Source organism: Vibrio sp. Vb0937 (assembly GCF_033338855.1).
Genome location: NZ_JAWOTK010000011.1, coordinates 1 through 97,867 on the forward strand (window position 1 = coordinate 1; position 97,867 = coordinate 97,867).

General features: G+C 45.3%; 99 protein-coding genes. 58 read left to right on the forward strand and 41 right to left on the reverse strand.

Annotated elements, in window-relative coordinates:
- Positions 1-41 precede the first annotated feature (41 nt).
- Entirely contained in the window at positions 42-2,072 is a 2,031-nt protein-coding gene (locus R7P67_RS14850) for a S8 family serine peptidase (protein WP_053307150.1), read from the forward strand.
- A 9-nt stretch (positions 2,073-2,081) separates the two neighbouring features.
- Positions 2,082-2,444 (forward strand): ATPase, encoded by a 363-nt coding sequence (locus tag R7P67_RS14855; protein WP_011999176.1) that lies wholly within the window; start codon positions 2,082-2,084, stop codon positions 2,442-2,444.
- A 201-nt stretch (positions 2,445-2,645) separates the two neighbouring features.
- On the opposite strand, the gene R7P67_RS14860 is transcribed toward R7P67_RS14855, so the two are convergent.
- From R7P67_RS14860 to R7P67_RS14870, 3 genes are read right to left on the reverse strand one after another with little or no spacing between them, the layout of a single operon-like run.
- Positions 2,646-3,902, reverse strand: a complete 1,257-nt coding sequence (locus tag R7P67_RS14860; protein WP_005384349.1) for a PTS ascorbate transporter subunit IIC — start codon at positions 3,900-3,902, stop codon at positions 2,646-2,648.
- Between the two features lie 9 nt (positions 3,903-3,911).
- Positions 3,912-4,199: a PTS sugar transporter subunit IIB gene (locus R7P67_RS14865; protein WP_005374080.1), complete on the reverse strand. Its 288-nt coding sequence runs from the start codon at positions 4,197-4,199 to the stop codon at positions 3,912-3,914.
- A gap of 58 nt (positions 4,200-4,257) precedes the next feature.
- Positions 4,258-4,701: a PTS sugar transporter subunit IIA gene (locus R7P67_RS14870; protein WP_005374077.1), complete on the reverse strand. Its 444-nt coding sequence runs from the start codon at positions 4,699-4,701 to the stop codon at positions 4,258-4,260.
- A gap of 248 nt (positions 4,702-4,949) precedes the next feature.
- On the opposite strand from R7P67_RS14870, the gene R7P67_RS14875 reads away from it, so the two are divergent.
- The gene (locus R7P67_RS14875; RefSeq protein WP_005384358.1) at positions 4,950-5,978 is read left to right on the forward strand and encodes a LacI family DNA-binding transcriptional regulator; all 1,029 of its coding nucleotides are present in this window, start codon (positions 4,950-4,952) and stop codon (positions 5,976-5,978) included.
- 86 nt (positions 5,979-6,064) lie between these two features.
- On the opposite strand, the gene phnX is transcribed toward R7P67_RS14875, so the two are convergent.
- From phnX to phnW, 3 genes are all read right to left on the reverse strand, one after another.
- Complete coding sequence (gene phnX / locus R7P67_RS14880) at positions 6,065-6,880, reverse strand: phosphonoacetaldehyde hydrolase (RefSeq protein WP_005384359.1); 816 nt, start codon at positions 6,878-6,880, stop codon at positions 6,065-6,067.
- Positions 6,881-6,969: 89 nt separating this feature from the next.
- Positions 6,970-8,349, reverse strand: a complete 1,380-nt coding sequence (locus R7P67_RS14885; protein ID WP_262652621.1) for an aspartate aminotransferase family protein — start codon at positions 8,347-8,349, stop codon at positions 6,970-6,972.
- Between the two features lie 26 nt (positions 8,350-8,375).
- Positions 8,376-9,479: a 2-aminoethylphosphonate--pyruvate transaminase gene (gene phnW / locus R7P67_RS14890; RefSeq protein WP_262652622.1), complete on the reverse strand. Its 1,104-nt coding sequence runs from the start codon at positions 9,477-9,479 to the stop codon at positions 8,376-8,378.
- 266 nt (positions 9,480-9,745) lie between these two features.
- Here phnW and R7P67_RS14895 point away from each other — a divergent pair, with 266 nt between their 5' ends.
- The 5 genes from R7P67_RS14895 (at position 9,746) to R7P67_RS14915 (ending at position 15,542) form a co-directional block, all read left to right on the forward strand.
- Complete coding sequence (locus R7P67_RS14895) at positions 9,746-10,756, forward strand: putative 2-aminoethylphosphonate ABC transporter substrate-binding protein (protein ID WP_114323473.1); 1,011 nt, start codon at positions 9,746-9,748, stop codon at positions 10,754-10,756.
- Positions 10,757-11,016: 260 nt separating this feature from the next.
- Positions 11,017-12,123, forward strand: coding sequence for a putative 2-aminoethylphosphonate ABC transporter ATP-binding protein (locus tag R7P67_RS14900; RefSeq protein ID WP_258660772.1), 1,107 nt, complete (start codon positions 11,017-11,019; stop codon positions 12,121-12,123).
- 8 nt (positions 12,124-12,131) lie between these two features.
- Positions 12,132-13,856: a putative 2-aminoethylphosphonate ABC transporter permease subunit gene (locus R7P67_RS14905; protein ID WP_258660775.1), complete on the forward strand. Its 1,725-nt coding sequence runs from the start codon at positions 12,132-12,134 to the stop codon at positions 13,854-13,856.
- 9 nt (positions 13,857-13,865) lie between these two features.
- Positions 13,866-14,570: a phosphonate utilization transcriptional regulator PhnR gene (phnR, locus tag R7P67_RS14910; RefSeq protein WP_005442366.1), complete on the forward strand. Its 705-nt coding sequence runs from the start codon at positions 13,866-13,868 to the stop codon at positions 14,568-14,570.
- Positions 14,571-14,636: 66 nt separating this feature from the next.
- Positions 14,637-15,542 carry an EamA family transporter gene (locus tag R7P67_RS14915; protein WP_262583525.1) on the forward strand — a complete coding sequence of 302 codons (906 nt, stop codon included), beginning with the start codon at positions 14,637-14,639 and terminating at the stop codon, positions 15,540-15,542.
- A gap of 68 nt (positions 15,543-15,610) precedes the next feature.
- Here R7P67_RS14915 and R7P67_RS14920 read toward each other — a convergent pair whose 3' ends face one another.
- Complete coding sequence (locus tag R7P67_RS14920; protein WP_005374044.1) at positions 15,611-16,162, reverse strand: outer membrane beta-barrel protein; 552 nt, start codon at positions 16,160-16,162, stop codon at positions 15,611-15,613.
- Positions 16,163-16,174: 12 nt separating this feature from the next.
- Positions 16,175-17,101 carry a VirK/YbjX family protein gene (locus R7P67_RS14925; RefSeq protein ID WP_005384371.1) on the reverse strand — a complete coding sequence of 309 codons (927 nt, stop codon included), beginning with the start codon at positions 17,099-17,101 and terminating at the stop codon, positions 16,175-16,177.
- 412 nt (positions 17,102-17,513) lie between these two features.
- Between R7P67_RS14925 and R7P67_RS14930 the strand changes: the two genes are divergently transcribed.
- From R7P67_RS14930 to R7P67_RS14950, 5 genes are all read left to right on the forward strand, one after another.
- Positions 17,514-17,873 carry a DUF3316 domain-containing protein gene (locus R7P67_RS14930; RefSeq protein ID WP_005374041.1) on the forward strand — a complete coding sequence of 120 codons (360 nt, stop codon included), beginning with the start codon at positions 17,514-17,516 and terminating at the stop codon, positions 17,871-17,873.
- 219 nt (positions 17,874-18,092) lie between these two features.
- Positions 18,093-19,493, forward strand: a complete 1,401-nt coding sequence (locus R7P67_RS14935) for an FAD-dependent oxidoreductase (protein ID WP_017819759.1) — start codon at positions 18,093-18,095, stop codon at positions 19,491-19,493.
- A gap of 113 nt (positions 19,494-19,606) precedes the next feature.
- Complete coding sequence (locus R7P67_RS14940; protein ID WP_262652625.1) at positions 19,607-20,731, forward strand: M14-type cytosolic carboxypeptidase; 1,125 nt, start codon at positions 19,607-19,609, stop codon at positions 20,729-20,731.
- A 455-nt stretch (positions 20,732-21,186) separates the two neighbouring features.
- Entirely contained in the window at positions 21,187-22,167 is a 981-nt protein-coding gene (locus tag R7P67_RS14945) for an OmpA family protein (RefSeq protein WP_262652626.1), read from the forward strand.
- Positions 22,168-22,367: 200 nt separating this feature from the next.
- The gene (locus tag R7P67_RS14950) at positions 22,368-23,237 is read left to right on the forward strand and encodes a LysR substrate-binding domain-containing protein (RefSeq protein WP_262634395.1); all 870 of its coding nucleotides are present in this window, start codon (positions 22,368-22,370) and stop codon (positions 23,235-23,237) included.
- A gap of 68 nt (positions 23,238-23,305) precedes the next feature.
- On the opposite strand, the gene R7P67_RS14955 is transcribed toward R7P67_RS14950, so the two are convergent.
- Positions 23,306-24,181 carry a LysR family transcriptional regulator gene (locus tag R7P67_RS14955; RefSeq protein ID WP_262652627.1) on the reverse strand — a complete coding sequence of 292 codons (876 nt, stop codon included), beginning with the start codon at positions 24,179-24,181 and terminating at the stop codon, positions 23,306-23,308.
- A 248-nt stretch (positions 24,182-24,429) separates the two neighbouring features.
- On the opposite strand from R7P67_RS14955, the gene R7P67_RS14960 reads away from it, so the two are divergent.
- Entirely contained in the window at positions 24,430-24,666 is a 237-nt protein-coding gene (locus tag R7P67_RS14960; RefSeq protein ID WP_005374030.1) for a hypothetical protein, read from the forward strand.
- A 121-nt stretch (positions 24,667-24,787) separates the two neighbouring features.
- On the opposite strand, the gene R7P67_RS14965 is transcribed toward R7P67_RS14960, so the two are convergent.
- Positions 24,788-26,158: an L-serine ammonia-lyase gene (locus tag R7P67_RS14965; protein WP_005374028.1), complete on the reverse strand. Its 1,371-nt coding sequence runs from the start codon at positions 26,156-26,158 to the stop codon at positions 24,788-24,790.
- Positions 26,159-26,289: 131 nt separating this feature from the next.
- Here R7P67_RS14965 and R7P67_RS14970 point away from each other — a divergent pair, with 131 nt between their 5' ends.
- Positions 26,290-27,132, forward strand: a complete 843-nt coding sequence (locus tag R7P67_RS14970; RefSeq protein WP_054579234.1) for a YdcF family protein — start codon at positions 26,290-26,292, stop codon at positions 27,130-27,132.
- Here the strand turns inward: R7P67_RS14970 and R7P67_RS14975 are convergent.
- Complete coding sequence (locus R7P67_RS14975) at positions 27,122-27,778, reverse strand: hypothetical protein (RefSeq protein WP_005374025.1); 657 nt, start codon at positions 27,776-27,778, stop codon at positions 27,122-27,124. The genes R7P67_RS14970 and R7P67_RS14975 overlap by 11 nt on opposite strands.
- 249 nt (positions 27,779-28,027) lie before the next feature.
- A complete protein-coding gene (locus R7P67_RS14980; protein ID WP_005374023.1) occupies positions 28,028-28,294 on the reverse strand; it encodes a DUF333 domain-containing protein in 267 nt (88 codons plus the stop codon).
- A 277-nt stretch (positions 28,295-28,571) separates the two neighbouring features.
- Between R7P67_RS14980 and R7P67_RS14985 the strand changes: the two genes are divergently transcribed.
- Complete coding sequence (locus tag R7P67_RS14985; protein WP_054576174.1) at positions 28,572-29,090, forward strand: NUDIX hydrolase; 519 nt, start codon at positions 28,572-28,574, stop codon at positions 29,088-29,090.
- 435 nt (positions 29,091-29,525) lie between these two features.
- Here R7P67_RS14985 and R7P67_RS14990 read toward each other — a convergent pair whose 3' ends face one another.
- From R7P67_RS14990 to flgA, 4 genes are all read right to left on the reverse strand, one after another.
- Complete coding sequence (locus R7P67_RS14990) at positions 29,526-30,272, reverse strand: lytic transglycosylase domain-containing protein (protein ID WP_054576173.1); 747 nt, start codon at positions 30,270-30,272, stop codon at positions 29,526-29,528.
- Positions 30,253-30,690 (reverse strand): flagellar export chaperone FlgN, encoded by a 438-nt coding sequence (flgN, locus tag R7P67_RS14995; protein ID WP_005374018.1) that lies wholly within the window; start codon positions 30,688-30,690, stop codon positions 30,253-30,255. Before flgN ends, R7P67_RS14990 begins: the two co-directional genes overlap by 20 nt.
- A gap of 20 nt (positions 30,691-30,710) precedes the next feature.
- Positions 30,711-30,992 carry a flagellar biosynthesis anti-sigma factor FlgM gene (gene flgM, locus R7P67_RS15000; RefSeq protein WP_005374016.1) on the reverse strand — a complete coding sequence of 94 codons (282 nt, stop codon included), beginning with the start codon at positions 30,990-30,992 and terminating at the stop codon, positions 30,711-30,713.
- 136 nt (positions 30,993-31,128) lie between these two features.
- Complete coding sequence (gene flgA / locus R7P67_RS15005) at positions 31,129-31,926, reverse strand: flagellar basal body P-ring formation chaperone FlgA (RefSeq protein ID WP_064376169.1); 798 nt, start codon at positions 31,924-31,926, stop codon at positions 31,129-31,131.
- Positions 31,927-32,003: 77 nt separating this feature from the next.
- On the opposite strand from flgA, the gene flgB reads away from it, so the two are divergent.
- Genes flgB through R7P67_RS15065 form a run of 12 tightly spaced genes read left to right on the forward strand, consistent with a single transcriptional unit; the run spans position 32,004 to position 41,994 of the window.
- The gene (gene flgB, locus R7P67_RS15010; RefSeq protein WP_064376170.1) at positions 32,004-32,366 is read left to right on the forward strand and encodes a flagellar basal body rod protein FlgB; all 363 of its coding nucleotides are present in this window, start codon (positions 32,004-32,006) and stop codon (positions 32,364-32,366) included.
- Positions 32,367-32,368: 2 nt separating this feature from the next.
- The gene (flgC, locus tag R7P67_RS15015) at positions 32,369-32,803 is read left to right on the forward strand and encodes a flagellar basal body rod protein FlgC (protein WP_005374012.1); all 435 of its coding nucleotides are present in this window, start codon (positions 32,369-32,371) and stop codon (positions 32,801-32,803) included.
- Positions 32,803-33,486 carry a flagellar hook assembly protein FlgD gene (flgD, locus tag R7P67_RS15020; protein WP_005384410.1) on the forward strand — a complete coding sequence of 228 codons (684 nt, stop codon included), beginning with the start codon at positions 32,803-32,805 and terminating at the stop codon, positions 33,484-33,486. Before flgC ends, flgD begins: the two co-directional genes overlap by 1 nt.
- 27 nt (positions 33,487-33,513) lie before the next feature.
- Positions 33,514-34,710, forward strand: coding sequence for a flagellar hook protein FlgE (flgE, locus tag R7P67_RS15025; protein ID WP_017635110.1), 1,197 nt, complete (start codon positions 33,514-33,516; stop codon positions 34,708-34,710).
- Positions 34,711-34,722: 12 nt separating this feature from the next.
- Positions 34,723-35,454 carry a flagellar basal-body rod protein FlgF gene (gene flgF, locus R7P67_RS15030; protein ID WP_005374009.1) on the forward strand — a complete coding sequence of 244 codons (732 nt, stop codon included), beginning with the start codon at positions 34,723-34,725 and terminating at the stop codon, positions 35,452-35,454.
- A 24-nt stretch (positions 35,455-35,478) separates the two neighbouring features.
- Positions 35,479-36,264: a flagellar basal-body rod protein FlgG gene (gene flgG / locus R7P67_RS15035; RefSeq protein ID WP_005374008.1), complete on the forward strand. Its 786-nt coding sequence runs from the start codon at positions 35,479-35,481 to the stop codon at positions 36,262-36,264.
- A gap of 32 nt (positions 36,265-36,296) precedes the next feature.
- Complete coding sequence (gene flgH / locus R7P67_RS15040) at positions 36,297-36,968, forward strand: flagellar basal body L-ring protein FlgH (protein WP_017635111.1); 672 nt, start codon at positions 36,297-36,299, stop codon at positions 36,966-36,968.
- Positions 36,953-38,089: a flagellar basal body P-ring protein FlgI gene (locus R7P67_RS15045; protein WP_086026720.1), complete on the forward strand. Its 1,137-nt coding sequence runs from the start codon at positions 36,953-36,955 to the stop codon at positions 38,087-38,089. The genes flgH and R7P67_RS15045 overlap by 16 nt, the downstream gene beginning before the upstream one ends.
- A 10-nt stretch (positions 38,090-38,099) precedes the next feature.
- Entirely contained in the window at positions 38,100-38,648 is a 549-nt protein-coding gene (locus tag R7P67_RS15050; protein WP_005384422.1) for a rod-binding protein, read from the forward strand.
- Positions 38,649-40,022 (forward strand): flagellar hook-associated protein FlgK, encoded by a 1,374-nt coding sequence (gene flgK, locus R7P67_RS15055; protein WP_005374000.1) that lies wholly within the window; start codon positions 38,649-38,651, stop codon positions 40,020-40,022.
- Positions 40,023-40,035: 13 nt separating this feature from the next.
- The gene (flgL, locus tag R7P67_RS15060) at positions 40,036-40,935 is read left to right on the forward strand and encodes a flagellar hook-associated protein FlgL (RefSeq protein ID WP_005373998.1); all 900 of its coding nucleotides are present in this window, start codon (positions 40,036-40,038) and stop codon (positions 40,933-40,935) included.
- 18 nt (positions 40,936-40,953) lie between these two features.
- On the forward strand, positions 40,954-41,994 hold the full coding sequence (locus tag R7P67_RS15065; RefSeq protein ID WP_005373996.1) for a flagellin: 1,041 nt from the start codon (positions 40,954-40,956) through the stop codon (positions 41,992-41,994).
- A gap of 88 nt (positions 41,995-42,082) precedes the next feature.
- Here the strand turns inward: R7P67_RS15065 and R7P67_RS15070 are convergent, their stop codons facing one another.
- Positions 42,083-44,746 (reverse strand): DUF2339 domain-containing protein, encoded by a 2,664-nt coding sequence (locus tag R7P67_RS15070; protein ID WP_411912810.1) that lies wholly within the window; start codon positions 44,744-44,746, stop codon positions 42,083-42,085.
- A gap of 440 nt (positions 44,747-45,186) precedes the next feature.
- On the opposite strand from R7P67_RS15070, the gene R7P67_RS15075 reads away from it, so the two are divergent.
- The 4 genes from R7P67_RS15075 to R7P67_RS15090 all read left to right on the forward strand — a co-directional run bounded on the left by R7P67_RS15075 (position 45,187) and on the right by R7P67_RS15090 (position 49,352).
- Positions 45,187-46,986: a cation:proton antiporter gene (locus R7P67_RS15075; RefSeq protein WP_033906291.1), complete on the forward strand. Its 1,800-nt coding sequence runs from the start codon at positions 45,187-45,189 to the stop codon at positions 46,984-46,986.
- 238 nt (positions 46,987-47,224) lie between these two features.
- Positions 47,225-48,244, forward strand: coding sequence for a type 2 isopentenyl-diphosphate Delta-isomerase (fni, locus tag R7P67_RS15080; protein WP_262652631.1), 1,020 nt, complete (start codon positions 47,225-47,227; stop codon positions 48,242-48,244).
- A gap of 194 nt (positions 48,245-48,438) precedes the next feature.
- Positions 48,439-48,702: a DUF3012 domain-containing protein gene (locus R7P67_RS15085; RefSeq protein ID WP_005373992.1), complete on the forward strand. Its 264-nt coding sequence runs from the start codon at positions 48,439-48,441 to the stop codon at positions 48,700-48,702.
- Between the two features lie 251 nt (positions 48,703-48,953).
- Positions 48,954-49,352, forward strand: a complete 399-nt coding sequence (locus R7P67_RS15090) for a GFA family protein (RefSeq protein WP_005373991.1) — start codon at positions 48,954-48,956, stop codon at positions 49,350-49,352.
- Positions 49,353-49,448: 96 nt separating this feature from the next.
- Here the strand turns inward: R7P67_RS15090 and R7P67_RS15095 are convergent, their stop codons facing one another.
- Positions 49,449-49,799 carry a rhodanese-like domain-containing protein gene (locus R7P67_RS15095; protein ID WP_025768015.1) on the reverse strand — a complete coding sequence of 117 codons (351 nt, stop codon included), beginning with the start codon at positions 49,797-49,799 and terminating at the stop codon, positions 49,449-49,451.
- 267 nt (positions 49,800-50,066) lie between these two features.
- Between R7P67_RS15095 and R7P67_RS15100 the strand changes: the two genes are divergently transcribed.
- From R7P67_RS15100 to R7P67_RS15110, 3 genes are all read left to right on the forward strand, one after another.
- Positions 50,067-50,357 carry a co-chaperone GroES gene (locus R7P67_RS15100; RefSeq protein WP_005373989.1) on the forward strand — a complete coding sequence of 97 codons (291 nt, stop codon included), beginning with the start codon at positions 50,067-50,069 and terminating at the stop codon, positions 50,355-50,357.
- A gap of 33 nt (positions 50,358-50,390) precedes the next feature.
- Positions 50,391-51,989 carry a chaperonin GroEL gene (gene groL / locus R7P67_RS15105; RefSeq protein ID WP_318086017.1) on the forward strand — a complete coding sequence of 533 codons (1,599 nt, stop codon included), beginning with the start codon at positions 50,391-50,393 and terminating at the stop codon, positions 51,987-51,989.
- A gap of 105 nt (positions 51,990-52,094) precedes the next feature.
- Positions 52,095-52,304, forward strand: a complete 210-nt coding sequence (locus R7P67_RS15110) for a hypothetical protein (RefSeq protein WP_005373984.1) — start codon at positions 52,095-52,097, stop codon at positions 52,302-52,304.
- Positions 52,305-52,435: 131 nt separating this feature from the next.
- On the opposite strand, the gene R7P67_RS15115 is transcribed toward R7P67_RS15110, so the two are convergent.
- Positions 52,436-53,047 (reverse strand): LysE family translocator, encoded by a 612-nt coding sequence (locus tag R7P67_RS15115; protein ID WP_262592060.1) that lies wholly within the window; start codon positions 53,045-53,047, stop codon positions 52,436-52,438.
- A gap of 109 nt (positions 53,048-53,156) precedes the next feature.
- On the opposite strand from R7P67_RS15115, the gene R7P67_RS15120 reads away from it, so the two are divergent.
- Positions 53,157-54,047 (forward strand): LysR family transcriptional regulator, encoded by an 891-nt coding sequence (locus tag R7P67_RS15120; protein WP_054728666.1) that lies wholly within the window; start codon positions 53,157-53,159, stop codon positions 54,045-54,047.
- Between the two features lie 59 nt (positions 54,048-54,106).
- Positions 54,107-54,478, forward strand: coding sequence for a VOC family protein (locus R7P67_RS15125; RefSeq protein WP_318086018.1), 372 nt, complete (start codon positions 54,107-54,109; stop codon positions 54,476-54,478).
- A gap of 98 nt (positions 54,479-54,576) precedes the next feature.
- Here the strand turns inward: R7P67_RS15125 and R7P67_RS15130 are convergent, their stop codons facing one another.
- Positions 54,577-54,798 (reverse strand): hypothetical protein, encoded by a 222-nt coding sequence (locus R7P67_RS15130; protein ID WP_017635120.1) that lies wholly within the window; start codon positions 54,796-54,798, stop codon positions 54,577-54,579.
- A 122-nt stretch (positions 54,799-54,920) separates the two neighbouring features.
- Here R7P67_RS15130 and R7P67_RS15135 point away from each other — a divergent pair, with 122 nt between their 5' ends.
- A complete protein-coding gene (locus R7P67_RS15135) occupies positions 54,921-55,448 on the forward strand; it encodes a TetR/AcrR family transcriptional regulator (RefSeq protein ID WP_262652632.1) in 528 nt (175 codons plus the stop codon).
- A 44-nt stretch (positions 55,449-55,492) separates the two neighbouring features.
- Here the strand turns inward: R7P67_RS15135 and R7P67_RS15140 are convergent, their stop codons facing one another.
- The gene (locus R7P67_RS15140) at positions 55,493-56,443 is read right to left on the reverse strand and encodes a helix-turn-helix domain-containing protein (protein WP_005373973.1); all 951 of its coding nucleotides are present in this window, start codon (positions 56,441-56,443) and stop codon (positions 55,493-55,495) included.
- A gap of 184 nt (positions 56,444-56,627) precedes the next feature.
- Here R7P67_RS15140 and R7P67_RS15145 point away from each other — a divergent pair, with 184 nt between their 5' ends.
- The 4 genes from R7P67_RS15145 (at position 56,628) to R7P67_RS15160 (ending at position 61,575) form a co-directional block, all read left to right on the forward strand.
- The gene (locus tag R7P67_RS15145) at positions 56,628-58,040 is read left to right on the forward strand and encodes an ethanolamine ammonia-lyase subunit EutB (protein WP_213889591.1); all 1,413 of its coding nucleotides are present in this window, start codon (positions 56,628-56,630) and stop codon (positions 58,038-58,040) included.
- Positions 58,033-58,917, forward strand: a complete 885-nt coding sequence (gene eutC, locus R7P67_RS15150) for an ethanolamine ammonia-lyase subunit EutC (protein WP_017635123.1) — start codon at positions 58,033-58,035, stop codon at positions 58,915-58,917. The genes R7P67_RS15145 and eutC overlap by 8 nt, the downstream gene beginning before the upstream one ends.
- Before the next feature lie 11 nt (positions 58,918-58,928).
- On the forward strand, positions 58,929-60,332 hold the full coding sequence (eat, locus tag R7P67_RS15155; RefSeq protein ID WP_171342651.1) for an ethanolamine permease: 1,404 nt from the start codon (positions 58,929-58,931) through the stop codon (positions 60,330-60,332).
- Between the two features lie 187 nt (positions 60,333-60,519).
- Positions 60,520-61,575 (forward strand): NAD(P)H-dependent flavin oxidoreductase, encoded by a 1,056-nt coding sequence (locus tag R7P67_RS15160; protein ID WP_017635125.1) that lies wholly within the window; start codon positions 60,520-60,522, stop codon positions 61,573-61,575.
- Positions 61,576-61,613: 38 nt separating this feature from the next.
- Here R7P67_RS15160 and R7P67_RS15165 read toward each other — a convergent pair whose 3' ends face one another.
- Entirely contained in the window at positions 61,614-62,093 is a 480-nt protein-coding gene (locus R7P67_RS15165; protein WP_005388723.1) for a peptide-methionine (S)-S-oxide reductase, read from the reverse strand.
- 217 nt (positions 62,094-62,310) lie between these two features.
- On the opposite strand from R7P67_RS15165, the gene R7P67_RS15170 reads away from it, so the two are divergent.
- Positions 62,311-63,051: a DNA-binding transcriptional regulator YciT gene (locus R7P67_RS15170; RefSeq protein ID WP_262652636.1), complete on the forward strand. Its 741-nt coding sequence runs from the start codon at positions 62,311-62,313 to the stop codon at positions 63,049-63,051.
- Here the strand turns inward: R7P67_RS15170 and R7P67_RS15175 are convergent, their stop codons facing one another.
- The 4 genes from R7P67_RS15175 to R7P67_RS15190 form a co-directional block, all read right to left on the reverse strand.
- Positions 63,052-63,945: a DMT family transporter gene (locus tag R7P67_RS15175; RefSeq protein WP_222712025.1), complete on the reverse strand. Its 894-nt coding sequence runs from the start codon at positions 63,943-63,945 to the stop codon at positions 63,052-63,054.
- A gap of 154 nt (positions 63,946-64,099) precedes the next feature.
- Positions 64,100-64,456 (reverse strand): VOC family protein, encoded by a 357-nt coding sequence (locus R7P67_RS15180; protein WP_042523322.1) that lies wholly within the window; start codon positions 64,454-64,456, stop codon positions 64,100-64,102.
- Between the two features lie 29 nt (positions 64,457-64,485).
- Positions 64,486-65,139 carry an isochorismatase family protein gene (locus tag R7P67_RS15185; protein WP_262652637.1) on the reverse strand — a complete coding sequence of 218 codons (654 nt, stop codon included), beginning with the start codon at positions 65,137-65,139 and terminating at the stop codon, positions 64,486-64,488.
- A 32-nt stretch (positions 65,140-65,171) separates the two neighbouring features.
- The gene (locus tag R7P67_RS15190) at positions 65,172-65,897 is read right to left on the reverse strand and encodes an NUDIX domain-containing protein (protein WP_005373953.1); all 726 of its coding nucleotides are present in this window, start codon (positions 65,895-65,897) and stop codon (positions 65,172-65,174) included.
- Positions 65,898-66,195: 298 nt separating this feature from the next.
- Here R7P67_RS15190 and pncB point away from each other — a divergent pair, with 298 nt between their 5' ends.
- From pncB to R7P67_RS15210, 4 genes are all read left to right on the forward strand, one after another.
- Positions 66,196-67,506, forward strand: coding sequence for a nicotinate phosphoribosyltransferase (gene pncB, locus R7P67_RS15195; RefSeq protein ID WP_047102848.1), 1,311 nt, complete (start codon positions 66,196-66,198; stop codon positions 67,504-67,506).
- A gap of 320 nt (positions 67,507-67,826) precedes the next feature.
- On the forward strand, positions 67,827-68,186 hold the full coding sequence (locus R7P67_RS15200) for a hypothetical protein (protein ID WP_017819785.1): 360 nt from the start codon (positions 67,827-67,829) through the stop codon (positions 68,184-68,186).
- Between the two features lie 214 nt (positions 68,187-68,400).
- Positions 68,401-68,919 carry a glycine zipper 2TM domain-containing protein gene (locus tag R7P67_RS15205; RefSeq protein ID WP_262652638.1) on the forward strand — a complete coding sequence of 173 codons (519 nt, stop codon included), beginning with the start codon at positions 68,401-68,403 and terminating at the stop codon, positions 68,917-68,919.
- A gap of 170 nt (positions 68,920-69,089) precedes the next feature.
- Entirely contained in the window at positions 69,090-69,869 is a 780-nt protein-coding gene (locus tag R7P67_RS15210; RefSeq protein ID WP_262652639.1) for a class I SAM-dependent methyltransferase, read from the forward strand.
- 63 nt (positions 69,870-69,932) lie between these two features.
- Here the strand turns inward: R7P67_RS15210 and R7P67_RS15215 are convergent, their stop codons facing one another.
- Entirely contained in the window at positions 69,933-70,814 is an 882-nt protein-coding gene (locus R7P67_RS15215) for a DMT family transporter (protein ID WP_005373940.1), read from the reverse strand.
- A gap of 93 nt (positions 70,815-70,907) precedes the next feature.
- On the opposite strand from R7P67_RS15215, the gene R7P67_RS15220 reads away from it, so the two are divergent.
- The 3 genes from R7P67_RS15220 (at position 70,908) to R7P67_RS15230 (ending at position 74,415) form a co-directional block, all read left to right on the forward strand.
- Positions 70,908-71,792, forward strand: a complete 885-nt coding sequence (locus R7P67_RS15220; RefSeq protein ID WP_005392662.1) for a LysR family transcriptional regulator — start codon at positions 70,908-70,910, stop codon at positions 71,790-71,792.
- Positions 71,793-71,972: 180 nt separating this feature from the next.
- Entirely contained in the window at positions 71,973-72,587 is a 615-nt protein-coding gene (locus R7P67_RS15225) for an outer membrane beta-barrel protein (protein WP_005373936.1), read from the forward strand.
- A gap of 160 nt (positions 72,588-72,747) precedes the next feature.
- Positions 72,748-74,415, forward strand: a complete 1,668-nt coding sequence (locus tag R7P67_RS15230) for an ABC transporter substrate-binding protein (RefSeq protein WP_130546440.1) — start codon at positions 72,748-72,750, stop codon at positions 74,413-74,415.
- A gap of 75 nt (positions 74,416-74,490) precedes the next feature.
- Here the strand turns inward: R7P67_RS15230 and ompV are convergent, their stop codons facing one another.
- The 4 genes from ompV to R7P67_RS15250 form a co-directional block, all read right to left on the reverse strand.
- A complete protein-coding gene (gene ompV / locus R7P67_RS15235) occupies positions 74,491-75,267 on the reverse strand; it encodes an outer membrane protein OmpV (RefSeq protein WP_017635134.1) in 777 nt (258 codons plus the stop codon).
- A gap of 221 nt (positions 75,268-75,488) precedes the next feature.
- Positions 75,489-76,022, reverse strand: a complete 534-nt coding sequence (locus R7P67_RS15240) for a copper resistance protein NlpE (RefSeq protein WP_005373930.1) — start codon at positions 76,020-76,022, stop codon at positions 75,489-75,491.
- Positions 76,023-76,282: 260 nt separating this feature from the next.
- Positions 76,283-77,512, reverse strand: coding sequence for a glycine betaine/L-proline ABC transporter ATP-binding protein (locus tag R7P67_RS15245; RefSeq protein WP_154204190.1), 1,230 nt, complete (start codon positions 77,510-77,512; stop codon positions 76,283-76,285).
- The gene (locus tag R7P67_RS15250) at positions 77,505-78,404 is read right to left on the reverse strand and encodes an ABC transporter permease (RefSeq protein ID WP_005373926.1); all 900 of its coding nucleotides are present in this window, start codon (positions 78,402-78,404) and stop codon (positions 77,505-77,507) included. The genes R7P67_RS15245 and R7P67_RS15250 overlap by 8 nt, the downstream gene beginning before the upstream one ends.
- 500 nt (positions 78,405-78,904) lie before the next feature.
- On the opposite strand from R7P67_RS15250, the gene R7P67_RS15255 reads away from it, so the two are divergent.
- Genes R7P67_RS15255 through nqrM form a run of 3 tightly spaced genes read left to right on the forward strand, consistent with a single transcriptional unit; the run spans position 78,905 to position 79,909 of the window.
- A complete protein-coding gene (locus R7P67_RS15255; protein ID WP_005373924.1) occupies positions 78,905-79,195 on the forward strand; it encodes a DUF134 domain-containing protein in 291 nt (96 codons plus the stop codon).
- The gene (locus R7P67_RS15260; protein WP_137282820.1) at positions 79,192-79,698 is read left to right on the forward strand and encodes a NifB/NifX family molybdenum-iron cluster-binding protein; all 507 of its coding nucleotides are present in this window, start codon (positions 79,192-79,194) and stop codon (positions 79,696-79,698) included. Before R7P67_RS15255 ends, R7P67_RS15260 begins: the two co-directional genes overlap by 4 nt.
- Position 79,699: 1 nt before the next feature.
- Positions 79,700-79,909 carry a (Na+)-NQR maturation NqrM gene (gene nqrM / locus R7P67_RS15265; RefSeq protein WP_017635136.1) on the forward strand — a complete coding sequence of 70 codons (210 nt, stop codon included), beginning with the start codon at positions 79,700-79,702 and terminating at the stop codon, positions 79,907-79,909.
- Here the strand turns inward: nqrM and R7P67_RS15270 are convergent.
- Positions 79,887-80,699, reverse strand: coding sequence for an aminoglycoside phosphotransferase family protein (locus R7P67_RS15270; protein WP_195723030.1), 813 nt, complete (start codon positions 80,697-80,699; stop codon positions 79,887-79,889). The two genes, nqrM and R7P67_RS15270, sit on opposite strands and share 23 nt — an antisense overlap.
- A gap of 187 nt (positions 80,700-80,886) precedes the next feature.
- On the opposite strand from R7P67_RS15270, the gene R7P67_RS15275 reads away from it, so the two are divergent.
- A complete protein-coding gene (locus tag R7P67_RS15275) occupies positions 80,887-81,081 on the forward strand; it encodes a hypothetical protein (protein ID WP_005373920.1) in 195 nt (64 codons plus the stop codon).
- Positions 81,082-81,156: 75 nt separating this feature from the next.
- Here the strand turns inward: R7P67_RS15275 and fusA are convergent, their stop codons facing one another.
- From fusA to R7P67_RS15300, 5 genes are all read right to left on the reverse strand, one after another.
- The gene (gene fusA, locus R7P67_RS15280) at positions 81,157-83,181 is read right to left on the reverse strand and encodes an elongation factor G (RefSeq protein ID WP_203507846.1); all 2,025 of its coding nucleotides are present in this window, start codon (positions 83,179-83,181) and stop codon (positions 81,157-81,159) included.
- A 293-nt stretch (positions 83,182-83,474) separates the two neighbouring features.
- The gene (dgcA, locus tag R7P67_RS15285) at positions 83,475-84,467 is read right to left on the reverse strand and encodes an N-acetyl-D-Glu racemase DgcA (protein WP_262652642.1); all 993 of its coding nucleotides are present in this window, start codon (positions 84,465-84,467) and stop codon (positions 83,475-83,477) included.
- Between the two features lie 50 nt (positions 84,468-84,517).
- Complete coding sequence (gene dgcN, locus R7P67_RS15290) at positions 84,518-85,522, reverse strand: N-acetyltransferase DgcN (RefSeq protein ID WP_262652771.1); 1,005 nt, start codon at positions 85,520-85,522, stop codon at positions 84,518-84,520.
- 101 nt (positions 85,523-85,623) lie between these two features.
- Positions 85,624-86,505: a LysR family transcriptional regulator gene (locus tag R7P67_RS15295; protein ID WP_318086019.1), complete on the reverse strand. Its 882-nt coding sequence runs from the start codon at positions 86,503-86,505 to the stop codon at positions 85,624-85,626.
- Positions 86,506-86,659: 154 nt separating this feature from the next.
- The gene (locus R7P67_RS15300; RefSeq protein WP_262652645.1) at positions 86,660-87,868 is read right to left on the reverse strand and encodes an MFS transporter; all 1,209 of its coding nucleotides are present in this window, start codon (positions 87,866-87,868) and stop codon (positions 86,660-86,662) included.
- Positions 87,869-88,069: 201 nt separating this feature from the next.
- On the opposite strand from R7P67_RS15300, the gene soxR reads away from it, so the two are divergent.
- Positions 88,070-88,504 (forward strand): redox-sensitive transcriptional activator SoxR, encoded by a 435-nt coding sequence (gene soxR / locus R7P67_RS15305; RefSeq protein WP_005373898.1) that lies wholly within the window; start codon positions 88,070-88,072, stop codon positions 88,502-88,504.
- A gap of 9 nt (positions 88,505-88,513) precedes the next feature.
- On the opposite strand, the gene R7P67_RS15310 is transcribed toward soxR, so the two are convergent.
- Together R7P67_RS15310 and R7P67_RS15315 are read right to left on the reverse strand one after the other, a co-directional pair.
- Positions 88,514-88,909, reverse strand: coding sequence for a DUF2391 family protein (locus R7P67_RS15310; RefSeq protein WP_005373896.1), 396 nt, complete (start codon positions 88,907-88,909; stop codon positions 88,514-88,516).
- A 13-nt stretch (positions 88,910-88,922) separates the two neighbouring features.
- Entirely contained in the window at positions 88,923-89,768 is an 846-nt protein-coding gene (locus R7P67_RS15315; protein WP_005373890.1) for a tetratricopeptide repeat protein, read from the reverse strand.
- Between the two features lie 200 nt (positions 89,769-89,968).
- On the opposite strand from R7P67_RS15315, the gene R7P67_RS15320 reads away from it, so the two are divergent.
- Positions 89,969-90,439, forward strand: coding sequence for an ASCH domain-containing protein (locus R7P67_RS15320; RefSeq protein ID WP_005373887.1), 471 nt, complete (start codon positions 89,969-89,971; stop codon positions 90,437-90,439).
- Between the two features lie 54 nt (positions 90,440-90,493).
- On the opposite strand, the gene R7P67_RS15325 is transcribed toward R7P67_RS15320, so the two are convergent.
- Together R7P67_RS15325 and R7P67_RS15330 are read right to left on the reverse strand one after the other, a co-directional pair.
- Positions 90,494-91,081 (reverse strand): class I SAM-dependent methyltransferase, encoded by a 588-nt coding sequence (locus R7P67_RS15325; RefSeq protein ID WP_213961018.1) that lies wholly within the window; start codon positions 91,079-91,081, stop codon positions 90,494-90,496.
- 90 nt (positions 91,082-91,171) lie between these two features.
- Entirely contained in the window at positions 91,172-92,689 is a 1,518-nt protein-coding gene (locus R7P67_RS15330) for a phospholipase D family protein (protein ID WP_047102775.1), read from the reverse strand.
- 518 nt (positions 92,690-93,207) lie between these two features.
- Between R7P67_RS15330 and R7P67_RS15335 the strand changes: the two genes are divergently transcribed.
- The gene (locus R7P67_RS15335; RefSeq protein WP_025767993.1) at positions 93,208-94,365 is read left to right on the forward strand and encodes an efflux RND transporter periplasmic adaptor subunit; all 1,158 of its coding nucleotides are present in this window, start codon (positions 93,208-93,210) and stop codon (positions 94,363-94,365) included.
- Between the two features lie 13 nt (positions 94,366-94,378).
- Positions 94,379-97,537 carry an efflux RND transporter permease subunit gene (locus tag R7P67_RS15340; protein WP_158155752.1) on the forward strand — a complete coding sequence of 1,053 codons (3,159 nt, stop codon included), beginning with the start codon at positions 94,379-94,381 and terminating at the stop codon, positions 97,535-97,537.
- Positions 97,538-97,867 lie beyond the last annotated feature (330 nt).

Sequence of the window (97,867 nt, forward strand, 5' to 3'; positions counted from 1 at the left end):
ATATAGTGAATAAAAATTAGCTCAAATAAGGAATAGGGCAAATGCACTACACAACAAGTAAAAAACAAGGCTTATTTTCGTTGTCTGCCGTAGCAATAGCACTGACCACTTCGATGTCAGCGTTTGCGGCTCCACCAATGGGATTTGATGAATCTAAGTTACCGACGAAGTACATCGTCAAATTCAAAGAAGATGCAGTCAGCCGTTCTTCAATGGGTGGTAACTCATTCTGGGGGCCACGAATCGCGCAGGAGTCTGTTCTAGAACAGGTGAAGGCACGTAAGGTGGAAAAACTGGGTAATCGCGCCATTTACAGCGTTGAATTGGATGGCGATGACTTAGAGCCGCTTCGCAACCGTAGTGATGTGGAATACGTGGAAGTCGATCCACCTCGCTATTTGCTCAGCGAAACGACTCCATGGGGATATGAAGCGGTTAATGCTCAACTGTTAGCTGACTTCAATGCGGGTAATCGCACTGTATGTATTATCGATTCAGGGTACGACATTTCGCACAACGACCTAAGCGGAAACCGCGTTGCTGGTACTAACGATAGTGGTACGGGATCATGGAGTGATCCGGGTAACAACAATGCCCACGGTACTCACGTCGCGGGTACGATTGCTGCGATTGCCAACACCGAAGGTGTAAAGGGTGTGATGCCAAACCAGAATGTGAATTTGCACATCGTGAAAGTATTTAACGAATCGGGTTGGGGTTACTCATCTGGGCTTGTTAAAGCAATCCAAACCTGTGCCGATAATGGTGCTAACGTTGTGAACATGAGCCTTGGTGGTAGTCAATCAAGCCGAACTGAGCAAAATGCACTGCAAAATATTTACGATCAAGGCGTTCTATTGATCGCCGCAGCGGGTAATGATGGCAATACAGCGCACAGCTATCCAGCTTCTTATGACTCAGTGATGTCTGTTGCGGCTGTTGATAATCAAAATGATCATGCAGCGTTCTCACAATCTACTAATCAAGTTGAGATCTCAGGCCCGGGTGTGGCGATCTTATCAACGGTTACGGTAGGTGAAGGTAAACTTTCTGATATTACCTTGAATGGTGTCAGTCAGTTTGATCGTGGGATTGTTCCTCACAATCGTTTGATCAATAACGGTTCTTCGTATGTTCCGGATCCAATCGCGGGTTCAGTAACTGCAACGCTAGATAGCTGTGATGTATCTGGCGGTAACGTTAACTGTGGTGATATGTCGGGCAAAATTTGTTTGACTGAGCGTATCGGCAACCAGTCTTCAGGAAACTACCCTGAAGTAGATGCGGTTCAGGCTTGTTACAATGCGGGTGCGCGAGCTGCAATCGTATACAGCAACTCTGAACTACCTGGTTTACAAAACCCTTTCTTGGTAGACACAAACAACGCTTATCGTATGGTTTCGGTAACGGTTGATCGTGCATTTGGTCAAGAGCTATTGGGGTATGTTGGTCAGGAAATTACTGTTGCAACAACCTCTGGTGAAGATTACGAGTACTACAATGGTACATCAATGGCGACACCGCACGTAACGGGCGTAGCTGGCTTGGTGTGGAGTTACCACCCAACCTGTACAGCAGCGCAAGTACGTAATGCCCTAGTGAAAACTGCAACAGATATTGATGTTGCTGGTCGAGACAACCGTACTGGCCACGGCCTAGTTAATGCTGAAGCGGCGAAGCTGTTCTTGGACGCTGGCTGTAATGGACCTGATGGTGGTAGCTCTTCGGACTCTAGCTTCTCAAATACCAGCCCTGTTGCGATTCCAGATAATAAATCTTCTGGCGCAATCAGTGCAGTAGAAGTCGATCGCTCTGGTGATTCAGGCACAGTAAGTATTGACGTTGATATTAGCCACACTTACATCGGTGATCTACGAGTGACTTTAACGTCACCGACTGGTGGAGAAGTTGTACTTCACAATAATACTGGCGGCAGCGCTAACGATATAAAAAACACGTTCCAAGCGGATTTTTCTGGTTTTGAATCGCAAGGCACATGGGAACTAAAAGCGGTGGACAGTGCCAGAAGAGACACAGGCACCATCAACAGTTGGACTCTGACCTTTCAATAAGGAGTGACTATGAAGAAGTTGACCTTACTTTCTTTGTCTGTGGTAGGCGCTACCGCACTATTGGCAATCGGACTGAGCTCAAGCAGCTTGGCAAACAATCAAGGATTTCCTCTCGTGGATGAACGCCAAGATCAAGCCGAGCAGCAACCTGCACGCTACTTTGTTAAGTATCATGAAGGAAAAGAGAGCGAGGTGAGAGCGCTTCTTCGTCAGCACAACATTGAAGTGGTCGACGCTCTGGTGAAACAACACGTGTTGGTTGTGGTGGGTGAACAGGCGGAAGTCGATAAGCTCGCGGATCACGATGCGGTCGAATACACTGAGCAAGAGCCGACAAGAAAGCTGCTATCTAACGGAACTACGCTTCAATAAGCCAAACTTCCTTGAGATAGTGCCAAAAAGAAAAACGCCCCTCACGTGAGGGGCGTTTGTTTTCTTTCTACGATTACTTTCTATAACTGGTTTCTTCTAAAGTCAGTCATTTGCTATGACTATAGATTTTCTAGGATTGATGCCGATGAGCCTATTCCCGCATCAATCAAGTCAGTTATCAGCTAGTCATATTCAGGCTACTTAGCGAACAATCAGACCCAGTAAGATACCAACAGCGCCGAAGTCTGCGTCACTAAAGGTTGTGTTAGCAAAGCCTAGGTCACCAAGCACTGGCATTAGGAATACTGGTAGGAAGGTAATCAGTAGACCTTGTGCAAAAGCACCCAAGATTGCACCGCGACGACCACCTGTAGCGTTACCAAATACACCTGCCGCTGCACCTACAAAGAAGTGTGGAACGACACCAGGGATAATCACAGTAAGCCCCATCACGTAAAGTAGGAACATGCCCAGAAGACCCGCCGCAAAGCTCGATAGGAAGCCAACCAATACTGCGTTTGGTGCGTATGGGAATACAACCGGACAATCAAGCGCAGGTTTCGCGTTTGGTACTAGTTTGTCTGAGATGCCTTTAAACGCCGGAACGATTTCTGCGATAACCATACGTACACCTTGAAGGATAACGTACACACCACCAGCGAATGTGATGGATTGCATCAGCGCGAACATGAACCAGTGCTTACCACCGCTAACTTCGCGTACAAAGTCACCGCCAGCAAAGATACACGTCACCATAAAGATGATGCCCATAGTGAACGAGATTGCTACAGGCGTATCACGTAGGAACAACAAGCTCTTAGGTACGTTCATCTCTTCAGTAGAGTGTTCTTTGTTACCGAACTTGCTGCCAATAAAGCCCGCTAGTACGTAAGAAAGGGTAGAGAAGTGACCAATCGCAACGTCGTCAGAACCTGTTACTTGCTTCATGTACTTGTGAGCAATCGCAGGGAAGAACACCATCACAGAGCCCACAACCAGAGAGCCAAGTGCGATCAGTGGAACACCTTTCATGCCGCTAGAAGCAAGGATCGCCGCTACCATCATCGACATAAATAGCGTGTGGTGACCTGTTAGGAAGATGAATTTCCATGGCGTGAAGCGAGCGATCAAGATGTTCACTAACATACCGAAGAACATGATCATCGCCATCTCTTTACCAAACGCTTCTTGCGCGATAGAGACGATAGCTTCGTTGTTTGGAACCACGCCAGTGATGCCGAACGCGTGTTGGAAAATCGTCGCAAAGTCACCCAGAGAAGTTACAACCAGACCCGCACCCGCACCAAGCACGATGAAACCAAGAATGGTTTTTACCGTGCCTTTAATGCACTCGGTGACCGGTTTTTTCTGGGCAATTAAGCCGATTAGGGCGATAAGACCTACCAGAACCGCCGGCTCTGATAGGACATCGTTCATTAAGAAACTGAAAAATTCCATAACGCCACCTTATAGAGCGCCAAGCTCTTGAAGTGCTACAGATAGACGCTCTTTCATTGCCACTTTGTCGACCATGTTATCAAGCGCAACGATACGTGGTTCAACACCAAGTGCATTCAACTGTTCAACGATGTCGTTAGTACCGATGAAGATGTCACAATCCGTACCTTTTGCAGAACCTAGATCGATATGATCCACTTCTGCGTTTACATTCAATTCTTTCACGATGCCTTTGATGCTCATTTCCATCATTAGGCTAGTACCAAGACCGTGACCGCAAACAACCATAATTTTCATAATTCAGACCTTTTCTTTTTATAGGGGTGTATGCCCATTTCGAAGGGCACATCAGGAGTTAGTATTTTTCGATGACCGCGAGAACATCTTGTGTGTTTTGAGCGGTGCAGATGGCTTCTACATGCTCTTCATTCATAAACAACTCAGCTAGTTTAGAAATCGCATCCACGTGCGAGTTACTGTCTGTCGCGGCTAGCGTAACCAGCATTTTCACTGGATCGTTACCTTCAGAATCGAAGTTCACGCCGCTTTGAATCACTGTGATTGCAAGAGACAAACGGTTAACGCCATCTTCAGGGCGAGCGTGTGGCATTGCCATACCAGGACCTACCACGTAGTAAGGACCGAGCTCTTCGTGTGAGCGGTAAATAGCGTCCACGTAGCTTGGCTCAATCGCGCCATTTTCAATCAGTACTTCACAGGATTTGCTCACCGCATCTTTCCAGTCAGTAGCATCAGAATGGATGCGAATCACATCAGAGGTAATCAGTTCACGTAGCATTGGATCTTTCCGGTTTGTTGTTTTGTTGATGGGTACTTTATCGATCAATTTGTCAGAAAAACCTGAGAATGATCACAAATGGTAGCGCTATCTGATAGCGCTATCATAAATTGTGATAGCGCTACCATTTTTATCAGTCATCCGAGTTTCATATGCTTGTGATCGAGTTCTAATGCGCTAATATCAAAACCACTAAAACGCTGTGGTAAGATGTCGCGGCAGAAAATAGAGAACACTAAATAAGAACAATGAGCGAACCTCGCAAACGAAGAAGTACTGGCAATGTCACCTTGGCGGACGTCGCTAAAAAAGCCGGCGTAGGCACCATGACGGTGTCGAGAGCATTACGAACGCCCGAGCTAGTATCTGACAAGCTGAGAGAAAAGATTCAACAAGTGGTTGATGAGCTCGGCTATATCCCGAATAAAGCGGCAGGGGCTTTGGCGTCTGCTGAAAGTTACTCCATCGCTCTTATCATTCCTTCCCTGTTTGAAAAAGCGTGCGCGCTTTTCTTACCGAGCTTTCAACAAGCGTTGAACAAGGCGGGTTATCAATTGCTGCTTGGTTACAGCGACTACTCGGTAGAGCAAGAAGAGAAACTGCTTTCGACATTTTTTGAGAGCCGTCCAGCCGGAGTGGTGTTGTTTGGTAATGAACACAGCCAACGTACTAATCAGCTTTTGGAAGCCTCGAACACGCCAGTATTGGAAATTGCTGAGTTAAGCTCGAAAGCCAGTTACCTCAATATCGGCGTTGACCATTTTGAGGTGGGTAAAGCCTGTACCAAGCATGTGATTGAACAAGGCTTCAAGAACGTGGGCTTCATTGGTGCGCGTGGCGATCACTCCACTTTGCAACGTAAGCTACACGGCTGGCAAAGCGCGATGATTGAGAACTACCTTGCACCGGACCATTTCTTAACCACCCACGAAGCGCCATCTTCACAATTAGGTGCGGAAGGGTTGGCAAAGTTATTGCTGCGCGATTCAAGTTTGAATGCTCTGGTATGTAGCCATGAAGAGATTGCGATTGGCGCGTTGTTTGAGTGTCACCGCCGAGTGCTGAAAGTCCCGACCGACATTGCGATTATCTGTTTGGAAGGCTCTTCCATGGGTGAGCACGCCTACCCAAGTTTGACCTGCGCGGAATTCGATTACGAACGTATGGGGACGAAAGCCGCAGACAAGTTACTGCAAGCCATTAAAGGTGAGCCTGTAGAGCATGCAACGGACATGGGCTTTAAGCTAAAACGCCGAGCTAGTACTGCGATCAACTAACCTCATTTGGTTAGAAACTAATACGTGATACAAAAAACCTCTCGATGCTGAGAGGTTTTTTTATGCGTGAGAATAGTGACTGTCGACTAAGGACGCTCACCTGCTGCTAGGCGACGTTCGATATCTGCAACCACTTCTGGGAAGTCAGCAATGGTGTCGATAAGGTAGTGCGGCGAGCTCTTGATCAATTTTGCACGCGCTTTTTCACGAGCGGCATCAAGCGTTGCTTCGTCCGCGGCTTGGTATTCTTCAAACGTTAGACCCGCTTCGTTACCAGAAAGCAGCAAACCAACGGTCCACATACCGGCGTTGTGACCTTCATCGATGCCCGGTGCTGCGTCATCCACTTTGATGCACGCATTAACGTCAGTTACATTCAGCTCAATCACATTCTTCAGTGCCATAAATGGTGCCGGGCGACCACCTTGAGGCAGGTCATCCGTTGCTACCACGTAATCCGGTTTGTAGCCGTAATCCGCTGCAACAGGAATCAGCACATCCATCACTTCGCGAGGGTAACCAGAACAAGAACCGATCTTGATGCCTTTGTCTTTCAGACCGTTCACAACTTCAATCACATTAAGGATTGGGTCTGCATGGTCTGCCACTTTTGCTTTTTGCAGAGGCATGAATGCTGCGTAGATAGCGTCGATGTCTTCGCTGGTCATTGAGCGACCAAACTTCTCATTCCAACGCTTATCAACCGCAGGGATGCGACCCACAGCTTGGATGTGATCCCACTTACCAAGTCCCATTGGTTCGCGCGCTTCTTCAAGGTCGATTTCAAAATCAAAGCCTTGTTTGAATGCTTCCACAAAGATGCTGGTTGGCGCAAAAGAGCCGAAATCGACGATAGTGCCAGCCCAGTCAAAGATCACTGCTTGAATTGGTGAGTTGCTCATGTTCAATCCTTTTTCTTGCTTGCCAGAGCGCTTGCCCACTCGTTGGAACCGCGCTCTGAATAAATTGATTTTGTTGAGGTCTATTGACCCTAAAAGTAGTTAAAGTCTTTACACACTTTGGCGATGGCTTCTTCGAAGATCGCCAACGCTTCTGTTAGTTGTTCGCGGGTGATGATCAGCGGTGGGCTGAGTTGAATCACATTGCCTTGCGATACCTTGAAGCTCACACCATTGTTGAGGCATTGGTACAACACAGCTTCCGCTTCGTCATACGCGCGTGCCTTGCTTTCGTGGTCAGTGACCAACTCAATACCCCACAACATGCCAATGCCACGAACATCACCAATCACAGGGTACTTGGCTTTCATCTCTAGCAGCTTTTCACGCATGAACTGGCTGTCGGCTTTGGCTTTATCTAGCAAGCCGTCTTGCTCAATGGCTTCCATGGTTGCCAGTGCCGCAGCACAACCGATAGGGCTTTTCTCATGAGTGTAGTGACCCATGGAGATTTGCTCGGCGGTGTTGTATTTGTCTTTGGTTACCATGGCTGCGATAGGCACTAAGCCACCACCCAAACCTTTACCGATGCAGAGCATATCTGGCTCGATGTCGTAGGCTTGGTAGGTAAACCATTCGCCGCTGCGACCCATTCCGTTAGGGATGTCGTCGATGATCAGCATGACATTGTGTTTGTCACAGATTTCACGGATGCGTTTCCAGTAGGCTTTACTTGGCACTTGAACATCCGTGTTGCGAACTGCTTCTGCGATAAACGCGCCCACGCCGCCTTCTTTCTCAATCACGTATTCGAGGTAATCGGCGTAATGCACATCGCTGCCGTCCGCGACCGGGAAAGCACCACGATAAGACACCGCTGGTGGAATGCGTTCAACGCCTGCCATTAATGGTCCCATGCCTTGGCGGAAACACGCTTCGCCGCCCACAGAGATGGCATCCAACGATGCGCCGTGGAAAGAATCCCACAGAGACACCACCTTGTAGTTGCCCGTGATGTGGCGCGCTAGTTTAAGTGCCATGCCAACTGCAGATGTGCCACCCGGAGCAAACAGCACGCGGTTCAATTCGCCGCCACAGATTTGGGTGAGTTTTTCGGCACATTCAATCGCGGTCTCGTTGGTAAAACGGCGTGGTGAAAACGGAAGTTTGGCAATTTGCTCTTGCACGCGTTTAATCACATGCGGATGACCGTAGCCCAGTTGATGGACGTTATTGCCATGGAAATCCATGTACTTTTTGTCGGTAGCATCTTGGATGTAGATGCCTTCTGCTGCTTCCAAGGTATCTAAGCAAGGCGTTGACATGGCTTGATGAAGAAAGACCTCCGAATCACGCTTCAGTAATGCTTGCGTGCGTTCGTCATCCATCGATGCATTCCAAGCTTGGCGCGCAGGTGTCGTGTTGACATCGCCTTCGCTGCGAAAATGGGTCGGTTTGATATTCTGAGTCATAACGCTCTCTCAATCAGAAGGTTGCTTTACGCAACTTGCCAATACATTGCTTTTTCAATCGCACCGATTAAGCGCTCGATATCTGCTGGGTAAACTTCGCCAATGTTGCCGATGCGGAAGCAATCTGCGTTCGATACCTTACCCGGATAGATCACGAAGCCCTGCTCTTTCAAACGTGTGTAGAACGCTTTGAACTGGTAATCACTGTGCGTCGGAGAGTAGAAAGAAGTGATGATTGGCGAATGAAGGTCATCACTAAGTAGTGGTTCGAAACCCAGAGAACGCATTCCTGCAACCAGTGTTTTCTGGTTAGTTTGGTAACGGTGATGACGCGCTTCAATGCCGCCCTCTTGTTCCAGTTCTAACAAGGCTTGGTAGAAAGCGCGCACCGTGTGCGTTGGAGACGTGAAACGCCATTTGCCGTGGTTCACTTCCATGCACTGCCATTGGTCGTACAGATCAAGGCTCAAAGAACGTGCCTGACCTTGGCACTTTTCTAGCTCAGTTTGTTTCGCAATCACAAAGCCAAAGCCCGGTACGCCTTGAATACATTTGTTTGCAGAGCTGATCATAAAATCGATGCCAAGCTCTGCGATATCGATAGGAATGCCACCAAAACTCGACATGGCATCGAGAATCACCACTTTACCGTGTGCTTTTGCCGCAGAAGCAAATGCCTCAATTGGGTTAAGCATGCCAGTGGTTGTCTCACAGTGAACAATTGCCACGTGTGTGATAGCAGGATCCGATGCCAATGCAGTTTCCACCTCGTTCAAGTGTGGCTGTGATGTTTCGCCTGGGGAAACTACATGGCATGGAATATTTAGGTAATCAGCGATCTGAGCGATACGCGCACCGTAAGCACCGTTGTCGACAACCAACAATTTTCCATCTTTGCCAATGGCGCTGCCAATCGTCGCTTCTACTGATGTGGTGCCGCTACCTTGCATTAGTACGCTGGTGTAGCCGTCTTGCTCCGTCGCCAGTTTTACAAGCTTAGTGCGGATCACTTCTACAATGTCTTTGTTGTATTCATCATCCCAAGTACACCAGTCTTTTAGCATGGCTTCACGTACTGTTTCAGAAGTAGATAGAGGACCTGGAGTCAGTAGTAGGTATTCGTTTTTCATCTCGATTTCCATCAGAATAGGCTAATTGGTCTACACCAAATTTCAAGTTCACTCTAGCGAGGAAGAAAAGGGCAGTAAATAGGCGAGTCTCCAATTTCATAAAACTTTAATATCCAGAAAATGGCGGATCAATTGAACGATTATTCATCGATAATTTTCGTAAAACTGCCATTTAATGGTCATGATTTCGTCACAAAGGCTCAGTAGGGTGTATATCGTCAACTGGTACAGACCAAATTAAAACTTAGCCAAATTAACTGGAGAAAATGATGAAAAACCGTTTGATGAAAGGATCGCTGGCTGCACTTGTCTCTCTGCTAGCTACGAATGCAATGGCAGCACAGGAAGTCACGGTTTACACCGCTTTCGAAACTGACATTCTTGCGAAATACAAGTCTGCGTTTGAGAAAGATAACCCAGATATCAAGATTAAGTGGGTTCGCGATTCAACCGGTATCATGACGGCGAAATTGCTGGCAGAAAAGAACAACCCTCAAGCGGAAGTGGTTTGGGGTCTTGCTGGCTCGTCAATGGCACTGCTTAAAGATGAAGGTCTTCTTAAGCCTTACACACCAAAAGGTTTGGAAGAGCTGCACGCGAATCTAAACGACCCTCAATCAAACCAAGCTTGGTTCGGTAACGATGCGTTCTTTAACGCAGTTTGTTTCAACGAAGCGGTAGCGAAACAACTTAACCTACCGAAACCAACGTCTTGGGAAGACCTAACAAAGCCGGTTTACAAAGGTCACATTGCAATGCCTAACCCAGCTTCTTCAGGCACTGGCTACATGCAGGTTTCTGCTTGGCTACAAAACATGGGTGAAGATCAGGCATGGAACTACATGCGTGACCTAGACAAGAACATTGCACACTACACGCACTCGGGTTCTAAGCCATGTGTTCAAGCGGGTATGGGTGAAGTGGCTATCGGTATCTCGATGGCGAGCCGCGGCGCGAAGCTGAAAACACAAGGTGCACCACTAGCGGTTATCACACCAAAAGGCATCGGCTGGGAATCAGAAGCGGTTGGTCTAGTAAAAGAATCGGATGCAGCGAAACGTGTTGTGGACTGGTCAATCTCTAAAGAGGCAAACGAGCTTTACGTAGAAATGTACCCAGTGGTTGCACATAAAGACGTGAAAGCGACCGTATCTAACTTCCCTAACGTTCAAGAGAACATGGCGAAGATGGACTTCGCGCAAATGGGCAGCAAGCGTGCAGAGATCCTAGCGGCATGGTCTGAGAAGTTCGACGCGAAATCAGAGCCAAAGTCTTAATGGAATTTGCTTTGAGTTGAATGTTGAAATCCACCTCGGTTGAGGTGGATTTTTTGTTTTCTCTTTTATTTCAGAGTTTGTTGAAAGTAGATTCCTAGTCTCACCTAGGTTCGCTGGAATGACGGACTTAAGAAAGTTGGGAATCTCTAATTACCACTCTCATCTCCCTTCATCTATTTGTCATCTTCTGGCTATAAATTTGTCATTGGAACGTAACACTCCAAAACTAAAGTTGGTATATACCATTTGGAGCGTGTGTTATGTCAACTAACCAACATTACCTAAATATTGAAAATGTAGTGAAGCAATTCGGACAGTTCACTGCATTAAAGAAAATCTCGCTAGCGATTGAAAAGGGCGAGTTCGTTTGTTTTCTTGGTCCTTCTGGCTGCGGTAAAACCACTTTATTACGTGCCATTGCAGGTTTAGACTTGCCAACGTCTGGTGCGATTTTTCAAAACGGTCAAGAGACAACATTCTTGCCACCAGAGAAGCGCGATTTCGGCATCGTATTCCAATCTTACGCGCTGTTTCCGAACCTAACTGTGCAAGAGAACATTGCGGTGGGTTTGAAGAACCAAGGCATGTCGACCAAAGAAGCGTTAGAGAAAGTAGATTACTGGCTAGAAACCATTGGTCTTCCAACCTCTGGCGAGAAATTCCCTAACCAGCTTTCTGGTGGTCAACAGCAGCGTGTTGCTTTGGCTCGTGCATTGGCGTTGTCTCCGGGTCTACTGCTGCTTGATGAGCCGCTGTCAGCGCTGGATGCAAAAGTACGTGTTCACTTACGTGACGAGATTTGTAAGCTGCAACGCAAGCTGGGCATCACCACCATCATGGTTACGCACGATCAGGACGAAGCGTTGTCGATGGCGGATCGTATCGTGGTAATGAACCATGGTGTGATTGAGCAAGTTGGCACACCTCAAGAGATCTACCAACAACCAGCAACGCGCTTTGTTGCGGAGTTTGTCGGCAGCATGAACTTTATTGAAACCTCAGTTGCAACGGACTCCCAAGTGCGCATTGCTGAAACCTTGATGCCAGCGCCAAGCTTGACCAATCGTAAGATTCAACGTGGTGACCGCTTTGACCTTGCGGTGCGTCCTGAAAGCATCAAGTTCGTTGAAAACTACAACAACTCTTTACCTGTGCGAGTTACGGCTACCGAGTTTTTGGGGGCGTTTTTCCGCATTGATTGCGTATTGCAAAACGACAGCTCAACGAAAACCATCGTAGTGGATGTGCCTGTGGAAAAGGTTCAAAAACTCAATATCAAGGCGGGCGATGTACGTTACATCCAGTTTGCTGAAGAAGGGCTGCATGGTTACGCCGTGCCCTCGGTTGATAAAGCGCTAGCAGCGTAGGTGTAAACATGGATGCGAAGACAATGACGATGAATAGCCTGACCACACAAGACAAAGCAAAATCCCTACTCGGACGTGTCAGCCGCGATAACCTAGTGTTGTTTGGTTTGCTCGCTGGTTTGTCGACCATGATGGTGCTGTTCATTTTAATGCCGCTTTGGGCAATGTTGACCAAGAGTGTGCAAAATGCCAATGGCGAATTTGTCGGATTGGCAAACTTTGCGACGTACTTTTCCTCTTCAAGCTTGTGGGTGTCGGTGGGAAACACCTTCACTTTGGGCGTGATTGTGACCTCAGTAGTGGGTGTGCTTGCGTTTGGCTATGCCTACGCGCTGACGCGTTCATGCATGCCGTTTAAAGGTTTGTTCCAAATCCTAGGTACTGCGCCGATTCTCGCGCCTTCGTTGTTGCCGGCGATCAGTTTGATCTTCCTTTTCGGTAATCAAGGCATTGCTAAAGAGATGCTGTTAGGAAACTCGATTTACGGCGTGATTGGTATCTCGATGGGTTTGATTTTCTGGACCTTCCCTCATGCATTGATGATTTTGACCACTTCGCTGCGCACTTCAGATGCCCGCTTGTATGAAGCAGCCCGCGCACTCAAAACCTCACCCATCAAAACCTTCTTTATGGTGACGTTACCTGCGGCGAAATACGGTTTGATCAGTACGCTTATTGTCGTCTTTACGCTGGTTATCACGGACTTTGGTGTGCCGAAAGTGATTGGGGGCAGCTACAACGTTTTGGCGACTGACATCTTCAAACAAGTTGTGGGACAGCAAAACTTTGCCATGGGTGCGGTGACAAGCATTATGCTTCTATTCCCTGCGGTAATGGCGTTCGGCGCAGACCGCTGGGTTCAGAAAAAGCAAAAAAGCTTATTTGACACTCGCTCGGTGCCTTATCAGCCAGAACCTAACAAAGCGCGCGACAGCATCTGTTTGGTTTACTGCAGCATCATTTCTATTGCAGTGCTGGCTGTGCTTGGCATGGCGGTGTATGGCTCGTTAGTTACATTCTGGCCTTGGAACAAAGCGCTGACGCTAAATAACTACAACTTTGCCGAAATGAGCACTTACGGTTGGAGCCCATTCTTCAACTCGCTAACGCTGGCAGGTTGGACAGCGGTTATTGGTACAGCCATCATCTTTGTCGGTGCTTACTGCATTGAGAAAGGGCGTGCGTTTGGTCCAATTCGTCAGGTAATGCAAATGCTTAGCGTGGTGCCAATGGCAGTTCCGGGTATGGTGCTTGGCTTGGGCTACATCTTTTACTTCAACGATGCGAACAATCCTCTGAACGTGCTTTATGGCACCATGGCATTCTTGGTGATTAACACGGTAGTGCATTACTACACAGTGGGGCACATGACAGCCCTGACAGCGCTAAAGCAGTTGCCATCGGAGATTGAAGCCACGGCGGCATCGGTGAAGCTCCCTCAATACAAGTTGTTCTTTAAAGTGACATTACCTGTGTGTTTACCTGCGATTTTGGACATTGCGACTTACTTGTTTGTTAATGCATTGACCACCACTTCTGCGGTAGTATTCCTTTACTCAACCTATACGATTCCGGCTTCGGTCTCGATTCTGAACATGGACGATGCAGGTCAAACTGGCGCTGCAGCAGCGATGGCTGTGATGATCATGATGGCTGCCGCAATTGCGAAGATTGTTCAGATGACTTTGGGTAAATTGTTAGAAAATCGCACACAAGCTTGGCGCAAAAGATAAGGACACTTCGTGCAATACGTAAAAATTAAAGATTCGATTGTTGAACAGATTGAAGCGGGCATGCTATCGCCGCGTCAAAAACTGCCAGCAGAGCGTAAGTTGGCGGAGTCGTTCGATACTACACGCGTCACTTTGCGTGAAGCGTTATCACTGCTGGAAGCAGAAGGTCGAATCTATCGCGAAGATCGCCGAGGTTGGTTTATCTCACCTGAGCCATTGCGTTACGACCCAACCCAAACGCTGAACTTCCCGAACATGGCGAAAGCGCAAAATCGTGTGCCAAAAACGGAGTTGGTCGCAGCAAAAGGGACGTTGGCAAACAAACAAGCCGCGCGCTTGCTGGACTTGCAGCCTTTCTCGGATGTGTATCGAGTTGACCGTGTGCGATACCTTGAAGACAGGCCTGTGGTATTCGTAACAAACTACATTCGCCCAGAGCTGTTTCCGAACCTGTTGGACTACGATTTATCAAATTCACTGACGGACATTTATCGCGATCATTATGGCGTTACATATCAAAAGATTCGCTACCGCATTTCAACCAGCACTTTGTTGGGTGAAATGGCTCAAGCACTGCGCGCGACAGCCGGCACGCCAGCGATGGTGGTGGAGCGCATCAACTACAACCAACACGGTGAGTTGATTGATTGCGATATCGAGTATTGGCGACACGATGCCATCAGCATTGAATCTCTGGCGGAACTCAATCGCTAAGTGGATTTTCTCATCATCTAAGGCTCCATCTCGGGGCCTTTATTTTATTCAAACAGGAACATTGAAATGGATTTGTTGGCGATTGGCCTCGTCGTTTTTTCTGCTGTTCTCCATGCGGGTTGGAATATCCTTGGTAAAAGCAACTCAGGCTCTGGACTCGCGTTTACTATGGCGGCCAGCTTTTCTGCATGTTTCATTCTTACCCCTTATTTGATTTGGTATTTGGCAACCATTGGCTGGACATCATTACCGAGTGAGTTTTGGGGATTGCTGTTCATTAGCGGCATTTCACAAATGGTTTATTTGGTCGGTTTGATTGTCGCTTATAAGCACGCGGACGTGGGGGTGGTTTATCCAATTGCTCGGGCACTGCCAGTGATGATGGTCGGCGCAATCAGTGTGGCATTGGGGCATGAATTATCCAGTCAGCAGTGGCTTGGATTCTTGCTGATTACCCTTGGTTGTATGCTGGTACCACTGACGAACTTTCGTCAAATGACATTGGGCTCTTATTTGAACGTTGGTGTGTTCTGGGCATTGATTGCCGCAATAGGCACAACGGGTTACTCGGTGGTCGATAAAGAAGCGCTGAGTTTACTCACAGGGCAAGCGTCAGAGATCTTGAATGATCAGTACAGTGCGATCTTTTACTTAGGCGTGCAGTTTTGGGCAATTGGTATTCCTGCTCTTGTTTGGTGCTTGGTTACAGGCAAGCCAGATGAGATTAAGACTGCGTGGCAGATCCGCAAAACAGCCAGCATGGCGGGGGTAATGATGGCATCCACCTACGGTTTGGTACTGTTTGCGATGACCATGACAGACAACGTGAGCTTGGTCGTAGCACTAAGGCAAATCAGCATTGTGTTTGGATTGTTTATGGGGATTTGGTTTCTGTCTGAGAAATGGTATCTCACCCGAGGGCTTGGCGTTACTTCTATCGTGGCTGGGATCATTCTCGCGCTTGCGTATTGACCTATATTCACGAAAAAAGGCAGCGAATGAGCCTCTCGCTGCCTTTTGTATTAACTTGTAAGCCTTGTTTAAAAACGCAGTTGCGCACCAAACATCACGCCGCTAGAGTCAAAATCGCTGTTTTTTGAGTATACATATTCTGCATTCAAACCAAAGTGTTTATAGCTCCAGCCGATACCGCCAGCCGCTTCACCTCCGACACTTGAGTGTTCGATGTTCTTGCTCTGACCGTTCACTTTATAAGTGTATTCGAGAGTGTAGAGAGTGACACCTGCCTTGCCGTACAGTTCGAAACCTGAACCCAGGGGATAGCTAGCATAGCCACTCAAGCGAGGTCCGGAGAAGCTCGTATCGGTGACTTCTGAAATCGGGCTCACGAGTATCGAGCCGATACCATCAAACGCGCCTTTATAACCTGCTTCGATACCAAAGTTATGTGTTGGCATGTAGCGGTAATATATTTCCCCTAAGAACATGTCGCCTGATTCTTTGCTTGTCGGAGCATCGTAGTTCACATCGCCATAGCCAATGTTTGTACCTATGATGTGCTCACTGGTTTCTGCATTGGCTGACAAAGAAAAAGCCGACAACACTAAAGCAGTAATGAATGAATAACGCATGAACGCTTCTCCTTAGCTTTTAGCTTGCTCGCCTTTTAATATTTGTTCGAAAGTGATCTTGGTGTTGTCTAGCCATTCATAACGGCGACGATACATCGAACGCTTAGAGCGCGACATGCCTTCGATATCTCGACGGGGTGCATTTACATCAATTGAGTAAAAATGACGATTGTATTCGGTGCCGCCTAATTCTTGCCAGAGTGCATCGTAATCTGTTTTGATTCGCCCTTTGCTGTAGCGCTTAGCTGCGTAAGTATGGGACTGCGTTTTCACTGCTAGAATCGTGTTCACTTCCCAAATTTGTGCGAGCAAAGTGAGCAAGCTCACCATCAAGCTTTTTGGTCTCTGTCCGTAAAGCTTACGAGTTAGCTTTTTAATTTTCGCGTTGTTTTCTTCACTGCTTCGCGGTCCTTGTAAGCCGCCAATCATAATGCTGCGTCCAGATTCGATGTGACCTAGCGTAAAAGAGAGCGTGTAGAAGTTGCCATCTTCAGCGCTGTGCAGCACTAGGCTCATGTCGCCTTCTTTTTGATAACGTGCTTCGTATACTAATCTCACCGAGTACAGTATTTCGTCAATTTCAAAAGAGGCTAATGTTAGGCCTTTCGAGTCTGTGTAGATTTCTTCGATTGTTTGTTTAGAAAACAGTTCTGAAATAGTTTTATAGTGATCAACTACCAAGTTAGAACGATCGAACGCTGAGTTGTTTTTGATGATATACGGACGAAACGGTTTCTCTAAAAACCGATGCGTACGTGTACAAAGCAACTCTAACAATGACGATTCAATATTGTCTGAAAGGTGCTTAAATGCACGTTTGTAATAAAGCGCACGTAAGATGAACTTAGCTCTGTAGGTCCAAATTGGCTTGTAGACATCAGCATAATCATCTGAGTAAATCGATTTGCTATGGTAAAAAATGGATTTGTTCGCGGTCATTTTCACTCCAGATTAACTTGTGCTCAATAGCGACAATTAAGAACCGACGGACGAGCAGCGAAGAACCCGAAAAGGAGGAATGCAAAGCACGACTGAAAAGAGGTGGTTTTTGCTGTGTCCGACGTTTGTGTAAGGTTTTGAACACTGTTCTTTTGCTGGAATTCTAAGAGAAAATTGACCTTAGGTATTGTATGGTTTGGTAAGGAAGTGTCAGGTTGAAACCCATTGTTCAAAAGAAAGAAAATGCGAATGTCGGCTGAATATGACGTTGAGTTGCTAAGTTAATGTGAAATAAGTTGAACGAAAATTGAACATTATTTGAAATTGTTTTGACGTGTTTTAGGTCTTTATACGTACCTTATAAGTATCGAGCCAATTTTGGCCCGATGTAAAGGTAAGTAAGGAGAGGTTTATGAAACGCTTAACAACTTTAGCAAGTACGATTGCTCTGATTGCTGCACCTTCTATGGCTCTTGCTAGTGGTTATCAGTGGACAAACGATACCGAAACTATCCATGGCGACGTAATGGATAGCAAACAAGCGGCTTATGAAATGGGCCGAGACATGATCCAAAGCTACCAAAATAAATCATCTGGACAACTCCGTGATGAGTTTACGAGCCTTACAACGTATGTTGATCGCCAATCGTTTTCTATCACTGACTCAAAAGTCATGGTAAATGAGTTCTTGCAAAGTGACGGGCAAGTTGTTTACCAGCCTATTCTCAATGTTCAATACGAGTACCGCATGCGTGATACCGGTAAATACTAACCAGTAAGACGGACTTGAATTGTTTACCACTAATATTTTTTGCTGTTTGTTTTGGGGAGCCACGAGCTCCCCATTTTGTTTTTGTCGAAAGCGAAAATTTTCACACTCTCAGTGCAACATTTTCTATCGCTCAGCGTTAGATTTTCTTGCTCGTTGATTGTCATCATCGTTTGTAAAGTGTTTGCGGAAATGGATGTAACGCACTAACGAGGATACCCGATGACACATCATTCATATTGGTTCAAGCAGGCAATTGAAGCTGAGCAACCAGAAACGCCACAACCGTTACAGCAGAACATTAATACTGACGTTGCGATTGTTGGTGGCGGATACACCGGACTTTGGACCGCGATTATGATTAAGCAGCAATCTCCGGCAAAACAGGTGGTTGTTATCGAAAAGGGCTTATGTGGCAGTGGTGCATCGGGCGCAAACGGCGGTTGTATGCTGACTTGGTCTACCAAGTTCCCGACATTGAAACGGTTATTCGGTGAAGAACATGCTGCTTGGTTAGTAAAAGAGTCGGAACAAGCAGTGCTAGAGATTGACGACTTTTGTCAGCAGCACAACATCGATGCGCAATTATCGTTAAAAGGGGTTTATTACACTGCAACCAATCCGGCTCAAACTGGGGGAATGCAGCCAGTTGTGGACGAGTTAAAGCGATTAGAAGTGAACAGTTGGCGTCGTTGCTCGGTGGAGGAACTGCGTGCCAATGCGGGATCGCCGCGCAATATAGAAGGCTTTCACTCTCCAGTTGCAGCCAGCGTTCAACCTGCTTTATTGGCGAGAGGATTAAGACGCGTCGCAATGGAGTTGGGTGTTGAAATCTATGAGAATACGCCGATGACGCGTTTAGATTATGGAAAACCTGCCACTGTCTGTACACCTAAAGGAAATGTTCAAGCGCAGCAGGTGGTGTTGGCATTGAACGCATGGATGGTGGAGCAGTTTAAACAGTTTAAAAACAGTATCGTGGTGGTCTCTTCCGACATGGTGATCACCAAGCCGCTTGGTGACGCACTACCTCAATCTGGTTGGCAGGTAGGTTCTAGTGTGTTGGATTCTCGTATTTTTGTGCACTATTACCGAGATACGCCAGATGGCCGTTTGATGTTGGGGAAAGGCGGCAATCAGTTTTCTTTCAATAACCAAGTTGACGTAATGTTTAACAAGCCAACACGCTACCAAGGTCTACTGCGTAAGTCGTTCGATAAGTTGTTTCCTCGTTTGAGAGGCGAGGAGTTTGCTTATTCATGGACGGGGGGCTCTGATCGTTCTGCTACTGGTTTCCCTTTTTTCGGCGAGCTAGATAAACAGAGCAATATCTTTTACGGATTTGGTTATTCAGGCAATGGTGTAGCGCAGACTCGCATGGGCGGAAAGATCCTATCTTCATTGATATTGGGAATCGATAACGAGTGGACGAACAGTGGTTTAGCCAAAGGACCGTTGGGGTGTTTCCCACCAGAACCGCTTCGCTGGACCGGGGCTATGATAGTGCGCAACGCGGTACGTCGAAAAGAGGAAGCAGAAGATAACGAGAAAACGCCGTTTATCTGGGATAAGCGGCTAGCAAAACTTGCAGGACCAGCAGGCAAAGCGGATAAGCTTGACTAAACTGAAGACTTTAGCCACAAACGAGACAGTTTGCAGTGAAAGTCATTGGGGCGCGATGAAGCCTTGTGTTAGCCTCTGTCTTTCAAGCTCAGATTTAAAAGGTGAGTCATAAAATGAAAGTATTCAGCAACTTCGATAGCGGCAGCATTCACGTAGTGAAAGCGGACGACAAAAACGACATCCAACTCAAAATTCCTAACGACAATATGTCGGAATTCTACCAGTGGTTCCACTTCCGTCTTGAGACAGAAGCTGAGCAATCGCACACCATCAAATTGCTTGATTTGGCTAAATCGGCTTATCCAGAAGGATGGCAAGGTTACGATGTGGTTGCGTCTTACGATCGTGAAGAATGGTTCCGAGTACCGGCAGAGTTCGATGGCGACACGCTGACTTTCACTGTAATCCCTGAGCGCAGCTCAATTAACTTCGCGTACTTTGCGCCATACACGTACGATCGTCATTTAGACTTGTTACACATGGCACAAAGCGCGCACCACTGCCAACTTGAAACACTAGGCCACACATTAGACGGCAACGACATGAGCTTGCTTACTTTCGGTGAGCCAGAAGAAGGTAAAAAGAAAATCTGGATGATTGCACGTCAGCACCCAGGTGAGACAATGGCGGAATGGTTCATGGAAGGTATGATCCAACGTCTGTTAGATGAAAACGACACGGTTGCGCGTGCATTGCTTGAAAAAGCGGTGCTTTACGTCGTACCAAACATGAACCCAGACGGTGGTATTCGCGGTCACTTGCGTACCAACGCAGTAGGCGTAAACCTAAATCGTGAATGGCAAACGCCATCAATGGAAAAGAGCCCAGAAGTCTACCTTGTGCGTCAGCGCATGCTGGAAACGGGTGTTGACATGTTTTTAGATATTCATGGCGATGAAGCGATTCCGTATAACTTCGTCGCTGGCTCAGAAGGTATTCCTTCTTACGATGAAAATCTTGCCGCTTTAGAGACATCATTTAAGCAAGCGTTACTGACTATTACGCCAGAGTTCCAAGATGAGATTGGTTACGATAAAGATGAGCCTGGTAAAGCGAATTTGACGGTCGGTTCAAATTGGGTTGCAGAGCAGTTCAAATGCTTGTCTTACACAATCGAAATGCCATTTAAAGATAACAACAATCACCCAGATCCACTTTACGGTTGGTCTCCTGAGCGTAGTGTCTTGTTTGGACAAGATGTATTAGCTGCAACGTTAACCGTAGCGGATAAAATTTAGCGCGACGAGTTAACGCTTTTTCATTATTTCGAAAACAGCTCATTTTAAATGAGCTGTTTTTTTGTGCTCTCCATATCCACGCTCCCCTGTAAAAATTTGTTGCCATTCACAAGCTTAAATGATGATTCTTAAATTTGAGAAAGTGGCTTTTTATGGTGATTTGCGTCACAGAAAGTTGGCTTCTTTGTGATATTCTCCGCAACGAATTGACTATGGCTAAACCAACGCAACGAACTTTATTTTTCGGTTGGGTATGCGGATGAAGCTCATGAATAGATGGTCTTGAGGTTACCTTTTTCCGTTTTACGTCATTGGCGTTTGAATATCATTTTTGATTCTTTCCTACGCTATTTAGCTATTTCTATTCGAAGAAAAGAGAAAGTTACGGCTTCATATTTTACGGCAGTATGCTGCCGCGGTGTGTTGCTTTGTGTACAAGAAAAAGGAAAAGAATAATGAAAAAAATCGCTATAGCAGTGGCTACTGTACTTGCTGGTGGTGTGATCTCAAACGTTGCACTTGCTGACACTTACATGGGCGGTAAAGTAGGTTACAACTCTCTAAACGATGCGTGTTACCTAAACGAACCTTGTGACGACGACAGTTTTGCAGCATCTATGCACTTAGGCTACAGCTTCAACAAGTACGTTGCAGCAGAGTATGGTGTTGATTACCTTGGTGACTTCACTGCAAACTTCAAAAAGCCTGGCCTAAACACCGTTGATGGTGATCTTTGGGCGTTGACGCTTGCTCCTAAATTTAACCTACCGCTAACGGATTCTTGGAATCTATTCGCGAAAGTTGGTGCTGCATACATGATAGCTGGTGACGAGAAAGATTTCGTACCAACTGGCTCTCTGGGTGCTGAATACCAAATCAACTACAACTGGAGCCTACGTGCTGAATACCAACGCTACCAAGATATGTCTGATGATGTAATTGAAGACATGGATTCAGATTTCTTCGGTATCGGTTTCAACTACAAGTTTGGCTCTGAGCCTGTCGTTCAAGAAAAAGCCGTTGAAGAGGTGGTAGAAGCACGTCCTGCAACACGCATTGTAGATCACGTTTACCCTGCTCAAACAACAGCGACAGTACAATTCGACTTAGAAAGTGCAGAAGTGAAAGACGCGTCGAACCTTTCTGGTACCGTTGATTTGATGAATACTTACCCACAAGCTCAAGTTGAGATCACGGGTTACAGCGATACGACAGGTTCTGCTGCTTACAACAAGCAACTCACAGAAAAACGTGCGAAAGCCGTTGCTGACGAGTTCCAAGCAAAAGGTATTGCGGCTGAGCGTATGACAGTGAAAGGCATGGGTGAAGCTAACCCAGTGGCAAGCAACGAGACACGTCAAGGTCGTCAAATGAACCGTCGTGTTGAAGTGGTTGTTCCTGCGTTTGAATACCAAACAACTGAAAAAGCAGAATAATTCCTGCTTAAGATAAAGTTCCAAAAGCCAGCGTGTATCACGCTGGCTTTTTTGATCCCGCTTAACTAACTAAGTAGTTGTGTAGAAACATAGTTATATCGGGACGCTTTGACATGTGCTCAACATACGTAAACTCAGCACCTTCATCAATTTGTCATCACCAGTTCATAGCATGACAGCCAAGTGTTTGGGAGAATGATATGCAAAGTTTACCGCCGCTCAATTTGCTCCGAGCTTTTGAAGCCACGGCGCGACTACAGAGTTTTACAAAAGCCGCAGAGGAGCTAAATGTGACTCGTGCGGCCGTCAGCCAACAGGTGAAATCGCTAGAGTCACAGCTCAATGCGACGTTATTCGAGCGTAAGGGCACTCACCTTACGCTGACCTGCTCCGCACAAGAATACTGGCCTGTGGTTAATCATGTGCTTCAAACATTATCGACCACGACGCAGCATTTATTTACTCGTCCCAAGAATACGCAAGTTAACTTACATGTCGCTCACAGCTTTTGCTCTCAGTGGTTAATGCCAAGATTGGCTGATTTTCAGCGACAATTCCCAGACATTTCCTTTAAAGTCTCGACAACTGCTAATACAGTTCCAAACGCCAGTGCGATTGCGGATATCGAAATTATTAACGGAGATGGAGATTGGCAAGAGCAAGAAGCCATACGATTAACCCAAGAAAACTGGATAGTTGTCGCAAGCCCGGGCTTTATGCATTTAAACCCGATAAATGACCTCTTGCAGTTAGCTAAAGTGCCTAAAATCTGTACTAGCGGTTATCATGAATCTTGGCAAGACTGGCTTGCGCACCAAGGTTATCAAGGGAAGGTGAGCAAAGTCGTCGCCGAGTTTGAGCATTCATTGCTTGCTATTCATGCTGCGATTAATCAACTTGGCGTGTTGCTGGTAAGAGACTTTCTTGTTGAGGATGAGCTGCAACAGGGCGTATTAGTCCAGGTTGGAAATTGGCATATGCCAAGTTCTGGTGCACATTATATGATGGTTCGAGCATCCGAAAAATCACACGTAAACACCTTTGCTCAATGGTTAATACAGAGTCTTTAATGTTCGTTCAGCGAGTGAGTAGAGCGCATGTGTGGTTTGGCTCTTATTAGCAATGGCAAGTCATCAGTCTAGGACTGAGCGACATGCTTAATGACATCTAATAACCACTGATTTACCGGAGCTTGCTGTTGAGAGCGACGGCAGCTCATCACGTAGCGAACATCAAGCTCTAGCCCAGCAGGAAGCGCGATACTTCGGCAACCCTTAGGAACATGTCCACTCATCGTTATGCCAAAATGATTCGTTTGCAGAAGCACTTTTTGAATCATCGCTGGATGCTCAATTTCCACTTTAGGTGTGGTTCTAAAACCCATATGTTTGAGCCTTTCCAACACAGGGTATCGGTAGTCGTTCCATCCCGGCGTTTTAAAAAGTATAAAAGGGTATTCTTCTAGTTCTTGGGAGTTTTGAGCGGGATGATCTTCTCGAACAAAAAATACCGCTTTTCCTCGCCCTAGTTCGGTCTGAACAATTGACTGTGGCAGATCTTCATCAAAGTAATGAATCGCAATGGCGTTTTCACCGTTAATTAATCGTTTTTTTGCTTCTCTACCCCAGCGCAAACATGAGAATTTTGCGTTTGGGGCGTGCTTTAGTAACTCCAAGTAAAACTTGTCACCGAAGTACTCCCAAAACAATGTGTTGGCATAAATAGTGATTGAGCCGTCAAAATGAGCTGGTGAAAAATGCTGTGGTTTGATGGAATTAATGCTGTTGAGTATTTGCTCAAAATGCGTAATGTTCGCTTCCACAAAAGCTGTTGGTTCAAAGCCATTTTTAGTCTGAACGAATAGCGGATCATTGAGCTGAGTTTTCATCTTAGTCAGATTTTTGCTGATTGCTCCTGACGTTTTACCGAGTGATTCTGCGACTAACCGGACGTTACGTAGCTCATACATCCGTTTTAATACCAAAATATTTTGAATATCCAGATTAACGCTCATACATTCTCTCGCTTGGCTTTTGTCGACAAATCATATCGCTGAATTTCTTAAGAAAAGACAACGCTCGGTCAATTTAAGTCGCTGCCTTATCCCTGATTTATTGAAGGTAACGATAAGTTATTCTTGGTTACATCAGTTTATTAGCATGGATTTCCATTTGGTAAATAATGGCTTTCCTCGTATGAGCGCGTTTCTGTTGTTACAGTTTTTCCACCGAAAGAAAGTAAGAACGATAATAGAGGTGATGTATGAAAAAACTAATCGCACTTGTTTTGATGGTTTGCTCAACAAACGTAGCATTTGCTGGCGATGGGTCATACACGGGCACGATTGATATGACGATGGCAACGAAAAATCAGGTTGACGTAGAGCGTGCAGATTCTCAATTGACGCTGAAGGGTCGCAATGAAATGGCCTATGGCGGTGTAACAATCCATTCGGATGCTGCAACTCAAAAAATTGAACTTCGTGGTCGACGTGATTAATCGAATAGTTTCTTGTTAAGAAAATGCCGCGAAGAACGCGGCATTTCTATATGTAATATCATCAGATCATAATTACCAGATAAGCGTATGGTGAGAAGCTAAGCGCAATGACCACTTGCCATTATTCGCATGGCGGTGCCATATGAATGACAGCTAAGCCCCCCAAAGAGGTTTCACGGTATTTTTTATTCATATCTTTACCAGTCTGATACATGGTTTCGATAACTTTATCTAACGAAATTAAGCATTTACTTGTGCGCTTTAATGCCATACGCGATGCATTAATCGCTTTCATTGCTCCCATGGCATTTCTTTCAATACAAGGTACTTGAACCAAGCCGCCAATCGGGTCACAAGTCATACCCAATGAATGCTCCATCGCAATTTCCGCAGCAATACAAATCTGCTCGTTACTGCCCCCTCTTAGCGCTGTTAAGCCAGCGGCAGCCATGGATGAAGAAACCCCAACTTCTCCCTGACACCCCACTTCTGCACCAGAAATTGACGCGTTAGTTTTATATAAGATGCCGATAGCGCCGGCGACTGCGAGAAAGTCTTTTAGCTGTTTAACATCGAGCTCTTTGATGAAGCGATGGTAGTACATCAATACCGCCGGAATCACCCCTGCTGCACCATTCGTTGGAGAAGTGACGACTTGCCCTCCTGCTGCATTTTCTTCACTAACCGCAAAGGCAAAGAGATTGATCCAATCCATGATCTCCATCGGATCGTTTTCAACTGCAGCGTTGGCTTCGAGCTTTTTCAAAAGGTTTGGTGCTCGACGAGTGACATTTAGACCACCTTCCAAAATCCCTTCCGTATCGAAGCCACGTTGCATGCAGAGCGACATCACTTTCCAAATTTGCTCTGCTCTTTGGTTAATTTCTTCGTCTGAGCGAAATGCGAGTTCGTTTTGGAGGATCATGCCTCCCAAGCTGAAACCGTTCGTCTCGGCTTTTTCCAGCATCTCATCTGCGGATGTAAACGGAAATGGTACTGCGACCTCATTTTGTTGCGTGCCGTTCTCTAGTTCGTCGGCGGTGGCGATGAATCCGCCCCCAATGGAGTAATAAATTTCAAACGCTACTTGATCTCCAGCTGCGTCTAATGCCGTAATCGTCATACCATTTTCATGCAGGGGAAGGTTGTCGCTATGAAAGACGATGTCATGGTCGTAGCTAAACTCAATCTGGTGTGTACCGGCGAGCATGAGCGTATTATTGTCTATGGTATTTTGTAGCGCACTTTTGGCACTGCTCATTTTGATGGTATCAGGTTTATTTCCCATCAAACCAAGGACCGTGGCTCGGTCTGTATGGTGCCCTCGACCTGTCAGTGACAATGAGCCATAAAGGTCCACTTGCACCCGATGCACTTTCGCCATAGAGTCGCTAACTAGCTGAGTGAAATGGAATCCGGCAAGCATAGGACCATTAGTGTGGGAGCTGGATGGCCCGACACCAATTTTAAATATATCGAAAATCGACAGCATAATTGACTTCCTTTAGCAGTGAACCTTTATAAAGGTCTCTAGAACAGTGTTGTTAACTAGATGTTAAAGCTTGTGGGTCGGGAGTGAAAGAAGATTTTTGTAACACTGCCAACTAAGCGCGAGATTTTAAAATGAAGTTAGACAACATCGTCATCGTTTTAGGTAAACGCCTCGTCAATAACAGGTTGACCTCTGAGGGCATAACCAGAGTCGAAGCTTTGTCTTGTAGGACTGCATCACTACCGATAGAGCGAACGGTGATTGTTTTTTGTGGCGGAGTAACGCAAGGACAAAGTGTTTCTGAAGCAGAGGCGATGTACGCGTATTTTAGAACCCTAAACGCAGACTCTGTGAATCCGTTCCCTGAACGTCATATACTCTTAGAAACGGAGTCGTTGAACACGTTTCAAAACATGCGTTATGTTTCCCAAGTTTTGTGCAAAAGTGGGTTGTTCGAGTTATGGTTGGGGCATCCGGTTGAGGTTATCTTGCTGTCTAATGACTACCACCTCGAACGAATCATTGATATCCAGAATTTGATGGATGAGCAAGGCTTATTACGAGTACTTAAATCCGATTGCGAATCCATGGGGGTGACCCTCAATATTCCACTGGATATCAGCAAACATATTAGCGTGCCTTACCCACATAAAGGGCTTATGGCGGACACATTCTTGCTACTCGATGAACTCACAACCTACCGAGTTTATTTAGAAGGGGTCAAGCATGGCGTATTTTTCCGAGATTTATCAATTGTCCGAAAAAAGCCACTTATGATCGCAAGAGATACTATTCACAAATTGCTCTCTTTACCGCTCGATAAAGAGGCTTTGCAACATATTGAAGAAATGAAAAAGGCCGTCGAAATGACGGCCTTGGATGAATCTGTAGGTGCTGCGGAAAAGGCATTAAGTATCTTCCATCCGATACTGACGGCATTGAACCGTCGCTTTGACCCAGAGTCTATTCATTAAGCTCGCGTTTTGTGCGGACGGCGCTTAATGCGATCAAACAGTAGCAAAGCAGTTCTATACCTTCTTCTGAGATATTTTTAACATCACGGATGTAATTTTCGTCCATCACTTGTTGCCAAAAACTACCCATACCATACAAACGAGAGAAGACTAATAATAGCATTACAGCACCAACTAATAGCTTCATATGTGGCACCGTTAAAATGGTCGCCATTTCGTTCATGGTACCTTTACCACCTTGGTAAGCTTTGGCGCAAGCCAGTGCGGTGACAGCAAGTGCTGGGAAAACCCAAGAGCCATGATGAATCATGTCTGTCCAATAGTCCGTTTCGCGAATAATCAGTACTGCAAAAAATCCTGCAATCAAAATAGCCGCATGCTTTAGCTGAGGCTGTTGTTTCGATAAGCTGAAAAACGACCATGATGCAATAGCAAGCATCACAAGCTGGAGCGTTTCTGTAACGGAAAGCTCGCCAAGGCTTGATCCCAACACGACATAATCAAGACGAAGACTAAGGTTAACGAGAATACTTATAGCGACAATCATCAAGGCGTTTAAACTCGATTTATAAATAATGCGCTTTGATTTTTCAGTAACAACGTTGCTTGGGGCTGACTCGGCTTCTTTTACTATTTGTGTTTTCATCTTGCTCACCTGTCCCAGAAAATGTGGAAGAAATGTGAATTAGTGTGATCTGTGTTTGGAATTTTATTGTCCAAGTGGAAAGTTATGTCAGGGGAATGTCAAGAATAGAACACTGTTCGATATAGGGTCGATGTGCGGTAAAGTCAGAGATATGTAAAAACAACGTAAGAACACTTTGATAAATCAAATAAAAAAGGAGCCCAAAGGCTCCTAAGTGATAGAGGGAAGGTGACGTATCGATAAAAATAATTAGTAGTTGTCACCCTCATTTTCTTTGTGATTCTCGCGATAGTATTCCCATTGCTCGACGCGTTCATTGTCCGACAGCACACAGTAAGTGACACGTTCGCCGTTTTCCGACACGGTATCCAGCTCACCACCTTGCTGAACACAGTATACGGCTGCGGGATTTGCAACGGAGGTATACTCAGTTGATCGGGTCGCTCCCTCGTAAGTTGAACAACCAGCCAGTACCAATGTTGCAGCCATAGCCATCATTAAATTTGTCTTTTTCATTCTTTATCTCCGCATGGGGTGGGCGAGTATTGTATTGATTATAGGCAACTTTAAGAGATTATTGTCTTATCGATGTTAAAAGTAAGAGGGACGTATAAGAATTTAGATATTCTCATTTATTGCTGATTAGCACGTCACACTTCTGTTCTTGGCGTATTGTTGTGAAGGTCATATCAATCACTTCCTGACAAGCGCTCGAACGTACCTGGCCTACAACAATGATTTAAAGTGTGAAATTCGGTAATATGCGCACAAAACATTGACCGTGGTATTTTCGATGAGACATTTAAAATCGACCGTTCATCCAGACATAGAGCATTTGGATGACAAAATTGTTTTTCAGCGCAATGCAGCGCGAGCCATTGTACTTGATGGTGAAGATGTGCTGTTGCTCTATACAGAACGTTACCATGACTACACGCTACCAGGCGGTGGTATTGATGATGGTGAAGATGTCATTGCTGGATTAGTCCGTGAATTAGAGGAAGAAACGGGCGCCCAAAATATACATGGTATTAAGCCTTTCGGAATCTTTGAGGAGTTTCGTCCGTGGTACAAGGATGACGCTGACGTGATGCACATGGTGTCGTATTGTTATACATGTAAAATCGAACGTGAGCTAGGCGAAACGGCGTATGAAGATTACGAAGTTAAAAATGGAATGCACCCGGTATGGATGAACATACACGAAGCAATTGCACACAATGAAAAAACGATGGCAGAAAGCCCGAAAAAAGGCATGAGCATTGAGCGCGAAACGTTTTTACTTCAGTTGATTTCTAAAGAATTACTATAAACAGTTAGTTTGCATCATTACGACTTAGCTTCTGTTGGCTCTATTGTGGGCAAAGATTTTAGAGCAATAAAAAAGTCCGGACTCCCCCCCGGAACCCGGACTTATTCCAGACGCGCAAGCGAAGCGTCATCTTGATATGTTAGATTTGTTTCGAACTATGAAAACAATAGCTGTTTTACATTTAGTGTGTAAATAATTATTAGGTCTGACCATTGGTTTTCATGTTTTTTTGCAAACGCAATGTGACGCATATCTACCCAATTGCCAAGCGCAATTGGGGCGCTTTTTAGTAAACCACTACTCTTTCTTATCTTTGAGATACCTTACCTCAACTTTTTTGCACACGTTTGCATAGAGATCACGAGTTTTCAAATTCGCCGAACAGGATCTTGTAATTTTACGTTTCTCTGACATTGAGCTCTGTCGTAGCTTTTATCACAAATTAACTAGCGGAGGCAGTCGGCTAAAGTCGACCAGCGGTTGTGAAATCATAGGAGCGTCTGGAGCAAACAAGAGTAAAGGTTGAAATGATGAGGATTGTAACTGACCGATATCTATCAACTTTTCCAATGCATAGAAGCGGCTGACGTATTGACGAGTCTCGTTAGGCAGCGTGAGTTGTTGGAAATCTCGACTTCCTGCTCGCTGAATAGCACGTGCAACACGTCCTTCTCCGGCATTGTATGCAGCTAAAGTGAGAGCCATATTTTGATCGAATTTGTTGTATAAAAACGCCAGGTACTTGAGCGCGGCCGTTGTGCTGGCTTCTGTGTCAAAGCGATCGTCTTGTTTTGTATTTATCGTTAATCCGAATCGTTTCGCTGTGGTTGGTATCAATTGCCAAAGTCCGGCGGCGTTAGCGTGAGAAACGGCTTTGGGGTTGTAAGAAGATTCTAACATTGGCACTAAGGCTAGGCTATTTGGTAATGAGTGGTTTTGAAGCTGTTTGAAAATGTGGTTAATTACCGGTTTGGATGAATCGAGACGCTTGGCAATTTGTGGCTTGTATGGTGCTAATACTTGATACTGCGTTTGAATATCGACAGCATTTGGTTTTGCCTGGCATGTGATTGGAAGGTAGGACAGAAAGGCAATAAAAATAAAAAGGCCTACAGTACTCAGCCGAGATGGCGACTGAATCTGTAGGCAAGACGAACATCGTTTAGAACGATTTATCTTCATAAGTGTGTTGCACAGGTTGTTTGAGTTGACTGACCAACTCATGGAACGCCGCAGAGCTGTGGCCATTGCTCTGATTGTATTGTTGGCACTGACTTACCAACGTTTCCAATAGCGCCCATTGTTTTCTAGCTTGCATACCTATTTGGGCAGGCAAAGCATTGAAAATTCGTTTTACGCTGGCGTCATTACACGCTAACCCCAGCGCTCGCATACACTGGCTTCTGTCATTGGCGGAGCGGCTGAGTTTATTGAGTATCGGCATTTGTTTCTGAACATTGTCGTTCAGTGCCTCTCCATCAAACTTTAAGTACAATACCTTTTGCTGCTGAAGCAAAGGAAGCAGTTGTTGATAAAGCTTAATATCCTCAGATATAGAGCGAACAAATTGTTGAATTCGCTGCGATACTGCGCTTGCCATGATGTCTTCCTAGCGTTTTATTACTCGTGACCTGTATGGAACTGCATGATTGCCTTGGATAGCACTTTTGTATCTAGGCTAAGTTCACCACGCGCTAATGCGTTGCGTACTTGTTCTACTTTTTCCATATCAACATCAGGTAGTGATGCCATTTCAGCTTGAGCGCGATCTATCGCTACGGTATTCGCTTGAAATGCAGGCTCGTGTACTTTGCTCTGTTCGACGACGTCGACAGGCTGTTTGCTTGCTTGCTGTAATTTTGTTTGTGGGACATGACCGCCCGCGACTTTGTCGATTTTCATGCTGTGGTCCTCATCATCATGTTCTAAATTAAGTAGGCGGTTAGAATGTGATAAACATTAAATATTTTTTTTGTACTCGAAGTTCAGTGTTACTGACGAGAGCCAAAATTAAAAAATGTTACCCCGAGTCAAAAAATCAAAATTGAGTATGAACCTGGTTTAATCCAGTTACGACTGCTCTTATGACCTTGCCCGAACTTGGGTTTTCCACGTCAATTTGTTGCCCTTTCGCTCCATCTTCTAAGGCGACTCCTTTTGTGCTGGCACTAAATCCATTTTTGCTCGCAATGACTATGACTTCATTGCCTTTCTCGATTAGAGGTGGGGCCGACAAATTGGATGGATTAACCACTTGTCCAGCCCGCAAACGACGAGAGGTTTCTAAGCCTACTGCTTGCTCGGGGCGAGTATAAAAATCGTCTTGGCGAGAGATGGTTCGGGTTTCAAGCTTTATGTGTTTAGCCGTTACGACTTCATTTCGGCCAACCGTGGTTGTCGCGACCAAAACAGGCAGAGTCAGCGAAGACTTTATCGTAACGTTAATTCGCCATGGTGATGCGATATTGTCGCAGCTGACTGAGCGCTTGAGGTTACCGACTGGCAACGTGTTGTTGTCACGACCTGTGATAACTAAAGGCGATTCACATTCTGGCAAGTGATTGGCTGAACCGGGCACCCATATGTCGAAGTCTAGTTTGTACTCCCCCCACTGATTGGAGAGCGCTACGCGATCCACCTCTTGTTCGAAATCCGTTGCTACAACGGACCTTATCTCTTCAACGCTTAGGGTTTTGTCATTGGTGTTGGCGAATGCTTGTTCTGATGTCAAAGCGAGTAACGTCAGCATTATTGTTGAGGAAGTGGACACTTTCCTCTTGTTTTTAATGCTTTCCGAGAGCCGGAAGTTTGGCTTCCATCCTTGTTTGTAAGTCATTGATATATATAGCTATTTTTTATGGCACGTATCTTGTTTGTATGTTGGCGTATTCGAGCCAACTGTAAGGAAGATGCATGGCGATCACATTTGAAAATGCTTTAGGAGTACATCCAGAGGCACTTAATTTTCGCGTTCAGCGTACCAAAGTCCTCGCCAGTAACCTAGCAAATGTTGACACCCCTGGGTATTTGGCGAAAGACCTAAGTTTCACCACCGTAATGAACCAAGTAACGGCAGGTGGTGTGAACAAACCGGTGCCAAAGCTCCAGGTTCAGGCCCAATACTCGGTGCCTTACCAGAATAGCAAAAATGGCAACACCGTAGAGCTTGGTGTTGAACAAGCAAAATTCACGCAAAACAACATGGACTTTCAAACTAGCCTGACGTTTCTCAACATGAAATTTAATGGCTTAGCGAAAGCGATTGAGGGACGTTAATTATGTCATTCACTGATATTTACTCGATCACTGGTTCCGCGATGACAGCACAAACTGTGCGTCTTAATACGGTAGCCAGTAACTTAGCAAACGCAGATGCAGTATCTGCAAATCCAGAAGATGCTTATAAAGCGCTTAAGCCAGTATTTGCGACTGTGTACCAAAAAACGCAAATGACAACAGAAAATGGAGCTTATCCCAATGCAGAAGTTCGCATTGTTGACGTTGTTAAAAATGCTGGAGATGCAGAGAAGCGTTTTGAGCCGAACAACCCACTGGCTAATGATGAAGGCTATGTGTTTTACCCAGATATTGATGTAGTTGCTGAAATGGCAGACATGATGTCCGCAACACGCAGCTTCGAAACGAATGTTGAAGTATTAGCCAATGTAAAAAGTATGCAGCAAGGTCTGCTTAGATTAGGGCAGGGTAGCTAATGAGTATTGCACAATACACCCCTTTATCGTCTGACGCTCCAGTAAATACAAAAGCAAAAGACAGCAACGGTATCTCACCAAACCCTAAAGACATGAACAGTGCTTCTTCATTGGAGAATGAGTTTATTTCTTTGATGGTGGCTCAAATTCAAAACCAAGACCCACTTAATCCCCTTGATGGTACGGAATACGTTGGTCAATTGGCTCAGTTCTCGCAGGTACAAAGTACCGAGAATATGTCTAAGACAATGCAACAGAGCATGGTGTTACTGGACAACATGCAAGTGCTGTCAACAGCGGGCCTTGTTGGGCAAACGGTTTACGTCAACGCGGATGAATTTCAGCTTGGTGAAGACGTACAAAACGGAAAAATCGAACTCGCTCATAGCTCAAACCAAGTCACGTTAGTTGTTAAAGATGAATTTGGTCAATCAACTAAAGTGCCACTAGGTGCTCACGGCAAAGGTGACGTCGACTTTTCAATTAATCCTGAAGAACTTGGTCTTAAACCAGGCAAATACTCAGTGGCCGTAGAAGTGCAAGAAGGGCAAGCAAGTCCAAATGTGCTGATGGCAGGCACTGTTGAGCAAGTGCGCATTCCTAATACCGGTGGCGCAGCATTAGTCAATGTCCATGGCGTTGGCAACGTTCCTTTCTATCAAATCACTCAGTTTGGTGCTTAACCAAATACGGAAATCAGAGGTCTATTTATGAGTTTTAACATCGCACTAAGTGGTCTGGACGCGACCAACACAGAGCTAAACACAATCAGTCACAACATTGCTAACGCATCAACGTATGGTTTTAAAGGTGGCCGTACAGAATTCTCCGCTGTATATAACGGCATGCAACCTGGTGGTGTGGAAGTCGCGTCAATTTCACAGAACTTCGACAAAGACGGCAGTATCACAGGAACTGGCCGTGCGATGGACCTAGCTATTAATGGCGGTGGCTTTTTTGTTACTAAAGATAATATGGGCCAAATGTTGTACACACGTTCAGGTGTGTTCTCAACGGATAAGAACAACTTTGTTACGGCTAACAGCGGTGCAAAGCTTCAAGGTTACAGTGTCGATAGCAACAACAACCTGATGACAGGTTCTGTGGGTAATATTCAGGTATCGACTTCCTCACTGAATGCTAAAGCAACAGACAGCTTAGATTTTGTTGCGAACTTCGACGCAAGCGCGTCTGTTATTGATAAAGCCGTAACGCCATTCAATCCAAAAGATCCAAGCTCATTTAACTCGTCTTACACAACAAAAGTCTACGACTCATTGGGTAACTCGCACACGGTAACTCAGTACTTTACTAAGACTGCTTCTAACTCGTGGGAAGTGAACGTTCAAGTAGATGGCGGTACGACGCCAGTAGCAACTGTGCCTGTAACGTTTGGTAAAGATGGCTCGCTTTCAACACCGACTGCACCGTTTAATGTTTCATTCCCTGCTGCAGGCGCGAACGCGATGAGTGTAGACATTAACCTGAAAGGCAGCACGCAATTTGGTGCAGCTTTTGGCGTAAGTACTAATAGTCCTAACGGTTACACATCAGGTGAGCTTGCAGGTGTACGCGTTGAAGGTAACGGCATGGTTTACGCGACTTACACTAACGGCCAATCACAGCTACAAGGTCAGGTTGTTCTTGCTGATTTTGCAAACACACAAGGCTTAGCGAAAGTGAGTGGAACATCATGGACTCAAAGCTTTAGCTCAGGTGCTCCAATTATGGGTGTTCCGGGGTCAGGTACGATGGGTGACCTAACTCCGGGTGCATTAGAAGGTTCTAACGTTGACTTAACCAGCGAGCTTGTTGCTCTAATGACTGCACAACGCAACTACCAAGCAAACGCAAAGACAATTTCTACCAGCGACAAGCTTACTCAAGCTTTGTTTAACGCGGTGTAATGGGAGTTTTGCATGGATAGTTTGTTATTTACGGCAACGTCGGGTGCCAGCCGAGTTCTTAAAGCGCAGCACGTTCGTTCAAACAACTTATCAAATGCTGATACTGCAGGTTTTCGAGCGGATATGGAGCGTGTGCGTAGTGTAGAGATGCAAGGCCCAGGTTTTGATGGTCGCACTATGGTTGTGACCAACTCTGCCTCAACACGTTTCGACGCTGGCGATATTGTGAAAACAGGACGTCCGTTGGACGTTGCGGTTATGGGGGAGGGGTATCTCTCTGTAGAAACCCCAGCGGGTAACGAAGCTTACACCCGTGCAGGCAATATTCAGGTCGATACTTTTGGCGCTCTAACAATCAATGGGTTCCCTGTCCTCGGTGACAATGGTCCTTTGGTTGTGCCGGATTATCAAAAGATTGAAATCAGCGAGCGTGGTCAAGTCTCAGTGATCCCACCAGGTGGCGGTGCAGAAATTGTGGCAGGCACTTTGAAGTTGGTTAAACCGGAAATTAATCAACTGCAAAAAGAGAGCGATAGCTTGCTGCACAGCGTAGATGGCGTGCCATTCGCGGCAGATGAAACCGTGCAACTCTCTCCTGAGCACATTGAGGGCAGTAACGTATCTGCTATTGATGAATTGGTTAGTGTGATGTCGCTGACGCGCAACTTTGAAATGCAAGTTCGCATGATGAAAACGGCGGAAACTTTAGCAAAAGCTGGTAACAAATTAATGGCGGCGAGCTAAGTCTCGCCCCGCAAGGAGTAAAAAATGCATTCAGCATTATGGGTAAGTAAAACAGGCATGGCAGCGCAAGACACGAAGATGACTGCCATTTCTAACAACCTAGCAAACGTAAACACGGTTGGCTTTAAGCGTGACCGAGTTGTATTTGAAGATCTTTTCTACAGCATTCAGCGTCAACCAGGCGCTCAAGTAGACCAAGTTAACGAACTACCAAGTGGTATTCAGCTAGGTAGCGGTGTTCGCGTTGTTGGCACACAAAAAGTATTCACTCAAGGTAATACCCAAAACACAACGCAAGAGTTGGATCTTGCTGTAATGGGTCAGGGTTTCTTTCAAATAGAAAACTCGGACGGACAGATCATGTATACACGTAATGGTCAGTTTCATAGAAACTCAGAAGGCTTAATGGTGAACAGTCAGGGCCTGCCTTTAGAGCCTCAAATCCAGATCCCAGACAATGCGGTCTCTTTCTCTGTAGGTGTTGATGGCACCGTGACTACAACAACAGCAGACGATCCAACACCTCAGCAGCTTGGTCAAATTACACTTGCAAAATTCATCAATCCAGCAGGCTTAGAGGCCATGGGTGGCAACTTATTCCGTGAAACGGAAGCCAGTGGTCCAGCTGATGAGCTGATTGCAGGAGCTGATGGTGCCGGCATTATCAAGCAAGGTGCACTGGAAGGGTCAAACGTACAAGTAGTAGAAGAGATGGTCGACATGATCACCACTCAACGTGCGTATGAGATGAATGCGAAAGTGGTCTCTGCTGCAGATGACATGCTGAAGTTTGTTTCGCAATCAATGTAAGTATGAAATTGGTGATGATGAAGGAAAAAGCAATGAAATGGCTTTCTAAGAGTTGGGCAGTAGCCGCCGTGTTGCTGGTGGGATGTGCTGGCCGTCAGGAATTTATTCCGCCTGAGCCGAATGCTGAGGAATATGCACCACCAACGCTCGATTACACGCTGCCGGAAACCCAATCTGGTAGCCTTTATCGTCACCAATACACGATGACCCTGTTTCAGGATCGTCGTGCTTACCGAGTTGGCGATGTATTAACGGTTCAACTATCAGAAGAAACCTCATCGAGTAAAAATGCGGGTACTAAGTTCGGTAAAAGTTCAGCAATTAACTTTGTGGCGCCGACCATAGGCACGAAAACTATCGATGAGTTAGGGGTTAGCGTGGATGGCAAACGTAACTTCGATGGCAGTGCATCAAGTTCACAAGGCAACAAGCTTCAAGGTGCCATTACGGTAACGGTACACGAAGTATTACCTAATGGCGTATTGCGTATCAGCGGTGAAAAATGGCTTCGTCTTAATCAAGGCGACGAGTTTATTCGCCTAACCGGTATCGTCCGTGTGGATGATATTAACCGCAGTAACCAAGTTTCTTCTCAACGAATTGCTGATGCAAGAATTACCTACGCAGGTCGCGGAGCCCTAGCTGACAGCAACGCAGCCGGGTGGCTAACTCAGTTCTTCAACAGCCCATGGGTACCTTTCTAATGAAGACAATGCAATCTTTCTTTATGTCTCTCCTATTGGTGTTGACCTTGGGACTACCAGGCACTTCACGTGCTGAAGCGGAAATTCCGATCATGGACTTGGTCGATGTTCGCGGCATTCGAGAAAACCAACTGGTTGGTTATGGTTTGGTGGTTGGCTTAGCCGGCCAAGGTGACCGAAACCAAGTGAAATTTACCTCTCAATCTATTACCAACATGCTACGTCAGTTTGGGGTTCAAATTGATGACAGTATGAACCCTAAGTTACGAAATGTGGCTTCTGTGAGTGTGACAGCGTCCGTTGATCCAATGGCAGGCCCAGGACAAACGTTGGATGTGGTTGTGTCTTCAATCGGTGATGCAAAGAGCCTTCGCGGTGGTACGTTATTGCTAACGCCTTTACGTGGTATTGATGGCGAAGTGTACGCGATTGCGCAAGGCAACGTGGTTGTGGGGGGCTTATCTGCAGAGGGGCGAAGTGGCTCCAAAGTAGAAGTGAACACACCAACGGCGGGTCGCGTTCCGAATGGTGCGACTTTAGAGAGAGAAATCAAAACCGATTTCAACCAACGTGATGAAATCACCCTAAACCTGCGCAAGCCTAGCTTCACTACAGCAAAAAATATTGCGCGTGAAATTAACAACACTTTTGGACCTAACGTTGCAGTTGCGATCAATAAAGCGCGCATTGATATGCGTGCACCAAAAGATACACAGCAGCGTGTCGTCATGATGTCGATGCTTGAAGAAATGAGCGTTGTTGAAGGCCGTAAACCTGCTCGTATTGTCTTTAACTCTCGCACTGGCACCGTGGTGATCGGTAAGAGTGTCAAAGTGAGTGAAGCAGCAGTAAGTCACGGTAACTTAACCGTGCGAATTTCTGAATCACAACAAGTTAGTCAGCCTAATGCGTTTGCAAATGGCGATACGAAAGTCGTTAACCAAACGGATCTTGATGTGAATGAAGATCTCGCTCAGATGGTGATTTGGCCTCCAGGCACGGAACTTAACACCATAGTTAATGCGGTAAATAGTTTAGGTGCCACGCCTACAGACTTGATGTCTATCCTGCAAGCTTTGAGTGAAGCGGGTGCATTGAACGCTGAATTGGTCGTGATATAAGGAGTTAAGGATGAAGCTAGACAGTACCAATGAACAAACTCAGTTAAATTCGATGCTTTATCACGACAACAGTGCATTGGCTAACATCAAGCATAGTCGTGATCAAGAAGGCGCACTTGAAGTCGTCGCAGGTCAATTTGAGGCAATGTTCCTACAAATGGTGTTACGCCAAATGCGTAGCAGTAGTGACGCTCTTGCTGATAAAGACAGCCCGTTTGCCAGTCAGCAACAAGGGGTGTTCCGTGATATGTATGACGGTCAGCTGGCGATGGAACTAGCAAAGAAACAGAGCTCAGGCATTGCCAATATGCTCATCCAGCAGCTGAGCCCGTCTATGCGTGAGGTTGCTTTCGATGCTGCGCGCAACATCTCATCCGCTAACGATGGTAAAGGTTCGAATTCTGAATCTATCTCACAAGTAGATTCTAAAGAGGTGGAGAAGAATTCAAGCCTATTTAATACCGCTTCTCAAGCCGTCGCCTCTGTTAAACAGGTATTCGGTGAGGCCGGTATGACTACCGCGTTTTCTCAGCCGTTGATCAGAAAAATGGAGCTGTAAATGAACCTAGTTAATATTGCCCTTTCAGGTTTAGGCGCGAACCGTGTGGCCCTAGACGTAACCGCGCAAAACGTGGCAAACGTGAATACCGTGGGTTACAGTCGTCAACAAGCGTTGATGGCGTCTGTCGATGATGGTAAAGCCAATCGCTTAAGTCCAGGTTTAGGGGTAGAAGTCACTAGCATTCGCCGCGTTACTGATCAATTTCTGATTAAGCAAACGTGGTCGACTAACAGTATGGCGGCATACGCATCTGGATACACCAGTAACATGAGTCAGCTGGAGAATACGCTTGGTGCCGATGGTTTCAGTATATCGGCTGGCTTGGACTCGCTAAACGCTGCGCTTAACGATGCGACCGTTAAGCCGGAATCCATACCTTACCGCCAGCAGATCATTAACGAATCTGAAGCTTTGGCCCGCCGTTTTAATACGCTTACCGAATCTTTATACAATCAACATAAAGACATGAGCGACCAACGTAATGCAGCGCTTAACCACGCGAATAGCCTTATGGAAAATATCGCGAAGGTGAACAAGCAACTGGTAGAGATGCAAGGTACAGGTGGTAACCCATCACAGTTAATGGATGAACGAGATAGGTTAATCGGTGAGTTATCTCAAACCATTGAAATCAAAACAACACAGCAGCATGACGGCAGTGTTCAGGTCACACTAACCTCTGGTCAACCGCTTGTGATGGGTACGGACCATGGCAAACTGGAAGCCATTCCTGACCCGAGTGATCCTTACTTGGCGGACTTACACGTCACGTTCTCGAATCAAAGTTTTGCGATTGGTGACTCGCTTGGTGGCAAATTAGGTGCGATTAATGACTATCAAACCGAAGTGTTGAAACCAAACCAATTGGCTCTGAATGACATGGCGAAAGCTCTCGCGGATGAATACAACGCCGTGCTTGCGACTGGCAAAGACTTAAATGGCAACCCAGGTAAACCTTTGTTCAGCTATGACCCAGCAAACCCTGCAGCCAGTTTGGATATTACCAAGCTAACTCCAGATGAGCTTGCGTTCTCAAGTGATGGAACACCTGGTAACGCAGATGCGTTGCAATCATTGATCGAGTTAAGCAACAAGCCAGTGGCGGTATCAGGTTACGGCTCAGTAAGCTTGAACGATGCCTTTAGTTCAATGGTGGGTCAAACCGCAATTAAAGCACGCCAAGCTAATGCTGATTATCAAGCGAAGTTAGCCATGAACAAGCAAGCGCACGCAGCTCGCGATAATGTTAGTTCCGTAAACAGCGATGAAGAAGCGGCTAACCTAATGATGTTTGCTAATGCGCACAATGCCAACATGAAAGTGATCAGCACAGCAAATCAACTGCTCGATTCTATTCTGCAGTTATTCTAAGAGGAAAGTTTAGATGCGAATTAGTGACAATCAATTTAGTCAAATGATGTTGCACAGCTTGCAGAGCAATAGCGCGGGATTAGGCGAAGCTCTGCAACAGATGTCTACTGGCAAGCGCTTGACCAAGCTGTCTGACGATCCAATGGCTTCGATCAAGTTGCTTAACTTAGACCGAGAAACCAGTGCGATTGCTCAGTACAAAAACAACATTGAAAACGTAAAAACGACGCTATCGAGTCAAGAAACCCATTTAGATTCGATCAAAGAAAGCTTAAAAAGCATGCGAGACATCGCGCTTTGGGGGGCGAACGGCTCTCTTACTGACGAAAGTCGTGGCGGTATGATTACAGAGCTTAAGAGTTACCGTGACTCTATTGAGTCGTCTTTTAACGCGCAGGATGAAGAAGGGCACTACCTTTTCTCTGGTACTAAAACGGATACTGCGGCTGTAAGTAAAGCGAGCGGCAGCTACGTAATTGAAGGTAATAGTGACAAGCGCGTAGTAACAATTGCTAAAGGTGTCACGATGGATTCCAATATGACTGCAAAAGAAATATTGGACCTTGGGGGAGGCCATAACGTGCTTAACCAAATTGATGCGCTGATCAAAGAGTTTGAGAGCCCTACCGCCAACTTCAGAGCTGAAGTTGAGGCGAGTATCAGCGCTATCGACGATACTTTTTCAAACGTACTAGGGACCATGACTGAGATTGGTGGTCGACACAACAACTTAGATCTTGTTGGTGGCGCGCACAGTGAAAACAAGCTGTTCGTTGACAAAGTATCTGGAGACCTCTCTGCTCTGGACTATGGTGAAGCGTCGGTACGATTGAGTAATTACATGGCCGCTTTGCAAGCAACGCAAGCAAGCTATGTGAAGATCGATGGTTTGTCGCTGTTTGACCGTTTATAAGGTTAGGAAGTTCTTTTTATGGTAATGAGTACAGTAGAGGTTAGACCCCATAGCATACGCTTAGGTGGACAAGAACAAGCCTCTATCATGCCGACCCGTTCTGCAGACTCAAGTACGGCAATTAAACCGCGCCCGGCGCAAATTCAGGCTGACACTGCGTCAGCCTACTCTGTATCTGGTATTCAGCTTACGCAGGGTCAGCAGCAAGCCACGGCGGTTCAGATCGCGTCCAAATCGCTGCAGGTGATTGGCAAAGAGCTCACGCAAATTAAACGTGGTTTGACGCAAGCTATTAATCAAGGCGTACAAAATGTTCCTGGTTTGCAGGATACATTGGTTCGTTCTAAAGCCACCATCCAAAAAGTCGTTGAGCAAGCACGTTTCGATGGCCAGAAAGTCCTAAATAACGAACTGCACTTAAAACTGGATAAAGCGGATATTCGTCGCTTTTCTATTCCAGGTTTGAATGTTCATCGCTTAAGCGACAAGGCCGAGCAAATCCGTTTGGATTTTCCTCAAGGTCAAGCGGTGATGATTCAGTTTGATGGACAATCAGACGGTGAGCGAACGGTCAAAATGCTGGATCGCAGCTTGATTGCGTTAGGAATGCGAGCCTCATTAGCCGATGATGGCAGCATTTTGTTTGAAGCCAGAGACAACGCTTATCAACAAATGCAGCAAAAGGTGATGGTAACGGGGGAAGGGCACCGCTTCCCTGCGGGACAGCCTAACGTTTTGAACTTAAAGTCTGAGCCAGATGGTATTGCGGAGCTCGGGTTTGATCTAGGCTCACGCGACGGCATCAAGCAGACGATTGCCAAAGTAAATCAGCATCTGAAACAAGTTCAAACGAGCTTGCAGGAAGCGAAAGCTTTTCATGGTGAACTGAATACTCAAATGCGTTCTATCCAAACCAAAACCGCACAGCTTTCAGTCAATGAGGTGAATGCAAAACTGGATGGATTCATGCAAAAGTCTGGCGAGTTTACTTCAACTTTTCAGGCATTGAATGCGCAAGCAAACGTGCGTCGTCATACTGTGGTCGCTTTACTGAAGTAACGAACACTCCAATGATTCCCGGCTTTACACTGTTATCGTCCCCCAATAACGAAAACAGCGCACTGTCGGGAATCTCTCTTTGACTCGTCTAGGGCTCGAGTGCTTTTGCCACCGAACGATTCAATTTCTGGAATAGCCATCCAAGTGCTATCAAAGACGCACCTAAGCCTAAGAAGCTTATCGCTCGCCAGAACCCATCCAGAGAGCTCACATCCCATAAGAATACTTTCAGTGCGACACAGGCAAGGACCACTAGACCGACACGCTGCATCATCAGCCCCTGTTGGGTCACGCCGCGCCAAGTAAGCAATCCACCTACGAGCAAGCCAGCCACTGAATAACTGAACAACTCTGCCATGCTGGTTGGCTGATACAGCATCATCGATGTGGTTTGCCAGAATTGACGGATAGACATCCCCAACCAAATGGCTGCAAGTAAAAAGCCTAGACTAGCAATCGCAAATCGATGAACTTGCAACGTATTCCAGCGCTTAAACGTTGCGATAAGCAGGATGCAAGCTGGTAACAGCCAGCCGATACTCAGCATGTTAAAGATGGGAAGTGCTTGTGCCGAGACGTTATCAGTCACCAACGGCGATTCTGCCGTATTAAGCAAAATAATCAATATAGCGAACGCGCACCAAAGCAAGTAACTATAGATTTCGTAGATACGGCTTAAGCGTTGCGCAAATTGGCTGCGGTAGCTGTATACCAAACCCATAACTAATGCTTGATTGGCAAAGACTGCCGCACTTGTGAAGTCGATGTGCCCCAAGTAACCATATTGCCCCGTTAACCAGTAGTTAGTTTGGGTGAACAATGCCATTAAGAATACATGTAAAAACGCCCCTTCAAACCAGTTGGTCAGTTCTCGGTCCACTTGTTTTAGTGTTGAACGAGCATAAGACAAGATGAAGAGAGAAGGCATATAACTCACCAGAACCCAAGCCCAATGCCCAGCTTCTACCGGTTGCCATTCGGGGATGAAAGGTAGCAGCGTGAGTCGGATAACCAGTATTCCCATTGTCACTTTAATCGCCCAACTCGCAGGTCGAAATAACCCGACTTGAGCCTGTAAGGCCATTATCGCAACTTGTATTGAGATTGCTGTTGTTAACCAAGTATCGCTCAACCAAACAAAAGCAATACCTATGATTAAAGCATGCATAACGGCAGAGCATTCTAATGCCAACGAACGTGCACGCTGACCAAGCACAACGTAGTAAGTGGCTATCAATGCGCAGAATGCAGCCCAATACCACAGGTAGCCCTGCATAAATTCGTCAATATAAAACAACGTAATTAAGCTCATCGCGGGAGCCAGTACCAGCAGAAGCAGCCCACTGAGTTGCGAACGGTCACTAAGTGATTGGTAATATGTTCGATAGCAGATCAGCGCAATACTCACCGCCAATGCGAATAGGATGCTAGCTTCTCGCTCTAACATATACAGCGCATCAAAAGCGATAGTAAGAACAATCAGCGCGGTTGCCGAGACGAGAATGGATGGCAAAAATACACGTAATGACCAGCCTGTACGAAGTGCTGGTAGCCAGATGATCGCAACAAGCAGCGTATAACAGTACGCCATTTGTAGAGTGTTCAGCTCCGGCATTCTGGTGACGGCAGAAAAGGTCAATAAAGCAGTTGCGAGAGCGGTAGCGGTCGGCGAGTTTGTCCACTTGCTTTGATAGTGACGAAAGCGAGGATTGAGCATCCAACCCATTCTCGGAACCGCGAAAATGAGATACAAAGTGATGGAGAGAGAAATCGCGAGCCACGAGAACAACAGTTCTGTTGGTACACTCTCAATTAACAGCAACATCCAAATGACATGTGGAATCGCGATACTTGGCGTAATCCATGCCCTACGCACTTTTTGCATCAATAAGGTCGCCGCGAACGAAATTGCGCAGATGTATCCGGCTAACAAAAAGTAGTTGGGTTCACTACCTCCAATCCACAGTGGTGCTGTGTAGCCACCAATTAAGCCAAGCACGGCCATTAACGGCCCTTGTCGCAATGATAATGCTAAACTGAAAAATGCGGCTGAAGCCAAAATGATCAACGAGATACTCGGCGTTAGCATTTGATAAACCACAAAGGCAAAAATGACGGTGCAGTAAATACCCGTTAATCCCGTACCGGTAACAGCAGCAGGAACATACGTAAAGCCTTGGGCTCGTGCTGCCCGCTGCGGATTCTGTTGTTCTTTACGGTGAAACCACTCGCCAACAAGCACCATAAGTAATGAGATCACAAAGGCAAAGGACACTCGCATAAATGGCGAAAACTGGATGTGGCTACCAATCACCTGTACGAGATAACCTCCACCGATCAGCATGGCCAATGCGCCTACCCAAACCAACCAATTTTCTTGAATGTTGCTAAGCAGGCTCTGAACTTTACTCTGAAGGAATGACTCATTTTCTTGACTAAAAACATCCAGTTGCACTTCTCTTGTCTGGGTGTACCCTTGATTCGCAGCGCTCTGGTCCAAGTCTAGGTTGGTAGCTGGATCATGTTCCCCAGAGGATGAGACATCTTTCTGTGGTGATTCTATGTGAGGTGACGTCGCTACAGATGGTGTGTCTTTCTCGATGCTGAATTGTTGGTGCGCTTGTTGGTTTGAGCCCTCATGGACACTGGCTCGTAGTGATGTGACTTCCTCACGAAGTTTGGCTAGTTCTTTTTCTAAAAGTGCAGCTCGGTTGGCGGCTTTCACTCCGATGAGGATGGCGAGACACGCCATGAACAGTGCTAGTATTACGTACAATCCATTTCTCCTTGCGTACGTCGCGTGACACACGATTCTTAACTTTGAGCACTTACGCTAAAGCTTAGTTCATGCTCTATGCCTTAGCCTCATATAGTGCTAGGTTCCGCGCTTTCTTTAGAAATCATTCTACATAATGAAACTCAATGCGTAATGATGAATTCGACAAAGTCGCACACTTGTGTGCCACTTTAAAACCTGATGAACAAAAATGAGTCGTTAAGTCATTGGGGGTCAACTATATTCATAGTTCTGATGCGATCGCCAAATGACTTCAAACATGTGCGTTTCGTAGCGATGTCATCGAAGGTCAGTCGTTTGATTTGCACGTTCGGTTGTTTCTATTTGACCGTAAGGCTGAATGTATTCGGGTATAGCGCATTCACGCGAAAAAAGACAAAAACAGGTAATTATTGATGCAAGTGGGTAATGAAGCGCTGGTGCTGTCAGCGGTTGGGGTTATTGGTTTAGGTTGCCAATGGTTAGCTTGGCGATTGCGTTTGCCAGCGATTTTATTTTTGTTGTTGGCAGGGCTGATCGTCGGGCCATTTATGCAGTGGTTAAATCCTGATGAGATATTAGGTAATTTGCTCTTTCCGTTGGTTTCTTTAGCGGTGGCAGTGATTTTATTTGAAGGCAGTTTGACCTTAAATTTTAAAGAAATTCGTGGCGTGAGTGGTTCGGTATGGAGCATTGTTTCCATCGGGGCGATCATTTCGTGGGCAGCGACCAGTATCGCAACACACTATTTCCTCGGCTTTACTTGGGAGCTTGCCATGTTGTTCGGCAGCTTAACCGTAGTAACAGGGCCGACGGTCATCGTGCCACTTCTACGAACCGTAAGACCTAACAGTACGCTTGCTAACATTTTGCGATGGGAAGGGATTTTGATTGACCCGCTCGGTGCGCTTTTTGTTGTGATGGTTTACGAGTTTATCGTATCTCACAGTGCGATAAATAGCGTCGAAGTGTTTGGGACGATCATTGCTGTCGGTGTCATGCTAGGTGCGGCCTCAGGCTATGCAGTTGCGACGATCATGCGTCGTTCTTGGCTACCGGAATATTTGCAGCCATTTGCGGTTTTGATGGTGGTTCTAGGTGTATTTTCGGTCTCTAACCACATTGAGTCTGAAGCTGGGTTACTAACCGTCACCGTAATGGGTATGTGGCTCGCAAACGCTAAAGACATCAATATTCAGCAAATTCTGCATTTTAAAGAGCATTTAACCATTTTACTGATCACCGGATTGTTCATCTTCCTTGCGGCTCGAATCAGTCTGGATGATTTTGCTGCGCTAGGTAGCGGTGCGTTATTGTTGTTTGTATTTATGCAGTTAGTGTCGCGTCCGTTATCGATTTTTCTTTCAACCTTCCGCAGCAACTTGCGTCTCAAAGATAAGCTGTTTTTGTCTTGGGTTGCACCGCGCGGTATTGTTGCTGCTTCGATTTCGTCTCTTTTCGCGATCAAATTGACTGGATACGGCATTGATGAAGCGATTTTACTGGTCCCTATGACCTTCATGGTGATTATAGGAACGGTCGTGTTACAAAGTGCGACGGCACGTCCTGTAGCGCTGACGTTGGGCATCGCAGAGCCAGCACCACGCGGCTTCTTGTTGATTGGTGCTAACCGAGTAGCAAGAGAAATAGGGCAGGCGTTGTCGCGTTATGACCGTCGCGTATTAATGACTGACTCAAACTGGGAGTACATCAGTCAGGTTCGTATGTTGGGACTGGATTACTATTACGGCAACCCTATTTCTAGTCACGCGGACGACAACTTGAACTTGATAGGAATAGGTCAAGTGGTTGCATTAACGCCCGATCAGCATTTCAACATTATGGCTTGCATGCAATTCGTCGACGAGTTCGGGGAAGATAAAGTTCACTGCTTACAAAAAGTGAAAACCAACAGCAATGGCAGCGAGAAGCACTCCGTGGCTCAGGAGTACCATGGTAAATTGCTGATGGGCGGCAATGTAAGCTATACCCAGCTAGCCAGTATGTTAAGTCGTGGTGCAGAGGTTAAACACACGAAATTGAGCGATAACTTCACGTATCAAGATTATTTAGCGCATCACAAAGGTAGTTCAGTTGTACCGCTGTTCCATGTAGAAGAAAAAGGAAAAATTCAATTCTGTGATGATCCCGAACAGTTTGAACCAACGACGACAAGCACTGTTGTGTCGCTAATTCTGTCGGACAGCGTAAAGTAAACTACAGAGCAATGTGATCCATTTGCATCATGGGTATCGTACGCTGATTATCTCAATTTGAAGAGAAACTTGCCGGCTTGTTTAAAACGGAAAGCGAGTTTCTTTTCTTATAATGTCAGGGGCAGTCGAGACTCATTACTCGTTTCGGAAAAGTAATCCGGCAAATTCACAAAATTCGCATTGACGTTACTGATAAGGATCGCAATACTGCGCGACTGTTTTACTTTAGGGTGACATTATGGCTCCGCAAACTAACCGAAAAGATTTACACCTAGATGCTGTTTTACATCATGATATGAGCATGAAGCATAAAACGGCGGGTTTTGAGTCTGTCGAGTTTGAACACTGTGCGCTGCCAGAATGTGACTTTCACGCGATCGATTTATCGACAGAGTTTCTTGGTCATCAATTAGCGCTACCATTTTTGATTAGCTCGATGACTGGCGGAGCAAAAGACGCAGAAACGATCAATTGTCGTTTGGCTGAAGCCGCAAGTGAATTAGGTATTGCCATGGGCGTCGGCTCGCAACGGATTAGCTTAGAAGAAAGTCAGCATTCGGGCTTGGGTAAAACCATTCGTGAGTTGGCGAAAGAAGTACCGTTGTATTCCAATCTTGGAGCCGCTCAATTGCTCGATAAAGGTAAACTCGATAATGCGCAACGTGCGGTTGAGGCGATTCAAGCAGATGCCTTGTTTGTGCACGTTAATCCAATGCAGGAAGCGTTTCAGAAAAATGGCGACCACAATTGGGTTGGTGTTTTCCAGGCAATTGAGATGCTTAAATCTCGCGTGAAGGTTCCTATCATTATCAAAGAAGTCGGTTTTGGTATTAGCGGACACGTTGCGCAGCGATTAATTGATGCTGGTGTGGATGCAATTGACGTTGCGGGCGCGGGTGGTACAAGCTGGAGTGCGGTTGAAGGGTATTGCCAAGATAATCCGAGAATGCAGCGTGCAGCCGAGCTTTTCCGCGATTGGGGTGTCCCTACAGCAACATGTTTGGCTCAAATCCGCGCACTGCATCCTACATTACCCTTGATCGCCTCGGGAGGTGTTCATAACGGACTTGAAGCGGCGAAAGCCATTCATTTGGGGGCTAATCTCATTGGGCAAGCTGGTGCGGTATTAAAAGCTGCGACGATCAGCACGCAGTCTGTCGTCGATCACTTTGAACAAATGGCATTAGAGCTGCGTTTAACGTGCTTTGGTACTGGCTCTTTTAAGGTTGGTGAGCTAACAAAAGCGCGCTGCCTATAGCTTTTAGAATGGCGCGCTTTACACAGAGTCGCTCAATAATTTTTCGATGTCTTAACACGTAGACTGATAATTTCGTTATAGTTGATACAAAAGTCACTTCAGCTAGTGACGCCTTTATTCAGACACTTGAATGGGCACGTGTTGAAGAGATTGAGTTTAATTTTACTATTGTTTGCAACTGGAACCTTAAATTTATGAAAAAACTAGTCATGCTGATGTTGGCGGCTTCTGCTTTGACCGCTTGTAGTGATGAAGTGGGCACTGAAGGCTGGTGTAACGACATGCGCGATAAGCCAAAAACAGAATGGACAGCAGACAACGCGGTAGACTTTGCAAAGCATTGTGTTCTGCAAGATGGTGTCGGCAGCGAGCAATGGTGTGAAAACCTGAAAGATAAGCCGAAAGGTGACTGGACTGCAAACGAAGCGACCAGCTTTACTAAACACTGCATTTTTTAAGCACAGCGGAAAGCGCCTTTTCAGAGGCGACATTCTGTGAGGTAAACACCAAGCGTTATTGCTTGGTGTTTTTGTATCTAAAATAGCTCTATTTTTCACGTGTCAGCGCACTTCCCTCTGAATGGAAAGTTTTACATTTTCGTTTCATTTTTGAAAACCTGTATTGCCTGTCTTTAATTTTTCGTATTGCAATGGCATGGTGTCGAGATAGCCATCTAATTCAATTAGATTCATAACAAAAAGGAATTCAAATGGAAGTACTAAAAGGCTCATGTCTGTGCGGCAAGGTAAAGTTGGAAGTGGCAGATGAATTTAAGTACATGGGAAATTGCCATTGCTCTGAATGCCGCAAGTTCACAGGTTCTGACTATTCATCTGCCGGTGGTATTGCGTTGGATAAACTGCTTATTATCCAAGGGAAAGAAGATATTCAAACTTATCAGAAAAGCGAAAATACCATGCTATGCTTTTGTCGCCACTGCGGATCGAGCCTGTATTCGAAAAAGAACAATGGGATCGTCAATATTCGCCTTGGTATCTTGGATGACACACCTTCTCACAAGCCTGATTTCCATATTTTTGTCGCATCGAAAGCGCCATGGATCGAGATATCGGATAACCTGACTCAATTTGATGCAGGGCCCAGATAGTAGAGTTGTTGTAGATAAGTATTTAGAAACAGAGCGCGTTACAATACGCTTGCGACGCGCTCTGTGCTTTTACTTTGTATATTAGAACGGAGACGACTATTTGGCGTCTTGTAGTTCTTCAAAGCCACCTGCATTGTGCAGATTCGTAAAGCCTTGCGATTGTAAGTATTGATACGCTTTGCCAGAGCGGTTACCACTGCGACAGTACAACACGATAGCTTGATCTTTATCGACGTCTTGAAAATGTTTATCAAGTTCAGATAAAGGGAAGTTGACGGCATTATCCAAATGCCCTTCAGAAAACTCTTGCGGCGTGCGCACATCGACAATCATCGCGCCCTCGTCAATCAATTGCCAACCTTGTTCAGCGCGTTCAGAAGCTGACACGTTGGGTGAGAGGAAGCCAACGCATAACGTTGCAAGAAATAGAGATACGGCCTTTTTCATTGTTTGATTATCCTTTTTAAGAGTACGTAACCACTCTAGATTTGATTGAGCACATTTTCCATCATAAAGAGATGCTAAGTGGTTGTGAATGCGATAATTCGATAGAAAATTTTATTTAATTTAATAAAAAATTTTTATCAAATTCACCTCTTGAACTCTCATTTTTCGACCTTATTATTTTCATCGAAAGCGAGCTGTCGACTCGCAAATCCATCTTGATGTTTATTTTGTCTTTTATTTTTGGTTCCAAGTAGGAGGCACTTAAAAATGAAAATTCGTCCTTTAAATGACAAGCTAATTGTTGAAAGACAAGAGGTGGAAAATAAATCTGAAGGGGGAATCGTTTTAACTTCTCAGTCGGTGAAAAAATCAAACCGCGGGAAAGTCATTGCTGTTGGTTTAGGTAAACGTCTTGAAAATGGCGAACGCGCTGCGATGGAAGTCAAAGTGGGCGACCAAATCATTTTCAATGACGGTTACGGCGTGAAAACCGAGAAAATTGACGGCGCAGAATACTTAATTCTGTCCGAATCTGATGTGTTAGCAATCGTTGAGTAATTATTTTTGTAGTAGTTTTTTGAGGAGATAACCATGGCTGCAAAAGACGTATTATTTGCTAATGACGCACGTCAAAAAATGCTGAAAGGTGTGAACTTACTGGCGGACGCAGTAAAAGTGACACTAGGCCCGAAAGGCCGCAACGTTGTGCTTGATAAATCTTACGGCGCGCCAACCATCACCAAAGATGGCGTGTCTGTAGCGAAAGAAATCGAACTGAAAGATAAGTTCGAAAACATGGGCGCACAAATGGTGAAACAAGTGGCGTCCAAAGCGAATGATGAAGCGGGGGACGGTACAACGACGGCTACCGTACTGGCGCAATCTTTCATCAATGAAGGTCTTAAAGCGGTAGCCTCTGGCATGAACCCAATGGACCTAAAACGTGGTATCGACAAAGCCACTGAAGCGGCGGTTGAGAAACTACGTGAAATGTCTAAGCCATGCAGCGACAAAGAATCCATCATCCAAGTGGGTAGCATTTCTGCAAACAGCGATCGCGCGATCGGTGAAATCATTGCAGAAGCGATGGAAAAAGTGGGTCGCAATGGCGTGATTACGGTGGAAGAAGGCCAAGGTCTAGACAACGAATTGTCTGTGGTTGAAGGTATGCAATTTGACCGCGGTTACTTGTCGCCATACTTCATCACTAACCAAGAAAATGGCAGCGTCGAGCTAGACAACCCATACATCTTATTGGTGGACAAAAAAGTCAGCAGCATCCGCGAGCTATTGCTTGTACTAGAAGAAGTAGCGAAATCTTCTCGCTCGCTATTGATCATTGCTGAAGACATCGAAGGTGAAGCGTTAGCGACATTGGTTGTGAACAACATGCGCGGTATCGTGCGTGCGACCGCGGTGAAAGCGCCTGGCTTTGGTGACAACCGTAAAGCGATGATGGAAGACATTGCGGTACTAACTGCTGGTACGGTCATCTCTGAAGAAATCGGCCTAGAGCTCGAAAAAGCAACGTTAGAGCAACTAGGTAGTGCGAAGAAAGTGACCATTACCAAAGACACAACAACCATTGTGGGTGGCGCAGCAGAAGCAAGCGCGATTGCTGATCGTGTGGCTTCGATTGAAAAACAAATCGAAACAACCACTTCTCAATACGACAAAGATAAGCTTCAACAACGTGTTGCGAAGCTATCTGGCGGCGTAGCGGTGATCAAGATCGGCGCTGCAACCGAAGTTGAGATGAAAGAGAAGAAAGACCGCGTGGACGATGCGCTACACGCTACTCGCGCAGCGGTTGAAGAAGGTATTGTTGCTGGTGGTGGTGTTGCCCTAACTAAGATCGCGAAAGAATTGGCGGATCTAAAAGGCGACAATGATGACCAAAACGTGGGTATCCGAGTTGCGCTACGTGCAATGGAAGAGCCTCTTCGTCAAATCGCAACTAACGCAGGTGACGAAGCTTCTGTTGTGGCGAACGCTGTCAAAGCTGGTGACTCCGATTACGGTTACAACGCTGCAACAGGTGAATACGGCAACATGATCGAAATGGGCATCTTGGACCCTGCGAAAGTAACACGTTCAGCGCTTCAATTCGCAGCGTCTGTTGCTGGCTTGATGATCACCACTGAAGCGATGATCACCAACCACGTTGAAGACAAAGAACTTGATATCTAACGTCATCAATCGTTAGTGATTAAGTAAGCGTTAAAACAACAATAACATTGCAAAACCTAAGCGGGCTCGCTTGAGCCCGCTAATCAGTCATTTGAGGTAAGTGTTATGACCCGTTTACCTGCGTTTTCTTTCTCAATATCTGAGCCGGGCGGTAATGAAGCTTCGTCAACGTGGCCGACTGCTATTCACTTCCCCCTCGTTCCAGCTGGGCCAGAGTTTTCGATCGAAAATGCTCTGCCTAAACGTCCGACAGTGACGATATTCACTATCGATCTGTCTCAGTTATTTAAAGGGGACGCTCGGGTCATCCATTAACTGTATCGAAACAGCCAGCGCACGTTGGCTGTTTTTTTCTAATTTAAAGTATTGATAGTGTAGATTTTTATTTGATTACTGCCACTTGTTCAATGATCAATTTGAATTGGGGTAATCGGACCGCAAGCGTACTACACCTTTAAGCCCAGCATCGCGCCGAAAATGATCAATCCCGCCCCACATGCTTGATTGAGTCGATGCTTAATCTTCAACAAGAAAGCTTGTAGCTGGGATGACGTGAATAAAACAGCAACGATAGAAAACCAAATACCATGCAGCGCAATCATATAAATCCCGTAGAACAAGGCGATGTGTTGCTGACTAGAGTCGGGAGAAATCACTTGGCTAAAAATACTCAGAAAAAACAGCATCGTCTTGGGATTGAGTAAATTACACAGAAACCCCTGCATGAAAAATCGCCACATTGAATACTCGCTCTGTTGAACGGTTTCTGAGTTTGATGCAGGTTGCGAGGAGAATATTCCTTTAATCCCAAGGTAGACAAGATAAGCGGCCCCAAGATAGCGCACGAGATTAAACAACCATTCATTTTGTGAAATTAAGTAACTGATCCCCAGCATGGAGTAAGCGATGTGGATGCTGATCGCCATGCTGATACCAATCGCACTGTATGCGCCTGCTTTTCGTCCTTGATTTAAGCTATTTCTTAATACCAAAACAAAGTCTGCGCCAGGGCTTATAACAATAAGCACACCTAATAACGCAAGAGTTACAAATTCCATATCGATTTCCTGTTTGAATGATGAAGTCTGGGATGTAGCGGAATTGTAGGCGTCTTTATTACTGACTATAATCGAAAAATATTCCCATATTGGTGAGAAAAACTCACAGATGCGTCACCTGAAATCTTTTTATGTCTTCCACGTTGCGGCGAGTTCTTCAAGCTACACTGAAGCGGCTGACAAACTGAACATTACCCACGGAGCCGTGAGTAAGCAGATCAAGCAACTTGAGCAATATCTGTCTCAACCTTTGTTCTTCAAAGAGGGCAGGAAAGTCGTGTTGACGGCAGAAGGCGAATTACTCAAGACATACACAGAAACGGCATTCCAAACGCTAGAAACAGGCGTGAATACGCTTATGCAAGAGAAGCATCAGCATCTTGAAGTGTCTTGTGAACCGACATTAACCATGCGCTGGTTGATGCCAAGGTTGGCCGCGTTTAATGATGAACACCGTGCTGATGTTCGTTTGTCGACGGCTGGTGGCCCGGTAACATTAGGATCAACTGGGCTTTCGATGGCGGTTCGTCGAGACGATTTTGCGCAGCATCACGATTACGACAAAACCATTCTTGTGGAAGAGTGGGTGGGGCCGGTATTTTCTCCTGAGTATTGGCAATCCATTAAAGACAATTTGAAAGCAGCTCGATTGTTGAATAGCCAAACCAGACCGAATGCTTGGGCGGATTGGCAGCAATCAACACGTTGTGAAACTTTCAACGGCAACACTCAGCAATCATTCGCGCATTTTTATTTTTGCATACAAGCAGCGGTGGATGGCTTAGGCGTCGCAATGGGATCGTATCCTTTTGTCATGGACGATATTAAGCGTGGTAATTTGGTCGCACCATTTGGGTTTTCTCCATCAAGTTGCAATTACGTTTTATTGAGTCAAGATAAAAAGCGTACAGAACTCGAACATAAATTTATCACGTGGTTACAAACGCAAATGGCAGAGTGTGTGCCACTGTCATCACAGCAGATTACGCAAGGCGAATAGAAGGCATAGAGCGAGATTACGTCAGTCAGTTTTATGGAAAAAGGCTTAGGAAATTGGAAATGGAAAACCTCAATATTGTTGAAATCAAATCATTTGTTCCGGCGAAAGATTACGCGCTATCAAAACGCTTTTATGAGGCGATTGGCTTTGAAATGGCATCGGACTTCGGTGATGTAGCATACTTCTCTCAAGGTAGCTGCGCGTTTCTTTTACAGAATTTTTATGAGCCAGAACACGGCAATAACCTCATGATGCATTTGCTCGTAGAAGACGCAGAAAGCTGGCATCAGCACTTATCCAAAGTGGGTCATGAAGAATTTGGTTCGCGTTTGACTGAGCTGGTCGAGCAACCTTGGGGCATGCGCGAATGTTGTTTGTTTGACCCTAGTGGCGTTTTATGGCGAACTGGTCAGAACATGAATACTGACTAACGCCAGTCTTATTTTCACCACATCTACGCGCAGGCATTGAGATCTCGATATCTGCGCGTTTTCTTTTTTACTTAGCCTTGCCAACGTTTGTAGCGCACTCACGCCTTTTTCGAGGTGGTGTGCGATGGGCTAACGCCAAAAAACTCCTCAAGCAGCATGGCTTTGAGTTCTGCTCTGACTTCTGCGCCACCGATTAACGCCAAAAGTGCGAGTCCTCCTGGAATAAGGATGACCATTAATATCGGTCTTAAAATATACGAAAAGCAGAAGATGGTCGGGAAGAAAATCAATCCTTGGCCTAGTTTGTTTAATACGTACATGAGCGATTCCTTTTGTTTTTACATAAAATGAGCATGCTCATTTTTATAAATGAGCGCGCTCAATTTGTCAATCTCAACCACGCAAGGTATGATCCTTTCAGGCTCATTAAGCAGACACATCAATGACGAAGCGACAACAAACCAGAGATAAAATTCTAAAAGCCGCATGGGCATCTTTTGCTCAAAATGGCTATGACATGACGACCACAAGGCAGATAGCGAGAGAAGCAGGAGTAGCCGATGGCACAGTGTTTAGCCATTTCCCGACTAAACTGTCGATTTTGCGCGAAGGGATGCTGGCGCAACTGCAACAGATCAGCCAAGAAACGCTAATCAGTGTGGAAGGTAAAACCGATATCGACATTGGTTTGGCGCTGACGGAGAAATACTATCGCTACTATTTTGCGAACGTTGAGCTGAGCCGAGCTTTGTTGAAAGAAGTGATTTGGGATTTGGATTATTATCAGTCGTTTAACCAAGCTTTGTTTCAATCTGTAAACGGAAGCTCCGTCCTTGAGGGAAAAATACCGCTGATTTTTGACTGCTATTTTATGACGTTAATCTCGCACTTGAGCCGTGCAGAACCGGATGTTGAAGCGGCACTTGAAGAGCTTCATGCTAAGTTTCAGCAAATCATTGCGACTGCATAACATGGCCCCAACGCAGGATCTGAAAGAATATACTGCCTGTCATTTTATTTGCTGGGCTCCCATTTTCTCGTTTCAGTTGGCGTCTCACCAAATAGCCGCTTGTAGCTTTGACTGAACTGCCCGAGATGGAAAAAACCAAAGTCAAAAGCGATTTCTGCAATTGTTCGATTATCTTCAGGGCTTTGTAGCACTCTACGTACTTGATTCAGGCGCATTCGATGTATGAACTGCTTTGGGGAAGTATTACAGCAATGTTCAAAGGTGTACTGTAGTGTGCGACGACTGACGTGTACTGCGTCACACAGTTCACTGACGGTTATCGGTGTACGGTAGTCTAGATCCTGTAGCTGTTGTTTTATACGGTGCATCACGTGTTGACGATGAGAGATTGATATCGGATGGCTCGTGTGCAGTGAACTGAGTGAGAACAACTCCAGCACAATATCTTTTAAGATTGCTTGATGTGTGGTTTCAGACCATCTTGGCTCGGCGGAACCAAGTAACGTGCCTAAGTAGTATTTAAGTTGTTGAATGTGTTTTTCCGTCAAACCCGTTAAGTGTAATGTGTTGTTTTGGATACTCCCAAGCTCAAGTTGATTTTCTATGATGTGAACGAAGTTTTTGTCGAGCACTATTCCATAGATAGAAAACTGCTCCGGTGTCATTAACTCAAAATCAGCGCCACCTTGCCTAAGCAAAAGTTGGCTTGAATTAAACTGACTGTGATTTAGGTGTAGCGGCTTATTTTCCGCACTCAAACCCAACCAAATACCTCCCTCTTCAACCCTGCATTGCTGTCTTAGCGAGCGGTTACTGTCTTCACGAAACACATGGAAATTGGGAAATCGTCGTTCTCGAATTTGACCTAAAAATCGACCATCGCTGAGTTGGTCATATTCCTGTTGCCAGTTTATCAGACTCGCAGCTTGTTGGTTTGCATCCTTAGTGTGATGGATGCACAGCATTGGTGCAGTTTGGGGCATTTGGTTACTCATCCTTGTGATGCTCATTCCTTTTTTGTGAGTCATGTTGGAGCAGTGTTTACATAACTCATTGTTTATTATTGGTTTATAAATGTTGCCAGTTTTTGATAACGCTACGGAACACATTTGGCAATACTTTCTTAAAGCTTATTGATAGTTCAGCAAAAAGCGAACCAAATAGTGAAGAGGAAGAGCAATGACGGCAACTTATCGTCGGCAACAAGGAAGTAAAGTCTATACCTTTAAGTCATTAGCTGACTTGATGGCGAAAGCGACACCGGAACGCTCAGGCGATGCGTTAGCCGGGGTTTGTGCTCAGTCAGCGGCAGAACGTGTAGTCGCACAAATGGCGCTGTCTGAGTTACCACTTAAAACGTTTCTTAACGAGGCGGTTATTCCATACGAAAGCGACGATATCACTCGCCTAATTATCGATACGCATGACCTTGCAGCCTTTAAGCCGATTGAGCACTTGACGGTCGGAGATTTTCGAAATTGGCTGCTGAGTGAAGAAGCCGATGGTGAAACGTTGGCTAAAATTCGTCAAGGTTTAACACCAGAAATGGTGGCCGCAGTCAGTAAGATTATGCGCAACCAGGATTTGATTCTCGTTGCTAAAAAATGCCAAGTTGTCACGGCTTTTCGGAATACGATAGGTTTGCCGAGTCGCCTGTCTACTCGCTTACAGCCGAATCATCCCACTGATTCTCTCAACGGTATCGCAGCGACCATTTTTGATGGTCTGATGTACGGAAATGGCGATGCGGTTATCGGTATCAATCCGGCAACAGATAATGTACCTCAAGCTATTAAGTTAATGAACTTAATGGATGAGGTGATTCAACACTATCAAATACCGACTCAGTCTTGTGTGTTAACTCATGTCACGAACACGATCGAAGCCATTGAAATGGGTGCACCAGTCGATCTCGTTTTTCAGTCGATAGGCGGCACGCAAGGGACGAATGATACCTTCGGAATCGACTTGTCGATTTTGAAAGAGGCCCATGAAGCCGCGTTGTCTTTGAATCGAGGCAGTGTAGGAAACAATGTGATGTATTTTGAGACCGGACAAGGTACAGCGCTGTCTGCGAATGCATTTCATGGGGTCGATCAACAGACTTGTGAAGCCCGCGCTTATGCTGTCGCGAAACAGTTCGATCCTTTGTTGGTTAATACTGTCGTTGGGTTTATTGGCCCTGAGTATCTGTTTGATGGCAAGCAAATTATTCGTGCTGGGCTTGAAGATCATTTCTGTGGGAAGTTGCTTGGTTTACCTATGGGTTGCGATATCTGTTACACCAATCATGCCTATGCCGATCAGAATGACATGGATAACTTGCTGACACTATTAGGTGTGGCCGAGTGCTCGTTCATCATGGGTATTCCAGGGTCTGATGACATCATGCTCAATTATCAAACTACCTCATTTCACGATGCCCTTTACGCAAGAAAAGTACTCGGTTTGAAGCCAGCACCAGAGTTCGAACAATGGTTAATGGAGATGCAGATTTTCGAGAGCGTGCAAGACGTTCGGTTAAGTGAGCAAATCTCTCGCTCGTTTTCGGGAGCAATTAACCAACTGAATAAGGGGTATTCTCATGGGTAAAGTAATCACCATTGCTCAGTCCCCACAAGATGAGTCTGAAGTTGTCACATACAACCCGTGGGGCAAGTTACGTGACTTCACCTCTGCTCGGATCGCTCTGGGTCGTAGCGGGAACAGTGTACCAACCAACGAGTTACTCTCATTTCAGCTGGATCATGCCCAAGCTATGGATGCAGTGCATTGCAGTTTGAATATTGAGTCTCTCGTTGCTGGTTTGTCGGACTCTTACTCGATTCTTGAAAATACCTTAGAGCCTCCAGTGGTAGTGAGCAGCCGAGTAAGTGATCGGCTTATGTACCTGCAAAGGCCCGATTTAGGAAGGCAACTCGATGAATCTTCTTGGCAAACGCTCAACTTGATAGCAAATGAGCATAACACTGACATTGATCTTGCGATTGTTATTGCTGATGGACTTTCTTCCGTCGCAATTCAAAACCATGCCGTGCCTGTTGTTACTCGATTGATTTCTCTTTTAAGCGCTGATGATGAACATCAATGGAAATTCGCACCTATCACAATCGTAAAGCAAGGAAGAGTAGCGGTAGGGGATGATGTTGGTGAATGTTTTAACGCCAAGGCCGTGCTGGTTTTAATTGGAGAGAGACCCGGTCTAACTTCTCCGGATAGCATGGGTATGTATCTCACTTGGGGGGCTAAACGAGGCTCTAAAGATTCCCAAAGAAACTGCATTTCCAATGTGCGTCCCCAGGGGCTCAACTATGACGATGCCTGTGAACGCGCATTTTACTTGCTCAAGGAGGCTCGAAAATTACAACTGTCAGGAGTGAATCTGAAAGATCGCTCCGATATCAATGAGCCAAGTGGCGCAAGCGTTGAAGATAAACACAGCGACAACTTTTTAATTTCATCAAAGTAGAAGGATTTACTATGTCTAAACATCAGGAGTACTTGGCCAAAAGGCAGCTAAAAAGAGGCACCGCAGGTTGGATTTTACTTGCTGGCTTAGGTGTCTCGTATGTTATATCTGGTGACTTTGCCGGTTGGAACTTTGGCATCGCTCAAGCAGGATGGGGAGGCTTTCTTATTGCTGCTATCGCGATGGCAGTAATGTATTTCACGCTAGTATTGTCTTTAGCTGAAATGTCTGCGGCTATTCCTGCTGCGGGTGGTGGTTACAGCTTCGCAAGACAGGCGATGGGGCCGACAGGTGGCTTTTTCACTGGCTTATCAGTTTTGATTGAATATGCGCTCGCGCCTGCTGCGATAGTGATTTTTATTGGCTCAGCAGTTAATGAATTGGTTGGTATCGATGGTCCTGTTGTTTACGCACTTTTCTACGCCGTCTTTATCGCTATTCATATGGCAGGGGTTGGCGAAGCTCTCAAAGTAATGATGGTCATCAGCGGTTTGGCTGTGCTAGCTATTCTAATTACTGCTGCTGTGCTTATTGGTCACTTTGACGTTAATAACTTATTCGATATTGCTCCGGCGACGGCTCAGGCAACAGAAATCTTGCCGTTTGGGTGGTATGGCGTATGGGCTGCGTTGCCATTTGCAATGTGGTTGTTTCTTGCGGTTGAAGGTGTGCCTTTAGCGGCAGAGGAGGCAAAAAATCCGGCAAAAGATGTTCCCAAAGGCATCATTGGTGCGATGCTGTTTTTATTGCTAACCGCAACTCTCGTAGTCTTCCTTTTGGCTGGTGCGGTTGGCTCAAAGGTCATAGGCGATAGCGCGGTGCCATTAGTTGACGCCCTAAAGCTTACGGGCAATTCAACGGTAGCAATGGCCGTGAACTTACTTGGATTGGCTGGCCTTATCGCTTCTTTTTTTTCAATCATTTATGGTTACAGTCGCTTGGTGTTTGCGCTTTCCCGCGCGGGTTATTTACCGCAAACTTTGTCATTAACCAGTGACAAAAAAGTGCCTTCTCGTGCGCTTTTGGTTCCGGGCGTTTTTGGGTTCTTGGTTTCACTTACGGGTGAGGGGGACTTAATCTTGGCGATGGCTGTTGTCGGTGCGACTGTATCGTACGCATTAATGTCCTTGAGCCATATTTTATTGCGAATTAAACAGCCGGAATTAACTCGTCCATATAAAACGCCTGGTGGGATAATTACTTCGAGTATTTCTCTGGTGCTTTCTTTGATCGCAATGACAGGTGTTTATGCTTTTGATCCCTCAGCCTTTTTCATGACAATGGGATTGTTTCTTATCGGTGGTGTTTATTATGGGTTATATAGCCGCAACAAATTGGTGGCAGCAACCGCCGAGGAAGAGTTTGCCATGCTGTCTGTGGCAGAGCTAGAGCTTGAATCAGATGTCGTACGATAGTCACTTTGATTCTTGTTATTCAGCATATTAAGGGAGCCATAGGCTCCCTTTGTCATTTCTATCAAAAGTGCATAGCGCACAAATGCATCACTTTAACTTTATAAGTGTTTAATCATGTGAAAGTCTAGTCTGGATAACGATGGCGCAAATCCATCACAGGTAAAGGTTAAGTTTTCAAGGAAAGGTCATGATAAATAAGGTATTTAATACACTTTTGGGAACAGAGTTACCGATTATTCAAGCGCCAATGGCCGGTGTGCAAGACAGCCAAATGACCATAGCCGTCAGTAATGTTGGCGGGCTTGGCTCGTTACCTTGTGGAATGCTGAACAAAGACGCCATCGTAAAAGAACTTCAACTTATCAAGCAGGCAACTAACCGACCGTTTAACCTCAATTTCTTTTGCCATGAAATGCCGGAGTATGACGGCAACAAGCACGAAAAGTGGCAAAAAACGCTGCAACCGTATTTTTCCGAGGTTGATGCAACCGTTCAGGCTCAGCCAAACGCTCCGACAAGGATGCCTTTCAATCATGATATTGCTGACGCGATTGAACCATTTGCACCGCCAGTGATCAGTTTCCACTTTGGTTTGCCAGACGATGATCTGTTAGCTCGAATTAGAGGGTGGGGAGGGAAGATCCTTTCGTCAGCGACCACGGTGGACGAAGCACTTTGGCTAGAAGCAAAAGGCGTTGACGGTATTATCGCCCAAGGCTTGGAGGCTGGTGGACACCGAGGTATGTTTTTATCGGATGATTTAACTACTCAATTAAGTTTGATTGCGTTATTACCACAAATCGCCAAACGGGTGAATTTGCCTGTTATTGCTGCAGGCGGAATCGCTGATAGAAGAGGGGTGGAAGCCGCGTTGAGATTAGGAGCGAGTGCCGTTCAAGTTGGCAGCGCCTATTTGTTGTGTGATGAGGCGAAAACATCGTCTTTACATCGATATGCCATTGCCAGTGAACGCGCGCAACATACCGCTGTGACCAATGTTTTCTCGGGCCGACCAGCGAGAGGCATTGTGAATCGCGCGATGTCGGAGCTAGGCTACATCAGTGAGTTTGCGCCGAAATTCCCATACGCCTCCATTGAAATGGCTCAACTAAGAGCGCTTATGGAAAAGCAAAACCGAGATGAATTCACACCGTTGTGGTGCGGACAAAACTCGTCGGGTTGTAAGGAAATATCGGCGGCAGAAATGACATTGTCATTAGTGGAAGGCATCGATTTAAACTGATATGCATCTTGCCTTTTAAAGCGATGCTGACTGAATGGTTACGAGTTATCCCTGTATTTATGTAGTAAATCTAATGGGATGTGGCAGTAATCATTCGGAAAGTTTGTGAGTCTGTCTTGGTGCTCATCATCACTTGGCACATAATTTGTGAGTGGCAGTACTTCTACGGCGATCTTGTCGGCGTCCGGTCGTGCTGCGATAAACGCTTTCGCGATGGTGAGATGCTGTTCGTTTTGGCTATAAACACCAGTACGGTACTTCTCACCTACGTCTTCACCTTGCTTGTTAACGCTGTAAGGGTCGATTATCTCAAACAAATACCCCATTAAAGTTTCAACCGAAACTTGCTCAGCATCGAACTGGGTTTTCACGCACTCTGCGTAGCCATCGTATTCGGATTGAGTGTTATCCGTTGTGCCATTTGCTCGCCCGGCTTCTGTGTTGATTACGCCCGGAAGGTGGCGCATAAATTCTTGCACGCCCCAAAGGCAGCCGCCTGCGAAGTAAATTTCTTCCATTACTTTGATCCTAGTCTCTATCGTTGTTGGGATGTAGGGAGTTAACCCCTCTTCTTCCATCCCATTTTCGTTGCCCTATTATCTGTTGATGGGAGCGATATTCGCAAGGTACAGCTTGGCTAATCAGACCACGCGTTTTTTCCTTTTTACTTTCAAGTTCTTTTCATATGAAACATCAGGTGAGTATACTGTAAGCTCATCAATAAGGAGCGAACCTGTGAACCCAAGACAAAATGAAATCCTGCAATTAGTGAACGACCGTAAACGCGTTCAAGTCACAGAGCTTTCTGACATCATTGGCGTGTCGGGTGTGACCATCAGACAGGATTTGAACTTTCTGGAGCAACAGGGCTACCTAAAGCGCGTTCACGGCGCAGCTACCGCGTTGCAAAGTGATGACATTGATGCCCGTCTAGAAGTACGTTTCGATATTAAACAATCGCTCGCAAACCAAGCTGCGGATTTGGTCGCACCGAATGAGACAGTGCTGATTGAAGGAGGCAGTGCCAATGCGTTGTTGGCTCGGACATTGGCTGAGCGCGGCGATGTGACCATCATTACGCCATCGGCGTATATCGCCCATCTCATCCGTAACACTTCTGCCAACATTATCTTGCTTGGTGGCGTGTATCAGCACCAAGGCGAGAGCTTGGTCGGACCGCTGACTAAGTTGTGTATTGAGAACATTCATTTCAGCACGGCCTTCTTGGGTATTGACGGCTTCCATCAAGACACTGGCTTTACTAGCCGCGACATGATGCGCGCTGAGATCGCAGAAACCATCATTGCGAAAAAAAGGCGCAATGTTGTTCTAACGGATTCTAGTAAATTTGGGCAAATTTATCCCTCATCAATTGGTAAGACTGACGAAATATCATTGCTGCTGACTGACAAAGCCGCTCCGAAAAGCGACCTTGAACAAATCAAAAAGCGAGGTGTGGAAGTTATATTAGGCTGATTAAGCCACGCTTCGTTTTCGCTTCGCGAGCATTGCTGTTGGGGAGAAACCGGTGACTAGCATAGTGCCGCTAAGCACTAGAATTGTTCCTATGATGGTGTTAGAGCCGACGGGCTCATCTAGCACCAAGTAGCCCCATAAGATACCAAAAACAGGAACAAGAAAAGTGACAGTCAGTGCTGACGCTGGGCCGATATCAGAAACTAAGCGGAAATAGAGCAAATAAGCGAACCCTGTGCATACAACGCCGAGCGTGACAACAGAGCTCCATTCGAAATGACTTGGTTCTGTACGCATTGGTAAGAATGGTAGCAGCGGCAGTACCCAAATAACCGCCGCCCACATGCTGCCGTGAGCATTGTCAAAAGCAGGTACTTGTGGCGCATTTTTAGTGTAGTTGGTAGCAATGCCATAGCTGAAAGAAGCCATCAAACTGGCGGCAATAGGGAGCATGGCTTCTTCACCTATGGTTGAAGTATCTAAGCCGACCAAGACTGCAACGCCTCCAATGCCTATTAGCATACCGAGAACAGATTTCGCTGTGAGTGGGCTGCGGTACCAAACAAAGCCAACTAGTGCTCCCCATATTGGGGCGGTTGAGTTCAATATTGCTAAAGTTGATGCATTCAGTGTCTGGGCTGCGTACGCAAAGAGTAAAAATGGAACTGCGCTATTGAATAAGCCAATAATAAAGAAGTGTTTAGTATGCGCAGTTAACGTGAGTTTCTTCTTCAAATATACGGCGATCAATAACAAAGCGACGGCGGCAAATGTAACTCGAAATTCGATTAAGTAAGCCGGCCCGAATGTGTTGGCGGCGACTCGCATAAACAGAAACGAGCCACCCCAAATAGCAGCGAGGCAGAGTAAGCGAAAAAAACTGACGGCAGTCATTTGACATCCTTGGTCGAGGTCTAGCGCCTCATCGATTAATTGTTGCGCTAACAGTGAATTAAACCAAGGATGAGGTCAACCAGAAATGTAATGCCAGTTCCGGATCTGGCTAGCTTGGGCTCACGTTGATAGTGTGTTGTTGATTTGTGATGACTTAATGGCTCTCTGACCATACTGCGAATTCATTTCCACTCGGTTCAGTGAAGTGGAATCGACAGCCGCCGGGGAATTCGAAAATAGGGCGGATAATTTTTCCACCATGCTGCTCTACTTTTGTCTGAGTGGCCTGAATGTCTGAGCTATAAAATACTAAAAGTGCGCCACCATTTGCGGTTTGGTTTATAAACTCAGATTTGAAGAATCCGCCATCCAACCCTTGTCCTGAAAATGCAGAATATTCTGGACCATAATCGGTAAAGCTCCAGTCAAAAGCACGCTCAAAAAATTGTTTGGTCGCACTGACATTAGTGGAACCAAATTCAACGTAATTCAATTTTTCATGTTGATGCATGGTGAAATCCTTCTCGGTTACTATCGTTTCTAAGCGAACTTTTCTACGATGATGTCGTCCGCTTTTTCGACAAATAATGCGCCATTATCTCTGAGATCTGTCAGCACATTCTCTACATTATCAGGCAGCACCGCACGAGTTGAAGCAAGATTAACTACCACATTGTAGCCAAGTTCCAGCGCTTGCATGACGGATTTTTTCACACAAAAGTCTAAGGCAAGGCCACCGATAACTAAGGTATCAATCCCGTTGAACTTTAGAAATTCATGCGCACCTGTCGTTTTGGTGTCGGCAATATCATGGAAAAAAATACCGTAAGGGTGTGCGTCAGGATCCATACCTTTATTAACTTGAAAATCGTAGTCCAACACGGGTGGTAAGCCATCTAGCAGCTCAGAACCTGTTGTGCCAAGCACACAGTGACGGTTCCACTTTATATCCACATTCGGTAAACCAACGGGCTCAAGCATATTGGCTGGCGATTCTGCATCCCATTTTGCTTTCGGTGGGTGCAAGTCACGACTGACCAGTTTTAATCGGCCTTTGGCATGATTGTTCAAAAGCTCCGGTACGATTTCCAACGCACCTGCAACGGGCAGTTCATTTGGACATAACTCACTAAAACCTTTCTCTGGATCAACGTCGATCACTGCTGTAGTTTGATAGTTTACTCGAACAGTCATGGCAGACTCCTTGTCTGTCTGATTGTCTGCGTTTATCCACGCAAACAGTTTTGAAAAAAGGTTACTTCGTCGCTAGTCAGCGTATATACCATTGCGGGTTTTCCACCTTTACCTTTGTTGGTAGAAGCGACTTTATTAGTGGGTTTTAGTACGCCCGAATCTATCAAGCGGCGCTTAATCGTCATTCGGCTGATATCAATACCAAACTCTTGATAAGCAGAAATGATGTCCGCAACCAAAAACTCTTTGTCTAATGCAAACAAAAGAACCGATGTGTATTCAATGGATGCACGAAGCTTTTGCCACGCTTTTTCAATGGTTTTTTGATGATCAAATGCGAGGGTTTCTTCTCCATTGAGAATAGCCTGTAGCGAAAACCATTTAAGTTGGCATTCCGGTACACCTGCATTATTTATTTGCTCTACATTGTTACGATCAACTAAGGCGTAGTGCGTAATGTTTAAGCTCCAGTCTTCTGGATCGCGCTTTGGATCACCGTCGATAAACGCTTCGCTAAAATGGCGAGGGTAGGTATGGATTTTCTCACGGCAAATTCGGCGACGCGCCGCTTCAAAGTTTTCATCGGCCGGGCGTCCGCCTTCACTGGTTAAGTCTTTATCAAAGACAAATCCGCCCGGTAGTGCCCAGACTCCATGGTATGGCCGATTTGGATTTGAACGTTTAATCAACAACACTTCCAATCCCTTATCGGCACAGCCAGATAGCCTGAATGGAATAATGTCGACAGATACGATCATGGTTGGGTCCTAATATTGATTTGTAAGTAATCTAGCGCATAACAAGTGGTCAATCAATGGGTAAGTAACGAGTTGTTAGAAACGTTTTCGGTAGTGTTCTTAATACGGTTAGAGCATAAATTTACGGATGACTCTGACTTATTCACAATACTTGCTCGAATTCTAGACAAAAAAACCTTATAAAAATGAGTGGTTAGTAACAAAAGTTGACAAACTATAGATGGGTGTTTATTGTTTACGCAAATTAGTTAGTAACAAAAAGTTATATACCCAGGAAGGGCATGTAGAAGGGCACCTAATGACCACCAAACTATTTTCTTCCCGCATCATTCAAAGCGCTTTGGATTTCGATGTCTACAAAGTCAATATGATGAGCGCTGTAACAGCGCTTTACCCTGATGCGATGGTGTCATATAAGTTTATCGTGCGCAGTGAGGAAGACCTCTCTGAGCTTTTGCCCGAGGTAAAAGCCGAAGTCCTTAAACTGCAAGATATTCAATTTACGCAAGAAGAAATTGAATATATTAAGCGTGTCGCGCCTTACCTGAATCCTGACTTTGTTGATGCACTGCGCCATTTCCGTTTCAACCCACAAAGTGATGTCTCTTTCCATAATAAAGCCATGGCTGATGGCTCAAGCCAGTTAAGAATTACCATTAACGGCTTGTGGCGAGATACCATCTTGTACGAAACGATCATCATGAGCATCGTGTCTGAAGTTCGTAGCCGTCAGCGTTGGTCAGATATCCCTGTTGCGCAATTTACCACTGTTTTAGAAGAGAAAATTCGGCACCTAAAGTCGGAACTAAAACGTCGTAACATCACTAACTTTAAATTTTCTGACATGTCGACGCGTCGACGTTTTTCCTTCCAAGCTCAGCGCACTATGCTGGAATATTTGTGCCAGGAAGTGCCGGAATGTTTGACAGGAACAAGCAACTATCACTTAGCAAAAGAGCTAAACTTGACGCCTATCGGCACCGTTGCTCATGAATGGTTTATGGGACACCAAGCTCTGGTGAATGTGCGAGATTCGCAAAAAGTGGCGTTGCAACGTTGGCAAAAAATGTTTAATGGTGCACTAGGTATTGCGTTAACCGATACGATTGGTATCGATGCTTTCCTTAAAGACTTTGATGAAGAACTAAGTAACGCGTACTTCGGTGTACGTCACGATAGTGGTTGCCCTTATAGCTGGGGTGAAAAAATGATTGCACACTACCAGTCGCTGAATATAGACCCATTAACAAAAACACTGGTGTTTACCGACGGACTTAACTTCGAACAAGCGTTAGATATTTGCGAGTATTTCCAAGGACGTATTCAGGTGAGTTTTGGTATAGGTACTTTTCTTGCCAATGATATGGGTGATTATGTCAATAAAGATGGTGAAGCCTACCAGCCACTTTCTATCGTGATAAAAATGGTCACGTGCAATGGTTCACCGGTCGCCAAAATCAGTGACGAACCTGAGAAAGCCATGTGTGAAGATATCTTCTTTTTGATGAATCTCAAGCGCCGCTTTGAACAACCTCTTGATTTAAATGAGTGTCGTAAAATGATCGATCGTTTAGAAACTGAAGGTCAAAATTATCTCATTGACGCGTAGGCGTTATCCTCTCTCCTTGATAAGCACCCTCTATCGTTACGACAAATTTATATAGGTAAACGTGGAGGGTGATTTCGTTATAGTAATATACAGAAGTAACCAGATACAGCGCAGGAAAGCACTCAAAAGTTGATGTGTTATCTGCCTTTGATTAGTGTAAATCGATACGTTACAGCATCGTGGACGGTGTATCTCATCCGACACTAAACTCAGTCTAATCACGTAGTTTATTCCCACGTACCATGAGCTCACTCGGGTATAGACGTCTATCTGCTTTTATGACTTTGGGCTTCACGTAGTTGCTTGAATCAGGAGTCAAAATGAACCTAGTAGTACATTTGCAAAAGAAAGCGATCCGAAAATATGGCTATGAGATGGCCACTCGCCAAGCATGGAGGTGTGGTATCAAGGCAAATCTTGTAAAGCGCGTGATTGGCCTTTTTAAAGGACAAATTGTTTGTGTGGTTGAAGGTTGCCGAGCAGAGTTTTCTTCTCCTCTTAATAACCCCCTTCACGAAGATGACAAGCAGGGGCGATATGTGTTTGTTGGCGGTGTATGCTGGGAACCAAATAACATTATAGCGCCTGGTTTCCCTGATTTTATGTTTATGCACGTGCGTAATCTAAGCCACCGTCATAAGTATTTAACGGATGACGAACTATTTTTGAGCTTGGCTTAAAAATAAATCTCATAGACTAGTCCAGCCCAATCATAATCAGTAGTGATACAGTTTTATCTCTGTTGACATTCTGCTGAGTGTTTCTTGACGTACCTCTTATAAAACAGTGTTTCTTTACTTGTTAATAACAGAGGGTTTGTTTTCGTCTGATGTGATTTCCCTTTTGCGATTTACCATAACGCTCATCAAAGCAAACCATACTGGGATGTAAATCATGAATATGAAATCTATCGCAATTGCAACGGCAGTTGTTGCTGTACTAGCAGGCTGTAAAGACAAAACGCCACCAGCTCCAACTCAAGCAAACATTACTTTGGTTGAAGCGGTGACTGAAACGGTGAAAAAGCCGCACCAAGTATGTAAAGATGTGGTAGTAACCGAGCAAGTTGCCCCTGCGGATGACAATAAAATTATTGGTACGGTTGGTGGCGCAGCAGCTGGAGCTGCGCTGGGCAACCAAATCGGTGGTGGCTCAGGTAAAGTGATTGCAACTGCAGCTGGTACGATTGCTGGTGCACTGACAGGTCGTAAGATCCAGGAAAATGTGCAAAAAGGTGATGTAGTAACAACGACGAAAAAACAGTGTCATACAGAATATACGACATCTGATAAAGTAGTGGGTTACGACGTCACTTACGAAGTTTCAGGTGCACCAACGACGGTTCGCTTGGCGAGCAAGCCAGCGACAAAAACGTTCCCAATTCAAGATGGCAAAGTTGTTCTTCCGCAATAACTAGCTCCTCAACCGAAGTAATTAACAAGCCCTTTTATCTTTGAGACGAAAGGGCTTTTTCACATAAGCGGCGTTTTCATCTGTTTTCCCATTGGAATGTGCGGCCAGAAATACCCGTTAATTTCCGCGTTCGATACAATCACTTTTCTTAAAGTACGAACGGAAAAAGCATGGAAGATTTTTACCTGACCGAGCACGGTCTGGCTGGTTATTTCGAAGCGCAATGGTTCGACAAGTTCATTGAGGATCAACAGATTGAGATGATAACCAGTCGCTCAAAACAAGTCCCACTTTCTTTTTTGTCATCACCTCACTGCTCCCAAGTTGCTGATTTTATTGCGCAGGCGGTAATCGAAAGCAGCGTTCAGCCGTATTCCCTACTTGAGGTTGGCGCGGCGTTGGGAAGAAATTATTATGAGCTAGTGCAACGCTTACCTAACCTTAAAGAAGCGACGCTTGTGGAGCCTTCAAATAGGTTAATGGATGGCTTGAAGCAACTATTAATAGAAGAACAGCGCGTCGGGCTTACTTACCTTCACGATGTGAACACCTTAAACACTTTAGAGGTAGAGAATAGAGGTATCGTACAGAAATGTGCTCATGTTGATTTGACGCTAATTAACCAGCCTTTTGAGCTCGATACTCTCCAATCTCGCTTTGATTTAGTCGTATGTTTAAATGTGATTGATCAATGTGAGTCGCCACTTAGCGTGATCAATGCTCTAAAAAAAACCACCAATGTGGGTGGGCTGATCGTTGTCTCTTGCACTTATCAGTGGAACGCGAAACACATCAAAAATAAAGAAGAGGCGGTTGATGATATCAAAGAATACTTTGCTGAAGGCTGGCGTCTAGTGTCGGAAGCCGAGCATGAATATCGCATCCGGTTTAATGATCGCTTTGCAAGGCAGTTTTTATCTCACGTAGTCGCTTACGTAAAAACCGATTAGAGCCACATAAAAAAACCGAGCACTTACGGCTCGGTTTTTTAGTCTTTGGGTTAGAGCACAACTTTAAGTAACGTGCGCTTCTTGTTGCTCTTGCAACTTTTTCTTGCGACGCTCTCGTTTAGAAAGCCAAACCAGAGGCACAACAATCATAATGGTTCCTATTGCCATAAATATATCAGGCACTTCTCCAAACCAAATCAATCCCACAAACACGGCACCAATTAAGCCACTGTATTCAGCGCTGGCAATTTTGTTGCTATCGATCGAGCGGTAAGCGATGACACATGTTGCTGCATAAATCATGATGAACAAACTTGAGCCAGCAGCAACAGGGAAAGCACTCCAGTCCCAAGGTTCTGCTTCGATCAGAACAAGCAAGAAGGCTACTGGAATACCTGCCAAGTTTGTCATCAATAACGTTTGCATCACAGACTGATTTTTTGGCAGTTTTCGAATGAGCAAGTTATTGATTGCTAAAGTAATTGCAACAACTAAAGCCGAAATCGCTGCCCAGTCGATTTGATCTGGACGAATGATGACCAACACTCCAGCAAAGCCCATGATCGCAGCCGCGACCGATTGTTTAGATAGCTGTTCGCCAAAAAATATCGCGGCAAGCGGCAGCATGATTAATGGCGCGGCGTAAAAGATCGCGTTCGCAGTTGCGAGCGGTAAAGATGAGATCGCCAAAACCATGAATATTGCACCAAGTAACCATACGTGAGCGCGAACAGCATGCCACTTAAACCCTTCAAGAAAAGGCGCATTTTTTGTTAGCAAGTAGACTGGCAGCAGGAAAAGCACCGCTGAAATTTGTCGGAAAAAGACAAATTGAAAAATAGGCACTTCATTTCCGACACTTTTAATTAAAGAGTCCGAAAGCACCGCAATGAGATTTCCAACAATTAATAGCAGCATCGCTGCTCCGACCGATGTAACTTTCACTTTTTCCTCTCCTCTTTCTTTGCCAAAGAGTAGGTGATGTCATAGGATGAAGTGAAGTGATATTTATTAGTTTAAGTATGAGATTTTTAGATAATGAAATTGCCACCACTCAGAGCGGTTCACTGTTTTGAATCTGTTGCCAGAAACTCTAGCTTTTCGCTTGCTGCTGAAGAACTCAATGTGACGCAAAGTGCCGTTAGCCACCAGATACGATTATTAGAAGATTATTTGGGTGAATCATTATTTATCCGTCAAGGCAGAAAGCTCTCTTTGTCCGATACGGGCGCACGCTATTTAGAGGATATTAGCCCAGCAATTAGCTCAATTGCGATGGCCAGCCAAAAGGTGCGAGAAGGGGACAAAGGCAGCATACGGTTGGCGATTTATAGCTCGCTTGCCGTAAAGTGGCTTATTCCGCGTTTGTCTGATTTTAAGCGCTTACATCCAGAAATCGATCTGACACTCAATATGGTCGTTGGTGATCCTGAACAGACAGACAGCGTTGGCGATTGTTTTATCACGGTAGAGAAGCCAAAGCGAAACTACATGTCGGTAAAGTTATACGCGGAGACGTTGTATCCGGTCTGCAGCCATAAAATTTGGAAAGAGTTGCAAGATCAACCGATTCCAGAAGCGCTTTGGCGATACCCTATTTTGTCGACAGACTCAATTTATCGAGAGAGAGGAAAAGATTGGGCTGAGTGGTGCAGAGCGGGCGGTTACACCTTGCCGAAAGATGTCGATGTTCAACATTTTAGTCATATGTTGTTGGCAATAGAGGCGGCGCGTTATGATCAAGGCATCGCATTTGCGAATGATTTTATGCTCAATGAAAGAGATAAAGCGCACGATTTGGTGTACATCCCTTCTCATGGATTGGAAACCGGAGACAGCTTTTATTTTATTCATAAAAAGAGTCGAGCCAAGCAAGCGGAAATCATCAAGCTCACTAACTGGTTGAAGCAGCAATGCTTGTGAAATGACTAAATTGTCAAAATTAAGAAAGAAAGTGGCAAAGTTGTGTCTAAATATTTCATGTTTTATTGAGTTTTTATTCATTAACATCCACTTGGTTTTGAAACCAAGTGAAATGGACAGCATGGCATGCTTAAGGATGGGCAAAACACAACCTCAATAATTAACAGGCAGTGAAATACAATGTTTAAAAAAACATGGCTAATGACAGCCCTTCTAGCAACATGTTCTGTTGCAAACGCAGCTCCTTACGTTGGTGCATCTGTAGGTCAAGCATCGTTTGGTGATGTTAATGGCTCTATCAATGGTGGTGGTACTAACGCTAGCACTAAACTTAAACTTGAAGATGACTCAAGCCTTTCAGGCAAAGTATTCGGTGGTTACAAATTCAACGAATACATTTCTCTAGAAGCAGCCATTGGTGGCTACGATGCTTTAGATGGCAAAGTTGTTACTGTTGGTGATATGAAGTATCTATCGATTCAGCCAAAAGCGACTCTACCGATTGGCGATCGTTTCAACCTTTTTGCTAAAGCTGGTCTTTCTTACTTCAATGCTGAATTCAAAATTAGCAACTCTGTGATTGACGGTAGCGCAGGCCATACCACCATTTCTGACAGCACTGTAACAGGCATGTACGGTTTAGGCGCAGAGTTCGCTATTACTGAAAACTTTGCTCTACAAGTTGAATGGGAATACATGATGCCTGAGCTAGACATTGCGAAATTTGGCAATGAAAAAGTAACGGTTGATGCAGACATCAATGTGTTCTCTGTAGGTATGAGCTACCGTTTCTAAGAATACTTATTCAAGTTACCTCTTGGCTTAGTAAACGTTTTTGACTTCTGTTGGTCGAGCTGAGTCCAAGCTTTGAATTTGTTTAGATATAGCACAGGAAGTTTAGTTGCTAAGCGTCCTGTGCTATTTTTTTGCTTTGGAATAACTCTTAGGAATCTTTGTGAACGATGTCAATCTTAGGTATCTGGATCTACTGTTAAAGCACTTTGAACCTCACCAGTATCACCTTGTTACGCTTTCTGAGCTAGAAGCGGTGATTTGCACGTCGAGGCGCAATGTTTCTATTGTGATGAAAAAGCTTGCCACTTACGATTGGGTCGATTGGCAACCTGCGATTGGCCGAAGTAACGCTAGCCGTCTCAGTATTAATATTTCCCTCCAACAAGCGATGACCGAGTTTTTGGTTGAGGAGCTTGGCAGAGGAAGAATGAACTCAATAACGAAACTTATTGATTGGTTCGGTCAAACCGCGGTTAGAGCACTAACTATCGCATCTGAAAAAGTGAATCGATTGAATGAATCAAATAACGCTATTTTGATTTCTTCTTACCCTTGGGTATCCAAAATCGACCCTGCGAATACTTACCGTCACACTGAATTACACGTCGCGAAAAGCGTTTATGACGTATTGCTGACCCAAAATTCCAATGGTGGTATCGAGCCATCGTTAGCACACGAATGGAAAATGGAAGGCAAGGTAATGACGTTATGGTTGCGGCCAGGCATATATCGCCATGATGGCGAGCCCCTTAACATACAGGATGTGGTTTGGAGTATAGAAAGACTCAGGGAGATAAAAGGACCAGTTCACGAGCTCTGGCAATGCATTGATAGCGTGGTTGCAGAAACATCTAACTGCTTAAAAATTATATTGAAGCATCCGAACAAGTTGTTTCCATACATGCTAGCAACTCCTCATGCGTCTATTCTGTGTCGAGATGTCGTCTCTTTCGGTTCTAGTTATTCCTACCACATAGGGACTGGACCATTTAAAATCAGCGGCTGGAACCAGGAGAGTATGACTCTTGAAGCGCACAAAGAGTATTTTTCAGCACGCGCATTGTTAGATCAAATAACGCTGTCTCATGGTGATGTTAAAACCTTAAATATGTTGAGCTTTAACCAAAGCTCCGATCACGTTGAAGTGGAAAAAATTAGCGCATTTTCATATCTGACCTACCGCGAACGCGTGGAATCCCAACTCACAAAAGAGACTTGGTATCAACTCGCTGATTACATCCATGTGCAAAAGCGAATTTATGATGCGCCAAGTGCCGTTGACAGCATTCAGTTAGAGACTCATGAGCAAGATTTATCAATAACAGATGGTGGTGTGATACCTAAACTGAAAGGTAAAGTGGTATTAGCTGAACCTGTTTGGACGATACCGAGTCTAATTCGCCATTCCGAATGGTTGCACAGTGTGATTCGTGCAACGGGATTGGAGTTGGAGATCGTCGTTATTGATGACATTAGTTTTCCTGAGGTAGTGTCTCACCAAGCAGATTTGCTCTTCATTGAGGAAGTCATGGAAGCACCATTTGAATATGGCATCTTCGAATGGCTGTCGATAGCAACTGGACTGCGTTTTAGTTTTGATCAAAGCCAGATGTTAAGCCACAGAGAAAAGGTTCGCAGGGCGATGGCAGATGATCACTCGCTACAGTCTTTATTAAACCTAGAGAAAGCGCTGCGCGATCAGTACCTATATTTGCCTTTGTTTGTTGGCTACGAAGAAGTGACAAAAACACAGCAAGTGCGAGGTGTGCAGGTGAAGAATACAGGCTATAGCGATTTACATAGGTTATGGATTGCTCATTCACACTAGAGTCTGTGTTCAAGATTATGCAAATGTCCAACGCATAAAGCCATCGAAATGATGGCTTTATAAGGGCGTGTCGGATTAGAAGTTGTACGACACACTTGCGCCAACAACCCATTGGTTTGCACTATCAACGATAGAAGAGTCGCTGATACCGCTGCCTAGGCGCGTGTATTGTGTCATTTGGCTTACTTGCCAGTTGTCGTTGATTGGCATAACAAGTTTGTAGCCCACACCATAGCTTACCGTTGAATCACCTTTGTATGCTTTGCGGTTTGCGTTTGCTTCGCGTTGTTTTACACCAAAGTAGTAATCTACGTAGTCTTCACTTTGATAAGTTAGGTTAGCAAAAGGAACAAAATCAACACTACCGAATTTCATGATGTGGAAGTAAGTCGCGCCCGCTAAGTAACCTTTGTAAGCACCGCTGATATCGTGCTGAAGGTACGTAGAAATGACGTTGTTTTGATCCAGTGTAAAGTCTGCGTTTAAACCTAGATCGACGGCGAAGCGGCGTTTATCTGTGCCTTTCAGGCTTTTCGCTGTATCACCGTCGCGCATTACACCGCTACCTACAAGGTAGGCACTCATGTTGATTAACTCATTGGTGTTACCGAAGAAGCGGTAGTTAATGCCACTTAGGTCGGCATTAAAGTCGTCACCATGGTAACCACCGTTGAGAATTGGTGCTGTATTATGCTTTTGATCTTTGAAAAGATCGCTGCCTTGAGCCACACCAGCTTCTACGTTCCAACCGCCTTCGTTGTTGTAGATATTACCGTTACGAATGTAAGTATCGCCAGCAAAAGCTGAGCCAGCAGCTGTCAAAGTAAGTAGTGCAATTAATGTTTTTTTCATCATTTTTCCGAGTTGTTCTGTTTTGTTTTGAACACTGTACAAAATAATGTTGTAAGCATCTATCGGCAAAGCGTATGGAAATGTAATGAACAATCAGGGTAAGAAGCAGAATGTTGCTTCAGAATAGAAAGGTTGCTGAAATAGTTTTCGTTAAAATAACGAAAAATCCGAGCTGGGGTGGCTCGGATTTGGGGTATTTATCAGGTATTGATACTAACTTCTTACTGTTTCGTTAAGTTGTATAGTGGTGCTAGGTCACCCGTTACTTTTTCGCCATTCATGTCTAGCTTCATAAGTACGTTTTCACCAACAAAGTATTGGTTTGGTGCATCTTCATTTGTCAACGTTACGATGCTGCCATTTGCGTCCCAAGTGAATTGACCTTCAGATTTTGATTGACCGTCTTCTTTGTCTTGGTAGCTTTCTTCAAGTACGTAAGTGCCATCTTGATTTAGTGTGATGGTCATATCGATACCAGCACAATCCGCGCAAGGTAGTGTTCCTTTGTAGGTGCCGTTCCAGTCCAGAGCACTTTGTGCGTTGTGTTCAGAGTCTACAAATGTCTCTTCAGTAATTACCTGTTCTTCTTCTACTGGTAACGTGTCAATTGTCTCAGTCGTAACGTCTGCACTGGTGGTGACTTCAGTTTCCGTTGCCTGAGGTACTTCAACTGCGCTTGTTTCGGCAGGTTTCTCATCTTGACAGCCTGCAAGAATGATTACCGCGCCTGTTAGTGCCAACATTGTCTTTTTCATTTTATCCCTCTTTAAATCAAGATTTTGTATGAGAGTAATAGTAGACATTTATCGAGGATTTGCGTCATCAAAAAGCAATAGAATGATCTAACTGTGTCAATAAAACCGGATATGAGCATGAAATTGTCAGGAAAATCAGAACAATGTAAATGTTGCTTTGGGTATCAAGCTTGAGCCCACAGACAAATATCTAAAAGGGGAGTGGGAGCGAGTTAATTGATAACAGCCCACATTATTGTGAGTTGTATTATCAACATCATCTAAGAAACGTTATTGAAGCTTGAGCGTGAAGTGCCTCGTTTTGTGCTTCGTTGATCAGAAAACAGCTCCGCAATAACCTGACGATTTAATTCGCCTTTCAAATTGCCGTGCTCATCGATGACGGGCAGTGAATATTCACACGACATGGCTTCAGTCAGCACTTGCTCAATGGCTAAATGTGGAGAGATGATAGGCACCTCTTCATAGATATCATCACGCCAATCTGATATATGAGTTAACTTCGCTGCGTTTAGCAATCCTTGCTGTGTTATCACGCCTTGATAGCCTGCATTGGTCTCATGGTAGGCATAATCACGTTTAACACCTTTCATTTCACTCAGCGCATCTTCAATGGTTTCAGCGCGAACACAGTACGAAGGTGGCTGCATCAGCGTTTCGACCGTCAGTGCTCGCGCTCTATTGACGTCTTTTACAAAGGCTTCAACGTACTCATCGGCAGGATGCAGTAAAATTTCGTCTGGTGAACCTTGTTGGACAAGTTCACCGTCTTTAAGAATCGCGATGCGATCGCCAAGTCGAAGCGCTTCATCTAAATCATGAGTAATGAAAATAATGGTTTTGTGCAGCTTCTGTTGCAGCTCTACCAGCTGATCTTGCATTTCGCTCCGAATCAGAGGGTCCAATGCTGAGAAAGCCTCGTCCATCAACAGTATTTCGGCGTCGGTAGCCAGTGCCCGTGCAAGGCCCACTCGTTGTTGCTGTCCACCCGATAGTTGAGCAGGATACTGGTGCTCATAACCCGTCAGTCCAACGGTTTCTAACCATTCATTTGCTTTTTCTAAGCGCGCCTCTTTATTCATTCCCTGAACTTCCAAACCATATGCGATGTTGTCGATAACAGTGCGATGAGGCAGTAAGCCAAAGCGTTGGAACACCATAGACATCTTGTGACGGCGAAACTGTTCAAGTTCTTTGTTAGAAAGTTGCATGACATCCACCCCTTCTACCAAGATCTGCCCCATGGTTGGATCGATTAATCGGTTGAAGTGGCGAATCATGGTGGATTTTCCAGAACCGGATAACCCCATAATGACAAAAATTTCACCCTTTTGAATTTGCAGGTTGATGTCTTTTAGTCCGACCGTATGGCCCGTTTCCGCTAAAACCTGCTCTTTACTATGTCCCAACTTAACGCGCTCAATCACGCTATTGGGCTTGGGGCCGAAGATTTTATACAGACCGCTGATTTCGATAAGTGGACTAGTCATGTTTTGAGTCTCCTAAATGAGCTTGAGTGCGTTTCGCATACGCTTGTGAAGCACGATCAAAAAGGATTGCTAGGGCGACAATTGCTAAACCATTGAGAAGACCAAGAGTGAAATATTGATTGGTAATAGACTTTAGAACAGGCTGACCTAAACCTTTTACCCCAATCATTGATGCGATGACCACCATTGACAGTGCCATCATGATCGTTTGGTTAATTCCCGCCATGATGGTTGGCATTGCAAGCGGAAGCTGAACCCCAAAAAGCCGTTGCCGAGTGCTGGCACCAAATGCGGTTGCGGCTTCCAATACTTCTTTATCAACTAGACGAATGCCCAAATTGGTTAAACGAATAACCGGTGGAATCGCGTAGATCACTACTGCGATAAGGCCAGGAATTTTCCCGATGCCCAATAACATCACAACTGGAATGAGATACACAAATGCCGGCATGGTTTGCATGACGTCGAGTAATGGTGTTACCACCGACTGAATGCGATTAGAGCGCGCCATAGCGATGCCGATAGGGATACCAAGTGCTATGGCAAGCATAGTACATACAGTGATGATACTGAGCGTGCGCATAGTGTCTTCCCACATTCCAAAATAGCCAATCAGAATCAGCGAACCAAAACATGCAGCGGCCAGTTTCCAAGAGCGGCTGGCGGCATAAACGAGAGTGGTGCAGACACCTAAAATAATGAACCAAGGTGTAGAAATCAGAAGTTTTTCAAACCAGACAAGAAAAGCAAGGAGCGGATCAAACAGAGACTCAATGAGTTCACCATACTCGCGAGAGAAATCTCTATAGGCGCCGTCGAGTGTTTTGCGAATCGCCCTGAGATCAGAGGCATCCATTTCCGGGAATTCGCTGAGCCAATTTGAGTCAGACATATGTACTTCCTTTTTCTGATATACCTAAGCGCTCTCAAGAAACTTAATTTGGCAAGAAGAGTAGGGCACCTAGGCCAAGTAATGGTCGTTCGACAGGTTCTGTATCGAAAGTATTACCCTTTAAGCTCAGGCCAATGTCGTCAAACTTCTCTTTTTCGTTCCTTAGGTATACATCCTTTTAAATAAAACAATCATTAGTGTTCAAACTAATGATTTGCTTGGATTATAGTTTTTCTTCTTCAATAAAATGAACACATTAGCGTGTATTTGTATGAAAAATCTGCGCAAACTAACGTTTTTATTATCCGGTTAATTAGAATTGATCTTTTTGTTCGTTTGTCATCAAAATTCCTAAATTATTAGATGTCTAATTAATGCTGATGTATTACGTATTTGTCGTGTTGATTTTTGCAAACTTAGTTTATTGGCATATGCTAAAAATGTTATTGGCATATGCCAGTTTAAGGCGTAATTTGACTCTGTGTTTTTGAGGGACAATGATGGCAAGACCAAAGATAGAAAGACGAATATGCGGACGTGCGGCTCACCACTGCTTTAAGCCCAATGGCATTCCATTTAATCAGTTGGAGCAAGTCGCCATATTACCAGAAGAGTTAGAAGCGCTACGTTTAGCCGACTTAGAGGGGCTTAGCCAGCAGCAAGCTGCGGAGCAGATGGGCGTTTCTAGACAAACTTTTGGTAACACAGTAAAAAGTGCAAGATTGAAAGTCGCAAAAAGTTTAGTTGAAGGTCATGCATTAGTTTTTCCGAATGAGGAGTCAAACTTATGATTTATGCTATTCCTAATGATGGTGAGCGGGTGGCAAACCACTTTGTAAAAGCACCATACATCGCTATTTATTCTGATACTGACGGTATGCTAAAAAACTTAGCGAACATTGCTTCTATGCCACAAGCGGGTTGCAATGCGAAGTCTCAGTTGATTCAGTCTCTACAAGGGTACAATGTGGATGCTGTTCTTGTGCGAAATATTGGTGAACGTGTATTGGCAAAGCTACTTAGCAGTGGCACGCCAGTATTTAGGCTGTCTACTCGTAGTTCCTTGGAAGATGTGCTTGCGGTTCCAAGAGAGCCTTTGATTGAGCCCTCTCAAGGACGCCCATCAAACAATCATAAGAAAAGTGTTCACCAACAAAAAGGCGGCTGCGGCTCCTGTGGTTGTGGTGGCCAAAAATCAAAACCCTCCTTGTTGGCAAGACCTAAAGCGCTACTCAAAGCAACATCTAGCCCTGCTATACTTAAGCTAGAGTCGATGGCTAATAAGGCAGGTTAATATGGTTTGGTTATTTACCTTTCTTGGTTTTCTCGCAATCATTTTGTTGATGTCACTTGGCGTCATTTTTCACAACAAGCGCATTCAAGGGAGTTGTGGTGGTTTGAATAATGTCGGCGTTGACAAGGTGTGCAATTGTGAAACCTCATGCGCAGAACCTGAAAGGCGTTTATATCAAATCTCAGAGCCTAACTCATCACCTGAGCGCTAAGGCTTTTGGCCCATTGCGGCAAGGTTTGCCGAAACCAGTCCAAATATTTGCTGGTCTGCGGATTCTCTCTGGAGACCAGTATGTTGACTACCTCGACAACGATCCACGCTTTTGCTAGTCCGATATCGCGCGCCAATTCTGTTGTTTCACCTTTCTCTGCGCACTCTATATACTTGCCTGCTACGTTCAAGTAATCATCAAATGTGCCCATGCCCTCGATGAGCGGCGCTAAATCTATCGCGACATGCCCTGTAGAAAAGCGTTCCCAGTCGAACAGCACTAGCTCGCCATTTTCGCGCTGTCCCCAGTTTCCAGCATTCGAGTCTCCGGAGATCAAGTTCTGTCCATCGAAAAGATGCGCCGATCGTTGTTGGAGGTTGTGGAAGAACTGCTCTGTCTCTGAGCCCAGTTCAAGTGTAGCGAGTGCTTGTTGAGTCGCTTGTGGTGTCCACTGGTGGCGGTGATAAACACCATTTGATGTTGGTGGAAGTTGGTGCAGTTTGACGAGTTGTTCAATGACTCGATCATCTTCAAGTAAGAATGCTTGCTCGACTGCGTGGGGAACGTATTCAATGTGCAGAACGTTTTTCTGGTCGTCGAATTGAATCAAGCGCGGTACGTGTATTCCAAGCGCGTTAAACTGTTCGGCATAGCGTTGATAAAACGCGACTTCTATTTGAGTAGGGTTACGTTTTTCTATTACTTGGACGCCATCTTTTTCGATGAGAAAAACTTTGGCACTGCCCATTTGGTTGAGTTCTTGCTGCGACACCGGACTTCCTGTCTTCATGTAGAGAGAGCTCACCTTAATCGCTGCACTCACGTTTGCCAATAGCCACGACAAAGTGCCTCAAAAATATTAAATGCAACTGTTTAAATATGATTTTGTCGTTGGTGTCTAAATTTTACACAGTTACGCCTGTACTCCGATAAATTCGTTCTACGCTTACTATTCGTCTTAATAAAGGAGAACCAAAATGGCTGTAATGAAGCAGGATATTCCAAATCGTGTAACGGTTTACCATGACAATATCGATCAAGAACAAGAGCTGAAAAATGCGATGCTGCCAGAGAAACCGCGCTACTTTAACGGTGCTCCGACTTACAAAGCGAACAGCATCGAAGAGTTTGAAAGCAAAATCAGTCAGATAGGTTTGTCTCTCGATAAATAATTTTTCTTTTACCTAAAAGCGCCCTCAAAATGAGGGCGCTTTTTTGTTTATGTGATTGATTTGAATCGTAAGGAATTAACCTTGTTGTGTACTGCCTTGGCAGACTTGTTTCTGCACTGCTGGTGGCGCGGGCTCGTAATGGCTTAAGGTCATACTAAAGCTGCCTTCACCACCAGTGATGGAGCGTAATCGACGAGCGTAATCTTGCAGCTCGTTTACTGGTGACTTGGCTCTGAGTAAGGTGAAGCTACTGTCGATTGGCTCGGTGCCTTCGATTAAGCCTCGGTTTCCAGATAAATCTCCAGAAACATCGCCAACGTTCGCGGTTGGGATGTGCAGTTCCATCTGGACAATGGGTTCTAGCACAATAGGATCGGCGTTGTTAATCGCATCTAAAAAGGCTTTCTTACCTGCGATGACAAATGCAATTTCTTTCGAATCGACGGAGTGATATTTACCGTCATAAACGGTGACTTCCACATCCTTAATTGGGTTGCCAGAAATCGCGCCTTCCTCTAACGCTTGCAAAATACCTTTTTCAACAGCAGGAATGAGCGCGGTTGGGATGGCGCCACCCACCACTTTGTTGATGAACTTAAATCCGGCACCACGTTCGAGTGGACGAACCTTCAATTGCACTTCACCAAACTGGCCTGCACCGCCACTTTGTTTTTTGTGTCGATAATGCCCTTCGGCAGGTTTGGTGATGGTTTCAAAGTATTCGACGCTTGGTTGGCAGGTTTCGACGTCCAGTTTGTACACGTTCGCCATCTTTTCTAATGCGACTTTGAGGTGAAACTCCCCTTGGCCGCTGATGATGGTTTCGTTGGTGCGAGCGCGATGTTCGATGCGCAGCGAAGGATCTTCACTGGCAATTTTATTCAGCACATCTCCTAATTTTTGCTCATCTCCACGCTTAAGAGGCTTCAAGCACAAAGAATACATGGAGTCAGGAAGGTCCAACGTTTTGAGTTGAACACCATCTTCTTCGTGAGAGTCATGAACGATTGAATCGAATTCGAGATCATCCACTTTGGCTAAAACGCAGAAGTCGCCTGCTAGCGCGCGAGGGATCTCGGTTCTATCTTTGCCCTGCAGTTGATATAAGTGCCCAACTTTAAATGCCTTGTTGCTTTCGCCAATATAAAGCTGGCTGCCCGCATTGATTTCACCCTGATACACACGTAAGTAGGCAAGTTTTCCCATATATGGGTCGACGCTGACTTTGTACACGTGTGCGACGGTGTGCTCTAAGGTTTCGCAATTTACTTTGATTTTTTTGCCGTTCTTTTCCAGTAGAGGAGGGTTACCCTCGTTTGGCATGGGCATGATCTCCGCCAAGGTGCGCAGCAGCAACTCGACGCCCGCGCCGGTTTGTGCTGAGACAAAACAGACCGGAATCACATGTCCAGTTCTCAGTGCTTCTTCAAACGGATCATGCAGTTGCTCTGCGGTGAGTTCGGAGCCTTGTTCCAGATACAGTTCCATCAGTTCTTCATCGACTTCGATGACTTGGTCAATTAAGGTCTCATGAGCTTCATCTACTGTTGCAAGTAAGGTTTCTCGTCCCAATTCTGGTTCGAAATAGCAGTCAACTACAGATTCTCCGTCAGCCGAAGGTAAGTTGATCGGCAAGCAGTGGTCACCAAAATGCTCAACGATGTTCCCCATCAATCTTTCTAACTGATTACCGTGGTTATCGAGCTTATTGATGATGATCATCTGACATTTTTGCTGCTCTTTAGCAAAGGTGAATAAGCGATCGGAAGTTTGGTTAAGTGGGGTTTGAGGGTCGATGACAAGGGCAGATGTTTCAACGGCAGGAAAAACGCTGATAGTACGGCCAAGTAACTCGTTTTGTCCCGGAGTGTCGATGATATTGAGCCGGTGTTTATTCCAGCGCAGTGCGACTGGCGTTGCTTCAATACTGTGTTGATATTGGATGGATTGAGGGTCGAAGTCGGTAACGGTATCGCCTTTTTCTACGCTGCCTAAATGGTGCGTGGCATCGCAGGTGAAGAGCAGTTTTTCTATCAGCGTGGTTTTACCGGTCCCGGTTTGGCCGACAAAAGCGATATTGCGTATTTTGTTGATAGGCATAGAGCCTCCTTGCAAGATGGCGTGAAAAACCTACGAATTGCTAGGAAGTGGGTTGCTATAGAAACCCACGCACTGCATTGGAGTAGGGCGGGATTACCGCCTATTCGTTTTCCACGTCATTTTCCGGATGACTCGATGCATAAGACCACCTTCTTGGACTACTGGAATCTTAGCATGCCTCAATAACCATATAATTTATGTGACTTATTTCATGATGGAGCTGATTGTTTTTTAATCGAGATCATAAACTCAGAGGTTCTGACTTTTGGAGCAAAACCTCTGGATTGTTTAGGCTATTTGGAAAGAACGATTTCGCCGTCGCAATAAACCAAGCTTGGCGTTACATCTTGTCCGAGCAACACCGGGCCATCAAGATCGACAACGCTCGCCTGAGCTGCAATAGGTAACGCGGCTCGCATCGCCAGCGAGGTCCCCAACATACAACCGGACATGAGGCTAAAACCGAGTTTTTGGGCGTCGTCGGCTAATAATAGTGCTTCAGTGAGCCCGCCAGTTTTATCTAGCTTAATGTTCACCATTTCATATTTGCCAACCAACTGATGCAATTGCTCTCTGGTGTGACAACTTTCATCGGCGCAAAGTGGAATGGGGTGCGGAATGCTGGCGAGTACGTCATCGCAGTCTTGTGGCAACGGTTGTTCGATCATGGTGATGTCTAGCGGTTCGAGTTGAGCAAATACCGTCGCGAGGTCGAGGCTTTGCCATGCTTCATTCGCATCTAAAACAATTTGCGCGTGCGGCGCAGCATCGCGTACTGCGGCAACGCGATCAAGCACGTGTTCACCATCCAGTTTTACCTTAAGCAGTTTTGCGCCTTGGCTAAGGTAATCCTGCGCCTGTTTTGCCATCGCTTGCGGCGTGTCGATAGAAACCGTCATCGCCGTCACAATCGCCTCTGGTAACGTAAAGAGATCGTGAACCTGTTGCTTGTGGCTCAAAAGCGCGTGAAGATGCCAAAGGGCGCAATCCAATGCATTTCTTGCCGCCCCCGCGGGCAATAACGATTGAAGCTGGCTTTTGAGAACCATGACATCAGCTTCGCCTTTGGCATACAAACTTTGCAGTTCATGTGCGGCGTGAGAAATCGCCTTAATCACCGATTCAACCGATTCACCATAACGAGGGTATGGCGTGCATTCACCTTGGGCGGTCATGCCTCGATGTTCAATTGTCACGCGGACTACGTGGCACTCTGTCCGACTGCCGCGAGAGATGCGAAATGGTGTCGCCATGGCAAGCGTGACAGGTTCTACATGAATTTTCATCTCACTAGTTTTCCCTAAACCGCAGTTATTTTCTAAACCGTAAATGTTTCTTAAATCGTAAGGAGCCTATCTGCAACCGCATCAACGCCAAAACGTACAGGGTCGGTGACGGGCACTTGGTATTTGTCGCTCCAATCCTGGCATAACTGGGCTGCATCTTCTTCGCTGAGCGCCGAAGTGTTTAAGCAAATACCCACTAATTGAGCGTTTGGATTTGTTAGGCGAGCAGCGGCCAGGTTCGCTTCTATCGTTTGTTCAATGGTTGGCAAGCTCGCATGTGGTAAGTTGCGGATGTGCGGGCGACCAATCTCATGGCACAGTATCAGAGCGTCAGCTTGTGCGCCGTGAAGTAAGCCCAAACTTACGCCAGCAAACGAAGGGTTAAACAATGAACCTTGCCCTTCGATGATGTCCCAATCGTGATCGGTGAACTCAGGGCTGATCGCTTCTACTGCGCCGGAGATAAAATCGGCAACTACGGCATCAATCGAAATGCCACTGCCTGCGATGAGAATTCCGGTTTGACCCGTTGCTTTGAACTCTGCACGACAGTTTTTACGCTTCAATGCATGCTCAATGGCAAGGGCAGAGTACATTTTGCCAACGGAGCAATCTGTCCCTACAGTAAGTACTCGCTTGCCTGCGCGAGCTTTGCCATTGCCGACCTTGAGCGGGGCATCATAATGGCGAACATCATACAGTTTGGTTAATCCGCGTTGTTCTAGATCGGCAAGAGGAGCAAATTCCGCCAAACGTTGGTGCATGCCCGATGCAATTTCAAATCCCATTTCTGCCGCTTCAAGTAAGGTTGCTTGCCAAGCTTCGGGAATGACGCCTCCTGGATTTGCAGTGCCAAGCACCAGCGTTTTTGCTCCTTGCTGATGCGCTTGTTGTAGTGTCATGTCGGTTAAACCAAGCGATACGGTTTCTGGCGTCAGGCGGATTTGGCCAAGACAAATCTCAGGTCGCCATTGATATATGCCACGCGCGGTTTTTGCTGCGAGTGGATCGGTTACGTCGCCAAGAAAGAGTAGGTAAGGTTGAGCAATTTGCATGATGGTTCCCTTCGTCATCGTTATTGCTCATTAATGTAGCCAGACTGATTTAGGAAACCGAATGCTTATTTGTTAGGCAGGTATAACTTCAGGTTATACCTTTAAACCATCTGTTGTTTTAGGGCGGTGATAAATTGCTTTGTCGCAATGGATTGAGGTGAGTGCTCTGCGAATAAAATAGAGACGGAGAAGGACATATTTGGCTCCAAAGCATGCACGGAAACGGCATTATCTTGGCGATATTGTTTTGCAGTCCAAGGGTCTACAATCGCGAATCCTGCTTCGTTTTTCACCAGTTCAGCCGCCGCGGAGTAGCTGCGGACGGTAATGGCATGTTGATAATGCTCGTCACGCGCTGATAAGGTTTGATGCAGCAATAGACCCAAAGGGTCTCGGCTATCTAAACCGATAATGAGTAAATTGTGACTGATGAGTTCTTCTAAAGTGACGGTTTTTTCTGTGGGTATCGCTGCGCTTTTAGGGGCAATTAGCGCCAAGTTTTCTTTTAATAACATGTGTCCCATGATCGCTGGTGGCGTTTCTTCACCGAACGCAATGGCGACATCCAATTCATGTTTCAGTAAACCTGAGCACAGCTCATCGCGATTAGCCGTTGAGAGCTCAAAGGAGATGCCGTGCTCTTTCGACAGCAACGCGACAGTCGGCGCTAACAAGTGTGCGGCCAAAACAGGCGGAGCACCGACTCGTAAATGTTGAGTTCCCTGTTTGACTTTGTTGGTCAGAGAGCGAAATTGTCCGAGTTGTTGATAGACTTTTTCAGCCTCTGGCAATAAGGCTTTGGCTTCTTGAGTGGGAACGAGACGGCCCTTTACACGCTCAAATAAAGCGAAGCTCAGTTGTTGTTCTGTATGGGCGAGAACTCGAGTGACATTAGGTTGGGAAACGTGCAGTAAGCGAGCCGCGCCTGACACCGTTCCTGCTTGCATAATGGCGTAAAAGACTTCTAATTGCCTTAAGTTCACTGCGATTTCCCTCTGCTCATGTTGCTCACCTCAGAATACCCAACCTTGCTGATAAGCGATAGAGGTAAAAGTGCTGGCGTAAAAAATAGGAAGACGATGTTGGTTGCCTTCCTATCTCGCTTTTTCAATTTCTCAACTTCTCAATTTCTATGCTTCACTTTGCTGCTGCATGAAGGGGCAGGTCGTTAAACGGCTCGACGTCTTGACTGAGTAATCCCATCAAAATCACTGCTAACACCATGACAGCAGCTGCGATTGCAAAACCGTATTGTGTTAGTTCGTAATGACTCAATATTGCAATCAGGACGTAACTGAGAGATTGAATGGTGGTGGCAAACATGCTGATGCCGCCATCGACGCGACCTCGTTGATGAACCGCTACGGTGTGATGCATCCAGTTGACTCTCGCAATGCGATTTAGCGCGTTAAATACGCCAAACAGCGCCGTAAACAATAAGATGGTCAGCGGGCTCATCGCAAAACTCATCCCGATAAGCGCAAAAGAGACCATAACCATCGAAGCGAACATAATGTGGCTATGGGAGGCACGGCTTAGCACTTTGGTGACAATAAAGCCGGTTAGCAACGAGCCGAGGCCAAAACTGATGTTGAACCCTGCAAACCAATCGCCAGAGATGCCTTGTTCAGAAAACCAAATCGGCACCAGTTTGCTCAAATACGTCAATGCAGGATAAGAGAGGCAAGAGAGCAGAATAAAGCCATAAAATCGGGGTTCGAGACGGAATATTTGTTTGCTCTCTTTGAGTTGTGCGATGAAAGCAACGGATTTTGATGCCCTTAATTGTTGAGTATAAGGCGTCAGAATATAGAACATCGCTGCTAACGCAGAGGCGCTGGCCGCAAACAAAGCAAACTCTTTCATGCCCCACATTTCAAGCAAAACAATACCCAACGCGCCAGCTCCGAGGGTTGTGGATTGCATTACAATTTCTTGCTGACCCGAAATTTTCGCATACTCATGGTGCTGATAATTTTCTTGGGTGAAGGCGTTGTTGGTCGTCCATGCAAAATTACTCGAAACCCAATACACCAATTGCGCAAAAGCCAGCAACCAGTGTGACTCAAACCCTAACCAATAAGCAATGAACACCACCAAAGCCATACCCGATTGAATCCATTGATTGAGCACGAGTAGTACTTTGCGTGAATGTCGGTCAATTAAAGTGGAAAAGAAAGGCGTTGCTAGAAAAGAAATCGCGGTGCAGCTCAGAGAAACTAAAGCGACGAATGTACCCATGTTAGGTTCGGAAAGCATTACCCATGGCAGTGCCATCATGAATAAGCCAGAGGAAATGCTGTCGAAGAAGCGGCCAGCTAAGTACGGCTGAGTTTTATTTTTCATTATGTTTGCCTCTAACTCCCGATGTATTTCAAAAGGTTGATGTCCAACTGTCTTGTGTTTAACAACCAAGTCGTTCGCGCTGAACACATTATCTTGAGATCGCCGGGGTTTAGCGTTAATTAAGATGGTGCAACTTTAAAACCTCAAGTAAACTTGAGGTAAAGCATTTTTTTAACAAAATTGATACACAGGGAGTCAAGGATGGAAATCAGCGTAGGAGAAGTGGCAAAACGTTCTGGAGTGAAAGTATCTGCCCTACATTTTTACGAGCAAAAAGGATTGATTTCGAGTTGGAGAAATCAAGGTAATCAGCGTCGCTACCATCGCAGTGTGTTGCGCCGTGTTGCGGTGATCAAAGCAGCGCAGCAAGTTGGGTTGTCGTTAGAAGAAATTAAACATGCGTTAGATGAACTGCCGAAACACCAAGCCCCTAACAAAGCGCAATGGGAAGAAATGGCAAGCCATTGGCATGAACAGTTAGAACAAAAGATTCAAAAACTTAAAGCGTTGCAAAACGATTTAGGCGGATGCATTGGCTGCGGGTGCTTGTCGTTAGAAACCTGCGCACTGCGAAACCCAGAAGATGTATTAGGGAAAGACCACTCGGGGTCGAACTTAACGTTAGAAGAAGAGTAGCGATTATCTCTATTCTTTGTCGAAACTGTCGACTACGATCGCGCCCATCGAAGCAGGCATTGTGATGACGATAACGCGCTTTATCGCAACCAAAGGCTCATTCATGAGTGGCAGTTTATCAAGACAGAAAAGAACTAACGCTACCACAACGGCCGCAATGAGGTACGCGATAACCACACGAAAAATAAAGATGGATACGCGATTCTTGATGTGGCTTTGAAACACGCTTTGATACGCGAAAAAACTGAGGAAAATGACAGAAAGACTTAACAGCATGAGCAAGTTTGCCATTGGTAGGCTCTCACCCAATCGCCACGCTTCCTCCGAAAATGAGATCGGGACTGCTAGGGCAAAAGCACCAACCAATACTTGGCTAGCGTCTTCTAGATTAAAGTGGCTGCTCATGCTGTTTATTCCATTATTCGCTTGCTAGATGTAAGAGCTTTTCAAAACGCTCATTACCGTGCAGCAATTCGAGGTCTCGTTCTTCGGCAAGTAAATCACGAATGGATGGGCTGTATTCAATTGCGCGTTCCAAGTCTTCAATAGCTTGCTCTTCGATACCAAGGCGAGAGTATGCACACGCGCGTTGATACAATGCAGGACCGTTGGTGTAATCGACTTCAAGTACGCGGTTACAAATGCTAAGTGCCCAATGGTATTCGTTGATTTCCATCGCTGCGTCGGCTTTGTAAGTCAACGCTTCTAAATCACCTGGACGAATTAATAAGATTTCATCATAGATTTCAATACGTTGTTCTGGAGTTTGAGAGCTTTGTGCACGTAGCCATAAGTTATGGATCTCGTTGATTTTCTCAATCTCTTTGTTGTTTTCGCTGATAATGCGAGTTTTGCGTTTTAAATCTCGCTCAAGGGCGACAAACTTTTTCTCATATTCTTGGGCGATCTTCTCCAATCGTTTATCAGCCATCTCTTTGGTGTTGTGTTTAAACTCGCGCAGAGATTGCCATCCGACAAAGGCAATCAGCGATGCGACACCAGCAATGATGTAGAAGAAGTATGTAACGGTCACGTTGGCATAGTTCAACGATTTATCTGCGACCGTTAGCTCGCGATCGGTGATCTCTGTGATCATTCGCTTTTCTAGGCTTTGATAGTCCTGACGCAGCGCTTTTAGTTCATCTAAAATATAGCGTTCCATTAATGGTCTATCTAACAGATCCGATTCTGAATACTTTTCCTCCGATGCCATTGTTGGCAAGGCAAGTATCAGCGAGAAAAAAATACCAATAAATAAGCGCATATAACGTCCTTTCACGAGAAGAGTACAGATAGACCATGCAACAATAGCAAATAGCACAAACGTTTAGCAAAGTTATTACAAAAGAAATAACAGTCGTCTTCGTAGAAGTCATATTCTTGTTGTTTTTCAGTTTGTTCCTGGTGGTTATTTGTGGTGATATCTTTTATCCTCCTTACGAATTTATGATTAATGGAGTGAGCATGGACGCGCGAGCTAAGGATTACTTAGAACAATTCCTAGAATTATTATCACCAGAACAAAGGGAAGCTGTACCATCAGTCAGTGCTGACTATTATTGTGCCGACGAATACAACGCGAATGTATGCGCAGATTTGGTTCGTATTGGACAGAAAACTGCATCGTGCAGTTTGGAGCTTTGGTATCGAGAACATGGTGAAACCATGCCCCAAGTCGGTCATTTACAAGTAGTGACGAATTGGGATGGGGACCCGGTTTGCGTGATACGAATTACTGACGTAAGTACATGCAAATATGAGGATGTAACCGCAGAGTTTGCCTTCGCAGAAGGCGAAGGTGATAGAACCTTAAACTGGTGGCGTGATGCTCATACTGCATTTTTTAAAGCTGAATGCGATGAGTTGAACATCGATTGGCATGAGAAACGTACGCTGGTTTTAGAGCGTTTTGAAGTGGTGTATCCCGTCAATTAATCTCTGATAGCAGCACTGATTTGAAGTGCTGCTTTCTTTATCGAGAGACCATTTTTAGCGCTTTCGAGCGGTCACACTAAACATGTGCCAATGTTTTTGGCTTCCGACTACAGTGGTCCCGTCTTCATCTCTTTCATGCAATGAAATGAGGTCGTAACCCTCGAATAAGCTTTCCACTTCCTTTTTCGTTAATGCGGTAATGTTTGGATGCATTTCGGAGGTCACCCAGGAGTCTTTCACTCCCAAGAAATCGCCGCAGAAGATACCGCTCGGTTGTAATGCGCTGTCTATTTTTGTCCAGACTTGTTTGAAGCCTTTGTCAGGGCAAAAGAACAAACTGGCATTTGCGATAACCAAGCTGCACTGAGGATAATTAAACTCAGTAAAACAGCACTGCGAAACCGAAAATCGTTTATTACCTTCAAAGCGTGTTAAACAAGTTTTTACTGCATCTTCATTGCTATCACATGCGTGAACCTTAAATCCCTGTTCGAGTAGAAAGTGGCTGTCTCGACCTATTCCGCAGCCAATATCAAGAGCGACTTTGCCTTCTATCTTAAGTCGGTTTACGGCATTTTCCACGTTTGGGCGGTGAGGTTGGCTTAAAATTTTCTGATAGTATTCATTCCATTGCGCTGGCATTGAACTTCCTTATGTTGGTTGTGTCCCCTGCCCAAAACTAGCGTCCATTTTGTTTTGCTTGACTGGGGAGGTTTGCAGTATTGGCAGCTGTTATAGCTGATCTTCAATCGGTAATATTCCGGAGAACCAAGCGCCCATTTTTCGCCATACTCCTGCTTCTGGTTCGGAGTCGTATTCTTCGCCTGTTTTTACGTCGGTCCAGACAATGTCCCCGTCGCGCAGAGTTAAGGCGTAGGCGTTACTCGACAGTTGATTTGGCAGTTGTTCTAGAAACATTTGCACATATTCTGGCTGTTCGATAACAACGGCCATTTCGGTATTCAAAGCGGCCGAACGTGGGTCCCAGTTCATCGAACCAACGAAAAGTGTTTTGTTATCAATTGTCATTGCTTTAGCGTGTAAACTTGCTCTGCTACTCCCCGTGAGGCTCCACTTACTTTTGAGTTTCGCGCTCGCTTTTACTTCCCAAAGCTTGATTCCAGCTTCGAGTAGATCTTTTCGATATTTTGCGTACCAACCATGCACGGCAAACACATCGTTAGACGCGAGGCTATTGGTCACAATCGTGATATCAACGCCTCGCTTGGCCGCGTTACTTAATGCTTGAGTACCTGCTTCAGTTGGAACGAAATAGGGAGAAATGAGCACAAATGAATCCTCAACACTTTTAACCAATTCCGACAAATTATCAATAAGTTGGCTCTCTCGGGTCGCGACTTTATCGGGCAGATCAAACCATACTTTCGCTTCTCCCCAGTAGAGCTTGAGTTTGCCTTGTTTTAGATCTTGGTACATATCCAGTTGAGTGAAGTCATAGCGGCCGGTTGAAAACTTTTCCTCTAACCGGAGTTTATTGACCTGCTTTTGAATCGCTTGGTCGGTAATTTGCTGTGAATTCGGTGTAATCCATTCCATTGGTATCGAATAGGCGCTATTCCAGTAGAGGTCGAACTGATCGGCAGTTTGTTGTACCGCCTCACCATAGAGCAGAAGATCAAAATCACCAAACTCAACTTGCGATTCAAAAGAGAAGTATTCATTGCCGATATTTCTACCTCCGACAATGGCGGAAACACTGTCTGCAATCAGAGACTTATTGTGCATACGACGATTAAGACGTTCAAAATCGCTAGCAAGAGCGAACCAACGGGAGTCGCGATACTGATGTGGGTTAAATAAGCGGATTTCTATATTAGGATGTGCATTGAGGGCTGCCATCACATCGTCGTTTCGCTTTTGCATATCGTCAAGCAACAGCCTTACTCGAACACCACGCTTTGCCGCTTCATACAAGCGCCACGTTATTAGCTGACTCGTTTCGTCACCACGGTAAATATAGTATTGAAGATCAAGGCTTTTCTGGGCGGACTCGATCAAAGAGGTTCGAGCAAGAAGGGCATCGTGTCCCTGATTTAACGGTGCAAAGCCAGTTATGGACTTGGGGTCTCTCCCGTAAGCTTCAAAGTACTGCGCAAGAACAGAATCCTTTTGATAACCGAGCTGAAAGCTGGTGGACTTTTCACTGGCGTCATTCAACGATACGGATGAGCATGCCGATAAAATAGTGAGCAGCGAGGGGAAGAGCAACTTGGCGAGCGTTTGTAACAAAGCACATTTCCTTGTCTTACAGAGTGTTACCTACTCCAAATTATAGACTTAAGCTGACGCCACATGCACCCAGAACCGTTTGATAACGAGCGATTAATCAATGAATTGCCATAGAGCCTGCACTAAGTTCAACTTTTAGAGCGCAGATAATCATTTATTTTAATTATCATTATGGCCGTATTGGTCATAATCACTAATATCTGGTGATTATGACCAATAGCACACTGGATAAAATAATGGTTTTTCTATAACTATATGATTTTTAATAAGTAAATGCTTGGCATGTCATTTGCTGTTTAGAATAAAAGTTAAGTCAGAGCAACTTGCGCAGTTGGTTAATTTTTTGTTAATTTTATTGACTTTGAATTGGCAATAACTATCTAGTTCGCTGCTTAAAAGACTAGGCAAGCGCCGCTTTGATGTTTATTCAAATTCAATTCTCTCACCACCATGCTTACCGGGAGCAATGGACTGAATAAAAGTGTGGTGTTGAAAACAACAATAAAAAAGGATTTTCGATGTTAGCAAAACCCATATTACGTTGGCTTTTACCCTTCGTCGTCGTTGGAGGCTCTTATGCAGGATATGCTGCAATTGCCGCAACTGCGCCGGAAAAAGAGTCAACCAAAGATGCAATTACAGAACCTACTGTTCAGGCTTCTTCTCTTTTTCCTACTGATCACAAAGTGGTGATTACCAGTCACGGTGAATTAGTCCCTTTTGAAAAAACACACCTTTCCGCGCAAGTCAGTGGTGAAGTGATAAGTTGGCACCCGAATTTTGTAACGGGTGGCATCGTGAAACGAGGAGAGGTTCTTTTCACAATTGAAAGTGACAACTATGAAGCATCGGTTTTACAAGCTGAAGCCGATTTAGCTAGTGCACGCGCAAACTTGATTGAGGAACAAGCGAAAGCCGAAGTTGCAAAACGTCAGGCAAAGAGACTGAGCGATAAGCAAGTGACGGATCTGTATTTACGCAAACCTCACGTTTTGAGCGCACAAGCCCAAGTGAAGTCGGCTCAAGCGGCACTCAAACGAGCAAAAAGAGAGTTAGAAAATTGCAAAGTCGTTGCACCTTACGATGCGCTGGTTGTTGAGCGTGATATTGGTGTTGGTCAATTTGTTACATCTGGTTCTCGAGTTGCCACGTTAAACAACATCGAAGTGGCAGAGGTGCACGTACCCATTGCCGGTTTTGATAGTGCATTTTTACCCGAATCCATTGGTGAACTCACTGCGACAGTGACGCAGCAAGGTGTGTTTTCTACCACTAGAGAAGGTCGAGTAGTTCGTGATCTAGGCATGATTGATAGCGCTACCCGAATGATTAACATGGTCATTCAAATCGCGGACCCATACGGTGTCGATAACCAGCAGCCTCCAATTAAATTCGGCTCCTACGTTGAAGTGAGCTTCACTGGTAAGGAACTTAAGCATATCTATCGCTTACCACAGGAATTAGTTAAAAACCGTACCGTGTGGGTGGTGAATGGCGATAATCAACTTCAACCCAGAACTGTCACGGTTTTGAGAGCAGAAGGTGAGTTTTTGCTGGTGGGCGAAGGTTTAGAGCAAAGTGATAAGTTGGTACTGACCTTGCCCGAGTACCCTCAAAAAGGTATGGCGGTACAAATCGCAAAAAAGAGTGACGACTCCGAAACCGTCGTACAGTAAGTAGGAGTTTGTCATGGAAGATACTAAACAAAAGGGCTTGATTGCCTATTTTGCGAATAACCCCGTCGCTGCCAACCTTTTGATGGTGTTCATCATTATCATGGGTGTGGTGAGTTTTCTCTTTATTCAAAGGCAGATGTTTCCGAATATTGAGGTGAACTACATTGATGTTCGTGCGACTTATCCTGGCGCTTCTCCTCAAGAGATAGAAGAGAGTATTCTCGTTAAGGTCGAGGAATCGATTAAAGACGTCACCGGGATTAAAAAAGCAGTCTCAACGGCCTCTAGAGGTAGCGCGTATGTTTCCATCGAGGTAGACGTTAATGCCGATATCAAGCGTGTCTTAGATGATGTAAACCAACGTATTGATACCTTGTCTAACTTACCAGCGGGTATGGAACCAATCAATGTCTACCAAGTTGAATGGCGCCAAGATGTAATCGAAATGGGGTTAGTTGGGGACCGACCGCTCGAGGAGCTTAAACCGCTTGCTAAGCAAATCGAAGATGAATTACTTCAGTTAGAAAACGTCATGCTGGTGTATCTGAGTGCGCCAGAAGAAGAAATAGCGATTGAAGTAGACCCACTTGTTCTTCGTAAATACGACCTGACGTTGAGCGATATCAGCAGCGCGATCAGCCGTTACTCAGCCAACTTTTCTGCGGGCGAAGTAAAAACAAACTCAGGGATGATTGCAGTAAGGATTGAAAACCAATACTACCGTGGTGATGAGTTTAGAAATATTCCTGTAAAGCTTGGCGCAAATGGTGCGAAGGTTTTACTGCAAGATATCGCCACGATCAAAGATGGTTTTACGGAAGAAGAGCGCTATTTTGAATACTCAGGGCAAAATGCGATCTACATGTCTGTTGAAGCAACTCGTGATCAGAACATTATCCCTGTTGCACAGTCCGTTCGTAATTATATTGAAGCAAAAAACAAGACATTGCCGCAGGATGTTAAGCTCAAAGTCTTGGTTGATACCACTTATTATTTAAATGGGCGTCTCGACATGATGTTGAAAAACTTGCTGCAAGGCGCTGCATTAGTCGCGATTATGCTGACCATTTTCCTACGTTTCCGCTTGGCTATGTGGGTAATGATTGGGCTACCTGTCTGTTTTCTCGGTGCCGTAATGATGATGCCTGCATTAGGGATAACGGTAAACATCGTGTCTCTTTTTGCCTTCATTATGGTGCTCGGAATTGTGGTGGATGACGCCATCGTCATGGGAGAAAGTGCGTACAGTGAAATCGAAGAAAAGGGCGGCGGTGTCGAGAACGTGGTACGCGGTGTCAAACGTGTTGCTACGCCAGCGACATTTGGTGTTCTGACAACGATTGCTGTATTCGCACCATTCTTGCTTTCGAGTGGTATTGATAGCGCTTTCTTTTACGGCATTGCTGGTGTCGTGATTCTGTGTTTGATCTTCAGTTTGATTGAATCGAAGCTGATCCTTCCTGCACACCTTGCGCATACTCATTTTAAGCCAGTTAAACCAGGTGGTTGGCGTGACCGATTTAACCAACGTTTTTTTGGTTTTGTAAATGGTCCATATCGGAACTTTGTAACAACATGCACCCATTGGCGCTGGACAGTGTTTGCGGTGTTCTGTGGTTTACTGCTGATCAGCGCGGCTTTGATCAACGCGAATTATGTTCGGGTGATCCCTAACCCTAAAGTGCCGACTGACTATCCTGCGATCACTATTGAAATGAATGATACCGTTTCAAGTGAGCAGACAATCAGTGCACTCAAGACTATTGAACGTGTCATGCAAAAGATCGAATCTGAGACCATTGCAGAACATGGTCAAGGAATGATTCGTGATGTGCTGTCGTACAACAGAAGCCGCACCGAAGGTCGTGTATTAGTACCTCTGGTTGATGAAGAGTTACGCCCGTTCAATACATTTGAACTGGCTCGACGTTGGCGTGAAGCTATGCCTGTTATTCCAGGTATGAAGAGCATCAAAATCCGCGAGCAGAGTGCGGGTGGTGGTGACAGAGATGAGTTTGGCTACTTGTTGTTTGGTTCTAACATCAATGAGCTCAACGAGGCTGGGCGTTACTTGATAGAGCGTTTACAGCAGGAAGAAGGGTTATATGATATTTCATCTTCTATTGATTCTGGAAGCAAAGAAGTACTCCTGTCTCTTGCGCCTGTAGCGTACGATCTCGGTCTGGATCTCACCATGATCGCAGAGCAAGTTGGTGGCAGCTTTTATGGTGGAGAAGCACAGCGCATTATTCGTGATGGTGAAGAAATTAAAGTTATGGTGCGTTACCCGCAACTGACGCGTGAAGCATTCTCATCATTGCGTTACGCTGTGATTACCACACCAGCAGGTAAGAAGGTCATGTTGGGTGATGTGGTGAAGATCAATGAGCAGCCGGGCGTGAGTAGCATTCGACGTGAAGGCGGGTATCAAACCGTTTATGTCTATGGTTCGATAGACGAAGAATTGGTTGAACCTCAAGAAATCGTGAAGGTCATTGACGACAATATCTTACCGGATATGAAGCAAGCGTTCTCGAGTGTGAAAACAGAATTGGGTGGTGATATTGAAGAGCAGGCTGCGCAGCGTAATGAACAGATTTTGTTCTTTATTGCAGGCATGATCATCGTCTACATCTTGTTAGCTGTACCGTTAAAAAGTTATACCCAACCTTTGATTGTAATGTCCGTCATTCCGTTTAGTCTGACGGGGGCGATTTGGGGCCATTTCTGGCTAGGTTTAGACATCAGTATGATGTCGACATTTGGTTTGATCGCCGCTGCTGGCGTGGTTATCAACGACTCTCTGGTTATGACAGATTACGTAAACCAAGTGAGAGAAAAGGGTATGAACATCAAACAAGCGGTTGTTGAGGCGGGTTGTGCTCGTTTTCGAGCTATCACGCTCACCTCAATAACGACGTTTGCGGGTGTATTGCCGATAATGTTTGAAACGAGTTTGCAGGCGCGTTTTGTCATACCGATGGCTGTCGCTTTGGGCTTTGCGGTGTTGTACGCAACGGTTCTGACTTTAGTGTTGGTGCCTTGTTTGTATTTAATGCTTGAAGATATTAAAAATATTTTCAGATCGATTAAGAGGTTTATCCATCGTTTGATTAATCGTTTCAGAAAGTCGCCAGTGACGTCGAGCGTTGAAGCAAGCGTATCGAGTTAACAAGCTTGATGTTAACGATTAGGAGCAGCCTTCGGGCTGCTTTTTTGTTTCCGCATTTTGATTCAAAGCGATTTTTTAGTGGGCAGTTACGTAATTATCTGATGAGAAAACTGCCTGACAAAGCATTTCTAATATGTATGTTTTTAATGTATTGAATTCGCATGGTTAATTTGACACTTGGTTAGCGAAATTTACCAGACGAAGATAACGCTGAATATGGCTCATGATTTAAGTTATTGAAAAATAACAAAATAAAAGTTGGCATCGTATGTGCAATATATAAATTGTAATTAAAATTAACTGCTAATCCTCAAGGAGCTTATTATGAAA

Coding starts and splice junctions, on each gene's coding strand:
- R7P67_RS15190 (WP_005373953.1), bottom strand. CDS start 65,897: ATGATCGTATCTGTCGACATTATTCCATTCAGGCTATCTGGCTGTGCC.
- R7P67_RS14950 (WP_262634395.1), top strand. CDS start 22,368: ATGCAAAGTTTACCGCCGCTCAATTTGCTCCGAGCTTTTGAAGCCACG.
- flgG (WP_005374008.1), top strand. CDS start 35,479: ATGCATTCAGCATTATGGGTAAGTAAAACAGGCATGGCAGCGCAAGAC.
- R7P67_RS14945 (WP_262652626.1), top strand. CDS start 21,187: ATGAAAAAAATCGCTATAGCAGTGGCTACTGTACTTGCTGGTGGTGTG.
- R7P67_RS14925 (WP_005384371.1), bottom strand. CDS start 17,101: ATGACCGCGAACAAATCCATTTTTTACCATAGCAAATCGATTTACTCA.
- R7P67_RS15340 (WP_158155752.1), top strand. CDS start 94,379: ATGGAAGATACTAAACAAAAGGGCTTGATTGCCTATTTTGCGAATAAC.
- R7P67_RS15220 (WP_005392662.1), top strand. CDS start 70,908: ATGAAATTGCCACCACTCAGAGCGGTTCACTGTTTTGAATCTGTTGCC.
- flgA (WP_064376169.1), bottom strand. CDS start 31,926: ATGACTTACAAACAAGGATGGAAGCCAAACTTCCGGCTCTCGGAAAGC.
- R7P67_RS14865 (WP_005374080.1), bottom strand. CDS start 4,199: ATGAAAATTATGGTTGTTTGCGGTCACGGTCTTGGTACTAGCCTAATG.
- dgcN (WP_262652771.1), bottom strand. CDS start 85,522: ATGCAAATTGCTCAACCTTACCTACTCTTTCTTGGCGACGTAACCGAT.
- R7P67_RS15065 (WP_005373996.1), top strand. CDS start 40,954: ATGGTAATGAGTACAGTAGAGGTTAGACCCCATAGCATACGCTTAGGT.
- R7P67_RS14885 (WP_262652621.1), bottom strand. CDS start 8,349: ATGACTCAGAATATCAAACCGACCCATTTTCGCAGCGAAGGCGATGTC.
- R7P67_RS15180 (WP_042523322.1), bottom strand. CDS start 64,456: ATGCATCAACATGAAAAATTGAATTACGTTGAATTTGGTTCCACTAAT.
- R7P67_RS14960 (WP_005374030.1), top strand. CDS start 24,430: ATGAAAAAACTAATCGCACTTGTTTTGATGGTTTGCTCAACAAACGTA.
- R7P67_RS15335 (WP_025767993.1), top strand. CDS start 93,208: ATGTTAGCAAAACCCATATTACGTTGGCTTTTACCCTTCGTCGTCGTT.
- R7P67_RS15175 (WP_222712025.1), bottom strand. CDS start 63,945: ATGACTGCCGTCAGTTTTTTTCGCTTACTCTGCCTCGCTGCTATTTGG.
- flgE (WP_017635110.1), top strand. CDS start 33,514: ATGAGTTTTAACATCGCACTAAGTGGTCTGGACGCGACCAACACAGAG.
- R7P67_RS15075 (WP_033906291.1), top strand. CDS start 45,187: ATGCAAGTGGGTAATGAAGCGCTGGTGCTGTCAGCGGTTGGGGTTATT.
- R7P67_RS14985 (WP_054576174.1), top strand. CDS start 28,572: ATGAGACATTTAAAATCGACCGTTCATCCAGACATAGAGCATTTGGAT.
- groL (WP_318086017.1), top strand. CDS start 50,391: ATGGCTGCAAAAGACGTATTATTTGCTAATGACGCACGTCAAAAAATG.
- R7P67_RS14870 (WP_005374077.1), bottom strand. CDS start 4,701: ATGCTACGTGAACTGATTACCTCTGATGTGATTCGCATCCATTCTGAT.
- flgC (WP_005374012.1), top strand. CDS start 32,369: ATGTCATTCACTGATATTTACTCGATCACTGGTTCCGCGATGACAGCA.
- R7P67_RS15275 (WP_005373920.1), top strand. CDS start 80,887: ATGGCTGTAATGAAGCAGGATATTCCAAATCGTGTAACGGTTTACCAT.
- R7P67_RS14975 (WP_005374025.1), bottom strand. CDS start 27,778: ATGAAAACACAAATAGTAAAAGAAGCCGAGTCAGCCCCAAGCAACGTT.
- R7P67_RS15300 (WP_262652645.1), bottom strand. CDS start 87,868: ATGAAAAATAAAACTCAGCCGTACTTAGCTGGCCGCTTCTTCGACAGC.
- R7P67_RS14905 (WP_258660775.1), top strand. CDS start 12,132: ATGGATGCGAAGACAATGACGATGAATAGCCTGACCACACAAGACAAA.
- R7P67_RS14920 (WP_005374044.1), bottom strand. CDS start 16,162: ATGCGTTATTCATTCATTACTGCTTTAGTGTTGTCGGCTTTTTCTTTG.
- eutC (WP_017635123.1), top strand. CDS start 58,033: ATGGGTAAAGTAATCACCATTGCTCAGTCCCCACAAGATGAGTCTGAA.
- R7P67_RS14900 (WP_258660772.1), top strand. CDS start 11,017: ATGTCAACTAACCAACATTACCTAAATATTGAAAATGTAGTGAAGCAA.
- R7P67_RS15050 (WP_005384422.1), top strand. CDS start 38,100: ATGAAGCTAGACAGTACCAATGAACAAACTCAGTTAAATTCGATGCTT.
- R7P67_RS14850 (WP_053307150.1), top strand. CDS start 42: ATGCACTACACAACAAGTAAAAAACAAGGCTTATTTTCGTTGTCTGCC.
- R7P67_RS14915 (WP_262583525.1), top strand. CDS start 14,637: ATGGATTTGTTGGCGATTGGCCTCGTCGTTTTTTCTGCTGTTCTCCAT.
- phnX (WP_005384359.1), bottom strand. CDS start 6,880: ATGAGCAACTCACCAATTCAAGCAGTGATCTTTGACTGGGCTGGCACT.
- R7P67_RS15225 (WP_005373936.1), top strand. CDS start 71,973: ATGTTTAAAAAAACATGGCTAATGACAGCCCTTCTAGCAACATGTTCT.
- R7P67_RS15250 (WP_005373926.1), bottom strand. CDS start 78,404: ATGTCTGACTCAAATTGGCTCAGCGAATTCCCGGAAATGGATGCCTCT.
- R7P67_RS14855 (WP_011999176.1), top strand. CDS start 2,082: ATGAAGAAGTTGACCTTACTTTCTTTGTCTGTGGTAGGCGCTACCGCA.
- R7P67_RS14970 (WP_054579234.1), top strand. CDS start 26,290: ATGAAGTTAGACAACATCGTCATCGTTTTAGGTAAACGCCTCGTCAAT.
- R7P67_RS14895 (WP_114323473.1), top strand. CDS start 9,746: ATGATGAAAAACCGTTTGATGAAAGGATCGCTGGCTGCACTTGTCTCT.
- R7P67_RS15115 (WP_262592060.1), bottom strand. CDS start 53,047: ATGGAATTTGTAACTCTTGCGTTATTAGGTGTGCTTATTGTTATAAGC.
- R7P67_RS15210 (WP_262652639.1), top strand. CDS start 69,090: ATGGAAGATTTTTACCTGACCGAGCACGGTCTGGCTGGTTATTTCGAA.
- pncB (WP_047102848.1), top strand. CDS start 66,196: ATGACCACCAAACTATTTTCTTCCCGCATCATTCAAAGCGCTTTGGAT.
- R7P67_RS15095 (WP_025768015.1), bottom strand. CDS start 49,799: ATGAAAAAGGCCGTATCTCTATTTCTTGCAACGTTATGCGTTGGCTTC.
- nqrM (WP_017635136.1), top strand. CDS start 79,700: ATGGTTTGGTTATTTACCTTTCTTGGTTTTCTCGCAATCATTTTGTTG.
- R7P67_RS15315 (WP_005373890.1), bottom strand. CDS start 89,768: ATGCGCTTATTTATTGGTATTTTTTTCTCGCTGATACTTGCCTTGCCA.
- flgK (WP_005374000.1), top strand. CDS start 38,649: ATGAACCTAGTTAATATTGCCCTTTCAGGTTTAGGCGCGAACCGTGTG.
- R7P67_RS15260 (WP_137282820.1), top strand. CDS start 79,192: ATGATTTATGCTATTCCTAATGATGGTGAGCGGGTGGCAAACCACTTT.
- R7P67_RS15200 (WP_017819785.1), top strand. CDS start 67,827: ATGAACCTAGTAGTACATTTGCAAAAGAAAGCGATCCGAAAATATGGC.
- soxR (WP_005373898.1), top strand. CDS start 88,070: ATGGAAATCAGCGTAGGAGAAGTGGCAAAACGTTCTGGAGTGAAAGTA.
- R7P67_RS15240 (WP_005373930.1), bottom strand. CDS start 76,022: ATGAAAAAGACAATGTTGGCACTAACAGGCGCGGTAATCATTCTTGCA.
- eat (WP_171342651.1), top strand. CDS start 58,929: ATGTCTAAACATCAGGAGTACTTGGCCAAAAGGCAGCTAAAAAGAGGC.
- phnW (WP_262652622.1), bottom strand. CDS start 9,479: ATGAAAAACGAATACCTACTACTGACTCCAGGTCCTCTATCTACTTCT.
- flgB (WP_064376170.1), top strand. CDS start 32,004: ATGGCGATCACATTTGAAAATGCTTTAGGAGTACATCCAGAGGCACTT.
- R7P67_RS15245 (WP_154204190.1), bottom strand. CDS start 77,512: ATGACTAGTCCACTTATCGAAATCAGCGGTCTGTATAAAATCTTCGGC.
- dgcA (WP_262652642.1), bottom strand. CDS start 84,467: ATGAAAATTCATGTAGAACCTGTCACGCTTGCCATGGCGACACCATTT.
- R7P67_RS15185 (WP_262652637.1), bottom strand. CDS start 65,139: ATGACTGTTCGAGTAAACTATCAAACTACAGCAGTGATCGACGTTGAT.
- R7P67_RS15325 (WP_213961018.1), bottom strand. CDS start 91,081: ATGCCAGCGCAATGGAATGAATACTATCAGAAAATTTTAAGCCAACCT.
- R7P67_RS15120 (WP_054728666.1), top strand. CDS start 53,157: ATGCGTCACCTGAAATCTTTTTATGTCTTCCACGTTGCGGCGAGTTCT.
- R7P67_RS15320 (WP_005373887.1), top strand. CDS start 89,969: ATGGACGCGCGAGCTAAGGATTACTTAGAACAATTCCTAGAATTATTA.
- R7P67_RS15135 (WP_262652632.1), top strand. CDS start 54,921: ATGACGAAGCGACAACAAACCAGAGATAAAATTCTAAAAGCCGCATGG.
- R7P67_RS14965 (WP_005374028.1), bottom strand. CDS start 26,158: ATGCTGTCGATTTTCGATATATTTAAAATTGGTGTCGGGCCATCCAGC.
- R7P67_RS15090 (WP_005373991.1), top strand. CDS start 48,954: ATGGAAGTACTAAAAGGCTCATGTCTGTGCGGCAAGGTAAAGTTGGAA.
- flgM (WP_005374016.1), bottom strand. CDS start 30,992: ATGAAAATCGACAAAGTCGCGGGCGGTCATGTCCCACAAACAAAATTA.
- R7P67_RS14930 (WP_005374041.1), top strand. CDS start 17,514: ATGAAACGCTTAACAACTTTAGCAAGTACGATTGCTCTGATTGCTGCA.
- flgN (WP_005374018.1), bottom strand. CDS start 30,690: ATGGCAAGCGCAGTATCGCAGCGAATTCAACAATTTGTTCGCTCTATA.
- R7P67_RS15110 (WP_005373984.1), top strand. CDS start 52,095: ATGACCCGTTTACCTGCGTTTTCTTTCTCAATATCTGAGCCGGGCGGT.
- R7P67_RS15270 (WP_195723030.1), bottom strand. CDS start 80,699: ATGAAGACAGGAAGTCCGGTGTCGCAGCAAGAACTCAACCAAATGGGC.
- R7P67_RS15085 (WP_005373992.1), top strand. CDS start 48,439: ATGAAAAAACTAGTCATGCTGATGTTGGCGGCTTCTGCTTTGACCGCT.
- R7P67_RS15145 (WP_213889591.1), top strand. CDS start 56,628: ATGACGGCAACTTATCGTCGGCAACAAGGAAGTAAAGTCTATACCTTT.
- R7P67_RS15045 (WP_086026720.1), top strand. CDS start 36,953: ATGGGTACCTTTCTAATGAAGACAATGCAATCTTTCTTTATGTCTCTC.
- R7P67_RS15310 (WP_005373896.1), bottom strand. CDS start 88,909: ATGAGCAGCCACTTTAATCTAGAAGACGCTAGCCAAGTATTGGTTGGT.
- R7P67_RS14860 (WP_005384349.1), bottom strand. CDS start 3,902: ATGGAATTTTTCAGTTTCTTAATGAACGATGTCCTATCAGAGCCGGCG.
- fusA (WP_203507846.1), bottom strand. CDS start 83,181: ATGCCTATCAACAAAATACGCAATATCGCTTTTGTCGGCCAAACCGGG.
- flgD (WP_005384410.1), top strand. CDS start 32,803: ATGAGTATTGCACAATACACCCCTTTATCGTCTGACGCTCCAGTAAAT.
- flgH (WP_017635111.1), top strand. CDS start 36,297: ATGAAATGGCTTTCTAAGAGTTGGGCAGTAGCCGCCGTGTTGCTGGTG.
- R7P67_RS14935 (WP_017819759.1), top strand. CDS start 18,093: ATGACACATCATTCATATTGGTTCAAGCAGGCAATTGAAGCTGAGCAA.
- R7P67_RS15165 (WP_005388723.1), bottom strand. CDS start 62,093: ATGGAAGAAATTTACTTCGCAGGCGGCTGCCTTTGGGGCGTGCAAGAA.
- flgL (WP_005373998.1), top strand. CDS start 40,036: ATGCGAATTAGTGACAATCAATTTAGTCAAATGATGTTGCACAGCTTG.
- R7P67_RS15125 (WP_318086018.1), top strand. CDS start 54,107: ATGGAAAACCTCAATATTGTTGAAATCAAATCATTTGTTCCGGCGAAA.
- R7P67_RS15130 (WP_017635120.1), bottom strand. CDS start 54,798: ATGTACGTATTAAACAAACTAGGCCAAGGATTGATTTTCTTCCCGACC.
- R7P67_RS15100 (WP_005373989.1), top strand. CDS start 50,067: ATGAAAATTCGTCCTTTAAATGACAAGCTAATTGTTGAAAGACAAGAG.
- R7P67_RS14990 (WP_054576173.1), bottom strand. CDS start 30,272: ATGAAGATAAATCGTTCTAAACGATGTTCGTCTTGCCTACAGATTCAG.
- R7P67_RS14940 (WP_262652625.1), top strand. CDS start 19,607: ATGAAAGTATTCAGCAACTTCGATAGCGGCAGCATTCACGTAGTGAAA.
- R7P67_RS14955 (WP_262652627.1), bottom strand. CDS start 24,181: ATGAGCGTTAATCTGGATATTCAAAATATTTTGGTATTAAAACGGATG.
- ompV (WP_017635134.1), bottom strand. CDS start 75,267: ATGAAAAAAACATTAATTGCACTACTTACTTTGACAGCTGCTGGCTCA.
- R7P67_RS14875 (WP_005384358.1), top strand. CDS start 4,950: ATGAGCGAACCTCGCAAACGAAGAAGTACTGGCAATGTCACCTTGGCG.
- R7P67_RS15205 (WP_262652638.1), top strand. CDS start 68,401: ATGAATATGAAATCTATCGCAATTGCAACGGCAGTTGTTGCTGTACTA.
- flgF (WP_005374009.1), top strand. CDS start 34,723: ATGGATAGTTTGTTATTTACGGCAACGTCGGGTGCCAGCCGAGTTCTT.
- fni (WP_262652631.1), top strand. CDS start 47,225: ATGGCTCCGCAAACTAACCGAAAAGATTTACACCTAGATGCTGTTTTA.
- R7P67_RS14980 (WP_005374023.1), bottom strand. CDS start 28,294: ATGAAAAAGACAAATTTAATGATGGCTATGGCTGCAACATTGGTACTG.
- R7P67_RS15140 (WP_005373973.1), bottom strand. CDS start 56,443: ATGAGTAACCAAATGCCCCAAACTGCACCAATGCTGTGCATCCATCAC.
- R7P67_RS15070 (WP_411912810.1), bottom strand. CDS start 44,746: ATGGCGTGTCTCGCCATCCTCATCGGAGTGAAAGCCGCCAACCGAGCT.
- R7P67_RS15160 (WP_017635125.1), top strand. CDS start 60,520: ATGATAAATAAGGTATTTAATACACTTTTGGGAACAGAGTTACCGATT.
- R7P67_RS15255 (WP_005373924.1), top strand. CDS start 78,905: ATGGCAAGACCAAAGATAGAAAGACGAATATGCGGACGTGCGGCTCAC.